The organism is Sphingopyxis sp., from assembly GCF_035944815.1.
Lineage (GTDB): Bacteria > Pseudomonadota > Alphaproteobacteria > Sphingomonadales > Sphingomonadaceae > Sphingopyxis.
The window spans coordinates 456285-571627 of record NZ_DASZAU010000004.1 but is presented as its reverse complement, the minus strand read 5'-3'; the positions used below and the strand labels follow the sequence as shown (position 1 = coordinate 571627).

98 protein-coding genes and 1 tRNA gene (2 of these 99 cut by a window edge) are annotated in these 115343 nt (G+C 64.7%); 45 read left to right on the top strand and 54 right to left on the bottom strand.

The annotated features are described in order from the left end of the window. The 3 genes from mrdA to VGU00_RS08000 all read left to right on the top strand — a co-directional run. Positions 1-1426, top strand: the 3' portion of a protein-coding gene (mrdA, locus tag VGU00_RS08010; RefSeq protein ID WP_327467241.1) for a penicillin-binding protein 2. 485 nt of this gene lie to the left of the window's left edge; 1426 of the gene's 1911 nt are visible here — the last part of the coding sequence; its start codon lies beyond the left edge, outside the window; it ends in the stop codon at positions 1424-1426. Next, entirely contained in the window at positions 1423-2529 is a 1107-nt protein-coding gene (gene rodA / locus VGU00_RS08005) for a rod shape-determining protein RodA (protein ID WP_327467239.1), read from the top strand. The genes mrdA and rodA overlap by 4 nt, the downstream gene beginning before the upstream one ends. 110 nt (positions 2530-2639) lie before the next feature. Then, positions 2640-2715, top strand: a tRNA-Lys gene (locus VGU00_RS08000). Positions 2716-2839: 124 nt separating this feature from the next. Here VGU00_RS08000 and VGU00_RS07995 read toward each other — a convergent pair. The 3 genes from VGU00_RS07995 to VGU00_RS07985 all read right to left on the bottom strand — a co-directional run bounded on the left by VGU00_RS07995 (position 2840) and on the right by VGU00_RS07985 (position 12416). Further along, entirely contained in the window at positions 2840-3643 is an 804-nt protein-coding gene (locus VGU00_RS07995) for a hypothetical protein (RefSeq protein ID WP_327467237.1), read from the bottom strand. After that, positions 3643-6264: a TonB-dependent receptor gene (locus tag VGU00_RS07990; RefSeq protein ID WP_327467235.1), complete on the bottom strand. Its 2622-nt coding sequence runs from the start codon at positions 6262-6264 to the stop codon at positions 3643-3645. The genes VGU00_RS07995 and VGU00_RS07990 overlap by 1 nt, the downstream gene beginning before the upstream one ends. A gap of 239 nt (positions 6265-6503) precedes the next feature. Then, on the bottom strand, positions 6504-12416 hold the full coding sequence (locus VGU00_RS07985; protein ID WP_327467233.1) for an autotransporter domain-containing protein: 5913 nt from the start codon (positions 12414-12416) through the stop codon (positions 6504-6506). A gap of 315 nt (positions 12417-12731) precedes the next feature. Between VGU00_RS07985 and VGU00_RS07980 the strand changes: the two genes are divergently transcribed. Next, on the top strand, positions 12732-15017 hold the full coding sequence (locus tag VGU00_RS07980) for a sensor histidine kinase (protein ID WP_327467231.1): 2286 nt from the start codon (positions 12732-12734) through the stop codon (positions 15015-15017). Here VGU00_RS07980 and VGU00_RS07975 read toward each other — a convergent pair. From VGU00_RS07975 to VGU00_RS07960, 4 genes are all read right to left on the bottom strand, one after another. Beyond that, entirely contained in the window at positions 15003-15620 is a 618-nt protein-coding gene (locus VGU00_RS07975; RefSeq protein ID WP_327467229.1) for a response regulator transcription factor, read from the bottom strand. The genes VGU00_RS07980 and VGU00_RS07975 overlap by 15 nt on opposite strands. 99 nt (positions 15621-15719) lie before the next feature. Next, a complete protein-coding gene (locus VGU00_RS07970; protein ID WP_327467227.1) occupies positions 15720-17537 on the bottom strand; it encodes a DUF885 domain-containing protein in 1818 nt (605 codons plus the stop codon). Between the two features lie 39 nt (positions 17538-17576). Further along, complete coding sequence (locus VGU00_RS07965) at positions 17577-18698, bottom strand: NAD(P) transhydrogenase subunit alpha (RefSeq protein WP_327467225.1); 1122 nt, start codon at positions 18696-18698, stop codon at positions 17577-17579. 13 nt (positions 18699-18711) lie between these two features. Continuing rightward, positions 18712-18834 (bottom strand): aa3-type cytochrome c oxidase subunit IV, encoded by a 123-nt coding sequence (locus VGU00_RS07960; RefSeq protein ID WP_058803880.1) that lies wholly within the window; start codon positions 18832-18834, stop codon positions 18712-18714. Positions 18835-19096: 262 nt separating this feature from the next. Here VGU00_RS07960 and VGU00_RS07955 point away from each other — a divergent pair, with 262 nt between their 5' ends. After that, on the top strand, positions 19097-20500 hold the full coding sequence (locus VGU00_RS07955; RefSeq protein ID WP_414713511.1) for a sigma-54-dependent transcriptional regulator: 1404 nt from the start codon (positions 19097-19099) through the stop codon (positions 20498-20500). Here VGU00_RS07955 and folP read toward each other — a convergent pair. The 7 genes from folP to glmM all read right to left on the bottom strand — a co-directional run bounded on the left by folP (position 20497) and on the right by glmM (position 27183). Continuing rightward, positions 20497-21627, bottom strand: a complete 1131-nt coding sequence (folP, locus tag VGU00_RS07950; RefSeq protein WP_327467220.1) for a dihydropteroate synthase — start codon at positions 21625-21627, stop codon at positions 20497-20499. The genes VGU00_RS07955 and folP overlap by 4 nt on opposite strands. Beyond that, complete coding sequence (locus VGU00_RS07945) at positions 21627-22766, bottom strand: site-specific DNA-methyltransferase (RefSeq protein ID WP_327467218.1); 1140 nt, start codon at positions 22764-22766, stop codon at positions 21627-21629. The genes folP and VGU00_RS07945 overlap by 1 nt, the downstream gene beginning before the upstream one ends. A gap of 216 nt (positions 22767-22982) precedes the next feature. Further along, complete coding sequence (locus VGU00_RS07940; protein ID WP_327467216.1) at positions 22983-23879, bottom strand: oxidoreductase; 897 nt, start codon at positions 23877-23879, stop codon at positions 22983-22985. A 16-nt stretch (positions 23880-23895) separates the two neighbouring features. Next, the gene (locus tag VGU00_RS07935; RefSeq protein ID WP_327467214.1) at positions 23896-24450 is read right to left on the bottom strand and encodes a ribonuclease HII; all 555 of its coding nucleotides are present in this window, start codon (positions 24448-24450) and stop codon (positions 23896-23898) included. Continuing rightward, positions 24447-25592 (bottom strand): bifunctional hydroxymethylpyrimidine kinase/phosphomethylpyrimidine kinase, encoded by a 1146-nt coding sequence (gene thiD, locus VGU00_RS07930; RefSeq protein ID WP_327467212.1) that lies wholly within the window; start codon positions 25590-25592, stop codon positions 24447-24449. Before thiD ends, VGU00_RS07935 begins: the two co-directional genes overlap by 4 nt. Continuing rightward, positions 25589-25813, bottom strand: coding sequence for a DUF1272 domain-containing protein (locus tag VGU00_RS07925; protein WP_327467210.1), 225 nt, complete (start codon positions 25811-25813; stop codon positions 25589-25591). The genes thiD and VGU00_RS07925 overlap by 4 nt, the downstream gene beginning before the upstream one ends. A gap of 35 nt (positions 25814-25848) precedes the next feature. After that, positions 25849-27183: a phosphoglucosamine mutase gene (gene glmM, locus VGU00_RS07920; RefSeq protein ID WP_327467208.1), complete on the bottom strand. Its 1335-nt coding sequence runs from the start codon at positions 27181-27183 to the stop codon at positions 25849-25851. A gap of 171 nt (positions 27184-27354) precedes the next feature. Between glmM and VGU00_RS07915 the strand changes: the two genes are divergently transcribed. Together VGU00_RS07915 and VGU00_RS07910 are read left to right on the top strand one after the other, a co-directional pair. Further along, positions 27355-28602: a dicarboxylate/amino acid:cation symporter gene (locus VGU00_RS07915; protein WP_327467206.1), complete on the top strand. Its 1248-nt coding sequence runs from the start codon at positions 27355-27357 to the stop codon at positions 28600-28602. Continuing rightward, the gene (locus VGU00_RS07910) at positions 28599-29594 is read left to right on the top strand and encodes an aldo/keto reductase (protein WP_327467204.1); all 996 of its coding nucleotides are present in this window, start codon (positions 28599-28601) and stop codon (positions 29592-29594) included. Before VGU00_RS07915 ends, VGU00_RS07910 begins: the two co-directional genes overlap by 4 nt. Before the next feature lie 171 nt (positions 29595-29765). Here the strand turns inward: VGU00_RS07910 and VGU00_RS07905 are convergent, their stop codons facing one another. The 5 genes from VGU00_RS07905 to VGU00_RS07885 form a co-directional block, all read right to left on the bottom strand. Beyond that, positions 29766-30302 (bottom strand): DUF1003 domain-containing protein, encoded by a 537-nt coding sequence (locus tag VGU00_RS07905; protein WP_327467202.1) that lies wholly within the window; start codon positions 30300-30302, stop codon positions 29766-29768. A gap of 7 nt (positions 30303-30309) precedes the next feature. Then, the gene (locus tag VGU00_RS07900) at positions 30310-31002 is read right to left on the bottom strand and encodes an NnrU family protein (RefSeq protein ID WP_327467464.1); all 693 of its coding nucleotides are present in this window, start codon (positions 31000-31002) and stop codon (positions 30310-30312) included. A 157-nt stretch (positions 31003-31159) separates the two neighbouring features. Next, positions 31160-32461 (bottom strand): amidohydrolase family protein, encoded by a 1302-nt coding sequence (locus VGU00_RS07895; protein ID WP_327467201.1) that lies wholly within the window; start codon positions 32459-32461, stop codon positions 31160-31162. Beyond that, complete coding sequence (locus VGU00_RS07890; protein WP_327467199.1) at positions 32458-33870, bottom strand: amidohydrolase; 1413 nt, start codon at positions 33868-33870, stop codon at positions 32458-32460. The genes VGU00_RS07895 and VGU00_RS07890 overlap by 4 nt, the downstream gene beginning before the upstream one ends. Positions 33871-33873: 3 nt before the next feature. After that, a complete protein-coding gene (locus tag VGU00_RS07885) occupies positions 33874-35457 on the bottom strand; it encodes a peptide MFS transporter (RefSeq protein WP_327467197.1) in 1584 nt (527 codons plus the stop codon). Between the two features lie 182 nt (positions 35458-35639). Here VGU00_RS07885 and VGU00_RS07880 point away from each other — a divergent pair, with 182 nt between their 5' ends. Together VGU00_RS07880 and VGU00_RS07875 are read left to right on the top strand one after the other, a co-directional pair. Beyond that, a complete protein-coding gene (locus VGU00_RS07880; RefSeq protein ID WP_327467195.1) occupies positions 35640-36221 on the top strand; it encodes a nitroreductase in 582 nt (193 codons plus the stop codon). A gap of 71 nt (positions 36222-36292) precedes the next feature. Further along, positions 36293-36640, top strand: a complete 348-nt coding sequence (locus VGU00_RS07875) for a GntR family transcriptional regulator (protein ID WP_327467193.1) — start codon at positions 36293-36295, stop codon at positions 36638-36640. A 3-nt stretch (positions 36641-36643) separates the two neighbouring features. Here the strand turns inward: VGU00_RS07875 and VGU00_RS07870 are convergent, their stop codons facing one another. From VGU00_RS07870 to VGU00_RS07855, 4 genes are read right to left on the bottom strand one after another with little or no spacing between them, the layout of a single operon-like run. Then, the gene (locus tag VGU00_RS07870) at positions 36644-38488 is read right to left on the bottom strand and encodes a tetratricopeptide repeat protein (protein ID WP_327467191.1); all 1845 of its coding nucleotides are present in this window, start codon (positions 38486-38488) and stop codon (positions 36644-36646) included. Continuing rightward, on the bottom strand, positions 38489-39883 hold the full coding sequence (prsR, locus tag VGU00_RS07865) for a PEP-CTERM-box response regulator transcription factor (protein ID WP_327467189.1): 1395 nt from the start codon (positions 39881-39883) through the stop codon (positions 38489-38491). It abuts the gene before it with no gap. Continuing rightward, positions 39880-41988: an XrtA/PEP-CTERM system histidine kinase PrsK gene (gene prsK / locus VGU00_RS07860; RefSeq protein WP_327467187.1), complete on the bottom strand. Its 2109-nt coding sequence runs from the start codon at positions 41986-41988 to the stop codon at positions 39880-39882. Before prsK ends, prsR begins: the two co-directional genes overlap by 4 nt. 4 nt (positions 41989-41992) lie before the next feature. Further along, on the bottom strand, positions 41993-43381 hold the full coding sequence (locus VGU00_RS07855; RefSeq protein WP_327467185.1) for a TIGR03013 family XrtA/PEP-CTERM system glycosyltransferase: 1389 nt from the start codon (positions 43379-43381) through the stop codon (positions 41993-41995). 107 nt (positions 43382-43488) lie between these two features. Here VGU00_RS07855 and VGU00_RS07850 point away from each other — a divergent pair, with 107 nt between their 5' ends. The 4 genes from VGU00_RS07850 (at position 43489) to VGU00_RS07835 (ending at position 49362) form a co-directional block, all read left to right on the top strand. Beyond that, complete coding sequence (locus VGU00_RS07850) at positions 43489-44523, top strand: mannose-1-phosphate guanylyltransferase (RefSeq protein WP_327467183.1); 1035 nt, start codon at positions 43489-43491, stop codon at positions 44521-44523. A gap of 3 nt (positions 44524-44526) precedes the next feature. Further along, positions 44527-45237: a helix-turn-helix domain-containing protein gene (locus tag VGU00_RS07845; RefSeq protein WP_327467181.1), complete on the top strand. Its 711-nt coding sequence runs from the start codon at positions 44527-44529 to the stop codon at positions 45235-45237. Positions 45238-45285: 48 nt separating this feature from the next. Continuing rightward, entirely contained in the window at positions 45286-47115 is a 1830-nt protein-coding gene (locus VGU00_RS07840; protein WP_327467179.1) for a DUF885 domain-containing protein, read from the top strand. A 159-nt stretch (positions 47116-47274) separates the two neighbouring features. After that, on the top strand, positions 47275-49362 hold the full coding sequence (locus VGU00_RS07835; protein WP_327467178.1) for a TonB-dependent siderophore receptor: 2088 nt from the start codon (positions 47275-47277) through the stop codon (positions 49360-49362). Between the two features lie 30 nt (positions 49363-49392). On the opposite strand, the gene VGU00_RS07830 is transcribed toward VGU00_RS07835, so the two are convergent. Further along, positions 49393-51198 carry a diguanylate cyclase gene (locus tag VGU00_RS07830; protein ID WP_327467176.1) on the bottom strand — a complete coding sequence of 602 codons (1806 nt, stop codon included), beginning with the start codon at positions 51196-51198 and terminating at the stop codon, positions 49393-49395. Positions 51199-51324: 126 nt separating this feature from the next. Then, the gene (locus tag VGU00_RS07825) at positions 51325-52653 is read right to left on the bottom strand and encodes an HD-GYP domain-containing protein (protein ID WP_327467174.1); all 1329 of its coding nucleotides are present in this window, start codon (positions 52651-52653) and stop codon (positions 51325-51327) included. A 254-nt stretch (positions 52654-52907) separates the two neighbouring features. On the opposite strand from VGU00_RS07825, the gene VGU00_RS07820 reads away from it, so the two are divergent. From VGU00_RS07820 to prfH, 4 genes are read left to right on the top strand one after another with little or no spacing between them, the layout of a single operon-like run. Beyond that, the gene (locus tag VGU00_RS07820; RefSeq protein WP_327467172.1) at positions 52908-53048 is read left to right on the top strand and encodes a hypothetical protein; all 141 of its coding nucleotides are present in this window, start codon (positions 52908-52910) and stop codon (positions 53046-53048) included. Beyond that, positions 53038-53526, top strand: a complete 489-nt coding sequence (locus VGU00_RS07815) for a hypothetical protein (protein WP_327467170.1) — start codon at positions 53038-53040, stop codon at positions 53524-53526. The genes VGU00_RS07820 and VGU00_RS07815 overlap by 11 nt, the downstream gene beginning before the upstream one ends. After that, the gene (locus VGU00_RS07810; protein ID WP_327467168.1) at positions 53523-54629 is read left to right on the top strand and encodes an RNA ligase RtcB family protein; all 1107 of its coding nucleotides are present in this window, start codon (positions 53523-53525) and stop codon (positions 54627-54629) included. The genes VGU00_RS07815 and VGU00_RS07810 overlap by 4 nt, the downstream gene beginning before the upstream one ends. Then, positions 54626-55249, top strand: a complete 624-nt coding sequence (prfH, locus tag VGU00_RS07805; protein WP_327467166.1) for a peptide chain release factor H — start codon at positions 54626-54628, stop codon at positions 55247-55249. Before VGU00_RS07810 ends, prfH begins: the two co-directional genes overlap by 4 nt. Before the next feature lie 15 nt (positions 55250-55264). Here the strand turns inward: prfH and VGU00_RS07800 are convergent, their stop codons facing one another. Beyond that, on the bottom strand, positions 55265-56653 hold the full coding sequence (locus tag VGU00_RS07800; RefSeq protein WP_327467164.1) for a helix-turn-helix domain-containing protein: 1389 nt from the start codon (positions 56651-56653) through the stop codon (positions 55265-55267). Between the two features lie 156 nt (positions 56654-56809). Here VGU00_RS07800 and VGU00_RS07795 point away from each other — a divergent pair, with 156 nt between their 5' ends. Beyond that, positions 56810-58402, top strand: a complete 1593-nt coding sequence (locus VGU00_RS07795) for an isocitrate lyase (RefSeq protein WP_327467162.1) — start codon at positions 56810-56812, stop codon at positions 58400-58402. 139 nt (positions 58403-58541) lie between these two features. On the opposite strand, the gene VGU00_RS07790 is transcribed toward VGU00_RS07795, so the two are convergent. Next, positions 58542-59528 (bottom strand): TerC family protein, encoded by a 987-nt coding sequence (locus VGU00_RS07790; RefSeq protein ID WP_327467160.1) that lies wholly within the window; start codon positions 59526-59528, stop codon positions 58542-58544. 68 nt (positions 59529-59596) lie between these two features. Beyond that, positions 59597-59791, bottom strand: a complete 195-nt coding sequence (locus tag VGU00_RS07785; RefSeq protein ID WP_327467159.1) for a DUF465 domain-containing protein — start codon at positions 59789-59791, stop codon at positions 59597-59599. A gap of 238 nt (positions 59792-60029) precedes the next feature. Between VGU00_RS07785 and VGU00_RS07780 the strand changes: the two genes are divergently transcribed. Further along, the gene (locus VGU00_RS07780) at positions 60030-60797 is read left to right on the top strand and encodes a crotonase/enoyl-CoA hydratase family protein (RefSeq protein ID WP_327467157.1); all 768 of its coding nucleotides are present in this window, start codon (positions 60030-60032) and stop codon (positions 60795-60797) included. A gap of 198 nt (positions 60798-60995) precedes the next feature. On the opposite strand, the gene VGU00_RS07775 is transcribed toward VGU00_RS07780, so the two are convergent. Next, positions 60996-61820 carry a helix-turn-helix transcriptional regulator gene (locus VGU00_RS07775; protein ID WP_327467155.1) on the bottom strand — a complete coding sequence of 275 codons (825 nt, stop codon included), beginning with the start codon at positions 61818-61820 and terminating at the stop codon, positions 60996-60998. Between the two features lie 125 nt (positions 61821-61945). Then, entirely contained in the window at positions 61946-62581 is a 636-nt protein-coding gene (locus tag VGU00_RS07770; protein ID WP_327467153.1) for a TetR/AcrR family transcriptional regulator, read from the bottom strand. Between the two features lie 62 nt (positions 62582-62643). Between VGU00_RS07770 and VGU00_RS07765 the strand changes: the two genes are divergently transcribed. After that, positions 62644-63999 (top strand): flavin monoamine oxidase family protein, encoded by a 1356-nt coding sequence (locus tag VGU00_RS07765; RefSeq protein WP_327467151.1) that lies wholly within the window; start codon positions 62644-62646, stop codon positions 63997-63999. A 9-nt stretch (positions 64000-64008) separates the two neighbouring features. Here the strand turns inward: VGU00_RS07765 and VGU00_RS07760 are convergent, their stop codons facing one another. The 4 genes from VGU00_RS07760 to VGU00_RS07745 all read right to left on the bottom strand — a co-directional run bounded on the left by VGU00_RS07760 (position 64009) and on the right by VGU00_RS07745 (position 68045). After that, positions 64009-65328: an amidohydrolase gene (locus tag VGU00_RS07760; protein WP_327467462.1), complete on the bottom strand. Its 1320-nt coding sequence runs from the start codon at positions 65326-65328 to the stop codon at positions 64009-64011. Positions 65329-65350: 22 nt separating this feature from the next. Then, positions 65351-65995 carry a DUF4893 domain-containing protein gene (locus VGU00_RS07755; RefSeq protein WP_327467149.1) on the bottom strand — a complete coding sequence of 215 codons (645 nt, stop codon included), beginning with the start codon at positions 65993-65995 and terminating at the stop codon, positions 65351-65353. Between the two features lie 75 nt (positions 65996-66070). Beyond that, positions 66071-66856 (bottom strand): 3-hydroxybutyrate dehydrogenase, encoded by a 786-nt coding sequence (locus VGU00_RS07750; protein WP_327467147.1) that lies wholly within the window; start codon positions 66854-66856, stop codon positions 66071-66073. A gap of 31 nt (positions 66857-66887) precedes the next feature. Then, positions 66888-68045, bottom strand: coding sequence for a patatin-like phospholipase family protein (locus VGU00_RS07745; protein WP_327467145.1), 1158 nt, complete (start codon positions 68043-68045; stop codon positions 66888-66890). A 150-nt stretch (positions 68046-68195) separates the two neighbouring features. Between VGU00_RS07745 and ypfJ the strand changes: the two genes are divergently transcribed. From ypfJ to VGU00_RS07730, 3 genes are read left to right on the top strand one after another with little or no spacing between them, the layout of a single operon-like run. Continuing rightward, a complete protein-coding gene (gene ypfJ, locus VGU00_RS07740) occupies positions 68196-69104 on the top strand; it encodes a KPN_02809 family neutral zinc metallopeptidase (protein WP_327467143.1) in 909 nt (302 codons plus the stop codon). Further along, complete coding sequence (locus tag VGU00_RS07735; protein WP_327467141.1) at positions 69077-70363, top strand: amidohydrolase family protein; 1287 nt, start codon at positions 69077-69079, stop codon at positions 70361-70363. The genes ypfJ and VGU00_RS07735 overlap by 28 nt, the downstream gene beginning before the upstream one ends. Next, complete coding sequence (locus VGU00_RS07730) at positions 70360-71052, top strand: hypothetical protein (RefSeq protein ID WP_327467139.1); 693 nt, start codon at positions 70360-70362, stop codon at positions 71050-71052. The genes VGU00_RS07735 and VGU00_RS07730 overlap by 4 nt, the downstream gene beginning before the upstream one ends. A gap of 13 nt (positions 71053-71065) precedes the next feature. Here VGU00_RS07730 and VGU00_RS07725 read toward each other — a convergent pair whose 3' ends face one another. After that, positions 71066-71752, bottom strand: coding sequence for an HPP family protein (locus tag VGU00_RS07725; protein WP_327467137.1), 687 nt, complete (start codon positions 71750-71752; stop codon positions 71066-71068). A gap of 170 nt (positions 71753-71922) precedes the next feature. Here VGU00_RS07725 and VGU00_RS07720 point away from each other — a divergent pair, with 170 nt between their 5' ends. The 6 genes from VGU00_RS07720 to VGU00_RS07695 all read left to right on the top strand — a co-directional run bounded on the left by VGU00_RS07720 (position 71923) and on the right by VGU00_RS07695 (position 80879). Further along, positions 71923-73989, top strand: a complete 2067-nt coding sequence (locus VGU00_RS07720; protein ID WP_327467135.1) for a S9 family peptidase — start codon at positions 71923-71925, stop codon at positions 73987-73989. A gap of 171 nt (positions 73990-74160) precedes the next feature. Then, on the top strand, positions 74161-76914 hold the full coding sequence (locus tag VGU00_RS07715; RefSeq protein WP_327467133.1) for a valine--tRNA ligase: 2754 nt from the start codon (positions 74161-74163) through the stop codon (positions 76912-76914). Beyond that, on the top strand, positions 76914-77399 hold the full coding sequence (locus VGU00_RS07710; RefSeq protein WP_327467131.1) for a hypothetical protein: 486 nt from the start codon (positions 76914-76916) through the stop codon (positions 77397-77399). Before VGU00_RS07715 ends, VGU00_RS07710 begins: the two co-directional genes overlap by 1 nt. A gap of 115 nt (positions 77400-77514) precedes the next feature. Further along, positions 77515-78873, top strand: a complete 1359-nt coding sequence (locus tag VGU00_RS07705; RefSeq protein ID WP_414713515.1) for an MATE family efflux transporter — start codon at positions 77515-77517, stop codon at positions 78871-78873. Between the two features lie 101 nt (positions 78874-78974). Then, positions 78975-80141, top strand: coding sequence for a sensor histidine kinase (locus VGU00_RS07700; protein ID WP_327467127.1), 1167 nt, complete (start codon positions 78975-78977; stop codon positions 80139-80141). A 3-nt stretch (positions 80142-80144) separates the two neighbouring features. After that, complete coding sequence (locus VGU00_RS07695) at positions 80145-80879, top strand: response regulator transcription factor (protein ID WP_327467125.1); 735 nt, start codon at positions 80145-80147, stop codon at positions 80877-80879. A gap of 656 nt (positions 80880-81535) precedes the next feature. On the opposite strand, the gene VGU00_RS07690 is transcribed toward VGU00_RS07695, so the two are convergent. Beyond that, positions 81536-81883, bottom strand: a complete 348-nt coding sequence (locus VGU00_RS07690; protein WP_327467123.1) for a UrcA family protein — start codon at positions 81881-81883, stop codon at positions 81536-81538. A 231-nt stretch (positions 81884-82114) separates the two neighbouring features. Between VGU00_RS07690 and VGU00_RS07685 the strand changes: the two genes are divergently transcribed. After that, positions 82115-82618 carry a hypothetical protein gene (locus tag VGU00_RS07685; RefSeq protein WP_327467121.1) on the top strand — a complete coding sequence of 168 codons (504 nt, stop codon included), beginning with the start codon at positions 82115-82117 and terminating at the stop codon, positions 82616-82618. Positions 82619-82643: 25 nt separating this feature from the next. Here VGU00_RS07685 and VGU00_RS07680 read toward each other — a convergent pair whose 3' ends face one another. Continuing rightward, positions 82644-83072 carry a hypothetical protein gene (locus VGU00_RS07680; RefSeq protein WP_327467119.1) on the bottom strand — a complete coding sequence of 143 codons (429 nt, stop codon included), beginning with the start codon at positions 83070-83072 and terminating at the stop codon, positions 82644-82646. A gap of 132 nt (positions 83073-83204) precedes the next feature. Between VGU00_RS07680 and VGU00_RS07675 the strand changes: the two genes are divergently transcribed. Then, entirely contained in the window at positions 83205-84737 is a 1533-nt protein-coding gene (locus VGU00_RS07675) for a BCCT family transporter (protein ID WP_327467117.1), read from the top strand. Positions 84738-84753: 16 nt separating this feature from the next. On the opposite strand, the gene VGU00_RS07670 is transcribed toward VGU00_RS07675, so the two are convergent. Then, positions 84754-86754 carry a M13 family metallopeptidase gene (locus tag VGU00_RS07670; RefSeq protein ID WP_327467115.1) on the bottom strand — a complete coding sequence of 667 codons (2001 nt, stop codon included), beginning with the start codon at positions 86752-86754 and terminating at the stop codon, positions 84754-84756. 408 nt (positions 86755-87162) lie between these two features. Between VGU00_RS07670 and uvrA the strand changes: the two genes are divergently transcribed. Further along, positions 87163-90057 carry an excinuclease ABC subunit UvrA gene (gene uvrA, locus VGU00_RS07665; protein ID WP_327467113.1) on the top strand — a complete coding sequence of 965 codons (2895 nt, stop codon included), beginning with the start codon at positions 87163-87165 and terminating at the stop codon, positions 90055-90057. 46 nt (positions 90058-90103) lie between these two features. Continuing rightward, the gene (locus tag VGU00_RS07660) at positions 90104-90532 is read left to right on the top strand and encodes a nuclear transport factor 2 family protein (protein ID WP_327467111.1); all 429 of its coding nucleotides are present in this window, start codon (positions 90104-90106) and stop codon (positions 90530-90532) included. Here the strand turns inward: VGU00_RS07660 and VGU00_RS07655 are convergent, their stop codons facing one another. After that, positions 90533-91081, bottom strand: coding sequence for a hypothetical protein (locus VGU00_RS07655; RefSeq protein ID WP_327467109.1), 549 nt, complete (start codon positions 91079-91081; stop codon positions 90533-90535). It lies immediately after the preceding gene. 333 nt (positions 91082-91414) lie between these two features. Between VGU00_RS07655 and VGU00_RS07650 the strand changes: the two genes are divergently transcribed. Then, the gene (locus VGU00_RS07650) at positions 91415-92140 is read left to right on the top strand and encodes a hypothetical protein (RefSeq protein ID WP_327467107.1); all 726 of its coding nucleotides are present in this window, start codon (positions 91415-91417) and stop codon (positions 92138-92140) included. Positions 92141-92465: 325 nt separating this feature from the next. Here VGU00_RS07650 and VGU00_RS07645 read toward each other — a convergent pair whose 3' ends face one another. Genes VGU00_RS07645 through VGU00_RS07635 form a run of 3 tightly spaced genes read right to left on the bottom strand, consistent with a single transcriptional unit; the run spans position 92466 to position 94964 of the window. Further along, positions 92466-92774 (bottom strand): putative quinol monooxygenase, encoded by a 309-nt coding sequence (locus VGU00_RS07645; RefSeq protein WP_327467105.1) that lies wholly within the window; start codon positions 92772-92774, stop codon positions 92466-92468. Then, positions 92771-93649, bottom strand: coding sequence for a DUF4435 domain-containing protein (locus tag VGU00_RS07640; protein ID WP_327467103.1), 879 nt, complete (start codon positions 93647-93649; stop codon positions 92771-92773). The genes VGU00_RS07645 and VGU00_RS07640 overlap by 4 nt, the downstream gene beginning before the upstream one ends. Continuing rightward, complete coding sequence (locus tag VGU00_RS07635; protein WP_327467101.1) at positions 93639-94964, bottom strand: AAA family ATPase; 1326 nt, start codon at positions 94962-94964, stop codon at positions 93639-93641. The genes VGU00_RS07640 and VGU00_RS07635 overlap by 11 nt, the downstream gene beginning before the upstream one ends. 209 nt (positions 94965-95173) lie before the next feature. On the opposite strand from VGU00_RS07635, the gene VGU00_RS07630 reads away from it, so the two are divergent. The 6 genes from VGU00_RS07630 (at position 95174) to phoB (ending at position 101173) form a co-directional block, all read left to right on the top strand. Beyond that, positions 95174-96223, top strand: coding sequence for a substrate-binding domain-containing protein (locus VGU00_RS07630; RefSeq protein WP_327467099.1), 1050 nt, complete (start codon positions 95174-95176; stop codon positions 96221-96223). A gap of 80 nt (positions 96224-96303) precedes the next feature. Further along, on the top strand, positions 96304-97680 hold the full coding sequence (pstC, locus tag VGU00_RS07625; protein WP_327467097.1) for a phosphate ABC transporter permease subunit PstC: 1377 nt from the start codon (positions 96304-96306) through the stop codon (positions 97678-97680). Next, positions 97673-98929: a phosphate ABC transporter permease PstA gene (gene pstA, locus VGU00_RS07620; RefSeq protein ID WP_327467095.1), complete on the top strand. Its 1257-nt coding sequence runs from the start codon at positions 97673-97675 to the stop codon at positions 98927-98929. The genes pstC and pstA overlap by 8 nt, the downstream gene beginning before the upstream one ends. A 7-nt stretch (positions 98930-98936) precedes the next feature. Continuing rightward, positions 98937-99731, top strand: coding sequence for a phosphate ABC transporter ATP-binding protein PstB (pstB, locus tag VGU00_RS07615; RefSeq protein WP_327467093.1), 795 nt, complete (start codon positions 98937-98939; stop codon positions 99729-99731). Between the two features lie 24 nt (positions 99732-99755). Further along, complete coding sequence (gene phoU / locus VGU00_RS07610; protein WP_327467091.1) at positions 99756-100475, top strand: phosphate signaling complex protein PhoU; 720 nt, start codon at positions 99756-99758, stop codon at positions 100473-100475. Beyond that, positions 100475-101173 carry a phosphate regulon transcriptional regulator PhoB gene (gene phoB, locus VGU00_RS07605; protein WP_327467089.1) on the top strand — a complete coding sequence of 233 codons (699 nt, stop codon included), beginning with the start codon at positions 100475-100477 and terminating at the stop codon, positions 101171-101173. Before phoU ends, phoB begins: the two co-directional genes overlap by 1 nt. 54 nt (positions 101174-101227) lie before the next feature. Here the strand turns inward: phoB and VGU00_RS07600 are convergent, their stop codons facing one another. Beyond that, positions 101228-102133 (bottom strand): OmpA family protein, encoded by a 906-nt coding sequence (locus VGU00_RS07600; protein WP_327467087.1) that lies wholly within the window; start codon positions 102131-102133, stop codon positions 101228-101230. Positions 102134-102275: 142 nt separating this feature from the next. Continuing rightward, positions 102276-102413, bottom strand: a complete 138-nt coding sequence (locus VGU00_RS07595; protein ID WP_327467085.1) for a hypothetical protein — start codon at positions 102411-102413, stop codon at positions 102276-102278. A 109-nt stretch (positions 102414-102522) separates the two neighbouring features. Between VGU00_RS07595 and VGU00_RS07590 the strand changes: the two genes are divergently transcribed. Beyond that, the gene (locus VGU00_RS07590; RefSeq protein ID WP_327467083.1) at positions 102523-103170 is read left to right on the top strand and encodes a DUF4198 domain-containing protein; all 648 of its coding nucleotides are present in this window, start codon (positions 102523-102525) and stop codon (positions 103168-103170) included. A gap of 40 nt (positions 103171-103210) precedes the next feature. On the opposite strand, the gene VGU00_RS07585 is transcribed toward VGU00_RS07590, so the two are convergent. Further along, positions 103211-104590 (bottom strand): OprO/OprP family phosphate-selective porin, encoded by a 1380-nt coding sequence (locus tag VGU00_RS07585; protein ID WP_327467081.1) that lies wholly within the window; start codon positions 104588-104590, stop codon positions 103211-103213. A 187-nt stretch (positions 104591-104777) separates the two neighbouring features. Between VGU00_RS07585 and VGU00_RS07580 the strand changes: the two genes are divergently transcribed. The 3 genes from VGU00_RS07580 to VGU00_RS07570 all read left to right on the top strand — a co-directional run bounded on the left by VGU00_RS07580 (position 104778) and on the right by VGU00_RS07570 (position 107544). Next, a complete protein-coding gene (locus tag VGU00_RS07580; protein ID WP_327467079.1) occupies positions 104778-105680 on the top strand; it encodes an SDR family oxidoreductase in 903 nt (300 codons plus the stop codon). 56 nt (positions 105681-105736) lie between these two features. After that, the gene (locus VGU00_RS07575) at positions 105737-106393 is read left to right on the top strand and encodes a DUF4328 domain-containing protein (RefSeq protein WP_327467077.1); all 657 of its coding nucleotides are present in this window, start codon (positions 105737-105739) and stop codon (positions 106391-106393) included. A gap of 77 nt (positions 106394-106470) precedes the next feature. Further along, complete coding sequence (locus tag VGU00_RS07570; RefSeq protein ID WP_327467075.1) at positions 106471-107544, top strand: hypothetical protein; 1074 nt, start codon at positions 106471-106473, stop codon at positions 107542-107544. Here VGU00_RS07570 and VGU00_RS07565 read toward each other — a convergent pair. The 7 genes from VGU00_RS07565 to VGU00_RS07535 all read right to left on the bottom strand — a co-directional run bounded on the left by VGU00_RS07565 (position 107522) and on the right by VGU00_RS07535 (position 113133). Further along, positions 107522-107872 carry a DUF2794 domain-containing protein gene (locus VGU00_RS07565; RefSeq protein WP_327467073.1) on the bottom strand — a complete coding sequence of 117 codons (351 nt, stop codon included), beginning with the start codon at positions 107870-107872 and terminating at the stop codon, positions 107522-107524. The genes VGU00_RS07570 and VGU00_RS07565 overlap by 23 nt on opposite strands. Beyond that, entirely contained in the window at positions 107872-108585 is a 714-nt protein-coding gene (gene cysE / locus VGU00_RS07560) for a serine O-acetyltransferase (protein ID WP_327467071.1), read from the bottom strand. Before cysE ends, VGU00_RS07565 begins: the two co-directional genes overlap by 1 nt. 83 nt (positions 108586-108668) lie before the next feature. Continuing rightward, positions 108669-109268, bottom strand: a complete 600-nt coding sequence (locus tag VGU00_RS07555; protein WP_327467069.1) for a hypothetical protein — start codon at positions 109266-109268, stop codon at positions 108669-108671. Between the two features lie 28 nt (positions 109269-109296). After that, positions 109297-110679, bottom strand: a complete 1383-nt coding sequence (locus VGU00_RS07550) for a pyruvate dehydrogenase complex E1 component subunit beta (RefSeq protein WP_327467067.1) — start codon at positions 110677-110679, stop codon at positions 109297-109299. Position 110680: 1 nt separating this feature from the next. Further along, entirely contained in the window at positions 110681-111751 is a 1071-nt protein-coding gene (gene pdhA / locus VGU00_RS07545; RefSeq protein WP_327467065.1) for a pyruvate dehydrogenase (acetyl-transferring) E1 component subunit alpha, read from the bottom strand. Positions 111752-111881: 130 nt separating this feature from the next. Next, a complete protein-coding gene (locus VGU00_RS07540) occupies positions 111882-112208 on the bottom strand; it encodes an FtsB family cell division protein (protein ID WP_327467063.1) in 327 nt (108 codons plus the stop codon). 85 nt (positions 112209-112293) lie between these two features. Then, the gene (locus VGU00_RS07535) at positions 112294-113133 is read right to left on the bottom strand and encodes an anthrax toxin lethal factor-related metalloendopeptidase (RefSeq protein WP_327467062.1); all 840 of its coding nucleotides are present in this window, start codon (positions 113131-113133) and stop codon (positions 112294-112296) included. A 178-nt stretch (positions 113134-113311) separates the two neighbouring features. On the opposite strand from VGU00_RS07535, the gene VGU00_RS07530 reads away from it, so the two are divergent. Further along, positions 113312-114163, top strand: coding sequence for a hypothetical protein (locus tag VGU00_RS07530; RefSeq protein ID WP_327467060.1), 852 nt, complete (start codon positions 113312-113314; stop codon positions 114161-114163). A 96-nt stretch (positions 114164-114259) separates the two neighbouring features. Here the strand turns inward: VGU00_RS07530 and VGU00_RS07525 are convergent, their stop codons facing one another. Further along, positions 114260-114457, bottom strand: coding sequence for a hypothetical protein (locus VGU00_RS07525; RefSeq protein WP_327467058.1), 198 nt, complete (start codon positions 114455-114457; stop codon positions 114260-114262). Between the two features lie 204 nt (positions 114458-114661). Further along, positions 114662-115343: the 3' portion of a phosphopyruvate hydratase gene (gene eno, locus VGU00_RS07520; RefSeq protein ID WP_327467056.1), read on the bottom strand. The gene runs 593 nt beyond the window's last position; the window shows 682 of its 1275 coding nt (coding positions 594-1275); its start codon lies beyond the right edge, outside the window — the gene reads right to left on this strand; its stop codon occupies positions 114662-114664.

Below are 115343 nucleotides of genomic sequence, written 5' to 3'. Positions count from 1 at the left end.
CTTTGCGCGCAACTACCCGACCGGCGCAGCGGTCGGCCATCTGATCGGCTATGTCGGTGCGCCGAACGCCGAGGAATATCAGAAGGTCAAGGATCCGCTCTACATCACGCCGGGCTACAAGATCGGCAAGGACGGGCTGGAGAAATATTTCCAGGACATGCTGAAGGGCCAGCCTGGCGCGCGGCGGGTCGAGGTGACCGCACGCGGCAAGGTCGTCCGCGACCTGTCGACGCAAGCCGACGTGCAGGGCAAGACCGTCCATCTGACGATCGACGCCGACCTGCAGGAGTTCGTCGCGCGGCGCATGGGCCGAGAATCGGGCGCAGCGGTCGTCATCGACTGCCAGAACGGCGATATCCTGTCGTTCGTTTCGATGCCGAGTTTCGATCCGAACAGCTTTTCGGACGGGATCAGCAATTCAGAATATAGCTGGCTGCGCGGCGACGATCACCAGCCGCTGATCAACAAGGCGACGCGCGGTCTCTATCCGCCGGGCTCGACGCTGAAGCCGATGGCCGCGATCGCCGCGGTGGAACATGGCGTCGACCCCAGCGAACGCCACACGTGCATCGGTGGATACCGCCTCGGCAGCCGCTTCTTCCGCTGCCTCGGCACGCATGGCAGCGTCGACATGGCGACCGCGATCATGAAAAGCTGCAACAGCTATTTCTACTGGCTCGCACACCGGCTTGGCTATGACGCGATCGCGCCGACCGCGCGGTTGCTGGGGCTCGGCGAGGAATTTCAGCTCGCGGGCAGCAACCAGCGTTACGGCACCATTCCCGACAGCGCGTGGAAGATGAAGAAATATGACCAGCAATGGTCGGCGTCGGATTCGCTGAACGCCGTGATCGGCCAAGGCTATGTCAGCGTGAACCCGCTGCAACTTGCGGTCATGACCGCGCGGATCGCATCGGGCCGCCGCCTCTATCCGCGCCTCGTCAACCGGCAGTTCAAGAACGAGCCCCTGCCCTTTTCGGCCGAAGCCCTCGCGGCCGCACGCCACGGCATGGACCTCGTCGTCAATGGCCCGGGGGGAACCGCCGGGCGCAGCAAATTGCCGCTCGACGGGATTGCGATGGCGGGCAAGACGGGCACCGCGCAGGTGCGCGGGCTCAACACCGGTAACGGCAAGGCCGGGACATGGAAGTTTCGCGATCACGGCCTGTTCGTCGGCTTCGCGCCGGTCGACAATCCGCGCTACGCAACCGCCGTCGTGATCGAACATGGCATGGGCGGATCGCGCGCGGCAGCACCGGTCGCCAAGGATTTCATGACCTTCCTCTTCGACCGTGAAAAGGCGATGGAGGCTCTCACCACCTTCGAGGCCGGCTGGGGCGGCACGATCAAGGAGCGCATGGACCGCGACTATGCCGCGTGGAAGGCGGGCGCGAGCAAACCCGATCCGGAGATGCCCCCGCAATGATCCCCGTCCCACCCGCCATCCAGCGCATTCCGTGGAAGCTGATCGCCATCCTCGGCGGCATCACCGGATTCGGCCTGCTCGTCCTCTATTCGGCCGCCGGCGGCAACTGGTCGCCCTGGGCGCTCCAGCAAGGCATACGCTTCCTCGTCTTCCTGAGCGTCGCGCTCGTCATCGGGCGCTTCCCGCTGCGCATCTTCGAGGATTTCGCCTATATCGGCTATATCGGCATCCTGATCCTGCTTCTCGCGGTCGAATTGCTCGGCTTTGTCGGCGGGGGCAGCCAGCGATGGCTCAATCTCGGCTTCATGAATCTCCAGCCCTCCGAACTGATGAAGGTCGCGATCGTCCTAGCGCTCGCGCGTTTTTATGCGCAGCTTCCGCCCGGCAATACGCGGACCTTCACCGCGCTCTGGCCGGCGCTCGTGATGATCGGCCTGCCCGCCGCGCTCGTCATGCTGCAACCCGACCTCGGTACCGCGCTCGCCATTTGCATAGGCGGCGTCGTCGTGATGTTCACCGCGGGGCTGCCCTTCTGGTGGTTCGGCAGCACCGCAGCGGCGGGGATCGCGGCGCTGCCGATCCTCTTCTCCTTCCTCCACGACTATCAGCAAAAGCGCGTGTTGATCTTCCTCGACCCTGAAAGCGATCCGCTGGGTGCGGGCTATCATATCAGCCAGTCGAAGATCGCGATCGGATCGGGCGGCATCGGCGGCAAGGGCTTCCTCAACGGGTCGCAGAGCCATCTCGACTATCTTCCCGAAGGCCACACCGACTTCATCTTCGCCACGATGGCAGAGGAATGGGGATTGATCGGCGGGCTCGCCCTGCTCCTCGGCTTTTTCCTGTTGCTGCGCTGGTCAACGCGCGTTGCGCTGAAGGCGCGGACGCGTTTCGGGCAGCTCACCGCCGCGGGTCTCACGATGACGATCTTCTTCTATATCGCGATCAACCTAATGATGGTGATGGGCCTCGCGCCCGTCGTCGGCATTCCGCTGCCGCTTTTCTCATACGGCGGCTCGTCGATGCTCACGATCATGACCTGCGTCGGTATCATTCTCGCCATCGAAAACGACAGCAAAACGGGCACCCGCCGCTTTCACTGACAAAAAAAGCGAAAAGGCCATTGCCAAGGCCATAACACCATGATAGCGGGCCGCTCTCTTCGCGACACGGAGGACTTTCCGCCGGGTCGCGAATGCCGGAAAACGGCAGTGGACGCATAGCTCAGTTGGTAGAGCAGCTGACTCTTAATCAGCGGGTCCTAGGTTCGAGCCCTAGTGCGTCCACCATTTTCCTCCTATCATCGCAAACCGGATGTTTCCCGACAACGGATGATTTCCGTCTCCTGTCCGATGCCGGATCCACAAGTGCAGCATCCCGTCCATCCCGAACCGGCAAGGGAAATGCGTCCGGCTATTTTACAGGCATCGCTACGCGCATCTCGATCATCGCGCGGTTCTTGCGACTGATCCCCCAGAGCATCCCCGGCTGGCCTTCGTCCCAGTCGATCGCCTGCCCCTCGGCCTCCATCGGCACCGTCGCGATATGGTCGAGCGTCGCGCCGCCCTTTGGCAACCGCGTGACATAGAGTTCGGGCAAATCGTGCCCCGACAGCCACAGATTCCCGTCGGGCCCGAAGCCGCCGCCCGAAATGCTCATCGGTGCGATGCGTGCGAGGATCGTCGCGGGCAGCGCCCAGCTTTCGGTACGGCGCCATTGGGGATCGAATTTGACGAGCGTGGTGTGACGATGGTCGCGCGGCGGTTCGCCGCCTTTCGCATCATAATTGGCGAACATGCCCCACCAGTGGCCGTCGTGCCAGTCGACCCAGGTCAGCGAGCCGGTCCCCTGCCCCAGCGACACCGTACGCTTGTGCGCGAGCGTGACAGGATCGAATATCTCGACCGAGCTGGCGTGCGGCACCGCGGGAAAATTCGACGCCGCGCACACCAGTTCGGCCTTGATCAGCGCGCAACTGTTGATGTGCGGATAGCGGGCGGGATCGCCCTCCCAAAGTTTCACGCGCTCGCCGGTCTTGCGATCGTAGCGCGCGATCGTCCAGTTCGCGACGGCGTAGATGCCCGCGGGGCCCGCCGCCACGCCCTGCCGCGCTTCGGCGGCGGGGATGCGGCGGACGGTCTCGGCCGCCTCGCCCTGCGGAACCGCAGTAGCGGGCGTGGCGGCGGTCGATGCGAGGAGCAGAAGCGCGCCGAACATCAGAAGTTCGCCGCCACGCCGAACCAGAAGGTGCGGCCATATTCGGCCGATTCCTGGAGATAGGCCTGCCCCGGTCCCACGAGTTCGCGGCGGCCTTTGTTGGTGAGGTTCTGACCCTCGGCATAGAGGGTGACATTCGGCGTCAGACGGAAGTTGAGGTTCGCGTCGAGCGTGCCGCGGCTCTTCCAATATTGGTCGGCGTTCGGGATCGTGTCGTTGATCGTTTCGAGGAAGCCGCCGATGTAATTATACGACAGCCGCGCCTCGAATTTGTCCTTCTGATAATAGACCGACGCATTCCACACCGTGTCGGGCTGGAGGAACAGGCCTGTCACGCGCGGGCCGACGCTGGTCAGGAAGGTGAATTTGGTGTCGAGGAAGGTCGCGTTCGCGCTGATGCCGAGGCCGTCGAACGGATCGGGCAGGAAGGTCAGCGCCTGCTGGAGATTGAGTTCCAGCCCCTTGATCGTCGCGCTTTCGGCATTGCGCGGTTCGGACACCAGCACATCCTCGGCCCCGCGGCCAACGTCGATCATCTCGACGCTCGACAGGGTGAAAATCTCGTTCTTGATCTTCTTGTGGAAGAGCGCGGCCGAGATGACGCCGTCCTTGGGATAAAATTCGAACGACAGGTCGAAACCACGGCTTTCGCGCGGCTTCAGCCCCGGGTTGCCACGCGACAGCGTCGGCTGGCTGCCGTCGAAGCTCAATGTTTCGGTCGCGGCGATCGAACCATAGTCGGGACGACCGATCGTGTTGGTATAGGCGCCGCGGATGACGAAGCGGTCGGCGACGTCCCAGCGGATATGGAAGCTCGGAAGCCAATTGTCATAGCTGCCGTCGGTGGTGATCTCGGTCAAAGTCGAGCCGACCGCGCGGAAGGCGTTCGACGAGATGTCGGTGCGTTCATAGCGCAGCCCGCCGAGCAGGGTGACATTGCCGATGCGTGTGCTGCCCTGAAGATAGGCGGCATAGACATCCTCGCTGACGTCATAATTGCCTGCGGCCGAGGCGACCGTCGTCGTGAAGCTGCCCTTGTTCGCTTCGTAAAAGGCCGGGAACGCATCGGAGTCGATGCGGATCGGGATCGTGAACTGCCCGCGGATCGGCTTGGTCGGGCCGTCGGTGACGACCTCGTCCAGCGTGTAGTCGAAGCCGCTCGCCGCCTTATAGTCCGTGCGCGGGTTGCTGTTCTCGCGGTCGGTCAGGCGGATGACGCCGCCGGTCTTGAGCTTGACTCCGCCATCGTCGCGGTCGTCGCCCCATGTCAGGTTGAGGCGGAACTGGCCGCTCTTTTCGAGCGACTTCTGAAGGTCGCTGCGCTGCTGCTGAAGGTAGAAATTCGTCGGATCGACGGCTGCCGCCGCATTGGTCGGGGTGAACACCGGATAGAAATCCGACGTGTCATAATGGAAGGCATAGCGCGCACCGTTGGCGTCGCGGGTGCGGAACTCGATGCTTTCGTTGGGGACGCGGAGGCGCCCGAGCGAGAAGACGGCGTCGCCATCAACCTTCAGCGTCTCGCCGGCGTCCCAATCGAACGCGGTGCGGCCGAGCGCGACAAGGCGCTTGGTGATCGGCTGGTTGAGCTGGATGATGATGCGGCCGCGTGCGAAATCGCCGCTGGTCGGGGTCTGGTTCGCGACATTGCCGAGCGGTTCGATGCGATATTCGATGCGCTCCTCGTCATCCTCGGTGCACGCGACGACGCCCGACAGCTCCCAGCGAAAGCGGTCCGAGGGGCGCCATTCGAGCTTCACATTGCCGCCGGTGCGCTGCTTGGTGTTATTGTACCAGAACAGGCGGTGCTGGGTCGGCACCTGAATGCCGTTGCCTGTCGGATCGCCCGAATTCACCGCAGTTCCGTCCGCCCTATATTCGCGCACCGAGGGGCTCGCGACCTCGATCTGCGGAATGTCGTAATCGAGCTGCTCCTGACTGGCGCCGACGACGATGCCCCATTCGTCGTTCGCACCGAAGGTCGTACCGGCGGCAAAGGCGATGCGGTACGACGGCTTGCTGTTCCGCACGTCGCCATTCTGTTCGTATATGCCATAGGACGCGACGCCGTTGAAGAAGGCACGCTTCGCGTCGAAGGCGCTGCGCGTCGCGATGTTGATGATGCCGCCGATGGCGTTGGCGTCGTTCTCCGGCGTCACCGTCTTGATGACCTCGATACGCGCCGCCATCACCGAGGGGATGATGTCGAGCGGCACGGTGCGCCCCGTCGAGTCGACGCCCGACACCAGCGCGCCGTCGACGGTCGTGCGGTTATAGGTCGACTGGAGCCCGCGAAGCACCGGGAAGCGCGGCTCGCCCTGATCCTCCTGCACCGAAAGCCCCGGGATGCGGCGCAGCGCGGCGGCGGTATTATGGTCGGGAAGCTTCCCGATATCGTCCGACGAAATCGCGTCCATCACGATGAAGGCATCGCGCTTTTCGGCGGTCGCTTCATATTGCGCGCGGCGCTGGCCGGTGACGACGATCGCGTCGCCGTCGGCGCCCGCTTCCGCCTCGGGCAGCGTGGCCGGCGCCGGCTCGGACTGCGCCAGCGAGGGCGCGGAGAAGAGGACGGCCGAGCACAGCAAAGCGACCCGGAAATTCGGGAGAGGCGTTTTCATTTTGGTGATTCCCCAGACGGTGTTGTTGTCGGGGCGGCAGATAGGAACGCGCGGCGTCAGCGAGGTGACGGGACCGTTGCGACATGATGAAGGTTACATATCAATTTGATGACGAAGGTGGCGCGTGGCGGCCCAACGTCATTCGGCGTCGCTTTGCCGACGCGAAAGGGAAGAGGCCGAGGCGACGGATGTCGCCTCGGCCTCTCACCGCGGGAACCGCTTCTGATCGGGTCGCGTGATCAGAAGGCGATACGCGCAGTTACTCTTGCGCCATGGACATTGCGGTCCGACGCCAGCGTGCCCGTGTAGGCTGCGCCGACGCGGAACAGGCCCGAGGTGAATTCAAACCCGGCTTCGACCTCGGCCGAGTTTTTCGGAATTGCGGTGCCGAGAATATCAAACGCCGGACCACCGGTTGCGAAGCGCGACACGATGGGCGCGGCGCGGTCACCCGACGCTCGGTTCCATGCCGCCGAGACATAGGGCTGGAAGCCCGGTTCTCCGGCGTTCAGTTGCGCACGTGCGCCAAGGCTGAAGAAGGTCGTCTTCTGATCGGCCTTGCCGACGGCAAGCGCCGCAGTTCCGCCGGTTTCGGCGAAGGCATCGCTGCCCGTATCGACATGCGCAAGCCGTGCAAAGGGCGTGATCGCGGCCTTGCCGGTCACGATCGCATAGCCGATTTCACCGAAGAGCTGCAGCGTATCGGCGTCACGCTTCGATTCCAGCGTCTGCCCCGGCAGCGTTCCGCCGATCGTGCGGTTCGTGTCGATCTTGTGCCAGGCATAGCTGACCCCGATCGTACCGCGCAGACCGGCGTCCGCCCCATATGTGGCGTGCGCTGCGAGATATTTGCTGTCGACATCGGAGCTGTCGCTGCGGCCGCTGAAGCGGAAGTCCGAACCGCCGATCCCCGCCGACAGTGCAGCGGCGAAACCGTTGCCGCCAAAGCCGAAGCCCGCAATCAGTCCCTTGTGATCGGTCTTCATCGCAAAATTGCCGCGATTGGCGTCGAAGTCACCCCAGCCGCCGAACGCCGAACCCCACACGAACGCGCCACCTTCTTCGGGTGCCCGCAGGCCGAGCAGCGCATTGCGAAGGTGACGGCTGTCATCGGTCAGGCCGCTGAGCGAACTGGCGAGAATTTCGCCCGACAGGTCGCCGAAGCTCGCCTGCGCCATCGCGGCATTCTGGACCAGCACCGCTTCGTAAAAAGCGTTGTCGGGACCCAGCGCCTGAACGGCGCTGGCGACGCTGGCCTGGTTGAAGCCGATCGCGACATCGGCAAAATCGATATCGTTGCGATAGAGCGACAGCGTGACCGAATTCGCACCGTAACGCAGAAGCGGATCGAGGAAGGCGAGATTGCTCGTCACCGTTCCGAACGTGCCCGTCACACCGCCCGCCCCGGTCAGGATCACATAGTCGGTGCGCGGATTGTAGGTGCCATTCTCGGCGAGCACCGCGACGCTGGCAGTGCTTGCGATCGTGACGGCGCCCGTCGCATCGATGCGGTCGGCGGCGCCCGCGGCGTTAACTTCGACTTCATAGGTCGAGCCGGCAGCGAAGGCGAGATCGCCGTTGACCGTCAGCTGTCCGATCGAATTGCCCGGACCGACCTTGCCTCCGTCGCGGATCGTCGTCGAGCCGACGCTGCCATTACCGCCGAGCGTACCGCCGTCCTCGACGGTGACCGACGACACGATCGAACCATTGACCGCAAGCGTCCCGCCATTGACCGTCGTCGGGCCCGTATAGCTGCTGTCGCCCGTCAGATTGAGCGTCCCCTCGCCGTCCTTGACGAGACTGCCATTGCCCGAGATGTCGCCGCCGAATGCGGTGTTTCCGTCCTGCGTCACCGTCAGCTGGCTGTCGCCGATGACGACGCTCGCGCCCTCTTCGCCTTCAAGTCCACCGATGGTCTGGTCGGTGCCCGTGATGTCGAGCGTACCGCCCTCGCCCAGGCTGAAGTTGGTCTCCGGGTCGATGATCCCGCCGATCCGTACCGATCCACCAAGGATGTTCGTCACGCCCTGGAAGGCATAATCGCCCATGAAGGTCAGGACGCCGTCGCCCTTCTTGTCGAGGATGCCGCTACCCGAGAAGGCGCCGAGGAAATCATAATCGTCCGAGCGGTTGAAGACGAAGCGACCGTCGTTGACGATGTTGCCTGCGAAGCTGCCTTCGGTTCCGCCGGCACCGAGCTCGAAGAACCCATTGCCTTCGGTCTTTACATCGCCCTGCAGCAGCCCGGTCAACACCAGCCCGCCGTTCGAAATGACGGTTCCGCCGGTGTGCGCGATATTCGCGGTATCGACGGTGAACACGGCATCGCCGATCAGTTGCAGGCGGCCGCTGCCATCGATCGTCAGGTCGTCGAGCGCGGACACCGTCTCGTCGGCCCCGAAGTTGAGCACGAGCAGGCCATCGGTCCGCACGCTCGATGTCAGGATCGGCGACGTGGTGTCGCTATTACCCAGATCGACCTCATTGACCTGGAGCGCCCCGCCCTCGGCGATCGAGACATTGCCGAATTCGCCGACATATCCCGACGTCGACCAATAGCCCGCCGCGACATCGAGCGCCTCGAAGCCGCTCGCCACGGTCAGTTGCTGCGCCTCGGTCAGTTCGAGGATGTCGCCGTCGAGCGTGAGCGTATCGACGCCGTCGCCCGCATCGATAAGGCCCGAAATCGCGCTGCCGGTCTTCAGCGTCACCATGTCGTCGAACGCGCCGAGCTGCGCTGCGACGCCGTTGCTGCCGGTGATCGTACCGCTGTTGACGAGATTGGTTTGCGTCGTCGATTCGATGCCGGCTCCGGCGCTCTGGATCGTGCCCGCATTGATCAGGTCGAGCGTGCCCTCGCCGCTGGCGTAGACGCCATAGGCACCGCCTTCGATCACGCCGTCCGCGCGGTTGTTGATCGTCACATCGCCGAGCGTGCCATGGAACACGCCCGCCGCCGCTACACTGCTGATCGTGCCGCTGTTATCGAGCGTTGCCGTCGAGAGGTCGCTGCCGAAACCGACGCCATAACCGTTGAGCCCGTCGTCGCGGTTGCCTGTAATCGTGCCGCTGTTGACGACGCTTGCGGTCAAACCGCTGCGGTCTTCGCCGGGGTCGCTGTTGACCGCAGTGCCCTGGATGAACATGCCGCCATCGAAGCCCGATACGTTGCCGGCATTTTCGACCGCGCCGCCACCCGACAGGATGATCCCGAAGCGCGTGCCGCTGATGTCGCCGCCTTCGGCGTTGACGACGGAGGCGCTGAAATTTTCCTTCGCCTGGTCGGTAAAGGCATACATCGAAATGCCGTCGGCGAAGGCGGCGCCCTCGCCCCGGATCGTGCCGCTGTTGGTGACCGCACCGCCACCGATCAGCCGCACGCCGTCATTCGTTTCGCCAAAGATCGTGCCGCTGTTTTCGATTTCGGTGCCAAGCGCCAGGCCGACAAGCCTGCCCGCATCCTCATCGAACAGGAAGGCCGTGGTGATGCCCGCGCTGGCGCCCGAAATGGTCCCGCTGTTGGTGACGCTCGATCCCGCCGTTCCGATGGTTATGCCGGCGTCAGGCGGCGCAGCGAAGCCGTCATAAGTGCCGTTGCCACGGATGATGCCAGCATTGTCGACCGTCAGCGTGCCGGTCGCACCGCTGTAGATGCCCGAGGTCGCGCCGGTGATCACCCCACCCTCTTCGTTGGTGACGGTCAGGTCGGCGCGCGAGCCGTGGCTGACGCCTTCGGCGAATTCGCTCGTGATGGTGCCGCTGTTGACCAGCGTTGCGGTCGACATGTCGCTGCCGAAACCCACGCCATAGCCGGTGGTGCCCGTGCCGCCGAAATCGCCAAGGCCGGTAATGGTGCCCCGGTTGACGATATTCGCGGTGAGCCCGCTGCGCTCCTCGTTCGTATCGGTGTTGAGCGCCGTACCCTGGACATAGACGCCGCCCGACGCGCCGATGATTTCGCCGTCGTTCACGACGTCGCCACCGCCCGACAGGATGACGCCGAAGCGAACCCCGATGATCCGGCCGTCATCTTCGTTGGTGACGAGCGCGCTGTAATCCTCGTTCGCCTGATCGGTATAGGCGAACATCGACACGCCGTCGGCAAAAGCCTCGATCTGGCCGCCGATCTCGCCGCTGTTCGTGACGCCGCCGCCGCCGATCAGCCGGACGCCATCGTCGCCATAGCCATAGATGGTACCGCTGTTGACGACGGTGGTACCGGTTGCGAGGCCCTGAAGCTGGCCTGTCGCCGGGTTGAAATAATTGGCCGTGGTGATGCCGAAGCGATTGCCCGTGATCGTCCCGCTGTTGGTCACCGAGCTGGGACCGCCCGATATGGTGACCCCCGCATCCGGCGGCGCATCGAAACCGGGGTTGAGGCCATCGCCGTGAATCGTGCCCGCATTGGTGAGGTCGAGCCCGCCAAGCTCCGCATGAATGCCCGACGCCGCGCCGGTGATCGTACCAGTCTCGCTATTTTCGATCGCCGTCACGCCGTCGGCCGTCGTCGCCGCGTAAATGCCGTCGCCCGCCGCACCGGTGACCGTACCGCTGTTGGAAACCGAAAAGCTCTCCAGATTGCCAAAGCCGACGATGCCGCCGCCGGCGACAGCTTCGATCGTGCCGCTGTTGGTGATCGCCGCGACCAGGGGCTCCTCGCCGTTCTGGATCAGCACGCCCATGCTGTTGCCGACGATCGCACCGGCATTATCCACCGTGCCTCCAGACGACAGCGCAACACCCGCGCGGACGCCGGTGATCTGGCCCTCTGCGGTGTTGGTGACGCTCGACACGTAACTCGCCGGATCCTGCCCTTCATAGGCGTACATGTTGACGCCATCGGACTGTGCGTTGTTGAGGCCGCTGATGACGCCGCTGTTGACGACCGTGCCGCCGCCAACCAGCCTTATCGCGTCATTATTGTTCCCAAGGATCGTGCCGCTGTTGGTTACCGAGCTGTTGGCGGCGATGAACTGTCCCGGGCCCGTGGGAGTCGCGGGCTGCGCGTTGGTGACGATCCCGAACTGCCCCCCGCGGATCGTCCCGCTGTTGGTGATCGACGCATCGGCGGTCATGATGTTGATGCCGTTCTGCGCATCACCGCGGATCAATCCCGCATTGTCGACCGTCAACTGGCTGAGGCCGGATTGGATACCGTTCCCGCCTGCCCCGATCTCCGCGCCCTCTTCATTGTTGACGACCAGTTCGCCGTTCGACTGGCCGAGGATCGCCGCCGCGGAGCCGATGATGATGCCGTCGTTGTTGATCGTCGTCGTTTCGAGCGCGCCGCCCGCGAGCACGCCGAAAAAGCCGAGGACGACGCCCTCGTTGTTCAGCGTCGCGCTCCGTCCCGACTGCTCGGGCGTTGCGCCCATCACGATCCCGATCGGTACCTGCGTTCCCGGAATTGTAGGGTTATACTGCCCGAAGGTGCGGATCGTGCCGCCTTCATTGTCGATCGTTCCGCCGCCCTGCAGGACGACGCCGAAAGTCTGTCCTTCAATGATGCCCGTGTCGATGTTCGTCACGGTCCCAATGCCGGTGACACCCTCTGCAATGGCATCGGGGAACTCGGTGATAGCAACGCCGATCCCGTTAACACCGCTGCCCGGTGCGCCGTTGAGACCCTGGATCAGGCCGTCATTGTTGGTGACGTTACCCCCGCCGGCCAAGGCGACGCCGGTGCCCGCTTGACCGATGATCGTTCCGGCGTTGGTAACGGTGGTGTTCGCCGCGAGCGGCTGCGGCGGCAATTCATCGTCATTTTCGTCTTCGCTGAAGAAATAGGAGGTCGCGATGCCATTCGAGCCGCCGATGATTTCGCCACTGGCCCTGTTGGTGACGCTCGATCCGGGCTGCGCGATAACGATCCCGCCGCTCGGACGACTATCGATGCTGCCGACGCCGGTGCCATTGCCCCGAATCTCGCCGGAATTGTCGACGGTGACAGGACCATTGTCGGCATAGATACCAATGTCGAGACCCTCGACATCGAGATCGTCCTCTTCGACAATAATTTCCAGCAGTTCGGGCTGGTCATTATGGATACCGAAGGATTCCTGTGCCCCGGCCGGCGCGATCATCTGGCCGATGGACAGGCCGACGACTGCGCTCGTGGTGAGCAGGCGAGATTTCGAAATGCGTGACATGATTTGTGTCCCCCTCGACATGACCGGCAAGGCGAGAGGTTCGCCGGAGAGCCAATTGGCTCTCCGACTGGTCCACCCCACCTCAATGCTATGCGCCCCCAAGCCAATCGGGTTCAGTCACCCCGGCTTTGTGCGCGATGACTAGGGGGAGGCGCGGCGCAACGTCTACCCAATGTTATTTAGGGTGAATTTGCGACGGGCCGTTGCGGTCGCCCTTGCGTTCAGGCGCCCGGGGCCGTTACGGGAAAGGATCACCGGGGGGTGGGTTGCGACAGATGCCGGGCAACGCGGAAACGCGTGCCCGCCGGGCGCCCGATGCCGCGCCTCCCCCCGGTCGGCGCGGGGGTGCTGATGAAATTAGTATACGCCATTCTTGGCTTCATGCTCCTTCTGGCAGCGCAGCCGGCGCATGCCGAAAGCGAGCGGGTGCCGTTGCTCGACCTGCGAGCGCATGAGGATGCCCCGGCGCTCGCATCATTCGTGCGGTTCGCCAAGCGGCCTGGCGCAACGAGAACGCCTCAACTGGACCAGATCCTCGCCGGTCCGCTACAACGGATCGAAGGTCCGACCATCCATTTCGGACCGCCGGGAACCCGGACAGTCGTGCTGCTGAAGGTCCGGAATGCGAGCGACGAACATGGCAGCTGGATTCTCACCACCGGCCGCGGCTCGCTCAAGCATTTCCGGCTCTACGAAGCGAAGGGCGGCGACCTCGCGTTGATCGTCGACGGCACCGATTCGGAGGCAGCACGCGAGAATCTGGGCACCTATCAGGCCTTCAGTTCGGAGCTTGTGCTCGCACCGCGGCAGGAGAAGCTGGTCGTCATCGAATTCATCTCCGAAAATTCGACTTATATGCCGCTGCGGATCAACAGCTATGGCACCTTCTTCAAGGAACGACGCGCCAATATCTCGATGGTGTCGGGTGTCGTCGTCGGCGCGCTGACGCTGCTGCTGCTCAACTTCCTCTTTTTCTCGATCACGGGATTCAGGGAGTTTCTTTGGCTTGCCGTCGCCGAAGCCTTTTTCGCCCTGAATACCGTCCATTCGGAGGGGTATATCACCATCTTCTTCCTCTACGACAAACCGCTGGTCGGCGTCGCGGTCGAGGATTTCATCAAGTGCGGCTTTGCGGGGGCGATGGCCCAATTTTGCCGAAGTTTCGTCAACACGGCGATGAATTTCCCCAAGCGCGACATGGTGCTGAAGCTGCTTGTATTCTTCGCCCTCGCGGTGATGCTGCTCCAGCCTGGGCTCGCTTTCTATCCGCCGGGCGTCCGCTTTTTCCTGCACCTTTCGGGATGGCTCGTCACCGTGGCCGTCGCGCTGTTCCTACCTTTCGTCGGCTATGCAGCGATGAAGCAGCTCGGTTACCAGTTCTGGCCGCTCTTCGTAGGCTGGGCCAGCCTCGCGCTGTTCATCGTCTATGCCGCGATCGCATCAATGGGCGTGTTTGCCTGGCTGCCCATCAACTGGCACCTCGCCGGTCCCGTCGGCCTTTTTGAATCGGTGATGGTGACGCTCGCGCTCGGATTGAACCTCAAGAAAATCCAGCAGGACAAGCTCGTCGCCGATGCAAATTACGCGCGCTCGCTCACCGAGCGCCTCGAGATCAGCGAACGCGCGCAGCAACTCGCAGAGGAAAAGGCCTTCGCGCTCGAAACGGTCAATAGCCAGAACGCGCTACTCCATGCGTCGGGGCACGACAGCCGGCAGGTGATCCTCGCGCTCAACAGCGCGGTCGACGTGTTGAAGCGGCAGGATCGGCCCGACACCGACGCCGGACTGGTCGAAATGCTTGAAAGTTCGGCCGGCTATTTGAACGAAATCGTTTCGACGACCATTTCGGGCGCCAATATCGCCGCCAGCGACAGCGATTTCGTCTCGCTCAGCAGCTTTCGTGCGCAAGCGCTCGTCGAACCCTTGTCGATGATGTTCAAGACGCTCTTTGCGCGAAAAAAGCTGACCCTCGGCGTGCAGGTCACCGGCGATGTGACGATGATCTCCGACAAACCGCTCCTGATGCGCGCGCTCGCCAACATTCTCAGCAACAGCTACAAATTTACCGAAACCGGCGGCGCCCGCATCGCGATCGCGCTCGAAAACGGGTGCGCGATCATCACGATCAGCGATACGGGCGCCGGCATGCCGCCCGACGTCGTTGCGGCGCTCAACGGCGGCGGCAGCGCCCGGATTCGCGCCAACGAAAATGTCCAGGGGACCGGATCGGGCTTCGGATCGGCCAAGCGCATCGTCGAAACGCTGCACGGAACGCTGGAAATCCTGTCGTCGACGCCCGAAGGAACCGAAATCCGGATCGGCCTGCCCGCCGCCTTTGCCGCCGTCACCCCTATTTCCACCGACGAATTGCAGGTCGAACTGACGCAATGGACGGTTCTCGATTTCGATCAGCGGAGCGATTTCGAGGCGGGGCTGACCGCGCCGGGGACCAGCCGGAACCGGGTTATCGCGCTGACCTACGACGATACGACCATCACGCGCGGACGGCTTAGCGACCTTGTCGCGATGGTCGCGATCAAGCCCGCTTGCCGCGAATTGTTACAGCACCCGCTTGTCGCAAAGGCGTCAGAGCAGGTTTAGCTCGTTCGCGCGTTCGACGATCTTGCGATTGTGCGGCGCCTCCAGCTTCCGCCTCAGTTCGGCGATGTGGAAGGACACCGTCGGCGGTGCGATCGCCAGCCGATAAGCGATCTCCTTGTTCGTCTCGCCCTGCGCAAGATAGTGGAGGATCGCCATCTGCCGCGAAGACAGTGCAACCGCGGGCTGCTGGAACTTCCCGAGCGCGTCGTTCATGTGCGGCGATATATAGATTTCGCCCGCCAGCGCCGCATCGCACGCGGCGACGATATGGTCGAGCGGATCGGATTTGCTGACGACCGCGCGCGCGCCGAGTTTCAGCGCCGAATGGATTTCGTTGAGATGCGTTTCGCCCGTCAGGATGATCACCGTCATGTCGCGCGACCCGACGATCTCCGCGAGGACGTTGATCCCCCTGACATCGGGCAGGTTGAGGTCGAGGATCACCAGATCGACCGGCTGCGACTGGACAAAGGCACCGACCGTCGCCCCCCTGTCGAGCGCGCCGACGACCGCATAGCGATCGAGCGAGCCGAACAGGAATTGCAATCCGCTCTGCGTGATGCGGTGATCGTCTACGATCAGAACATTGTGCTTCACCGTCATGCCTGCGCCCCCGCTCAGCCCGTGACAGCTATTCCGCTCATATCGAACCCGCCGCAACCCGAATAATATTGGGGATGCCAGCGGCCGCGCGACGCCCGGTCAGGCCGGTGCTGCAATCCAGCGGTCGACCTGTGCCTCCAGCACCGGCAACGGCACCGACCCGCGCCCCAGCACGACCTCGTGGAACATCTTCTGGTCGTAGCGGTCGCCGAGCGCTGCCTGCGCCTTTTCGCGCAGCGCGAGGATGCGCTGCATGCCCACCTTGTACGAGGTCGCCTGCCCGGGCATCACGAAATAGCGGCGGATTTCGGATCGGATCTTCCCTATCGGCTGCGGCGAATTGGCGGTGTAGAAAGCCAGCGCCTGTTCCTCGCTCCAGCCCTTGGCGTGGATGCCGGTGTCGACAACAAGGCGGATCGCGCGCCAGATTTCGCGGCCCAGCCGCCCGAAATCGCTATAGGGATCGGTGTAGAAGCCCATCTCCTTCGCGAGCCGTTCGACATAAAGCGCCCAGCCCTCGCCATAGGCGCCGTAGAAGTAATTCTTCCGGAATTCGGGCGTGCCGGTCATTTCCTGCGCCAGCGCGATCTGCATGTGATGGCCGGGGTGGCCCTCATGATAGGTCGTACCCTCGATCTCGTAGATCGGCGTCGCGCGCGTGTCGGCGAGATGGACATAATAGATGCCGGGGCGCGAACCATCGAGCGCGGCGGGCGAATAATGCGCCGCACCGCCCGGTTCCTCGCGGAACGCCTCGACGCGCTTGACGATCAGATCGGCCTTGGGCAGCCGCCCGAACTGCTCGGGCAGGCGTGCCCGCATGCCGGCCAGATAATCCTCGGCCTTTTTGAGATAGGTGGCGCGGCCCGCATCGTCGTTCGCGACATAAAAGCGGTCATCGCTGCGCAGGAAGACGAAGAAGTCCTCGAGCTTGCCCTCATAACCGATCTTCGCCTTGAGCGCCTCCATCTCGGCGCGGATCCGCGTCACTTCGGCGAGACCGAGATCATGGATTTCGTCGGCGGTCATGCCGGTCGTCGTCTGCAGCCGCAGCATCGCGTTGTAATAGGCAGCGCCATCGGGCAGCGCGCCCGCGCCGCGCGGGTCCTTGGCCGCCGAGGCGCGATCGGTTTCGAGCCAAGCCCTGATCCGGTCATAGGCGGGCTTCATCGATCCGGTCATCGCCTTGGCGATGCGCACGGTGAAGACATCCGCTGCCGCCGCGTCGATCTTTTTCGCGGTGACAAGCCCCGCCGCCTTTTCCTTCGCATCGGCGTAGAGCGCATTGTCGGCACCCGCACCGAACGGCGCGCCGCTCGTCAGCCGTCCGATCAGTTCGATCGACTGGTCGTAAGCGAAACCGGGCATGCGAATGCCCTTCGCCGCCGAAGCCTTGGCGCGGTCCAGATAGCCGTCGAGCGTCGGGCCGAGCGCCGTGACGCGTGCAACATAGGCTTCCATATCGGCGGGCGTGTCGACGCGGTGCTGGTTGATGAGGAAATTGGGCAGACCGGTGTGCGGGCCGTTGCGATCGAAGATATAGCCATGGCTGCGCCACTTCGTCGACGCTTCGGCGCGCTCGAGTTCGAGTACCCACATGTCGTAGGACACGCGGGCATCCTCGCCAAGTTTGGCACGGTCGAACTGCTTTTTCATCGCTGCGACGCTGCCACGACGCCATTCGAGCCGCGCCGCCGCCGCCGCATCGCCGGGGTCGGTAAAGCGGTCTTGCTGTTCCTTGCGCCCGAGGCTGGTAAGTTGTTCGGGATCGAGCGCAAGTTCGGCTTCGAATGCGGCGTCGAGGAAGGCCGTCAGCGCCGCGTCGGCCGTCCCGCCCTGCGCCGCTGCCCGCACCGCAGGCGCAGCAAAGACGCTGGTCGCCAGCGCCAGTGAAAATTCGCGTCGTGATAACCGCACCGGATTCCTCTTTTCCCTGATATCCAGGCTGCGGCGGGTTCAGCCCAGCAGCCGCTCGTTGACGACCTTGCCGCCCTGCGTCAGGCGCACCGCATTGCCGATTTCCTCGTCGAGCACGGGCTTGCCCGCTTCCTTGTCCCAGAACGCCGACAGGAAATTGAACAGGTTGCGGCTGAACAGGGCGCTGGTGTCCGCCGGCATCATTGCCGCGATATTCTTAGCGCCGATGACGGTAACCCCGTGGATCTTCTTCGCTTCGCCCGACACCGAACCTTCGACATTGCCGCCGCTTTCGGCCGCCATGTCGACGATCACGCTGCCGTTGCGCATCGTCGCGAGCTGCGCATCCGATATCAGCCGCGGCGCGGGGCGCCCCGGGATCAGCGCCGTGGTGATGACGATGTCCTGCTTCGCGATATGCGACGACACGAGTTCGGCCTGCGCCGCCTTATACTCGTCGGACATTTCGGTGGCATAGCCGCCGGCGCCCTCGCCCTCGATCCCCGCGACACTCTCGACGAAGATCGGCTTGGCGCCGAGGCTGAGAATCTGTTCCTTCGTTGCCGCACGCACGTCGGTCGCGCTGACCTGCGCGCCGAGGCGGCGTGCGGTCGCAATCGCCTGCAGCCCCGCGACGCCGACGCCCATCACAAAGGCTTTTGCGGCGCTGACGGTGCCCGCGGCGGTCATCATCATCGGAAAGGCGCGGCCATAGGCGTTCGCCGCGATCAGCACCGCCTTGTAACCGGCGAGGTTCGCCTGGCTCGACAGGATATCCATCGACTGCGCACGCGTGATGCGCGGCATGAATTCCATCGCCAGCGCCTCGATGCCGAGCTTAGCATAGTCGTCGACGCGCGCGCGCTCACCGAACGGGTTAAGCCCCGCTGCGAGCCAGGCTCCGTCGGCGAAGCCGGCAAGCCCCTTCGGATCGGGGCCCTGCACGCCCAGAATGATGTTCGCACCTTTCAGGACATCGGCGCGTTTGGCGACGCTCGCGCCGGCGGCGCTATAATCGGCATCGGCGATCGACGCATGGTCGCCCGCCCCCGATTCGACTGCAACTTCGGCGCCCAGCCCGATGAATTTCTTCACGGTTTCGGGGGTCGCGGCGACGCGGGTCTCGCCGTCGGCGAGCTCCTTCAGGACGGCGATGCGCATGCGCGAAGCCCGGTCAGGACGCGATGAGGAGGACGACGCCGACGGTGACGATCGCCGTGATGATCGACCCGATCTTGAACAGGTTGATGAAACCCGCGTAGGTTTCCTCGGCTGCCTTCATTTCCTGCTGTGCCATGGCTCTTTCCCCTTCAGCTGCCGTTTCGATGCCGCCGGCGCGCTGCGCCCGGGCCAGAATCGACCTTCGCGCCGGTCTTAGCCACGCGCTCGCCTATGCTCAATAGCCGAAGGCCGCGCCGCGTGCCAAAAGTCAAACGGCCTTAATCGCCCTTTTACCCCTCTAGGGTAGACCAGCGGGTCTCAGCGGAACAAACACATCCATATGTCGGTTCAGGGGCAGATTCGGAACGATGGCAAGCACGCGCGACACGCGAACAGTGATGATTGTCGACAGCGAGCCTGCTCAGCAGCGCTTTCTGGCGGCATTGGTGTCGCGCGGCGGCTGGCGGAGCGTGATCGCGGCAGACACCGACACCGCGCTGGCGAAGCTCGGTACGCAGGAAGGCATGGCGCTCGACGCGGTGCTGCTCGATCAGGGCGCCCCGGGCATGTCGATCCCCGAATTCGTAACCGAACTGCGTCGCTGGCGCCCCGCGCTGCCGCTTGTCGTCATCACGATGCGCAACGGGGTCGAGGTTGCGGTCGGCGCGATGCGTGCCGGCGCGAGCGATTTCGTCCAGAAGCCGATCGCGCCCGACCGTCTGCTCGAAGCGCTCGACCGCGTCGAATCGACGAACGGCCCGCAGGGCGAACTTCGCCCGCTCACCGAAAAGCTGCGCGCACCGCTGGCATTCGAGGAGATCATCGGGTCGAGCCCCAATTTCCGCAGCGCCCTCGCGATCGCCGCCAAGGCGGCGCGCGCGCGCGTTCCGGTGATGATCAACGGCAAGCCCGGCACCGGCAAGGAAGTCTTTGCCCGCGCGATCCACAGCGCCAGCCCGCGCGCGCGCGGCGCACTGGTAATGGTCGACTGTTCGGCGGTCTCGCCGGGCCTGATCGGGTCCGGGCTGTTCGGCCATGAGCGCGGTGCCTTCGCCGGCGCCTTCGACCGGCAGGTCGGACGGCTCGTCCAGGCCGACGGCGGCAGTATCATCATCGACCATGTCGAATGTATTCCGCTGGAAACGCAGGCCAAGCTGGTCGAATTCCTGAATAGCGGCGAAGTCCAGATGATCGGCGGTTCGATCCGCCAGAGCGTCGACGTCCGCATCATCGCGACCAGCGCCAGCCCGCTCGACAAGCTTATCGAAGCCGGCCATTTCCGCGAAGACCTGTTCTACGCGCTGTCGAGCGCGCAATTCACCCTGCCCTCGCTGTCCGAACGCCGCGGCGACGTCGGCCCGCTCGCGCGCCACCTGCTTGCCCGCATCGGCGGCCTGCCCGGCATGGGACCGATCGGCGTCACCGACGACGCGCTGCGCCTGCTCGCCGCCTATGCCTGGCCGGGCAACGTCCGCCAGCTTCAGGACGTGCTGTTCCGCGCTGCGGTCGAAAGCAAAACCGACGTGCTCACCAGCGCCGATTTCCGTGCGATCGAGGCTGCGCTCGGCGGCGGAAGCCCGGCGGGCGAAGGCGAAGTCGCGATCAACGGCGAAGCCATCGGCGTCACGCTCTACCTGCCCGACGGCAATTTGCGTCCGCTCGAGGACATCGAGGCCGACGTTATCCGCCTCGCCATCGGCCATTATCGCGGCCGTATGAGCGAAGTCGCCCGCCGGCTGGGTATCGGCCGTTCGACACTCTATCGCAAATTGAGCGATCTCGGGATCGATACGGCCGCCTAGGCCGTCAGCGCCGCATCCCGGAGACCGCGCCACACGCGCAGCGCCTGGCGGTTTTCCGCGATATCGTGCACGCGCAGCAACTGCGCGCCCTGCGCTGCAGCCTGATAGTGCAGCGCCACCGTGCCGCCGAGCCGCTGGTCGGCCGCCGCCTCATTATCGAGCGCGCCGATCATCCTTTTGCGGCTGGCCCCGAACAGGATCGGACAGCCCAATGTGTGGAACAGCGCCATTCCGTTGACCAGCGCCAGATTGTCGCCGACCCCCTTACCGAAGCCGAGTCCCGGATCGACGATGATCCTTGCCGGGTCGACCCCGGCGGCGATGCACGCCGAGACGCGCTCGGCGAGCATGTCGTATACGTCGAACAGGACATGCTCATAGTCGCCGCCTTCGTGGGGATCGCTCTTCGCCGACGGCGCGTGCATCAGCACGACGGGGCAGCCTGCGTGCACGACGACTTCCATCGCGCGGTCGTCATAGCGCAGCGCCGATATGTCGTTGACGATTCGCGCCCCTGCAGCGAGCGCGGCTTCCATGACGGCAGCTTTGCGCGTGTCGATCGAGACCGCGACCCCGCCATTCGCCAGCGCCGCCACAACGCCTTCGATCCGCTTGATTTCATCACCTTCCCAGACGAGCGGCGCACCCGGCCGCGTCGATTCGCCACCGACATCGATGATCGCCGCGCCTGCCGATCCCATAGCGAAGCCGGCTTCGGCCGCGGCGAAGACGTCGATATGCTTGCCGCCGTCTGAAAAACTGTCGGGCGTAACGTTCAATATGCCCATGAGCTGCGGCTCGTTCAGCCGGATCGTCCGCCCGCCGAGTTGAAGGGCGCCGCGCGGGCGGAGCACGCCGGCGCGCTGCGCCGCCGCCGCGGCCGCGAGCGGGTCGGGCATCGCCGCGATCCAGTCCGTCCATTCGGCCACGGTAACGATCGCCGACCTGACGACGCCATCGTCGCGCAGGCTGACATGCCAGGCGGCGAACCAGACCATCGTGTCGGCGATCCGCAGGCAATCGTCGTCGAGTTCGTGCGGCCGATCGACGAAGCAGGTCGGGCGGCAATAGATTTGCGCATCCGCCGACGCGGCGCCGAGGTCGGGCTTGGTCAGCGGCTGAAACATCAGGCTTCGTTCGCCAGCAACCAGTCCTGCCGCACCGCGTCGATCACGCGCAGTTCCTTGCCGGTATCGACGTGCCAGAAGGTCCAGCCGTTGCAGCTCGGCGCGCCCTGCAAACCCGCACCAACCTTGTGGATCGACCCCGCGGGCTGGCCGTCGCATTCAAGGCTGCCGTCGACGCGTACCTTCGCCTTCCAGCGGCGCTTCGTGTCGGTAAGTATCGTGCCCGGCGCGATCATGCCGCATTCGACGAGCGTGCCGAATGCGACGCGCGTCGCGGCCTTCGGCGCCATCATCGTCTTGACCGCGCTTTCGTCGAGCGGCAGCGCCAGCTCGATACGCTCCAGCGCGGCCGCGATATAATCGTCCTCGCGCTCGATGCCGATGAAATGACGGCCGAGGCGCTTCGCGACCGCCCCCGTCGTGCCCGTACCGAAAAAGGGATCGAGAACCACGTCGCCCGGGTTCGAGCAGGCAAGCAGGATGCGATAGAGCAAGGCTTCGGGTTTCTGGGTCGGATGGACCTTCGTACCGCCCTTTTTCAAACGCTCCTGACCGCCGCAGATCGGGATCAGCCAGTCCGACCGCATCTGAAGCTCGTCGTTCAGCGTCTTCATCGCGCGATAGTTGAAGGTATAGCGCGACTTTTCGCCCATCGACGCCCAGATCAAAGTCTCATGCGCATTGGTGAAGCGCGTGCCCTTGAAGTTCGGCATCGGGTTCGCCTTGCGCCACACGATGTCGTTCAGGATCCAGTATCCATTGTCCTGCAACGCGGTGCCGACGCGGAAGATGTTGTGATAGCTGCCGATCACCCAGATGCTGCCGTTCGGCTTCAGGATGCGTTTCGCTTCCTTGAGCCAGGCGTGGGTGAAGCGGTCGTAGGTCGCAAGGCTGTCGAACTTGTCCCAGTCGTCGTCGACGGCATCGACCTGGCTGCCATCGGGACGCAGCAGGTCGCCGCCGAGCTGGAGATTATAGGGCGGATCGGCGAAGATCATGTCGACCGACGCCGCCGGAAGCGAGCGCATCATTTCGACGCAATCGCCCTGCAAAATGCTGTCGAGCGGCAGGTCCGCGGGGTCGACCTTGGGCGTCCGCTGCTTTGTCGCCGGCGCCTTGACCCGTTCCATCACACCCATGTTTTGCCCCTGTCTTCGACTGAAAGAAGGCCCTGATGAGTCAGGCGGAGTCCGCCGTCAAGCGCAGGACTCTAGGGATTCCGCGTCACTAACTGGTTAACGGAATGAGAACGAAAGGAGTCTGCCACGACATATGGAGTCGTCGGCGAATCGGGGACTCAACCACTGGTGGTGTGGCGATGAAGACTCACCCGCGAAAAAAATTTTGCGGCGGGGTCAAAGACCGGGGTCGACCCCGGTGAGATCGATCGAACGCATCCACAGCTCGCGCGCCAGCTTCGGGTCGCGCGCGGTGCGCGTCGCACGCGCCGGCCCCGACCGCCCCGATATCTCACCAAGCCCCTGCGGCCCCAGATAGTCGCCGCCCTGAACGCGCGCGCCGGTCGCCGCCTGCAAGGTCGGCCAGCTGCCCTGCGCCGCGCTGTTGAAGAAGGGCCCAGCGAGCGGCGTCATCGTACGAAGCGGCAGCGGCAGGTGGCGCGTCAGCTCGGTCAGCGCGACGCCGGGGTGACAGCCGATCGCCTGCGTCGCGCGTCCCGCCGCGCTCAATCGTCGGTCGAGCTCGAACATGTGGAGCAGGTTCGCGAGCTTGCTCATCTGGTAGCGCGCCCAATTGTGATAGCTGCGCGACGCCGACAGGTCGCTGTAGTCCATCGCGCCGTTCTTGTGCGCGATGCTGCCCGTAATCACGATGCGGTCGTCGACATGCGGATGGATGAGGCCGGTCAGCGCGAAAGTGCCGAGGTGGTTGACCCCAAATTGCAGTTCATAGCCCTGTTTCGTCAGCGTCTTCGGCGGGATCATCACCCCGGCATTGTTCACCAGCACGTCGATCCGCGGTCCCGACGATATCGCTTTAGCGGCGTCGCGGACCTGGTCGATATCGGCGAGGTCGATCGGCTGGAACGACAATTCGGCGTTCGGTACATCGACACGGATGCGGTTCATCGCCGCCCCGGCCTTGTCGGCGTCGCGGCATGCGAGGACCACATGGCCGCCGCGCGCGGCGAGCACCTTGGAAACTTCGAAACCGATGCCAGCATTGGCACCGGTGACAAGGAAGCGCCTGCCCGTTTGCGCACCGACATCGTCGGCCGTAAATCCGCTGCGCATCGTCTTCCCCTCGGCTTCAGACCAGCTGCATTTGTGCGACCGGGGCAAAACTGGTCCGATGATGCGGCGTCGGCCCATGCTGACGCAACGCCGCGAGATGATGCGCGGTACCATAGCCCATGTTGGTTTCCCAACCAAAACCGGGATAATCGCGCGCCGCCGCGACCATGACGCGGTCGCGATGTTCCTTCGCAAGGATACTGGCCGCCGAAATGCAAGGGTGCAGCGCATCGCCGCCGATGATCGCGCGCGCGCTGTAGCGCCATTTGGGCAGGCGGTTGCCGTCGACGAGCACCTCGTGCGGGTCGAAGCCCAGCGCCTCGACCGCGCGCGTCATCGCGAGGAAAGTCGCCTGCAAGATGTTGATGCGGTCGATTTCCGCAACGCTCGCTTCGCCGACGCCCCAGCGGCAGCGCGCCTTGATCTCGACCTCGAGCTCGCCGCGCCGCTTTGCCGTCAACTTCTTGCTGTCGTCGAGCCCGGCAATGCCGCCCTCGCACAGCAGCACCGCCGCCGCGACGACCGGCCCCGCCAGCGGCCCGCGGCCGGCTTCGTCGACCCCGACGATCACGCGATCCGCCAGGGCGGATAACGCCGATATTCGGCCGCCTGATAGAGGCAGAGCCGATTGCCCGCGGGATCGGCCAGCCGCGCCTCGCGCCAGCCCCATTCCTCATCCTTCGGCACCTGCTCGAACCGCACGCCGCGCCGCGCCAGATAGGCGACCCATGCGTCGAGCGCGCCGCTTTCGAGATAGGCCGTCGCCCCGCCTGCGCTGCCGTCGCCGACATGGATCGACAGCGTCACGCCGTTCGCGGCCTCGAACCGCGCATAGCCATTGTCCGGACTATCGACGATCTGCTTCAGCCCCATCTGTTTGTAGAAGGCGACCGACACGGCGTAATCATTTGCCGGCAGCGTGATCTGGTTGAGCGCCGGGCCGGTGAACAACCCGTCGTTGCGCACGAACTGCTGCCCCATCGGGCCGTGCCCCTGCCCCAGCCCCGGCGCATCGTGCAGCGACAGCCGCACGAAATCGCGCGCACGCGCGATCGCGGGCTCGAGAGGCATGCGCTGTGCGAGCCCCGTGGCGATCGCACTCGCGAGCGTGCAGCCGGTACCATGGCTGTGCGGCGTGTCGATGCGCGGCGCTTCCCAGCGCGCGACTTCGCCCTCGCCCGTTTCGAGCAGGCGGTCGGTCACCGTTTCGCCCTCGGCGTGACCACCCTTGACGAGCAGCGAGCAGCCGTGCGCGAGCACCGCGTCTTCGCCGCCCAAGGCTTCCAGCTCCGGCAGGTTCGGCGTCGCGACCATCGCACGGTTCAGCAGCGCGCGGAACGCGTCGATCGTCGCGGCGTCGGCGAGCACCGACCCGCTCGTCGCAATCATCACCGGATCGAACACGAGCGCCGCCTGCGCGAGGTCGGGCTGCGAGAGCCGCTCCGCCACCGCCGCGGCGGTTTCGGCGCTGCCGATCATGCCGATCTTGACCGCGTCGACGCCGATATCCGACGCAACGCTGTCGATCTGCGCGAGCACCATCGCGGTCGGGACCGGATGGACGCCCTGCACCCCCAGCGTATTCTGCGCGGTGATCGCGGTGATCGCGGTCATCGCATGGCCGCCGAGCATCGTGACCGCCTTGATGTCGGCTTGGATGCCCGCGCCGCCGCCGCTATCCGACCCGGCAATAATCAGGACGCGCGCGGTCACCCCTTATGCTTTCGCTCCGTCGACGCGGGAAATTTCGCCAATGCCGCGCCTTCGCGGAGCGGCCGGTCGAGCAGGTCGCCGCCGCAATTGGGGCAAATCTCGTCGAGCTTGTCGGCGCAGTTCGCGCAGAAGGTGCATTCGAACGAGCAGATGAAGGCGCCGTGAAGATCGGCGGGCAAATCGCGGCCGCACTTTTCACAATCGGGTCGCATCTCAAGCATGGTAAATCTCTTTCAGTTTTCAAAAATCGAAATGGTTATGCCGCGGCGCGGACGGCGTCGCAGATCATGTCGACGACGCGCTCGACCTCGCCGGCATCGTCGCCTTCGGCCATCACGCGGATCAGCGGCTCGGTGCCCGACGGGCGGATCACCAGACGGCCGCGGCCGTTCAGCGCGGCTTCGCCTTCGGCGATTGCCGCCTGCACCTGCGCATCGTCGAGCGGCTTGCCGCCCGCGAAGCGAACATTCTTCAAAAGCTGCGGCACCGGATCGAACTGGTGCAGCAATTCGCTCGCGGGCTTTCCGGCGGTCACCAACTCGGCGAGCACCTGCAACGCGGCGAGTGTGCCGTCGCCGGTCGTGGCATAGTCGGACAGGATCATATGCCCCGACTGTTCGCCGCCGACGTTGAAGCCGCCTTCGCGCATCCGTTCGAGGACATAGCGGTCGCCGACTTTCGTGCGTTCGAGCCGCAGCCCTTCGCCTTCGAGGAAGCGTTCGAGGCCGAGGTTCGACATCACCGTCGCGACGACGCCGCCGCCCTTCAGCCGCCCCTGCCGCGCCCAGCTCGCGCCGATCAGCCCCATGATCTGGTCGCCGTCGACGATCGCGCCCTTTTCATCGACGACGATCAGCCGGTCGGCGTCGCCGTCGAGTGCGATGCCGATGTCGGCGCCGCTCGCGACGACCGTTTCCTGCAGCAATGCGGGCGCAGTCGATCCGCATTTGTCGTTAATGTTGATCCCGTTGGGCGTGACGCCGACCGCAACGACGTCGGCGCCCAGCTCCCAGAACACCGTCGGCGCGCTGTTGTACGCGGCGCCATTGGCGCAATCGAGCACCATCTTCAGCCCGTCGAGGCGGATCGATTCGGGCAGGCTCTGCTTCACCGCGTGGATATAGCGGCCGCGCGCGTCGTCGATGCGCTTCGCGCGCCCGATATGCGCGGGTTCCGCAAGCGGCGGGTTTTGGGCGAGCAGATATTCGATCTGCGCCTCGTCCTCGTCGGACAATTTATATCCGTCGGGCCCGAACAGCTTGATTCCATTGTCGTGAAAAGGATTGTGACTCGCCGACAGCATCACGCCGAGGTCGGCGCGCATCGAGCGCGTGAGCATCGCGATCGCCGGGGTCGGCATCGGGCCGACCTGCACCACGTCCATGCCGACGCTGGTGAAGCCCGCAACAAGCGCATTTTCGAGCATATAGCCCGACAGGCGCGTATCCTTGCCGATCACGACGCGATGCTTGTGGTCGCCGCGCAGGAAATGCGCGCCCGCCGCCATGCCGACGCGCATCGCAACCTCGACCGTCATCGGGATCTGGTTCGTCAGCCCGCGAATCCCGTCGGTTCCGAAAAACTTGCGCATGTCACCTCTGCTACCTAAGCCGGGTCGACAGGACCTTCCCCGGCTCCCCGGGATGGCCCCATCGAAGAGCTTCTCGGCCCAAAAACCGGTTCCCACTTCTTTCGGCAGGTGCTCTATGTCACCCTCTTTTGCTTGGCAAGCTGACCATAAAATTCGCCGGGAGAATCCGTCTTGAAATCCGCCTGGTTCATCCTTTCGGCGCTGATCGCCGGCATGTTGCTCGGGATCGCGATGGATCTGGTCGCGCCCGCGACCGGAACCGCCGCCCTGCCCTATGTCGAGACCGCCGGCCTGCTGTGGCTAAAGGCATTGACGATGACGATCATCCCGCTGATCGTTGCGCTGCTCGTTACCGGGATCACGGCGACCGCCGACGCCGCGCGCGCGGGCAAGCTCGCGGCACGATCGGTGCTGGTCTTCATGGTCGGGATCACGCTCACCGGGCTGATGTCGCTGATCGTCACGCCTTTGCTGCTTCGGGTTTTCCCGATGGCGGACGCGACCGCAGCGGCGCTTCGCAAGGGACTCGGCGGCGCAGGCGAAGCGCCACCCTCGCCCTCTTTTGCCGACTTCGTGCTGGGCCTGCTCCCGTCCAACCCGATCGCCGCAGCGGCCGAAACGACGGTGTTGCCACTCATCGTCTTCACCACGATCTTCGCCTTTGCGATCACCCGCGTCGGCCCCGAACAGCGTGCGTCATTATCAGGCCTGTTCAAGGCGCTGGGCGACACGATGCTGATTGTCATCGGCTGGGTGCTCGCGCTCGCGCCGATCGGCGTTTTCGCACTGGGTTATGCGCTCGCGGTCAAGGCCGGGGTCGCGGCCTTCGGCGGGCTGGTTCACTATGTCCTGATCCTTTCGGTCGTAGGTATCTGCTGCATCCTTCTTGGCCTGCTGCTCGCATGGCTCGTCGCCGGGGTACCGTTGCCACGCTTCATTCGCGCGATGGTGCCAACTCTGGCGGTCGCGATCAGCACGCAAAGCTCGCTTGCCAGCCTGCCCGCAATGCTGCGCGCATCGGAAGAGCTCGGCGTCGAGCCCAAAAAAGCCGACATCGTACTCCCGCTTGCCGTCGCGCTCTTCCGCTTCACCAGCCCGGCGATGAACATCGCCGTGGTCATTTACGTCGCATGGCTGTTCAAAATCGAACTCAGCCCGTGGGAAATGGCGGTCGGGCTCGCGGTTGCACTCGCAGCCGCGCTCTCATCGGTCAGCCTTCCTGGTTCGATCAGCTTTGTCACCTCGATCGCGCCCATTGCAGGCGCCATGGGCGTCCCTGTCGCACCGCTCGGCCTGCTCGTCGCCGTCGAGACATTTCCTGACATCTTCCGGACACTCGGCAATGTGATTGGCGATGTCACCGCAACGAAGGTCGCCGCCGCCGGCGTCGACGACGAACCAGCAGGAGAAACGCCATGAAATATCGCAAGCTCGGCCACGGCCTCGAAGTCTCGGCGATCGGCATCGGCTGTATGCCGATGATCAAGGGCGGCAACATCCTCTATGGCGAAGCCGCCGATCTCGATGAATCGACGCGCACGATCCACCGCGCGATCGACCTTGGCGTCACCTTTTTCGACACGGCGCAAATCTATGGCCCGTTCAGCAATGAGGAACTGCTGGGCGAGGCGATCCAGGGAAAGCGCGACGGCCTCGTCATCGCGACCAAATTCGGCTTTAAGTTCGACGGCCCGCAGATCGTCGGCGTCGACGGCTCTCCCGCCAACGCGCGCGCCGCGTGCGAAGGCTCGCTCCAGCGGCTCGGCATCGACACGATCGACCTTTTCTACCAGCACCGCGTCGACCCGTCGGTGCCGATCGAGGAAACCGTCGGCGGGATGATGGAACTGGTGAAGGAAGGCAAGGTCCGCCACATCGCGCTGTCCGAAGCCGGCGCCGACACGATCCGCCGCGCCGCAAAAGCCGCGCCGATCACCGCGCTGCAGAGCGAATATTCGATCTGGGAGCGCGATATCGAGGACGATATCCTCGGCGCGTGCCGCGACAATGGCATCGGCTTCGTCCCCTATTCGCCGCTCGGCCGCGGCTTCCTCGCGGGCGCGGTGCGCAGCCGCGACGAACTTCCCGAAAATGACTGGCGCCGTAACGACCCGCGCTATTCGGACGAGAATCTGCCCGCCAACCTCGCGATCGTCGACGCGATCGGCGCGGTCGCCGGCAAGCATGGCGCCTCGAAAGCGCAGGTCGCGCTCGCTTGGCTGCTCGCGCAGGGCGACGATATCGTCCCGATCCCCGGCACCAAGCGCCGCGCAACAATGGAAGACAGCGTCGCGGCGGCCGAAGTCACGCTCACCGCCGACGATCTCGCCGCGATCGACGCGGCCGCGCCGAAGGGCGGAACGAGCGGCCCGCGCTATGGCGAGATGGGCATGCGGATGGTGCGGCTTTAGCGGCGGCTACCGACCGATTGCTGCCGCCTCTATCCTCGTCATCCCGGCGAAGGCCGGGATCTCGCCGGCGCGTCATTTCGAGAGGGTGAGATCCCGGCCTTCGCCGGGATGACGGATATTAGGAGTGGCAGCTTCCCACCCCTTAGCCGACTTCAATCCTCGATCCTCAACCTAACCCTTCGCATCCATCCGCGCGCACAATTCATCAACCTTTGCTGCCAGCTCGCTGATCCGCATCTGGTCGAGCTTCTCGTGCAGCCGCATGATCTCCAGCTCGGCGCGCAGGTTGATTTCGTAATCGACACTCGCGGTCAGCCGGTCCTTCGCGGCCTGCCGGTTCTGGCTCATCATGATGATCGGCGCCTGCACGGCGGCGAGCGTCGAGAGCATCAGGTTCAGGAAGATGAACGGATAGGGATCGAACGCCAGCCCCCAGCGCTCGAGTATCTCGGAATTGAGCAGCATCCAGCCAAGCAGCACCAGCGAAAAAACGATGATGAAGCCCCACGAACCGCCCACCGCCGCGACCTTGTCGGCCAGCCGGTCGCCGTAGCTCGCCTGCGCATCCTCGATATCGGCGGCATCGCGGCTGCTCGGCGCGCGGGCGGCGATCGCTTCGACCACCCGTTTTTCTTCGACATCGAGCTGGTCGAACGCCCGGCCCAGCAATCGCAATGACAAATCGTTGAGATGCGTGACCGCGTTCATTCGGCTCCTAACCGACCCAGCGCCAGATACCGGCGACCATATAGCCGAGCGCACCATGCGCCCAGGTCGCAACAATCCAAAGCAATATTCCGCCCAGCAGGGCATGCGGGCGCGGGATCGCTTCGGCCCATGTCGCCGTGCCGCCGATCTGCCGCGCATAGGGCAGGAAACTCGTCCGCGCCGCCCAGCCGCGCCAGGCATCGCCCATCAGCCGCGCCTTCTTCGCATCCTGCCCCGCCGATCCGACGAGCGCGAGGAAAGCGATCGTCGCCGACAGCACGATCTGCCCCGGGGTCGGCATCACCAGCGCATGCGCGAGCGCCCACAGCGCGAAGCCCCACATCATCGGGTGCCGCGTTATCGCGAACACCCCGCGCGGCGTCGCCGCCGCATCCCGCTTGGCGTGCGGCGCCGGCAGCGCCGGATTGCCGATCAGCGATCCCATGAACAGGATGCTCGCGAACAGCACGATCAGCGACGCAAGAATCCAGAGCGGATCGTCGACGGTCCACAGCGGCGGTTCGGGCGGCATCCCGCGCCAGGCCTGGACGATCAGGATGAAGGTCGCGATCGCGACGATCGAATAGGTAATCTGGAATCCCCGTTCTCCGAGCCGTCCCGCCAGCCCGTCACGCAGCGGGTGCGACAGCGCGAGGTGCGATCCGACGAACAGGATGCAGGTGGTGATCAGAAGCGACATCGGTTGCACGGCCAATCCCCTCATCGAGTGAGTTTGCGCCGTCGATCCCGCCCTGCGGACGAATCGCGGCGTCGTGCGCGCACCATCCGCCACAAAGATAACAGTGTCAACATAGTGAGTATCGAAAGAGGCAGGCGTGAAAACGCCTGCCTTCTCCCTAGCGGTCGTAGGCTTTGGGGAGCGCCCCTTCCTGCGGCGTCAGATAACGGTCGCGCAGGCGGTCCTGCCGCGTTGTCAGCGACTGCGCCTTGCCGTCGATCCAGATCGCGGTCGGACGGCTGCCGAGTTCGAGCGGATCATTGTCCCAGATCACGACGTCGCCGGCGCGGCCCGGACGCAGCGAACCGATGCTGCCTTCCATACCGACCGCGCGCGCGGGGACGCTGCTGATCGAGGCGAACGCCTGATCCCAGGTCATGCCGCTCGCACCCGGAACCCGGGCGAGGCCGACGAGGTTGCCGGCATATTGCGTCGCATAACCCATCTTGTGTGCATCATCGTCGTCGAACACCCCGACGGACACATCGACGCCCGCGGCCTTCAGGCGACCCGCGTTCGACTGCGTCGCGCCAAGCTGCTCGAACGTGCCCGGCAGATCGGTAAGCGGCGATACGAGCACCGGCACCTTCGCCGCGGCGATTTCGCGCGCGACCAGCCAGCCCTCGGTCACGCCGACGAGCACCAGCTTCAGCGCGGGAAAATCCTGCCGCAGCTTGAGCACATTGACGATGTCGGCGGCGCGGTCGACGCGCACGAACAGCGGCGTCGTGCCGTCGATCACGCGGACGAGCGCATCGGCATCGGCGCGCTGGATCATCGCGTCATTGTCCCATTCGGCGAGCGTCGCGGGGTTGCGCGCATAGCTGCGCGCCGCCAGCAATTGTTCGCGGAACAGCAGGAAGGTCGCGGCGCGGCTGCCGCCCGCCTTGGCCGATCCATCCTCGCCGAACGCAACATATTGCAGCGCGCGCGGCTTGGTCACCATGTCCATGTCGTCGGCAAGGTCGACGACCGCGCCCTGCCCCGCGAACAGATTGCTGCTGCTCTGCGGCGCGACGATCGCGCGCGTCACGCCCGAGGCGCGGTTGACCGCGACGGGCGACCCCATCGGGTTCAGCGCCGGGGCGATATCGAGCCCCGCCGAAAAGCGCGAGCGGTTGGCCGAACGATCGTTGGTGCCGGTGACGGCATCGACCTCGGTCAGCCCGACGCGGCTGAATGCCGCGACGATGCCCGGGGTCACATATTTGCCCTGCGCGTCGACGCGCTCGATGCCTGCAGGCACGGCCACGCCGGCGCCCGCCGCGACGACCTTGCCCCCGCGTACGACGACGGTGCCGCCATCGACGGGCGCGCTGCCGTCGCCGATGACGAGCTTCGCATTGACGATCGCGACGTCCTGCGCCGCGGCCGGAACCGCGATGACGGCGGCAGCGGAAAGAAGAAGCGCGCGGATCATTTCACGTCTCCTTCACCCGGCTGGCCCAGTTCGAAATCGCTCACCGGGCGCCGCTTCGGATCATTGGCGTCGAACATCAGCGCGCCGTCGATCCAGACCTTCTCGGGGCGCGTATAGGCGCTGAACGGATTGCCGTTCCACAGCACGACGTCGGCCATCTTGCCGGGCTTCAGGCTGCCCGTCCGGTCGGCGATGCCCAGCGCTTTCGCCGGGTTATACGACAGCCATGTCCACGCCTGCTCGTCACTGACGTCGATCCCGATGCGGCGTCCGGCAGCGCGCGCTTTCGCGGCCTCCTGGTTCAGCCGCTGGATCTGGTTCGCATCGTCCGAATGGACGATCGTGCACGCACCCGCCTTGTAGACGAGCGGGATATTCTCGTTGACGCTGTCATAGGCTTCCATCTTGAAGCCCCACCAGTCGGCCCACATCGCCGAGCAAATGCCCTCTTTCGCAAGGATATCGGCGATCTTGTAGCTTTCGACCGCATGGTGGAAGGTCGACACCTTGTAGCCGAATTCCTTCGACATATCGATGACGAGCGCCATTTCATCGGCGCGATAGCAATGATTGTGGACGAGGATTTCGCCCGACAGCACGCCCGCGAGCGTTTCCATCGCAAGGTCGCGGTCGACGGCTTTCCCGTCGTCCATCTTCTTCTTGTACGCCGCGGCCTTCTGCCAGGTCGCGCGGTTGACCGCGAAATTGCCCATGCGGGTCGAAGGCATGCGCCCCTTGCCGCCATAGACACGCTTCGGATTCTCGCCGCACGCCATTTTCAGGCCATAGGGCGCGCCGGGGAACTTCATCCCCTGCACCGTCCGCGAGGGCACATTCTTGAGCGTGATCGAGCGTCCGCCCATCAGGTTCGCGCTGCCCGGCAGGACCTGAAGCGCGGTCACGCCGCCATTGGCGAGCGCGCGGCTGAACCCCGGGTCCTGCGGCCAGACGCTATGTTCGGACCAGACTTCGGGCGTCGTCGGCGACGTCGCTTCATTGCCGTCCGAATGCGCGTCGACGCCGGGCGAGGGATAGTCGCCAAGGTGGCTGTGGATGTCGATCACGCCGGGGGTGAGGAACTTGCCCGTGCCGTCGATCACGTCGGCGTCGGTCGGCAATTCCATGTCGGGTCCGCCGATGCGGTCGACCTTGCCGCTCGTCATCACGATCGAGCCATTGTCGATCCGCCCGCCCTCGCCGTCGAAGATGGTGACACCCTTCACCACCGTCAGGCGGGTCGGATATCCCTTGTACGTCGACGGATAGGGATCCTTGTTGAACTTGACCGGCTTGGCGGCCGGCGCGGCGGGCTCATCGCCCGCCGATTTCGCTTCGCTTCCGGTCGCTGCGCAACCGACGAGCGCCAGCGACACCGCAGCCAGCAGGCTGCCCTTCACACCCCTGATCATCGATTACGCCCCCTTGGGTTCGGGATGAACGCCGGCCGCCTGCGGCTCGGCAAGCTCATTCTGGCCCGCAAGGTCCTCGGCATCGCGCAGCGTGTCGAGGTGCATCAACTTCTTGATCAGCGGCGACACGACGATGACGAGAATGCCGAAGCCGACCGCCCAGATGCCGATCGTCTGGTAGACGTCAAGCACCAGCGCCTTGCCGGCCCCTTCGCCGCTCGCCTTTTCCGAACCCGTTGCCGCCGCGATCAGCCCCGCGGCGAAATTGCCCGTCGCCGATGCGAAGAACCAGGTGCCCATGATCAGCGACGCCATGTGCGCCGGCGCGAGGCGGTTCATCGCGCTGAGGCCGACGGGCGACAGGCAAAGCTCGCCCGTCGTGTGGAGAAGGTAGATAAGGAAGATGAAGAGCACCGGCGTCGCATTCTCCATGCCCGCGGCTTCGGCACCCCATTTGAGCACGAAGAAGCCGAGCCCGAGCTGGAGCATCGCGAGGCCGAACTTGGCAGGTGCCGAAGGTTCCCACCCACGGCGACCGAGCCATGTCCACAGCGCAGCGAAGAGCGGCGCGAAGAGGACGATATAGCCGGCGTTCAGCGACTGGAAGACCGAGGCCGGAACACCTGCGCGGTCGACATAACGGTCGGCGAAGAGATTGAGCGACGAGCCCGCCTGTTCGAACAGCGCCCAAAAAAGGATCGAACCGAGGATCAGGAACATCGCCGCAAAGATGCGGTCGCGATCGTGCGACGGCAGCTTCACCACCGCGGTGAATACGACATAGAGAACGAGCGCAGCGCCCGCGACACCGAGCAAAGTCCCGACGAGCGCCTGATTCTGCACCATCCACCAGCATACGCCGACCGCGACGAGACCGATGAGGTAAAGCAGCCATTCGAACTTGATGCCCATCACGGGCTGCGCCAGCTTCGCGGGATCTTCGGGTTCGCCGCGGCCGAGCAGCAGCGGCTTGCCCCAGATGAAGACGATCAGGCCGAGCAGCATGCCGAAGCCGGCGGCGCCGAAGCCATAGGCCCAGCCATAGACTTCGCCGAGATAGCCGCAGAGCAGCGAACCGAGGAACGCGCCGAGGTTAATCCCCATGTAGAAGATCGTGTAGGCGCCGTCGCGGCGCACGTCGGTGCGCGGATAAAGCTGCCCGACGATCACCGAGATGTTCGCCTTCAGGAAGCCCGAACCGACGATGATGAAGGCGAGCGCGAGCCAGAATATGTTGAGGCTGGCCGGGTCCTGCCCGCCATCGCCCTCGAATCCCATGATGAAATGGCCGAATGTCAGCAATATGGCGCCATAAGCGACCGCTTTTCGCTGCCCCAGCCAACGATCGGCGAGATAGCCGCCGAGCACCGGGGTGATGTAGACCAGCGCGGTATACGCGCCATAGATCACCCCCGATTCACTGTCCGAGAAGAGCCAGTGCTTGGTGAGATAGAAAATCAGGAGCGCACGCATCCCGTAATAGGAAAAACGCTCCCACATTTCGGCGAAAAACAGGACGAACAGGCCCTTCGGGTGGCCGAGAAACGTCCCGGCGGCATCCCCGTGCTGGGCATAGGCTTTGGTCATGGCGACCCTTCCCTGAATATGGTTATAGGCCCCGGAAACGAGGCAGATGGCCGTAACACTAGCGTCAAAATTGCGTATGGGAAGAATCTAATTGCGCGCGAAACCATCACGATCGGGCCGAAAATTGTTGCGAACCGTTCGCAACACTTGCGCAAAGCGACGTAAAACGCCACATGGCGCCCATGTTCAACGACAGATCCTCGCTCCTCGCCCATCTCGCCACCCGCCGTTCGGGCAAGGCGCGCGACATGACCGCCCCCGGACCCGACGCCGCGCAACTGCATGACATCATTGCGCTTGCGCTGCGCACGCCCGATCATGGCAAACTCGCGCCCTGGCGGATCGTCACCGTCGCGGACGACCAGCGCGAAGCCTTCGCGGCGCTGCTCAAGGCGAACTGGGTAAAGGAAAACCCCGGCGCGGCGGGAATGGACCTGTCGGCGCTCGACCAGTTCGCGCATCAGGCACCGACGCTGCTCGTTCTGCTCTCGACCCCCGTCGCGGGCAGCAAGATCCCGGTCTGGGAGCAACAGATGTCGGCCGGCGCCGTCGGCATGAACCTGCTCCACGCGGCACACGCGCATGGTTTCGTCGGCAGCTGGCTGACCGGCTGGGCGGCGTACAGCGCCGATGTCGCAGCGGCATTCGGCGCGCGCGACGGCGATACGGTCGTGGGCTATTTCTTCCTCGGCACCGCGAGCCGCGAACTGGATGAACGCCCGCGCCCGGAATATGACGATGTTGTCAGCAATTGGGAAATTTAATTTCGCCATTGCAGTATACTTTGTAACGGAACATATTTGACTGTGCTGCTGTCTTATGGCATTAAGGCGGCATGCTCGATCAGTCCAAACCCGTGTACCAGCGCCTGCGCGATGTCATCGCGAACGCCATCCTCGACGGCACCTATCGCGACGGCGACATGCTGCCGTCGGTCCGCTCGCTCGCGGCGGAAGAAGGCGCCAACCCGCTGACCGTGGCAAAGGCCTACCAGACCTTTCAGGACGAAGGGCTGGTCACGGTCAAGCGCGGGGTCGGCATGTTCGTCGCCGAAGGTGCGACCGAACGGCTGCGCGACCTGATGCGCGCCGATTTCCTCGCCAATGTCTGGCCCCCGGTCGCCGACCAGATGCGCCGCATCGGCCTCGACGCGCGGACGCTGCTCGACCTTACCGACGCCTGAGCGCTAGCGCCCGATCTGCGCCGCCTTGTCGCGTAGATCCGCCGCCGCCTGCTTCTCCTGCCGGCGCTCAAGCAGGCCCGCGTAAAATTCCATGATCCCCGCGTTCAGCGGCTGCAACCGGTACGCGCGATCGATCAGCGGCAGCGCGCGCCGGTCGTCGCCCTTTGCCGCCCAGGCGCGCGCCAGTTCGCGCAGGATCACGACGTCGCGATTACCGATCCGGCTGCGCACCCGTTCGAAATGCGCGATCGCCTGATCCCAATGCTCGAGATCCATCGCGAGATGCCCTGCCAGCCGGTCGGCGGCGATGCTCGACGGCTGGCTGTCGCGCAGCGTCAGGATGGCGGCGCCCGATCCGGCGGCGTCGCCCGCGCGGAACAGCGCATTGGCGAGCCGCAACGTCGTCCGCTCACCCGCATCGAGGTCGCGCGCCGCGCGATAGGCCTGTACCGCCAGATCGTAGCGCCCGCCGGCCAACGCGACGTCGCCGAGCAGGATATGTGCGTCGGCGACCCCGCGGTTCGCATCGCGCAGCCGCATCGCGCGCTCGATCGCGCGGCTGCTGTTCCCGCTCGAAATATCGGCCGCAATCGCCGGGATCGCTTTTGCCGGGTTCAGCGGCTCGCCATCGGCAGCCATCGTCAGCAGGCCATAATCGTTGTTCACGGCAAAGGGCACCGCTTCGCCGCGGGTCAGCGTCGCGGCGCGCGCCAGATAGTCGGCCGCCTCGCCGCGCCGTCCGAGCTCGGCGGCGGCGCGCGCCGCGAGCAGGAGCGACCAGCTGTCGGCATCGGGCCGGTCGACGATCGGCGCCAGAGCCTCGATCGCACCATCGGCATCGCCGTCGGCCCAGTTGGCGACCGCGAGGATGCGGTGCGCGGTGAAATTCTGAGGCTGTTCGACGATCAGCCGGTCGGCCCATGTCGCGGCAACCGCTTCGCCGCCCAGCTCGAGTTCGACGATCGCGCTGAGCAGCATGAAGGATGGCTGGTCGTCGAGTTCGCCGCGCGTCCGCTGGAGCAGGCTGCGCGCCAGCCGGTAATTGTCGGCGCGCGCGGCGAGCACCGCCTGCAGGTAAAAGATGCGCGGATCGCGCGGGACGATCGTCGCCGCATGACGCAGCGCGCCGAGCATATCGCGGTAGCGGCCAAGGTCACCGAGCGTCGCTGCCTGTTCGATCAGCGCGTCGGCATTGTCGGGGTCGGCCGCCAGCGCCTGGTCATACCATATGAGCGAGGCGTTGAGCCCGTCCTCGGTGCGGACGAGATTCGCCTTGAACGCCAGCGCTGCGCTGTTCGCCTTGTCGAGTTCGATCGCATAATCGACCGCATCGCGCGCGCCGAGCGTATCGGCATTGGCATCACGGAACCGCGCAACATCGACCCAAAGCGCCGAATTGCGCGGCAGCTCGTGGACTGCCCGATCATAAGCCTCGCGCGCCGCACCGAGATCGCCGTTGCTGAGATGGACATCGCCTGCGACCCACGCCGCCTCGCCGATCATTTCGGGGATGATCGGTCCGGCGTCGATCGTCTGGAGCGCCCGCGCGCCCTCCCCCTGCATGGCATAGGCACGCGCGAGCAACGGGCGCAGCGCCGCTTCTTTCGCCCCGGCCGCCAGCGCGCCCTTGACCGCGGCCTCGGCGCCGACGCCATCGCCCAGCCGGATCGCGACGCGCGCCAGTTCGACGCGCTCAGCGATCGCCTGCGGATTCTGCCGGATCACACCCTGCAGTTCGGCGCGGCGCTCCTCGAACGCACGACGCGGTGCGGAGGAGCCGCCGCCGTCGCACCCCGCGAGCATCGCCGCGATCAGCAGCGTGCTGGTCCAGAAGCGGCGACGCGCCACTCAGGCCTGCATCCGATATTGTTTGAGCAGGTCGTAAAGCGTCGGCCGGCTGATCCCGAGCAGCTTGGCGGCGAGCGAAATATTGCCCTCGCTCTGCGTCATCGCGCGGCGGATTGCGACGCGGTCGGCGGCCTCACGCGCGCTGCGCAGGTTCAGCCACGCCTCGTCACCGCCCTCCCCGCTTTCGCTGCCCGCCATATCGAGGTCCTCACGCATCACCAGCTTGCCGTCGGCCATGATAACGGCACGTTTGATACGATTTTCAAGCTCGCGCACATTGCCGGGCCAGCGCCCTTCGTCGATCGCCTGCAGCGCGTCGGGCGCAAAGCCACGCACCCCCGGGTTCATGTCGGGCGCATATTGATGCAGGAAGTGCCGCGCGAGCAGCACTGCGTCGCCCGGCCGTTCGGCCAGCGACGGGATTTTCACGACCATCTCGGCGAGCCGGTAATAGAGATCGTCGCGAAAGCTCTGCTCGGCGATCATCGCGTCGAGATCGCGGTGCGTCGCGCAGACGATCCTTGTATCGACCGCGATCGGCTTGCGTCCGCCGATCCGCTCGATCGTCCGTTCCTGCAGGAATCTGAGCAGCTTGACCTGTAACGGCAGCGGAATGTCGCCGACCTCGTCGAGGAACAGCGTGCCGCCATGCGCCAGCTCGATCTTGCCCTCGGTCGTCTTGACCGCGCCGGTGAAGGCCCCCTTCTCATGCCCGAACAGCTCGCTTTCGAGCAGGTTTTCGGGGATGGCCGCACAGTTGATCGCAACGAACGCGCCGTCGCGCCGCGCGCTCGCCTCATGCAGCCCGCGCGCAAGCAATTCCTTGCCCGTGCCGCTCGCGCCGAGCAGCATCACCGACACATCGAGGTTCGCGACGCGTTCGATCGTGCGCGCGACTTTCTGCATTTCGGGCGCGCCCGTTATCATTCCCCCGAGCACGCGGTTGTCGCTGCTGCCCTGCTCCGCGAGCCGGGCATTTTCGACCTCGAGTTCGCGCACATGAAAGGCGCGCGCGACGATCAGCCCCAGCTCGTCGATATCGATCGGCTTCTGGTAAAAATCCCACGCCCCGCTGGCGATCGCCGTCAACGCGCTCGCGCGCTCGCCATGCCCCGACACGACGATCACCTTCGTGTCGGGCTTGGCCTCGAGGATCGCCTTCAGCGTCCGGAATCCCTCGCGGGTCCCGTCGGGATCGGGCGGCAGTCCCAGGTCGAGCGTGACGACATCGGGCTCCTCGGCGCGCAGCAGCTCGATCGCCGCGTCATGATCGCCGGCAACGAGCACCCGATAATCCTCATAGGCCCATTTGAGCTGTGCCTGCAGCCCGGGGTCGTCCTCGACGACCAGCAGCTTGCGGATATTGGCCCCCGCCCCGTTCGTTTCCGCACTCATTTCGATGTCACTTTCATCATCCGCGGGTCGATGCCGGCCTCGCCATGCGCGCCTGCAAGCGGCAGCCACAGCGTGAAATCGCTGCCCTTGCCGGGCTCGCTTTCCACTTCGATCGCGCCGCCCATCGCCTGCGCGATCTGCAGCGCTTCAAAGGCGCCGAGTCCGAATCCGGCCTCCTTCGTCGACACAAAGGGTTTGAACAGTTCGTCGCGGATGAAGCTGCGCGTCATCCCGACGCCCTGATCGATCACGTCGATGCGCACGCGCCCCTGTTCGGCGACCGCGACGACCTGTACCGGGCTGCCGGGTTCGGAGGCGTCGATCGCGTTGTGGACCAGATGCTGCACGACCTGGCGGATCGATCCCGCATCGCCCCAGGCCGCAAGCCCCGCCTGACAGCCGACGAACAGCGCGCGGCGCGGACGCGCCTCGGCCGCGATTTCGGCCAGCAGCGGTTCGACCAGGATGCGCCCGGCCTCGGCTGCCGGGCCGCGTTCGCGCGGCGACAGGCGGACGAGCAGGTCCGAAAGCCGCCCCGCCGATATTTTCAGCGTTTCGACCATATCGGCGCGAAAATCGGGCTTGTCGGCGTGGCGCTCCGCATTGCGCGCGAGCAGCCCGATCTGGCTCGCCAGATTCTTGATATCGTGCATGATGAAGGCAAAGCGGCGGTTGAACTCGTCGAAGCGCCGCGCTTCCGACAACGCCTGCTGGCTTTGCGATTCTGCAAGATAGCTCGCGGCCTGCTGTCCCGCGATGCGCAGCACGTCGAGATCCTCCCAATCGAGCGCGCGCGACACCGGCGGCCGGTGCAACACGACGACCGCGATCATCCGCTGGAAATGCACGACAGGAACGACAACCCAGGCGCGATTGTCGGCGATCAGCCAGTCGGGGATCGCGAGATCTTGGGCCGCCTGTCCGCGCCGCTGGGCGTCGAGGTCGACGATATGCCGCGTTTCCTGCAGCATGAAGGCCGAGCGCAGCGACAGCATCGCATCCTCCTCGATCCCTGCCGGCCAATGCCATTGCTCGGCGACGCGAAAGCCACCCGCGGCGCCGGGCAGCATCAGCAAGGCGCCGGGGCTGCCGGTCAGTTCGGCGAGCGCCTTCGCCACCCGGCGATAAAGATTGCGGTCGTCTTCGCCGTCCCCCTGCCCCAGCGTCGCGGTGAAGCGCATCCATTCGGCGCGATAGTCGTAGCGGTGCTCGAAGAAATGCTTGGAGATCGTCACCGACAGCCACGCCCGCGCGCGATCGGATATCAACAGGATCCCGCCGGTCCCGAGCGCTACGACCAGCGACGTCGCCTGCGCCAGTTCGGCATAGTCGCCGCCGATCATCCGCGCGACGGCGCCGGTCAGGCCGATGAGGACCAGATAGGCGGCGGCGCCGAGCAGCAGCAGCGTGCGCATCGCGGCGGTCCGCGACAGCCGCATGCGTTCGCGCCCGAGATCCATCGCCGCGACGACATAGGTCGGCAACGCGAGCAGCGCGACGGCAGGAAGCAACTGGATCAAAGTCGACGCGGTCTCGCCGGTCAGCGCGCCGATCAGCTGGACGTTGAGTTCATACGCCCACAGCATGGCAAAGCCGCCCGCGACCGCCATCACCGGCATCCGCTGCCCCGCGCCCGCGCGGCGTACCCCGTTGTCGACGATCAACAGCCCGCCGACCGCGACGACCATCGCGGCAAAGGTCAGCGTCGGCGTCATCCACGGCTCGGCGGCGGCTCCGGCGCGCAGGTGCGCGGCCGCGCCGAGCGAGAGGGCGAGAAGGCAGATGGTGACGAGCATCCGCAGGATCAGGCGCAGCGGCCGCGACATCGGCGCGCGCGCCGACCAGAATGTCCCTGCGAGCCAGAACAGCATCGCAAGATCGCGCACCGACTGCGCGACGAGCGTCTGCGACGATCCGGGCGAAAAAGCGTAGAGCGCACCGCACCAGATCGCGGTCGCCGCCGCCGCGATCGCCAGCCGCCGCGGAACGGGCATCAACGCCGCCATGCGCGCCGGCGAACGCGCGAGCAGCCACAGCGCGACCCCGGCAAAGCCCGCGAGGGCCAGCGTCGACAGGAATTGGGAGAGGCCCGCGAGCGCGGTCATGGCTTTAGCGTGCGCCGTCCGGCCACAGCACGACGCGCACCGTCTGGAGCAGGATCAGCAGATCGAGAAAGGGCGAATAATTTTTCGCGTAATAGAGGTCATATTCGAGCTTCACCCGCGCGTCCTCGACCGACGCGCCATAGGGATAGTTGATCTGCGCCCAGCCGGTCAGCCCCGGCTTGACCATGTGGCGCTCGGCATAAAAGGGCAGCTTCTGTTCGAGTTCGTCGACGAAGCTCGGCCGTTCAGGCCGCGGGCCGACAAAGCTCATGTCGCCCTTCAGCACGCACCAGAGCTGCGGCAATTCGTCGATGCGCAGCTTGCGGATCACGCGCCCGACACGCGTCACCCGCGGGTCGTTCTCGCTCGCCCAGATCGCCTTGCCCTCGGCCTCGGCATCGGTCCGCATCGAGCGGACCTTGAAGATATCATAGGCTTCGCCGAACAGGCCGACGCGCGGCTGGCGGTAAAAGACCGGCCCACGGCTATCGAGCTTCACCGCGATGCCGGCAATGATCACCAGCGGCAGGCCGATCACCAGCACGATCAGGCTGGCGAGAATGTCGAACAACCGCTTGCCAACTTTTGAAATCCGCTGCCCCGCCGAAAATCCGTCGGAGAAAATCAGCCCGCTGGGGTTGGTCGTCGCAAGGTCGACGCGCCCCGTTTCGCGTTCGATGAAGCTCGCGATATCGTTGACGTGCACGCCCGTCGTCTTGACGCGCAGCAGGTCGGCGAGCGGCAGCGCGTTGCGCCTTTCCTCAAGCGCGAGCACCACTTCGCCGGCGCGGAGCGCGACGACATGGTCCGACAGATTGTCGATTTGGTCGCGCGGGATCGCGCCCGCGACCGTTTTCTCCGCGCCGCTCATCGCAACGAAACCGACCATTTCGAGCCCGCTTCCCGGTGCGGCCGCAAGCGCCGCGAGCCGTGCAGCGCGAGGGCCTGCGCCCAGTACGAGGATACGGCGGCGGAAGGCGTCGGTTCCCGCCGATTGCGTCAGCACCAGCCGGATCAGGAACAAGGCCGCGATCGCCAGCATCATCGCGTACAGGCTGTTCGCGCGCCAAAGCGTCGCGGTCGGCAACAGGAAGCCCAGCACCGACAGGAAAATCACGCCGAGCGAAATCGCGGCAAGCAGGCGCGCGGTCGCGAACCGCATCGAGCGCAGCCCCTCGTTCCCGTACATGCCGGTCGCCATCATCGCGAGCGAGTTGGACAGGCCAAAGGTCACCAGCGGCAGCCAGCGATCGCCGAGCGGGCCCGCGTCGAACCCCGCCTGATGCGCATAGAGATGCCACGCCCCCTCGGCCGAACCGAGCAGCGCGATAAATTCGATCAGCGCCAGCCAGACGACGGCGTGCGGGACATAATGTTTGAACAGCCGGAACATGTCGGCGCGATACTACAGCCGAGGCGTCAACTGTCGGTTAATTTTACACTTCCCATTTCACCAACAGGGGGGATGACCCGCGCCATGCAACAGGATAGACCCGTGCCATGACATTGATGATCCAGCCCGTCATCCTTTGCGGGGGTGCCGGCACCCGCCTCTGGCCCGAATCGCGCGGCGACCGCGCCAAGCAATTCCTCTCGCTGACCGGCGAACAAAGCCTGTTCCGGCAAACACTTGCGCGCACGCCCGCGGGTTCCGACTTCCTGCCTCCCATCATCCTGTGCGGCGATTCGCATGTCGCAACCGTCCGCGAACAGATGGACGACCGCGAGGCCGAACTGGTCGTCGAGCCGATGCCGCGCAACACCGCGGCGGCGATTGCGCTGGCCGTGGCGCGCGCCGATGCCGACACGCTGCTGCTCGTGATGCCCAGCGACCATGTCATTGCCGACGTCCCTGCCTTTCACGCCGCGATCGCCAAGGGCGCGCGCCTCGCGCAACAGGACTGGCTCGTCACCTTCGGTATCACCCCCGACGCACCCGAAACGGGTTTCGGCTATATCGCCGGAGGCGGTCCGCTCGGCGAAGACGGTTTCGCGGTCGACCGCTTCATCGAAAAGCCGCCGCTCGCCGACGCCGAGGCGATGCTCGCCGCCGGCGGCTACAGCTGGAACGCCGGCATCTTCCTGTTCCGCGCGGCGCGGATGCGCGACGCGATGCTGACGCATTGCCGCGCGATTTTCGAAGCCGCCGACCGCGCGGTCGCGGCCGGCATGCGCGACGGCGACGCGCTTTATGCCGACGCCGTCGAATTCGAAAAGGCGCCGTCGGATTCGATCGACTATGCCGTGATGGAAAAGGACGACCGGGTCGCCGTCGTGCCGGTCGCGATGGGCTGGTCCGACCTTGGCAGTTGGCAGGCGGTCCACACGCTCGCCGCGTGCGACGCGATCGGCAATGCCGCCACCGGCGACGTCTTCCTGCACGACAGCCACGGCAACCTGATCCGCGCGGGCGGGAAGCGCGTCTCGCTGATCGGCATGTCGGACATCGCGGTCGTCGTCGACGGCGACGATATCCTCATCATGCCGCTGAAACGCTGCCAGGACGTCCGCGCGGCGGCAAAAGCGCGCGAATAGGGCATGGCCTCGCAGCCCTGCTTCGCCGACGCACCGCTGGGCCTGCTCGACCATGGCCCCGGCGAATTGCGCGACCGCCATTGCCACGACGACGCATTCGTCGCGGTGGTGCTCGAAGGCGGCTATCAGGAAGCCGGCGACGAAGGGCGCTGGAATGTCCGCCCGGGCGATGCGCTGATCCATCACGCCTATGAATCGCACCTCGACCGTTTCGAGGCCAGGGGCGCCCGGGTGCTGGTGCTCGACCTGCCGGCAGGACTCGCCGCGACGACGATCGTGCGCGGGCATGTCGCCGATCCCGACAGCCTCGTCCGGGTCGCCGAGCGCGACGGGCGGGCCGCATCGGCACTTTTCGGCGAGATGTTCGCCGCCGCCGCGCCGACGGCGCTCGACTGGCCCGACATGCTCGCCGACGACCTGCGCCGGCTTGCCCCCTTCGCCCTCGCCGACTGGGCCGACGACAAGGGCGTCCGCCCGGAAACGCTGAGCCGCGGCTTCCGCTCGGCTTATGGCTGCACGCCCAAAGCCTATCGCGCCGATGTCCGCGCACGCGCCGCCTTTGCCGCCGCGCGCCTTGGCGGAGAGCCCTTCATCGACATCGCGCACCGGCTCCATTTTGCCGATCAGGCGCACATGACGCACGCCGTCGCCGGCCTGACCGGCGCCCCCCCGGGTTGGTGGCGCCGACGTCAAATGGATACAAGACAAGGTTGAGGCCGCGCCGTTATACTCGACCAATACACATTCAACGGAGACCTCCCCATGCTCGACCGCCGCACCCTGATCGCCACGCTGGCCGCGACATCCGCCCTCGCCGGCGTGCGCGCGCCCGCGCGCGCCATGCTTGCCAGCCCACCCTCGGGCGAAGGCGCCAGGCTCACCGCGATCTACGACCGCTTTTACGACCGCATGGTCGATGAGAGTCCGGAATTCGCGACCGCGCTCGGGCTCGACAAGGACGCCCGCCTGCCGCTCAAGGCGAAGCTCGACGACCGCTCGCCGGCGGGTATCAAGCGGAGCCACCAGCTCTATCGCGACGGCCTTGCCGAACTGAAAAAGATCGATGCGTCAAAGCTTTCGGGCATGGACCTCGTAAATTATGAGACCTTTCGCGGCCCGTGGGAATATTTCGTCAAGGCCTATGACACGTTCGACTACGGCCTCCACAGCTGGCCCGAACCGCATCCGGTGACGCAATTGAGCGGCACCTACCGCTCGATCCCCGATTTCCTGATCAACCAGCACAGCATCGCGAACCCCGCCGATGCCGAGGCCTATCTCGCGCGCTGCGCCGATTTTGCGGTACAGCTCGATAACGAAACGGGCCGCATCAAGGCCGATCATGCCGCGGGTGTCATCCCGCCCGATTTCGTCATCGACCGCACGCTCGGCCAGTTCGACCGCATCTGGGCCCCCGCCCCCGATGCCAACGGGCTGACGAAGAATCTTGCCGCGAAGACGAAGGATATCCCCGGCGACTGGGCGACGCGCTGCGCCGCAATCGTCGAAGGCAAAATCTATCCCGCGATGCGCCGTCAGGCCGAGGAACTCCGCGCCGCGCGCCCGCGCGCGACGCACGACGCCGGCGTATGGCGCCTGCCCAAGGGCGACGAATATTATGCCTATGCGCTGCGCTATGCGACAACGACCGGCATGTCGGCCGAGGAAGTGCACAAGCTCGGGCTCGACCGTGTCGCCGATTTGAGCGCGCAGGCCGACGCGATCTTCAAGGCGCAGGGCATGACCAAGGGCACGGTCGCCGAACGCATGCGCGCGCTCGGCAAGGATCCGCGCTTCCTCTATCCGAACACCGACGAGGGCAAGGCGAAGCTGATCGCCGAACTCAACGCCCAGATGCAGGCGATCCAGGCGCGCCTTCCCGAAGCGTTCGGGCGCCTGCCCAAGGCGAAGGTCGAGATCCGCCGCGTCCCTGCGGATATCGAGGATGGCGCGACGGGCGGCTATTACCAGATACCCGCGCTCGACGGCTCGCGCCCCGGCGCTTACTATATCAACCTGCGCGACACCGCCGAAAACCCGAGCTGGACGCTGCCGACGCTTACCTATCACGAAGCGTCGCCGGGCCATCATCACCAGATCGCGCTCGCACAGGAAGCCGAAGGAATTCCGCGCCTTCGCCGGCTTCCCGCTTACTCGGTCTACACCGAGGGCTGGGGTCTCTATGCCGAACAGCTCGCCGACGAGATGGGCGTCTATGAAAAGGATCCGTGGGGCCGCCTCGGCTATCTGCAGAGCTATATGTTCCGCGCCGCGCGCCTCGTCGCCGACACCGGGCTCCATCATTATAAATGGACCCGCGAGAAGGCGATCCAATATTATAACGAGACGCTCGGAACCCCCGAACCGTCGAATATCACCGAAATCGAGCGCTATTGCGTGTGGCCCGGACAGGCGACGAGCTACATGGTCGGGCAGACGCGCTGGGTCGCGATCCGCGAAAAGGCGAAGGCGGCACTCGGCGACAAGTTCGACCTGCGCGCTTTCCACGACACCGCGCTGTCGGCGGGCGCGATGCCGATTTCGGTCCTCGAGTCGGTGATCGAGCGCTGGACCGCCGCGCAAAAGGCCTGACATATAACGAAGGCCCTTCGCCTGCTTATTGGCGGGCGCAGGGCCTTTGCTGCGGCGCGTCGACAAAAGCGCATTTTCTCAACCAACGTTCTTGCGAATGAATATCAATATCCCTAACGACGCCGTCTAGTTGAGACTGAGTCGCAAAAGGGGAATGATATGAAGCTCGTCCGGACGCTCGCCATGGCCAGCGCCGCCACCCTCGCCTTCACGGCCGCCGCCGCGCGCGCCGGCGAAGCCGTCGAGGCTGCCGAAACCGCCGATGCGGAAGCGAGCGCGGGCGAGGATGTCATCGTCGTCACCGGCTATACCGGGACGAAGACCGATACCGCGCTGGCGGAACTGCCCCAGCCGATCAAGGTCATCACGTCCGAACAATATGAGGCACAGGGCGCGATCAGCATCAGCGACACGGTGAAATATGCCGCGGGTGTCCTCGCCAATCCCTATGGCCGCGACACGCGCGTCGACGGCTTCAACGTCCGCGGCCTCGACGCGCTGCAGTTCCGCGACGGCATGCGCGACATCTTCAGCTACTACGCCTCGATCACATCGGACCCGTATAATTTCTCGCGCGTCGAGATCGTGCGCGGCCCGGCCTCGGTGCTGTTCGGTCAGGGTTCGATCGGCGGCCTCGTCAATCTCGTCAGCAAGACCCCCGACTTCACCACGCGCGGCGAAATCAATCTCGTTTATGGCAGCTATGACCGCAAGGAAGTGCTCGGCGACGTTAACCTCGCGCTCGCCGACAATCTCGCGGTCCGCTTCGTCGGCCGCGCGCGCGACGCCGACACCTATGTCGACCATGTCCCCGACGACCGCGTGATGTTCGCGCCCTCAATCCGCTGGCAGCCGACCCCCGATACCGATGTCGTGCTTACCGGTCTCTACCAGGAGGACGACACCGGCTCGACATCGCAATTCCTGCCGATCGTGGGGACCTTCCGGCCCAACACGGTCGCCGGCGCGCAGCTCGATCGCTACACTTTCGTCGGCAAGGCCGGCTGGGACCGCTATAACGGCCGCTCGCTGCAGGGTGGCGGGTCGATCACGCACCGTTTCTCGGACAATGTGAAGCTCAGCCTCAAGGCGCGCTATATCGACAGCGACCTCGAATATAACACCCACTACGCGGACAGCTATACGAACCCGCAGGATCCCTTCTCGGTCTATGGCACCAACGGCCGCACGATCGCGCTGATCGCTGACGCCAGCGACGCGCGGATGAATGTCTTTTCGACCGACAATAATCTCCAGTTCGATTTCGCCACCGGCGCCAACATCGAGCACAAGCTGCTCGTCGGCATCGATTACAGCTGGAACAAGGTGCAGAAACGGTACGCTGGCGGCTTCGAACTCGTCGACCTGTACGACATCGATTATGACGCGCTGCTGACTTACGACCCGAGCGGCCCCTTCACCAAGGAAAGCCAGAAGCAGCTCGGCGTCTATGTCCAGGACCAGATCCGCTTCTTCGACCGCGTCTCGGTCGTGCTCGGCGCACGCCGCGACCGCGTCACCGGATCGTCGGGGCAGAAGGACAATGCCACGACCTTCCGTGCCGGCATCATCGGCGAGATCGGCGCGGGTTTCTCGCCCTTCTTCAGCTATACCGAGAGCTTCCTGCCGGTCGCCGGCCGCATCGACAATGGCGACGGCACCTTCGGCGACCCCTACCGGCCGCAGACCGGCACGCAGTACGAAGCCGGGGTAAAGTGGCAGCCGACGCCGAACACGCTCGTCACCGCCACCGCGTTCAAGATCAAGGAACGCAACCGCGTCCTCTATCTCTCCGCGGGCGGCACGACCCAATCGGGCGAGCTCAACACCAAGGGTTTCGAGATCGAGGCGAGCCACACGCTGCCCGGCAATTTCGAGCTGCTCGCCAATTACGGCTATTCGAAGCTCAAGTCCGAAACCAACACCAGCCTCGACTATATGCCGCGCCACACCGCGTCGCTCTGGTCGACCAAGACCTTCGGCCTTCCCGAGGATGCGCAGTTGCGCCTTGGCGGCGGCGTCGTCTACAGCGGCAAGAGCGTGTCGACGAGCCCGGTGTGGTCGATCGTCACCCCCTCGCGCACCACGGTCGATGCGCTGGCGGAAATCACCTGGAACAACCTGCGCTTCGCGCTCAACGCTACGAACCTGCTCAACAACAAATATTACGCATCGTGCCTCGCGCGCGGCGACTGCTTCGTCGGCGCCCCGCGCAACGTGATGGGCACGATCGGCTATCGCTTCTGATCGGACAGCCGTCGCGCACACGCGCGGCGGCTATTCGGCCTTCGCTTTCCTGAGCTGCGCCATTTCGACCCGGTCGCGGCCGTTCGCCTTGGCGCGGAGCAGCGCGGCGTCGGCGGTGCGCACGAGCCGGTCGAAACTGCAATGGACCGGCGCGACCGCGATCCCGACCGACACGCTGATTGCATCGAGATCCTTGCCGCCATGGCCGATCTCGAGCGCCGCGATGCGCGAACGAATATCCTGCGCGCGGTCTTCGGCCTGTTCGGGCGACAGCGTTGGCAGCAGCACGAGAAATTCTTCCCCGCCATAACGGAAGGCGAGCCCCGTCTCGCGCGTCACATTGGCCAGCACCTGACCGACCGCGCGCAGCACGGCGTCGCCGGCCTCATGCCCATGCACATCGTTGAAGCGCTTGAAATGGTCGACGTCGATCATCAGGCAACCGAGCGGTTCGCCCAAGCGTCCGGCCTGCGCGATCTGCGTCTCGAGCACATGCCCAAGCTGCCGCCGGTTGGCGAGCCCGGTCAGCGAATCCGCCATCGCCATTTCGCGCAGCGTGTCGCGAAGCTGCAGATTGGCGATCGCCAGCCCGATATTCTCTGCCAGCATGTCGAAATAGATCAGCTGCGCAGTGCTGCGCGGCGCCTCACCCGTGGGCATTTCGAAATAGAGCAGGCCCAGCGTCTCGCGCTGCGCGGTTAGCGGCAGGCAGAGCGTGTCGGCAGCGTGCCCGGCATCGCGATCGATATGGTCGCAAGGAACGTCGACATTGTCGCCGGCCGGGCGATGGCGCAGGCCGCGTCGCAACGCCCAGCAGGATATCGGCGAAAACTGGCTCGCGGACCGAACCGGCCCTAGCCAGCTCCCCGCCTCGACCACAAGGTTGCGCTGTTTGTCGAGCAGGTAGAGCCGCCCCGGCAGCCCGGGCGCGATTTCAGGGACGAAGCGCTGGACGACTTCCTGCAGGTCGTGGAGCGTATCGCATCCCTGCATCCGCTGCGTCATCCGCGACAGCAGGTCGCGCATCGTCCGGTCGGCATCGCGCTCGGCCTCCAGCCGCTGTCGTTCGAGCCCGTTTTCGCGGAAGATGCGGATCGCCTGCGCCATGTCGCCGATCTCGTCGATCTGGTTGAATTCGGGCGGCTCGGCGGCATAATCCTGCACCGCCAGCCGGTTGACGACATCGCTGAGTTTGACCACCGGATGGAGCACGCGCTGCTTGAAGACGAAATAGAGGACGCAGAGCACGAGCAGCGCGGTCAGCGCCAGCGCGACTTCGGATACCCGCTTCCACAGCTGCGAAATCTCGGTCGCATCGGCGACCTGCGCCGCGATCCGGCTGTCGAGCCGATCCTGGAAACGCTGGACATCGAGCTCGGCGCGGTCGAGCTGCCGCTCATATTCGGCACCGAACAGGATTTGCCGCGCGGCGGCAACATCGCCGCTCTCATAGGCCTTGAGCGCGGTCTCCTGCTCGTCGTGAAGCGTATCGGCAAGCGCGATGGCCTCCTTGAGCGCGCCGAGCTCGCTGGCGGTTGCGCCCGCATTACCGACATGCCGGATACGGTCCTCGACCGCCTTCAACGCCGCGACCTCGCTGCGATAGGCGGCTAGATAGGTCGGATCATCGGTGTTGACGAATTGTCGCGCGCGATCGCTGAGAGCATAGATTTCATTGCCCAGTTCGGACGTCGCGCGATCGAGCGTATAGCGCTGCTCCACCGCGGCGCGCTCGCGATCCTGCGCGTTCGATGCAAAGATCATCGTCGTGCTCGACACGATCGTCAGCACGACGGTCGCCCCATAGGCCCAGTTGGTGATTGTCGCGAGACGCATCTTCTTGTCCTGAATGGAAAAATATGGGCCGTTTAAACTTCGCCCGTGGGAAAGCCCTAGTGTGCCGCAATCGAGGAGGCCAGTTCGCTTTTGAAGCGAGCAGGATTTCGCGCCGTCATCTGCGCGCTACGCGACACCGCGCGGGCCGATCGGCCGACCATCGTTCGCATCGCCCTCCGCTTGCTCGCGCGGCGCGAGCACGCGGGCCCGCAGCACCTCCCAATCGTCGAAACGCCAGAAGCTCGGGCTATCGCGACCGACGATCCGCGGATGTTCGGCCGACGGGGCGATCGCACGGTCGACGGGTTCGATCTCGGCCAATGTTTCGCAATCGAAAAAGGCGCGAACGACGACCTCCTCGTCCGCCTTGCCCGCGCTTCCGACGACCACGCCCAGTTCGCCGGTGGAAAGGCGGACCAGCGTCCCAATGGCATAGATGCCAAGGCTGTCGGCGAAGCGGTCGAGCAGCACCGGATCGAAATGCCCCTCCCATTGCTTCATCGCGGTCAACGCTTCGCAGGGCGTCCATGCGCGCTTATAAGGGCGGTTCGACGTCACCGCGTCATAGACGTCGCAAATCGCCCCCATACGCGCCGCGAGCGAAAGCTCCTCGCCTTTCAGCCCGCCGGGGTAGCCTGTGCCATCGATCTTTTCATGGTGCCGCAGGCAGAGTTCGAGCGCGAGATCGGGCGCGCCCGGCGAACTCGCGAGCAGGCGATGCCCGGCCACCGGATGCGAACGGACCAGGCGAAGCTCCGCCTTCGACAGCGCCCCGGGCTTGTTCAATATCGCGTCGGAAACCGCGACCTTGCCGACATCGTGCAGCAGGCCCGCTACGCCTAGATCCTCGACCTGCTGCGCATCCAGCTCCAGATGGCGGGCAAAATTGATCATCAGCGCGCACACCGCGACCGAGTGGAGATAGGTATATTCGTCCTTCTCCTTCAGCCGGACGAGATTGATCAGCGCCCTGGCGTCGCGCTCGATCGAGGCGCCGATCGCGCTCGCCAGCCGGACCATCCGGCGAACGCCGACGGCGCGGCCGAGCCGGGCGCCGTCGAACATGTCGACCACGGCGCCGCGCGTCCGGTCGATTGTCCGCTGCGCCCGGCGGCATTCGCCGGAATAGCCTGCGCGCCGGCGCGGCGCGTCGCACGCTGGCGAGGGCGGCGGCGTAAAGGTCGTGGCGGCTCGGAACGGCATCGCATTGCCCCGTGGCCGTTCGGCCACGGGCGGCCGCCCGCTTCCGGGCTCCGCTGCCTTTTCCGCCGCTGGCCGCCCATCGGACAGCCCAACCCCACGCTCGTCGTCGATGATGATCCCGTCGATGCCCGAATTGCGGATCCGATCGAGCTGCTCCTGTGATTCGACGTTGAAATAACGACGCCAGAACGGGTGATCGAACCACGACCCGTCAAAGGCGTGGACGAACATCCCGATTTCGACGTCTTTCAACTCAATTCGAACAAGCATCTCCGGTCCCGTAGCGATCGCGCGACTCCCACGAGTCCAGCTACGGCCAGAGACGCTCCATATTAAGTTTACGCGCGCCGCGCGCGGACCGGGCGGCTTGTCAATGACATCGCAGGGAGCTATGCGCGCAGCCAGCCAAACCCTGCCCACACCCTGAATCGGAAAGGAAAGACCATGCGAACCGCTGTCCACACAACCCGCATCCCAACTTTCCACCGTCATCAGGAACCTGTGACATGGGCTATTTGCTTGCAGGCGGCGTCGCCAGCCTGATCCTTTCGTTCCGTCCCGACACCGTCGGCACGAGCATCTTTTTCCTTACCGAAACCCACGCGCGGGTCGCGCCCCTTTCCGGCGAGATTCGACATGCGTGCTGATATGTTCAAGGTCATCGTCGAACGCCCGCGCTGGGGTTCGCGCCACGCCCCGCCCGTCAAACTGAAGAGGAGCGATCCCGGCATCCATTCGATCGGCCACAAGCGTCATGCCAAGATCGACGCCCGCTATTACAAGAGCCTCAACGAAAATCTTGCTCCGCTGCTCCGCTTCCTGCGAAGCCGGTGCGGTCGCCGCTGGGACGATGTCTTCAGCGAGATATGTGCCGGCCTCGACACCGGCAGCACGGTGAAGATGCACGTCCGCCAGCATCTTGAGGATTTCGTCGCAGCGCGCATCTCGATCGGGCGCGAGGGCGAATGGATCGCCGATGGCGAGATCATGACCGTCCGCACTTCGCGGGGCTGGCGCCGATGGCGCTTCTTCGTCGATCCCGATGACGGCATCCTGCGTGACGCCGCCGAACTGGCGCGGCGCCTGCCCCTCGCCAACCGTGCCGCGAAAGGGGGCGGCCGATGAACGACACCCCTATCCACCTGATCGGCGCCGATCCGCGCCTGTTCGATCCGGTCGCGCTCGACCAGCTCGAACGCACCGCCGCGATGCCCGGCATCGCGCGCGTCGTCGGCCTTCCCGATCTCCACGCCGGTCGCGGTATCGCGGTCGGCGCAGCCTTCTGGTCGCCGGCGCACCTCTATCCGCACCTTGTCGGCAGCGACATCGGCTGCGGCATGGCGCTGTGGCAGACGGACGGCGCGCTGCGCAAATTTCGCCTCGATGCCGCCGAGCGCAAGCTTCACGGGCTCGATGGTCCGTGGAACGGCGATACGGCGGCGATGCTCGACGCGGCGGGCCTCCCCGCCGATCTCGCCGACGCGTCGCTCGGCACGATCGGCGGCGGCAACCATTTCGTCGAGCTGCAACGGATCGAGGAGGTCGTCGATGCCGACCGCTTCGCCGCGCTCGACCTGTGCAAGGACCGCGTCTGGATGATGGTACACAGCGGTTCGCGGGGGCTCGGGCAGGCGATCCTTGACGCATGGACCGCGCGCGGCGCCGTCGCCGGGCTCGAAGCCGACAGCGCGGACGGCCACGCCTATCTGGCGGAGCATGATCGCGCGATGCGCTGGGCCGTCGTCAACCGCCGGGTGATCGCCGCCCGTTTCCTTGCCGCGCTCGATCTCGATGGCCGCTGCCTGCTCGACATCTGTCACAACAGCGTCACGCCGCACGCGGGCGGCTGGCTCCACCGCAAGGGCGCCGCCCCCGCCGACCGGGGGCTTGTCGCGATCCCCGGATCGCGCGGCGACTTCAGCTATCTGGTCGAACCGCTTGCCGACCGCGCGGACGCGGCGCTCCACTCGCTCGCGCATGGCGCGGGCCGCAAATGGAGCCGCAGCGACGCCCGCGCCCGCCTGTCGGCCCGCTTCCGTGTCGCCGATCTTGAACGTACCGCGCTCGGCAGCCGCGTGATCTGCGAGGACAGGCAACTGATCTTCGAAGAAGCACCGCAGGCGTACAAGGATATCGCACGTGTCGTTGCCGATCTCAAACAGGCTGGCCTCGTCCGTGTCGTCGCGCGACTCCGTCCGCTGATCAGCTACAAGACAAGGCGGACATGACCGACATCATCCTCCACCTGTCGTCGGGCGGCGGCCCCGCCGAATGCCGCTGGGTTGTCGCGCGCCTTGCCCGCGCCTTCGTCCGCGAAGCGCGCGATTGCGACATCCTGTGCGAACCGCTCGAGCCGATCGGCGACGATCCGGCATCGCTGCTGCTCCGCGTCTCTGGCACAGGCGCGGACGCCTTTGTCGACGACCGGTCGGGAACGATCCTCTGGACCGGACAAAGCCCTTTCCGCCCGGCGCACAAGCGCAAGAACTGGTTCGTCGGTGTATCCCGCGTCGAGACGACCGACGACGCCGGCGACCTTCGCGAGACCGACATCGACTATCAGGCGATGCGCGCGAGCGGCCCGGGCGGGCAGCATATCAACAAGACCGACAGCGCCGTCCGCGCCACACATCGCCCGACGGGACTTGTCGCGGTGTCGCAGGAACAGCGTTCGCAGCATGCGAACCGCAAGGTCGCGCGGCTGAAGCTCGCGCTGCTCCTCGCCGAGCGCGCCGAAACGGCCGAGGGCGAAGCGCGACGCGCGGCTTGGGACCGCAATCAGGGTCTTGAACGCGGGAATGCGGTGCGGACTTATAGCGGCACCGATTTCCACCTGAAAAAGCGATGATCGCGTCGGTGGCGATCAGTCGCCCGCGAAATCGAACGCGCTCACCCCGCGCTCGCCGTCGCGGAAACGCAGCGGACGACCGAGCGGCGGCATCGAGCGCTGGACACAGCCGGTGCGCGTGCAGCGCCTGCAGCCGAGGCCGATCGGCGTCGCGGGCGAGCGCATCAGGTCGAGTCCGCGTGCGGCGATCAACGGCGCGGCGACCTTCGCATCGACCCCGACGCACACCGCAAAGCGCGCGGGCGTGCCGCTTCCCGTCGATCCCGGCGCCGCGACGCTGCGGCTCTGGGTGAACCAGCGCGACCCGTCTTCGAGTTCGACCAGGTCGGCGACGACCTCGCCGGGCCGCGCGAACGCCTCATGCACGCCCCAAAGCGGACAACGCGCATCGCCGTCGACCAGCGGCGACTGGCTCGCTCCGGCGTAACGCTTGCTCCCCTGCCCCGCGCGGTCGACCCGCAGCATGAAAAAGGGCAGCCCGCGCGCGCCGACGCGCTGCAGCGTCGTCAGCCGGTGCGCGACCTGCTCATAGCCCGCGCCGAAGCGCCGCTGGAGCAGCAGCAGATCATATCCCGTCGCGTCGCAGGCGCGGAGGAAACGGCTGTACGGCATCATCAGCGCCGCCGCGAAATAGTGGATTAGATGACGCTCGAACAGCCGCGCGGCGGCGGGCTCGGCGAATTCGGCGCCCAAGACCAGCGCATCGATCTCGCCCTTCGCCTCGACCTGCGCGAGCGTCGCCGCCGCCTGAAAGGTGCGCGAGGCAGGGCGCAGCAATTCGTTCAGCATCAGCTGCCGCGCGTGCCAGTCGAGCCAGCGCAGGCGGTCGGGCATCACGTCCGACGGCAATATCCGGATGCCGAGCTGGTGCCGTGTCCGCAGCCGCTCGGAAATCGTGCCATAGAGGTCGCCCCCCGCAAGCCGTAGTTCGTCGGCCAGTTCCTCGGCGCGTGCGTCGAGATCGGGGAAATGGTTGCGCCATTTCTCGATCGCGCGGCGCACCGCGGCAACTTCGGGCGCGTCGCCTTCACCTTCCGAACGCCCCTCGGGCGCCGCGTCGAACAGTCGCGCAAAGGCCGCGGCGGTCGCCGGGGCGGTCTGAAGCCACTCTTCGACCTCCTGCGTGCCGATCCCCAGATCGGCGAAACGCGGATCGGCCAGCCGCCGCCGCAGCCCCGCCAGCCCGCCCGGCAGTTCCTCGGCGCCCAGCTTCGCCGCATCGAAACCGAAGCGTTCGGCCAGTTTGACGATGACGGTCGCCGACAAGGGCCGCTGCCCGTGCTCGATCAGGTTGAGATAGCTCGGCGAGATATCGAGCGCCTCGGCCATCGCGGCCTGCGTCATCCCCGCCTCGCGGCGCACCTTGCGTACCGCCGGCCCTGCAAACACCCGCCGCTCTGCCATTTTGTAACTTTCTTTACTAATTTACACGCATTTTTACACCTATCGGCCATATTTCACAAATATTATTGACAAAGCTTTTCACTTTCGGCCCGTCCGGCGTCAGTTTGACCCCATCACCTCTCCACGCCCCGCCGGGGCAGAGCCAAGGACAAGACGATGGGCTACCAAGAAGACATGGCGCAGGCAGGCCGCCTCATCCGCGATTATGACGGCACATGGGATGGCATCAGCGGCGAAAGCATCGCCCGCATGCGCGCGCAGAACAAGTTCCGCACCGGTCTCGACGTCGCCCGCTACACCGCGCGCATCATGCGCGCCGACATGGCCGCCTATGACGCCGACCCCGCGAACTACACCCAGTCGCTTGGCTGCTGGCACGGCTTCATCGCGCAGCAGAAGATGATCTCGATCAAGAAGCATTTCGGCACCGTCAAGGGCCGCTACATCTACCTCTCGGGCTGGATGATCGCCGCGCTGCGCAGCGAATTCGGGCCGCTGCCCGACCAGTCGATGCACGAAAAGACCAGCGTTCCGGCGCTGATCGAGGAAATCTACACCTTCCTCCGCCAGGCCGACGCGCGCGAACTCGGCGGCCTGTTCCGCGAACTCGACGCTGCGCGCGCCGAAGGCGACGAACTCAAGGCCAAGCAGGTCCAGGCCGCGATCGACAATCATGAAACGCACGTCGTGCCGATCATCGCCGACATCGACGCGGGCTTCGGCAATGCCGAGGCGACCTATCTGCTCGCCAAAAAGATGATCGAGGCCGGCGCCTGCGCGCTCCAGATCGAAAATCAGGTCTCGGACGAAAAGCAGTGCGGCCACCAGGACGGCAAGGTCACCGTGCCGCACGAGGACTTCATCGCGAAGATCCGCGCCTGCCGCTACGCCTTCATGGAACTCGGCGTCGAGGACGGCATCATCGTGACGCGCACCGACAGCCTCGGCGCGGGCCTGACCAAGCAGATCGCCTTCTCGAAGGAAGCCGGCGACCTTGGCGACCAGTATAACAGCTTCCTCGATTGCGAAGAGGTCGAAGGCGCGGGCAACCCCGGCGACGTCCTGATCAACCGCGACGGCAAGCTGATGCGCCCGAAGCGCCTGCCCTCGAACCTCTATCAGTTCCGTTCGGGAACCGGCGAGGATCGCTGCGTGATGGACTGTATCGCGAGCCTGCAGAACGGCGCCGACCTCTTGTGGATCGAGACCGAAAAGCCGCACATCGAACAGATCGCCGGCATGGTCGACCGCATCCGCGAAGTCGTCCCCAACGCGAAGCTCGCGTACAATAATTCGCCGAGCTTCAACTGGACGCTCAACTTCCGCCAGCAGGTGTTCGACGCTTGGGCCGCAGAGGGCAAGGACGTCAACGCCTATGACCGCGCCAAGCTGATGAGCGCCGATTATGACGCGACACCGCTGGGCGAAGAAGCCGATAACCGCATCCGCACCTTCCAGCGCGATGCGGCGAAGCGGGCGGGCATTTTCCACCACCTGATCACGCTGCCGACCTATCACACCGCGGCGCTCAGCACCGACAATCTCGCCAAGGAATATTTCGGCGACGAAGCGATGCTGGGTTACGTCAAGGGCGTCCAGCGCGCCGAGATCCGCCAGGGCATCGCCTGCGTGAAGCACCAGAATATGTCGGGCAGCGACATCGGCGACGATCACAAGGAATATTTCGCCGGCGAAGCGGCGCTCAAGGCTGCGGGCAAGGACAACACGATGAACCAGTTCGCCGCGTAAAAAGTTAGACGCGGGGGCCCGTTGCAACCCCCGCGTCGCCCATCTTGGCGCGGGGCTCGCGACCCGCCCCGCGCCTCCCGAGCTTTCCTGGGGAGGAAAGCCTGTCCGTCGGAAGCCCTTGCGCTTCCGGCGGACATTTTTATTGCGGCAGCGCCGCTTCCTCGTCGCGCGTCTTGACCAGCGACCAGATGATCCCGCCTGCGATCAGCGCGACCGTCACGCCGAGGCTGACCAAGGGCGGGAATTTGTCGCCGCCGAGGATGAAATCGGCGACGAAGATCTTCGACCCGATGAACACCAGCACCAGCGCGAGCGCATATTTGAGGTAGTGGAAGCGGTGGACCATCGCCGACAGCGCGAAGTAGAGCGCGCGAAGGCCAAGGATCGCCATGATATTCGACGTATAGACGATGAAGGTGTCAGTCGTGATCGCGAAGATCGCCGGCACGCTGTCGACCGCGAACACCAGGTCCGCGAGATTGATCACGACGAGCGCAAGGAACAGCGGCGTCGCGGCAGGCACGATCTTGCCGGTCTTGCTGTCCGGCACGCGCACGAAGAATTTCTCGCCATGCAATTCGTCGGTGATCGGCATCCGGCGCGACAGCCATTTGACGACCGGATTGCCCTTCACATCCATCGGCTTTTCGCTCGCGAACAGCATCTTCACGCCGGTGAAGATGAGGAACGCGGCGAAGATATAGAGCACCCAGCCATATTCGGTGACGAGCGCCGCGCCGCCCGCGATCATGATACCGCGCAGCACGATCACCGCGACAATGCCCCACAAAAGCGCGCGATACTGGTAGCGCGGCGGGATCGCGAAGGTCGTGAAAATCAGCGAAATCACGAAGATATTGTCGATCGACAACGCCTTCTCGATGAAGAAGCCGGTATAATATTGCAGCCCCGCCTCGCCGCCCTTCGCGGCCCAGACCCATGCGCCGAACGCCATCGCGATACCGATATAGAGCGCCGAGAGCTTCAGGCTCTCGCCGATCCCCATCTCCTTGTTTTCCTTGTTGAGGATGCCAAGGTCGAAGGCGGTGAGCGCGATCACCAGCGTGATGAACGAAAGCCAGAACCAGGCCGGGGTACCCAGCCAGTCGGCGAACAGAAATTCCATGATCTTGTCCCTGGATATGCCGGGGGCGCCGCCTTTCGGCAGCGCCCTCGATCGTCATTATTTGGGGATTAGCGGGCGAGTGCCAGACGCAACGACGGCCGGAGCGTCAGCGCCGCGAGCCGTTCCTTGACCGCGAGCTTCAGCGTCTTCAGCCGCAGCAGGCGAAACGGATCGGCGCCGCGCCGGCGCGCCTCGCGCCGCTCGGCATCGTCGAGCTGGCGGTGGAGCTGGGTCAGGCGATAGAAATTGGGATTGAACGTCATCGAAAAGGGCCTCCTGATTGAAATCAAGCAGGTGACGCCGATGCTGTTACCCTCAAAACAGGGGGGAGAAAGGGCCGCAAGCATCGGTGTCACCCGATGCGGTCCGACATCACGTGGCGGGATATGTCCCGCCGACGCCAGAGGGGCCCGGCCCGCATGACTCTTATGTAGGAAGCGCGTCCGCCGCTTGCAAGTCCCCCCGCCCCGCGCCACGCTGTGTGTCATGGAGGAGCAACCCATGAGCGTCACCATCGCAAAGGACGGACCCGTCACGATCGTCACGATCGATCGCCCGGCCAAGCGCAACGCGGTCGATCCGCTCACCGCGCTCGCGCTCCGCGAAGCCTTCGCGGCGTTCGCGAAAGATGCCGAAGCGCGCGTCGCGATCCTGACCGGCAGTTCGGGCCATTTCTGTGCGGGCTTCGACCTCGGCGCGGTCGGAGCCTCGCGCTACGACCCGGGCGGCCCGGGCCCGATGGGGCCGACGCGGATGCTGCTCGAAAAGCCCGTGATCGCCGCGGTCGAGGGGCATGCGGTCGCGGGCGGGCTCGAACTCGCGCTCTGGTGCGACCTCCGCGTCGCCGCCGCCAGCGCGATCTTCGGCGTCTATTGCCGCCGCTGGGGCGTGCCGCTGATCGACGGCGGCACCGTGCGCCTGCCGCGCATCGTCGGGCAAGGCCGCGCGCTCGACATGATCCTGACCGGTCGCCCCGTCACCGCCGACGAAGCGCAGCGCATCGGCCTCGCCGACCGCGTCGTACCTGACGGCACCGCGCTCGCCGCCGCGATCGAACTCGCGAAGCAGATTGCAGCCTTCCCGCAAATCTGCATGAACAGCGACCGCCTCAGCGCCTACCGCCAGTGGGATTTCGATATCGAGAACGCGCTGTCGCACGAAGCGCACGCCGGCGTCGTCCCCTTGCGCGAGGGCGCTGCGGCGGGCGCAAAACGCTTCACCGACGGCACCGGCCGCGGCGGCAGCTTCGACGCCTTCAAGGGGGAATGACGAGAGCGATACGGATTGCCGGGCACGGCTCATGTCCGCATCGCAAAATGGACAAAGCGGCCCCCGGGGCAAGCCGGGAGCCGAAGTGGGAGCTCATCGTCGGCGCGCAGGTCCGCAACCTTGCAAGCCGCACGGGGGCGTTCCGGCCTGATCGCGATGTTAACGCGACGCTACGCCCGGCGGAGAAACCGACCGCGATCAATCGATGCGATTGAAGTGCGTCGTTTCCAGTTTTTGAAGCTTGTTGCTGGACCAGACAATCGTTTCGGTCATGGATTTCTGATCCTTGGCGACCGTATAGACGCGCGTCGCAACCCGCGCGCCCGCCTTTCCGAGCGTCATGACCAACGTGTCCGGCGCCGGCTGCCGCAGGGCGACGCTATCGATGAAATCCAGATTGCCGGTGACGGGTACCGGGACGCCATCGAGCGCGGCGGTCGATTCCGAATGTCTGGTGGAGCCGTCGGGCCCGACGATTTCGACGCGCGTCGTCCATTTGCCGTCTTGCGATGGCTGGAAAATCATCGTCACGCGCTGCGGCCGTTGGTTTTCCGGCATCTGCGATGCGTCGAGCGACCAGCTTCCGGCGAGCGGCAGCTGCCGGGATGCGGCGCCGTGAACGGCGTTCGGTGCGTCGGCCTGGTCGACGGAAGGGGCGGCTGTGACCATCAATCCGGCGGCGGCCAGGGATATTGCAGTGAGCATGGCGATCATTCCTTTCGAACCGCGAACCCCAATGGTCGCGGTGTGCGCCAAGTCCTTCACGGTCGAGCGCTGCATCGAAAGATCGATATTTTCGTCACAAGTTTCTTGGAGGTCCAGGAGGCGCGCCAGTTCGCGGCTGCTGCCGACGCCCGTCTTGCGGCGAGCAGAGCGCAAACGCTCGTTGATCGAGGTTTCCGAGCGGCCCAGACGCGCGGCGATGGTCTTGACGGTGTGCCCGGCGACCAGCAGGCGCAAAACCTCCGTTTCCCGGTCGGTAAGGCATGTGGACAAGCCAGAAGCGGATTCATTGGCAGACATGTCTTTGCTCACCACAGCCCCACGCACAGGTCCATCCCAATTTATTTGGGAAATGGCGGCGGGTCCTGATCGAGCATCGGGATAGCGGAGCGCTGGAAATTCGTCGACACCTCGATCCATACGCCTCAGCGCAGCCCGCGCACCAGCGCTTCCACCGTCGTCCGTTTGAGTCGTTCGGGGTCGCCCCATCGAAACTCGGGGATTGCGATCAGATTATAGGCCACGCCCTGAATGCCGCAGAGCAGCGCGTCGCGGATGGCTTCGGGATCGCCGGGGCCCACCTCGCCGCGCTGCTGCGCCTCCACAACCGCATCCTGAAGGATCGCGACCAATCGCAGCGCAAGCACATTTTCGACGAAATAGGGCGCGTCCGAATCCTGCACCCGGTCTTCGACAAGGAAGATCGCGCGATAATCCTCGGGCCGCTCAAGCCAGAAATCGATGTTGGTCAGGCATAGCGCGATCAGGCGCACGCCAGGCGCGCTCGCCGCATAGCTTTGCTCCATCGCGGCGACCAGATCGGCGAAAATCCCTTCCCATAGACAGTGGAGAAGCTGCCGCTTGTTCGGAAACAGCGTGTAAAGCGTCGAGGTCAGGCACTGCGCCCGCGCCGCCACCTTGCGCATCGAAACCCCGTCATAGCCCTCCGCCGCGAACAGGTCGCGCGCGGCAGCGACGATGCGCGCGCGGTTTGCGCCGATCTCCTCAGCGCTGCGTGGCGGACGTCCGCGCCGGACGGGATTTGACGACGACTCTTCCATGGACTTGCTTTTAACGAACGCGTTCGATTAAATGCAAGCGTCAAATGCATGAAGGAATCGAGATGAGCGCTTCGGATCAACGCCACGACGTCATCATAATCGGCGCCGGCCTGTCGGGGCTCAAAGCCGCGCTCGAACTCAAGGAAGCGGGAAAGAGCGTCCTCCTGCTCGAAGCGCGCGACCGCGTCGGCGGCCGATCGATGCCGGGAACGATCTGCGGCCAGACCGTCGATTTCGGCGGTCAGTGGGTCGGGCCGCAGCAAACGCGCCTTCTCGCACAGGCCCAGGAACTCGGCGTCGCGACCTGCCCGCAATATGTGAAGGGGCTCAGCGTGATGAGCCGCGGCGGACGGCTGAGCAGCTACGCAGCGACGCCGAAGCTCCCGGTGACGGCCCTCCTCGAACTGGGGATGATCGACCGCCGCTGGCGGCGCGACACCGCCGCCCTGCCCGCCGACGCCCCCTGGTGCGCGCCGCGCGCGCGCGAATGGGACGCGCAGTCGCTGGCCGGCTGGATTGCGGGCAACGTCCGCACGGCCGGCGCACGCGACTTCGTCCGCACAGTGTCGCTGGCGCTCGCCTGCATCGACCCGGCGGAGATTTCCTACCTATCCTTCCTGACTTACCTGCGTGGCGGCCAGGGGCTGAAGACGATGATCGGCGTCGAAGGCGGGGCGCAGCAGGACAAGTTCGTCGGCGGCGCATGGCAGATCCCGAAACGGATCGCGGATCGGCTGGCAGGCTGCATCGAGCTGGACGCGCCCGTCACCGCTATCGAGCAGGACGATAACGCGGTTCGCGTCACCAGCGCGCGCGGCACATTCGGTGCCGACCATCTCATCATCGCGATCCCGCCGATCCTCGCATCGCGCATTCATTTCACCCCCGCCCTGCCCGCCCGCCGTGCGGCCCTGTTGCAGCGCATGCCGATGGGTGCGGTGATCAAGATACATGTCGCCTATGATGCGCCCTTCTGGCGACGCCGCGGGCTGAACGGCTCCGCAGTCGGCACCGACCGCACGCTCGCGACAGCCTTCGATCAGTCGCTCAGCGACGACGGGATCGGCGTGCTCGTCGGCCTTATCGAGGGCGCACATGCCGTTGCCATGAGCAGCCTCGCCCCCGAGGCACGGCGCGAAGCGGTCATCGCCGATCTCGTCCATTATTTCGGCGATGAGGCCGCGCGGCCGACCGCCTATGTCGATCAGGACTGGCAGTCCGAGCTATGGTCGCTCGGCGGCTATGCCGCCTATATGCCGCCGGGGGTCATGACGGGTTACGGCGACACGCTCCGCGCGTCCTGCGGGCGCATCCACTGGGCCGGCACCGAAACCGCGGATGAATTTGCCGGCTATCTCGAAGGCGCGTTACAGGCGGGTGTGCGCGCCGCCGCGGCGGTCCGGCGAGAGACCGCCTGAAGCCCCGCCCTAGCCCTTGGGCATCAGCTTCATCGTCATCGCCGTCAGCGCCTCGGTCGCGGTCGAGATCACCACCGGGGCATCGGGCGCCCAGAAGGGCGAATGCAGGCTGGGCAAGGTGCGGCCGTCCTTCTTCGCGGCGTCATATTCGGCCTGCGGCACCCCGCCGACCCAGACGATCAGGCTTTTCACATCCTTGTTTTCGTCGCGCGAATAGCGGCTGAAATCCTCGCCGCCCATCACCGGCGGCATTTTTACGACGCGATCGCTGCCGAAACTGGTCGTCAGATAGGCCGCCATTTCCTCCGTAAAATCGACCGTATTGAAGGTCGCGGGCGTATATTCGTCCTTCTGCACCGACACGACGGGCATCCGGTCCTCGGGCACGCCCGCCGCAATCGCCTCACCCTTGGCAATCCGCGCGATGCCGTCGAGCAGATGGTCGCGCACTTCGTCGGTGTAGCTGCGCACCGTCAACTGCAGCCGCGCCTCGTCCGAAATGATGTTATGCTTGGCGCCCGCATGGAAGCTCCCGACCGTGACCACCGCGCTGTCGAGCGGGCTGATCTCGCGCGATACGAGCGTCTGGAGCGCGCCGACGATGCGGCTCGCCAGCACGATCGGGTCTTTCGTCGTCTGCGGATAGGCACCGTGCCCGCCAACGCCCTTCACATGGATGTCGACGCTGTCGACATTGGCGAGCGCATAGCCCGGCGTATAGCCGATCTTGCCCGCGGGGAACTGCGCCGCGTCGTGGAAAGCCAGCGCATATTGGGGCTTCGGAAAGCGCGTATAGAGCCCGTCCGCCAGCATCATCCGCGCGCCCGCGCCGCGTTCCTCAGCGGGCTGGCCGATCATCACCAGCGTGCCCGACCATTTCGCCTTGTTCGCCGCCATCAGCCGCGCGACGCCGATCCAGGCGGTCATATGCGTATCGTGGCCGCACGCGTGCATCACGCCGGTTTCGACGCCTTCCTTCGTGGTCACGCGAACCTTCGACGCCCCGGGAAGCCCCGTCTGCTCGGTCACGGGCAGCCCGTCCATGTCGGCGCGCACCATCACGACCGGGCCGGGGCCATTCTCCATCACCGCGACGACACCCGTGCCGCCGACCTTTTCGGTCACCTTGAAACCCAGCTTACGCGCCTCGGCAGCAAGGATGCCTGCCGAGCGCACCTCCATGAAGCTCAGTTCGGGGTTGGCGTGCAGATCCTTGTAGATCGCCATCAGCGACGGCATCTGCTTTTCGACCTCGCCGCGCAGCGTCTGCGCCGACGCCGGCATCGCCAAGGCAAGCGCAGCCGCGCCGGTCCACAAGATACGCATCATCATTCCCCTGTTTGTCTTTAGGTCAGCCCGCCGGGACCAGTTCGATCACGTCGAGCAGCGATTCATAGGCCGGCGCGGGCAGCACCAGCCGCCAGCGATTGTCGCCGATCCGTTCGACCAGCCCCGCCATGTCGCGCAGGCGGTCGCTGCCATAGTTGACCGCCATCTTCTCGTCGCCGAGTTCGAGCGTGCCGAGGAAGACCTGCCGCTTCAGATTGTCGGGGAAGATCAGCCCGACGGGCCGCTGCGACCCGGTCAGCTTGGTCAGGCTCGACAATCCCTGTTCGGGTGCGACGCGGCAGCGGAACCAGCTGTAACCGACATAGGCCAGCGTGCTGCGCCCCTTCGTCCCGACCTTGACCGTCCGGCACCGATAGTCGCCCGCGGGCAGGTGCGGATTGGGTAGCGCCGCCATCGGCTGCAACAGCACGCCTTCGCGGTCGATATCGGCGCCGAACCCCTTGGCGCGCGCGTTGGCCAGCGCGGTCTGCCAGCTGCTGTACCAGCCGCGAATGCGTTCCTTGTCGGCGTCGGTCGCCGTCGCGCGCCAGGTGCCCGTCGCGTCCGCCGGCGCATCGGCAGAAGACGGCGGAACCGCCGGCACGGTCTTGCAAGCGCTCAGAGTGACGCCGAGCGCCACCGCCAAAACCCAGATGGTGCGACCCATGATTCTCCGCTTCTCCCCGGTCCCTCGATGGTTAACCTTAGGGGGGCGAAGGAGATTGCTCAAGGGCGGAGCGGATCAGGCGGCCGTCCAGCCGCCATCGACGCTGAGGTTCGCGCCGGTGATGTTCGCCGCTTCGTCGCGCGTCAGGAACGACGCGACCGCCGCGACCTGTTCGACCGTGACGAACTGCTTGGTCGGCTGCCCCGCGAGCAGCACGTCGTTGATCACCTGCTCGCGCGTCATGCCGCGCGCCTTCATCGTGTCGGGAATCTGGTTCTCGACCAGCGGCGTCCAGACATAGCCGGGGCTGATGCAATTGACCGTGATCCCGGCGTCGGCAACCTCGAGCGCGACGGTCTTGGTAAGCCCTGCCAGCCCGTGCTTCGCGGTGACATAGGCCGATTTGAACGGCGAGGCGACGAGCGAATGCGCCGACGCGGTCGCGATGATGCGCCCCCATTTCTTTTTGCGCATGCCGGGCACCGCGTGACGGATCGTGTGGAAGGCCGCGGTCAGATTGAGCGCGATGATCATGTCCCATTTTTCGGGCGGGAAATCCTCGACCGGCGACACGAACTGCATGCCCGCATTGTTGACGAGGATGTCGACCCCGCCGAAATCCTTGTCGGCGCGCTGGAACATCGCCTCGATCTGGTCGGGCTTGGTCAGGTCGGCACCGTCATAGGCGGCCTTGCCGCCGCTCGCCGCCTCCAGCGCCTTGCGCTCGGTCTCGATCGCATCGGCATCGCCGAAGCCGTTGATGATGATATTCGCGCCGTCGGCCGCGAGGCTTTTCGCGATGCCAAGCCCGATGCCCGACGTCGATCCGGTGACGAGGGCGGTCTTTCCTTTAAGGCGCATGTCTGGGGTCCTTTCGGTGGGGGAGAGTGTATCAGGAAACGTCGGGTTCGGCCTTTGGTCGCAATGCATTCGATTGCACGGCGAAACTGTCCGACCGGCCTTCGGCGATACTGTCGGCGAGCAGATGGCCGTCCTTCATCGCCGCTTCGACGGCGGCGCGGCCGAGCGCCCAATTGACCTCCATCGTCGATCGCGAAAATTCGAAATCGCGCGCGCCCGTCTGCCATGCCGGCGGCTCGTGGATCAGCTGGACGACGTTGAGCGCCTTGCAATCGACCATTTTGCGCACCGCCTTCACCTCGGGCAGCTCGGCAAATTCGTCGGGCAATTTCTGCAGCATCCGGTCGATCAGCCGATGCTCCTTGCGCCGCCGCACCAGCCCGTCCGAGATGCGCCGCGTGCGGCTCGAAAAGCGTATATCCTTTTCGCGCGACCAGGCCTCTTCCAGATCGTGCGGTCGCGGCCCGCGTGCGGGGAACAGGTCGACCTGGAACACCAGCATATCCTCGTTCGCGGCCTCGACGACATGTTCGAGCGGGGTGTTCGAGACGAGGCCGCCGTCCCAATACCAGGTTCCGTCGATCTCGACCGGCGGCAAGCCCGGCGGCAGCGCGCCCGAGGCAAGGATATGCCGCGCGTCGATCGTCTCGCAGGTCGTGTCGAAATAACGGAAATTCCCCGTCTCGACCGCCACCGCGCCAACCGACAGGCGCACCTTGCCCTTGTTCACCCGGTCCCAGTCGACGAGCCGGTCGAGCGTCGCGACCAGCGGGCTCGTATCGTAGAAGCTCACCGCCTCGGGCGTTTGCCGCTCGGCGAAGGCGGGCGGCGGGAAGCGCGGGACGAAGAAGCCGGGGACGCCGAACGCCATCACCTGCGCCGCCGCGCCCATATGCGTCCATTCGCGCGCCCAGTCATTGTCGGGCGTCGGCAGCGAGGGCAGCGCGGAGGAGACGCCGTCCCAGAAGGTGCGCAGCTTGCCCACCGCCTCGTCGCGCGGATTGCCCGCGATGATCGCGGCGTTGACCGCGCCGATCGAAATTCCTGCGACCCAGTCGAGTTCGATGCCGCGTTCGATCAGCGCCTCGTAAACCCCGGCCTGAAAGGCGCCGAGCGCGCCGCCGCCCTGTAGTACGAGGACGACGAGGTCAGGCAGCGGAAGGGCGGCACGGGCGGCGCGGCGGGGCATGGACTCGCGATCCTCGGGTTGGCGAACGCGCGTTTTGTGCACCGCAGCACGCGCCTTTGCAATGGCTTGTCCGCCGCGAACCCCCTTCCAATTGCCCGGCGCTGCTGTAACACTCCCGGCTACAGGACCCTTTGCCGCCGGAGAAAGCCCATGCGCCTCGACGATTATGATCCCGGAGACGATATTCGCGATCTCGGCCGCGGCGGCGGCGGGTTCGGCGGCGGAGGCGGAGGCGGCGGTCTCGGCGGATTGCTGATCGGCTTCCTGCCGATGCTCCTCGGCCGCAAGATGGGCTGCGGGACGATCCTGCTGATCGGCGCGGTCGCATTCTTCCTCCTCGGCCCCGGCGCGAACATGCTGAGCACGGGCGGCGGGACGAGCGATCCGATGGCCGACAGCCGCAGCGGCGCGAACGTCGCGTGCGATACCGATGCCGAACGCTTTGCCTGCAACGTCTTCGGCTCGACGCATCAGGTGTGGAGCGGCCTGATCAACGGCTATCAGAAGCCGACGCTCAATTTCTTCACCGACCGCAACCAGTCGGGCTGCGGCGCAGCGCAGGCGGCGATGGGCCCCTTCTATTGCCCCGCCGATCAGGGCGTCTACCTCGACACCGCCTTTTTCCGCGAGCTCGACCAGCGCTTCGGTGCCGCCGGCGACGCCGCGCAGGCCTATGTCGTCGCGCACGAAGTCGGCCACCATATCCAGACGATCAGCGGCATCTCGAATCAGGTTCGCCAGGCGCAGGGGCGCAGTTCGCAGGCCGAGGGCAATGCGCTGCAGGTCCGCATGGAATTGCAGGCCGATTGCTACGCCGGCGTCTGGGCAGCGCGCGCGAAGAACAGCGCGGGCCAGCCGGTGATGGAGCCGGGCGACATGGAAGAAGCGATGCGCGCCGCCAACGCGATCGGCGACGACACGCTGATGAGCTCGGCGGGGCAGCGCCCCGTCCCCGAAAGCTTCACGCACGGGACGAGCGAACAGCGCATGACCTGGCTTCGCCGCGGCCTGCAAACGGGGGATCCACGCCAGTGCAACGCTTTCGATACCGCCATCTGAGCGCTGCGATCGCGGCAAGTCTTTTGGCGGCATCGCCGGCGTCGGCCGAAACGCTCTATATCCAGGCGGGGCGGCTGATCGACGGCGTCTCGAACGCGGTGCGCACCGGCCAGTGCATCACCGTCGAGGCCGAACATATCAAAGCGGTCGCCCCGTGCGGCAAGGCACCCGACGGCGCGACGCTGGTCGACTGGTCGGGCTTCACCGTGCTGCCCGGGTTGATCGACCTCCACACCCACCTCGCCGACCTTGGCCAGAGCGCCGACCTCGCCGCGCCGATGAAGGCGTCGCCCGCCGAAACCGCACTCGTCGGCGCGCGCAACGCGCGCGTGACGCTCGATGCGGGCTTCACGAGCGTGCGCGACGTCGGCACCTATCGCGGGCTCACCGACGTGACGCTGCGCAATGCGATCGACCGCGGCGACGTGCCGGGACCGCGCATGTGGGTCGCGGGCGCCTATCTCACCATTCCGAAGGGCGGCGGTGAACTCAACGGCGTCGTCCCGAACGAACAATTGCCCGCCGACATGCGCCTCGGCGTCGCTGCGACGCCCGAGGAAGCCGCGGCGAAGACGACGTACCTGCTCGATCATGGCGCCGACTTCATCAAGACGATCGCGACCGGCGCGGTGCTGGCGATCGGCACCGAACCCGGCGCCCCCGAAATGACGGTCGACCAGCTCCGCGCGGTGGTGAAGGTGGCCCATGCCCGCGGCAAGAAAGTCACCGCGCACGCGCATGGCGCCATCGGCATCCAGAATGCGATCAACGCCGGGGTCGACAGCATCGAACATGCCAGCCTCGCCGACGAGGCGACGCTGCAACTCGCGAAAAAGCACGGCACCTGGCTTGCGATGGATATCTATAACGGCACCTATATCGACGATATCGGCACTAAAGAGGGCTGGCCCGAGGAATATCTGCGCAAGAATCGCGAAACGACCGATGCGCAGCGCGCCGCCTTTCGCCGCGCCGTCGAACTTGGCGTGAACATCGGTTACGCCACCGACGCGGGCGTCTATCCGCACGGTCTCAACGCGCGCCAGTTCCGCAACATGGTCAAATACGGGATGACGCCGATGCAGGCGATCCAGTCGGCAACCGGGCGTGCTTCGGAAGAGATGGGCCGCGGCGACGTCGGTGCGATCCTGCCCGGCCGCTATGCCGATTTCGTCGCGGTAAAGGCCGACCCGCTCGCCGACATCACCGTCCTCGAAAAGATCGACCATGTGATGAAGGGCGGCACGCTCGTCCGATGATCGCCGCGCTTCTGGCCCTGCTGCTTCAGGCGGGACAGCCCGCATCGGGCAGCGCGGTGGACGACATCGGCGAGCGGATATGTACCGCGAGTGCAAAGGGCACGCGCCAGGCGCGCGTCGACGTCAGCGTCGAGCCGGACGCCGACGGCGAGGCATCGCTGCTGAACGTCGGCTGGTCGCCGCCAAGATTATCGCGCCCGGCAACATCGCGGCCCGATATCGAAGCGCCCCGGCTGACGCTCTATTATGCCTATGCCGAGGCTGACAATATCGACGAGATCAGCGACGCGCTGGGCGATGCGTCGAGTATCGCCGCACCCGACGGCACTTGGGACGATATGGCGCTCGCGGTCCGCATCGATCGGGGCGAGACCTGGTATGTCGCGCTCGACACGCTCGAACTCGACGCCGACCAGCGCTTCGGCGCGCCCCGCACCGTCACCCCGCCCCGCGACGCCCGCGCGGCCTGGCTCAGCGACGGCAATACCGATGTCGACGTTTACGAAACGCTGGAAACGGCACGAACGCTGACGCTTTCGGTCGTCAATCGCGCGGGGCATCCGGTGTCGCAGGCGGGCTATGATCTCTCGGCGACCGCCGAACGCGACCGCCTGTTCCGGAGCGCATGGAAAAAGGCGCATGCGATGGCGCGAAAGACCCTGCAATGCCCGAAGGTCGACGACGAATAGCTGCCGTCCGCGTTTAGCCCGCCCTGCTTCGCGTCGCGGCGTGCGCTTCGGCGCGGTCGAGCAGCAGCGCCAGATCCTCGCGGCTGATGTCGAACGTCTCGCCCAGATCGTCGAGCGCCGCGTCGATATCGCCGATCGACAGCCCGGAAACCGGGGCCGGAGGCAAGACCTTGCCCTCGACCGGCTTGGCACGGTGCGGATAGCTGTGACCCGAAAAACGGTGGAACAGCCAGCCGATCGCCACCATCAACAGCGAATTGACCGCAACGACGATCAGGAAATCGACCACATGCGCCGAAAACAGCGCATAGCCGCCGAGCACGGCGCTCAGCGCCGCCGCGCCGCCCGGCGGGTGGAGACAGCGCAGCAGCGACATCGTCAGGATGGCGAGCGAAACCGCCACCGCTGCCGCGATCGCCGGATCGGGAAAAGCCCATGCGACGATCGCGCCGACGATCGCCGAAACCACATTGCCGCCCGCGATCGACCATGGCTGCGCAAGCGGGCTCGCCGGCACGGCGAACAGCAGTACAGCCGATGCACCCATCGGCGCGACGATCCACGGCATTGACGAAGGAAACAGCGCGGTGCAGGTCAGCCCGACAAAACCGATACCGATCAACGCCCCGATGCTCGCAATCACGCGGTCGCGCAGACTCGCGCCCGCGAGCAGCGGCACGAACAGACGGCCTGTATTCATTATCGCGCGGACCATATTCATCCTTCCGGCTTCGCGACCGGCGCGATGCAATCTTTCGAACCGCGCGGCCAGAGAGGTTTATTTGCGCGTCCGCAAGCCAGAATATTGCTCAGGGCTCACGCCGGGCGGTTCGTCCTTGAACGCACACGCCACGGCGCTACACCGCATCCATGCGTAACATGCTCCTCACCAGCGCGATCGCGCTCGCCGCCGCCCTTTCCTCCCCGGCCATGGCCCGCCCGATGACCGAGGTCGACCTTGCGACGCTGAAACGCGTCGCGGCGCCGACGGCGTCGCCCGACGGCCGCTGGGTCGTGTTCCAGATGACCGAGACCGAGGGTGGAAGCTACAAGCGCTCGACCGGCCTCTGGCTCGTCGACCGCAATGCAAAGGGCGCCAAGCCCACCCCCATCGCCGATACCGCGGGCAAGAACGAGACCTCACCCGCCTTCGACAAGGATGGCATTCTCTATTTCGTCTCGGACGCGTCGGGCAAGGATCAGGTATGGCGCATCGATCCAAAGGTCGGCGGCGCCGCGACGCAGGTCACCGACACCGCGGCCGATGTTTCGGGCTTCAAGATTTCCCCCGACGCGGCGAAGCTGCTTGCATGGGGCGACATCGCAAAGGAATGCACCGACTTCGGCTGCGAGGCGAAGGACAAGGGCGCGCTCACCGGCCCCGGCACCGGCCGCCTCTACAAGGACGGCGCCGGCTTCGTCCGTCACTGGGACCATTGGGAGACCCCCGGCACCTACAGCCGCCCCTTCGTCTTCAACCTCGCGGACGGTAAGGCGACCGCCGCGCGCGCCGTCGATGCAGGCCTCGTCGGCGACAGCCCGTCGAAGCCGTTCGGCGGTGGTGAGGAGCTCGCGTGGGGCGCCGACAGCCGCACGGTCTTCTTCACGCTGCGCAAGGCCGACCGGGGCGAACCGATGTCGACCAACCTCGATATCTATAGCTGGCTCGTCGACAGCCGGATGATGCCGGTCAACCTGACCGAGGGCAATCAGGCGACTGACACCCTGCCCACCCCCTCGCCCGACGGCAAGTTGCTTGCCTATGTCGCGATGGCGCGCCCGGGCTACGAGGCCGACCGGCAGGTGCTAATGCTGCGGAGCCTCGAAAACGGCGAAACCCGGCGCCTGACCGGCGCGTGGGACCGCTCGGTCGGATCGATCGCCTGGGCACCCGACGGCAAGTCGCTCTATGTCACCGCGCAGGACACGCTCGAACATCCGGTGTTCCGCGTCGACGCCGCGACGGGCAAGGTCGAGAAGCTGAAGGCCTCGCCCGACGCGTTCGAGGGCAATATCGGCGACGTCACGCCGCTGCCCGGCGGCGCACTGCTCTATTCGCGCAACAGCGCGCTTGCCCCGACCGACCTGTTCGTTCGCGATGCGAAGGGCAAGGTCAGCCAGTTCACCGCGGTGAACGCGGCAACGCTTGCCGAATTCGATCCGGTCGAACTCGAACGTATCCAGTTCGCGGGCGCGAACGGCGACAAGGTGTGGGGCATGATCCTCAAACCCGTCAGCCCGGTCCAGAAGCTGCCGGTCGCCTTCATCGTCCATGGCGGGCCGCAGGGCAGCTTCGGCAACAGCTGGTCGACGCGCTGGAACCCGCGCGTCTTCGCGCAGCAGGGTTATGGCGTCGTCACCGTCGATTTCCACGGGTCGACGGGTTATGGTCAGGCCTTCACCGACAGCATCAACAAGGATTGGGGCGGCAAGCCGCTCGAGGATTTGAAGCTCGGCCTCGCCGCGGCAGGCAAGCAGGATGCGCAGCTCGACCTCAATAACGCGTGCGCGCTCGGCGCATCCTATGGCGGCTATATGATGAACTGGATCGCGGGCCAGTGGACCGACGGCTTCAAATGCCTCGTCCAGCACGACGGCGTGTTCGACCTGCGCGCGATGGCGTTCGAGACCGAGGAGCTCTGGTTCGACGAATGGGATCATGGCGGCCCCTGGTGGGAACGCACCGACCCCGAAAAATGGAACCCGGTGAACCATGTGACCAAGTGGAAAACCCCGATGCTGGTGATCACCGGCGAAAAGGATTTCCGCATCCCCTACAGCCAGGGTCTCGCCGCCTTCACCGCGCTCCAGCGCCGCAACGTCCCGTCGCAGCTGCTCGTCTTCCCCGACGAGAACCACTGGGTGCTGAAGGGTGCGAACAGCGTTCAGTGGCACCAGACGGTGTTCAACTGGCTGGATCAGCATCTGAAGAAATAAGCCGGCCTTCTTTCTCCTTTCGTCACCCCGGACTTGATCCGGGGTCCCGCTTATTCCTTCGCGACAGCAAAGCGGGATGCCGGATCAAGCCCGGCATGACGAATGAGAGAGGGCCGTTAAAACGATCACCCCCTTGCCGCCTCGCGCCCCGGCTGGCAAAGGCGCCCGGCTATGCCGATGGAAAAAACGTTCGATCCCGCCGCTATCGAGGCGAAATGGGCCCATGAATGGGAAAGCCGTGGACTCTTCCGTCCCGCGCGTCCCGACGCGACACCCTTCACGATCGTCAATCCGCCGCCCAACGTCACCGGCGCGCTGCATATCGGCCATGCACTCGACAACACGCTGCAGGACGTTCTCGTCCGCTACGAACGCCTGCGCGGCAAGGATGCGCTGTGGGTCGTCGGCATGGACCATGCCGGCATCGCGACGCAGATGGTCGTCGAGCGCCAGCTCAACGAGCGCCAGCAGAAACGTACAGATTTCACGCGCGAAGAATTCGTCGACAAGGTCTGGGAATGGAAGGCCGAAAGCGGCGGCCAGATCACCGGTCAGCTTCGCCGCCTCGGCTGCTCGATGGACTGGTCGCGCGAGCAGTTCACGATGGACCCGCATTTCACCGAGGCTGTGGTCAAGGTCTTCGTCGACCTCCATAAAAAGGGTCTGATCTACCGCGACAAGCGCCTCGTGAACTGGGATCCCGCACTCAAGACCGCGATTTCGGACCTCGAGGTCGAATCGCACGAGGTGCCGGGCCATATGTGGCACTTCAAATATCCGCTCGCGGGCGGCGAGACCTACACCTATGTCGAGCGCGACGCCGACGGCCATGTCGTGCTCGAGGAAGAGCGCGACTATATTTCGATCGCGACGACGCGCCCCGAAACGATGCTCGGCGATGGCGCGGTCGCTGTGCATCCCGACGACGAACGCTATCGCCCGATCGTCGGGAAATATTGTGAGATCCCTGTCGGGCCGAAGGAACATCGCCGCCTGATCCCGATCATCACCGACGACTATCCCGATCCCGACTTCGGGTCGGGCGCGGTCAAGATCACCGGTGCCCACGACGAAAACGACTATGGCGTCGCGCAGCGGAACAACATTCCGATGTACCGGCTGATGGACGAGGTCGCCGCGATGCGCGCCGACGGGGCGCCCTATGCCGAAGCCGCCGCGCGCGCGGTCGAAATTGCGAAGGGTGCGACCGCGACCCCCGCCGAAATCGATACGCTCAACCTCGTTCCCGAGGAATATCGCGGGCTCGATCGCTACGAAGCACGCAAACGCGTCGTCGCCGACATCGATGCCGAGGGCCTGATGGTGAAGGTCGAGGACAAGCTGATCATGCAGCCGTTCGGGGACCGCGGCGGTGTGGTGATCGAGCCGATGCTCACCGACCAATGGTATGTCGACGCCAAGACGCTCGCGCAGCCGCCGATGCAGGCGGTGCGCGACGGCCGCATCGATATCGTCCCCAAGACGTGGGAAAAGACCTTCTTCAACTGGATGGAGAATATCCAGCCCTGGTGCGTCTCGCGCCAGCTCTGGTGGGGGCACCGCATCCCCGCATGGTACGCCGAAGACGGCCGCATCTTCGTCGCCGAAACCGAAGAGGAAGCGCAGGCCGAAGCCGGTGCCGGCGTCGCGCTCACCCGCGACGAAGACGTCCTCGACACCTGGTTCTCCTCGGCGCTCTGGCCCTTCGCGACGCTCGGCTGGCCCGAGAATACCGACCTCCTGAAACGCCACTATCCCAACGACGTCCTCATCTCGGGCTTCGACATCCTCTTCTTCTGGGATGCGCGCATGGCGATGCAGGGGATGGAGTTCATGGGCGATGTGCCGTGGAAGACGCTCTACCTCCACGGCCTCGTCCGCGCGCCCGACGGCGCGAAGATGTCGAAGTCAAAGGGCAATGTCGTCGATCCGCTCGGCCTGATCGACCAATATGGCGCCGACGCGCTCCGCTTCTTCATGTCGGCGATGGAAAGCCAGGGCCGCGACATCAAGATGGATGACGCGCGCCTCGCGGGCTATCGCAACTTCGCGACCAAGCTCTGGAACGCCGCGCGCTTCTGCGAAGCCAATGGCATTTCGGCCTCGACCAGCTTCGAAGCCCCCGCCGCAACGCTGCCGGTCAACCGCTGGATCATCGGCGAAGTTGCCGCGACCGTTGCCGCGATGGACAAGGCCTTCGCCGCCTACCGCTTCGACGATGCCGCCAACGCGATCTACAGCTTCGCGTGGGACCGTTTCTGCGACTGGTATCTCGAACTGATCAAGGGCGCGATCGACGACGAGACGAAGGCGGTCGCCGGCTGGGTGCTCGACCAGATCCTCGTCATGCTCCACCCCTTCATGCCCTTCATCACCGAAGAGCTGTGGACGGGGCTCGGCGACCGCGCCGACTATCCGCTGATCACCGCGAAATGGCCGGCACCCGCCGCGACGCACGACGCCGATGCGAGCGCCGACATCGACTGGCTGATCAAGCTCGTCAGCGAACTGCGCACCGCCAAGGCCGAACTCGGACTGCCGCCGGGCGCGCGTCTGACCGCGCATTTCCCGACATCGCTGAAGGGCCGCACCGACAAGCTCGCGGCGCAGCTCGACCGCCTCGCGCGCCTCGAAGCAATCAGCTTCGATCCCGCCCCCGCAGGCGCGTCGGCGCAACTCGTCGTCGAGGGCGAGACGATCACCGTCCCGCTCGAAGGCGTGATCGACATCGCCGCCGAACGCGACCGCCTGACCAAGGCGCTCGCCGCCGCGGCGAAGGAACGCGACGGTCTCGCCGGACGCCTGAACAATCCATCGTTCGTCGAGCGCGCCAAGCCCGAAGCGGTCGAAAAGGCGCGCGCCGACCATGCCGCCAAGGAAGCCGAAGCCGATCGCCTGACCGCCGCACTGGCGCGGCTGGGGTGATGCGTGGCGCGCGGGCTCCGCTTCTGGCAACGGCGCTGCTGGTCTCGGCGCCGCTGCCCGCAAGCGAAGCCGCGCCGCACACCCCCGCCGTCGGCAGCGCCGAACGCAACGCGATCCTCGAGGTGCTGCGCACCCACCCGGATTTCCGCTTCACCTTTCGGCACCTCCGGGTCTGGCACGACGGGACCCGCGCGATCGCCTATGCCGAGGGCGACAATGGAGCGATCGGCGGCTTCAAGATCCTTCTGACCCGCGACGGCAACGCAGGATGGCGCACCGTCTGGGGCGAAGGCGATGGTGGCAGCGACAGCTGCGCTGCCGGCGCGCGCCATTATGCGTGGGCGCTCACGTTGATCGCCTCCTATCATGTCGCGCCCGACCGGCTGTTCCCCGGCGTGACGAAACAGACCCGCGACTTCGAACGCCTGGCAAAATCGGACCCCGAACTGCAATGCACCGGCGACCTCGAAGGCGGCCCCGAATGAAGGTGCTTCCCCGGTGACCGACGAGTCCCCCATCACCCCCACCCCCGTCGCGGCGGCGGCGGACCCGGCCGCCAGCCCGGTCCCGCCGCGCCAGACCGCGCGCGGCGGCGGGCGGATGGACCTGACCAGCGGCCCGATCACCAAGACGCTGATCCTCTTCGCACTGCCGACGCTCGCGTCGAACATCCTCCAGACGCTGTCGGGCTCGGTGAACTCGATCTGGGTCGGCCAGTTCCTCGGCGAAGGTGCGCTCGCCGCGACCGCCAATGCGAATATCATCATGTTCCTGATGTTCGGGGCCTTCTTCGGTTTCGGCATGGCGGCGACCGTCCTCATCGGCCAGTCGATGGGGCGCGGCGACATCGACGCCGCGCGGCGCGCCACCGGCGGGGTGATCGGCCTCGCGCTCGCCTTTTCGGTCGTGATCGCCATCCTCGGCTGGTTCGCGTCGGACCGCATCCTCCATTGGCTGAAAACGCCGCCCGAGGCGTTCGCGCTCGCGCATGATTATCTCCGCGTCACCTTCCTCGCCGTCCCCGCCTCGATGCTGTCGGTCACCTTAATGATGGCCTCGCGCGGTGCGGGCGACGCGGTGACCCCGCTCCGCTTCATGATCCTCGCGGTCGTGCTCGACATCGCCTTCAACCCGGTGCTGATCCTCGGCCTCGGCCCCTTCCCGCGCATGGGGATCGCGGGCAGCGCGCTCGCAACCGCCCTCGCCGGGACGATCAGCCTCGCGGGCATGATCGGCTGGTTCTATGCGAAGAACCATGTCCTGCGCCTGCGCGGCCACGAACTCGCCTATCTTTATCCCAAATGGTCCGAATTGCGCTTCATCGTCGGACGCGGCCTGCCGATGGGCGCGCAGATGCTCGTCATCTCGGGCGCCGGGCTCGTGATGGTCGGCCTCGTCAACCGCGAGGGGCTCGTCACCGCCGCCGCCTATGGCGCGACGCTCCAGCTCTGGAACTATATCCAGATGCCCGCGCTCGCGGTCGGCGCCGCGGTCAGCTCGATGGCGGCCCAGAATATCGGCGCCGGCCGCTGGGACCGCGTCGCGTCGGTGACGAACAGCGGCATCGCGATCAACCTCGCGATGACCGGGGTGCTGATCGTCCTGCTCCTCATCTTCGACCGCGCCGCACTCGCGCTCTTCCTCGGCAGCGAAAGCCCCGCGATCGAGGTTGCACGCAATATCCAGCTGATCGCGACCTGGACCTTCCTGCCCTTCGGCACGACGATCGTGCTCATCAGCACGCTGCGCGCCAACGGTTCGGTCGTCCCGCCGCTCGTCATCCTGTTCCTGTCGATGTTCCCGATCCGCCTCGGCATCTACTATTTCGGCTATCCGTCGGTCGGCAGCGATATCCTCTGGTGGAGCTTTCCGCTCTCCTCGCTCGCGTCGCTGGCGATGGCGTGGATCATCTACCGGCGCGGGGGCTGGCGCCGGACGCTGCCCCAGCCTGCCGCCTGAACGGCCAGCCGCTTTCGACCAAGGCGCGCGCCGTTTCGACTGGCGGCCCGGCGCCCGCTAGCCATCGCACCGATTTTGGCGTTAAAGCTGCCGCAATGAACATGACAAACCGCAAAGACGCGCTGCGCGACCAGCGTGCGAAAATGCTGGCAGCGGCGCCCGACTGGCGCGCATCCGACGCACGCGTCAATCCGCGCGTCGCGATCGGGTCGATCGTCGCCATGTGGCTGCTCTATTTCCTGATCACCACCGGCCTCGCGATGCTCACCGGCGCACCCGAACAATGGTCGTCGGCGGGGCGACGCGGCGTCGTGGTGATTGCGGGCATCCTTTGCACCTTCGTCCTCTACCAGCTGCTCCAGCGGGCCCAGCCGCAAAGCTTCGGCGCCCGGCTCGCCGCGGCGATGGGAACCGCGGTGCCGCTGGTCATCGTCTATGCGACGGTCAACCTGCTCGTCTTCTATTACTGGTTCCCCGTTTCCGACGGCGCAAAGCTGATCGAGGAGATGCAGGCGAAATATCCGGGGGCCTGGGAAACCGTGCTGATCCTCGACAGCTCGATCCGCTGGTATTTCTTCTTTGCCGTCTGGGCCGCGCTCTACGTCGCCTTCGGCTATGCCAATGAAATGCGCGCGGTCGAACGGCGCGCCAATCATTTCCGGCTGGAAGCACAGACGGCGCAGCTTCGCGCCCTCCATTATCAGGTCAATCCGCACTTCCTGTTCAACACGCTCAACTCGCTCTCAACGCTTGTCCTCAAGGGATCGAAGAACGAGGCCGAAACGATGATCATGAACCTGTCGTCGTTCCTGCGCTCCAGCCTTGCGGTCGATCCCGAACAGCTCGTCAGCCTCGACGAGGAAATCGCGCTCCAGCGGCTCTATCTCGAGATCGAACAGACCCGCTTTCCCGACCGCCTGCAAGTCGAAGTCACGATGCCCGGGGAACTGGAGCATGCCCGCGTCCCGGTGCTGATCCTGCAACCGATCATCGAAAATGCGATCAAATATGGCGTGTCGCCCAGCAAGGGAAAGATTGCGATCCGCCTGCGCGCCAGCGCCGAACATGGCCTGCTGATCCTGCGTATCGAAAACGACATCGACCCGAAGGCGCCCGCCCCCGCCGCGGGGACCGGCCTCGGGCTCGGCAATGTCCGCGAACGCCTGCTCACCCGATATGGTCCGACCGCCGGCTGCGAATGGGGCAAATCGGACAGTGGCGGTTTCGTCGTTTCGCTGTGGTTGCCGCTCGCAAAGGAGGCTCGCTGACCGATGATGCAAACATTGCGTACCCTGATCGTCGATGACGAACCGCTGGCGATCGAACGGCTCCAGATCCTGACCGGACAGCAAGAGGGCATCGCGCTCGTCGGCACCGCCAGCGACGGCGCTTCGGCGCTGCGCATGGTCGATGCGCTCGCGCCCGACCTCGTTCTGTGCGATATCGCCATGCCCGATCTCAACGGGCTGGAAGTCGCCGCAGCGATCGAATCGCTCGACAACCCGCCCGCGGTCATCTTCGTCACCGCATTCGATCGGTACGCCGTGGCCGCGTTCGACGTCGCCGCGGTCGATTATCTGCTGAAACCCGTTTCGCCCGATCGGCTGGCCCGCGCGCTGTCGCGCGTCCGCGAATGGCGCGCGACCGATCGCGGGCAAACGAAACAGAAGAGCAAATGGATCAACGAATTCTGGGTCCAGAACCGCGGCGAGATGCTCCGCATCGACGCCGCGCAAGTCGACCTGATCGAGGCCGAACGCGACTATATGCGCCTGCACGTCGGCGCGCGCAGCTGGCTGATCCACCAGACGATCAAATCATTGGAAGCGCGGATGAACCCCGACCAGTTCATGCGCATCCATCGGTCGAAAATGATCCGCCGCGAAGGCATCGTCGGGCTGAAGCACCATGGCGACGGCGCGTGGAGCGTCGATCTGGGCGAAGGCGGGGTGCATCGCATCGGCCGCACCTATTTGCACGACGTAAAGGCGATCATGCACGCCTGAACGGCAGGAAGAGCGACCATTCTCGCAAACCCGCCGATGGCTTGACGGAAATGGACTTTCGGCCAGAAGCTGCCGTTCTTTATCATCGTCATCCCCGACTTGATCCGGAATCCACTGACGCCACGGTACTATGAACCCCGGGTCAAGTCCGGGGTGACGAAAGTTTGCTAACGACCGATCTCGGCCATTAGTTGAAAGATATACAGCGAGGGGATGTCTTTGATATCTGCGACTACCGCTTGGGAGCCCGATTAGGATGTTCGAAGAAATAGCTGTTTGGAAACGGGTCGGCCCGAAAGTCGCCGTAAGATACGTTGGCTTCCGCAATTTGGAGACAAGTCGAATCTGGATCGCGTACGGAAACTATATCGGACTTGATGCCGATACAGACCTCGACGCCGACAGCATGATCGCGGCTCGGGCAACCACGGAATATTTTTTGAACGCTTTTCCCTTCGGATGTCGAACTTTGGAAGCCCACCATTTCGGAGGCGCTGGATATCTTTATCGCTAACAATCCTGACACGTAAATCCGGGCATAATGATGTCCACTTCCACCACCGAGCGGCCGTTCGCCGTGGAACTCCAATCAACCCAATAGAAAAAGGCGGCCATGCCGGGGCACGACCGCCTTTTGTGCCAGCGTCCTGCACGCGTCAGGGAACGGCGAGGACCAGCGCGCCGCGATCGGCCAGCTTGGCATTGGTGCCGTTGAACAGGCTCGCAAGCTGCGTATCGGCTTTGCGGCCGGCTTCCGCTTCGCAGCGCCGCGTTTCGGCCTTTTCGGCAAGCGTGCGGCGGCTGTTCGAACCGCAAACCTGGCGGATCGCCATCTTGACGCGGCTCGTCAAACGGTCGCGGCCGCTTTCGTTCGTCAGATTGAGGTCGTCGTAGCGCACGGAAACGCTCTGCTGCTCTTCGCCCGGCGCCGATGCGGCGACGGGCGCGATGGTGCCGGCTGCGGCCAGCGGAACCGCGAGCAGGATGAAGGAAAGTTTCGCCATGGGGGAGTCCTCTCTGAAAAAGGATGCGGGATACCGGGCCGTGGACCGGGGAGACCATCGCCCCGATATCCCGCATCGTTGGAATACCCTCTGGACGTCACCGGAATCCAATTTGGATCGATCGGGGCGAACGACCGCTCGATTGAGAGACGAAAGGCGTTGACGGATCGACGAATGGCCGGGTGGCGTCCGCGGCTTGCAACGTTGCCCCGGCCGTGACCATCATGCCGGATGGCAAGGCGCAGACATTCTGCCGCGAGTCGCGACGGCGCTGCTGCCCGGATTTTCCGGTGGTTGCTGCTGCTCATCGCCGGCGCGGGCGTCGGCATGTTGCTCGGCGAACTGGCGGTCGGCAGTCGGACCGGCGCCTATTCTGGCGAAGTCCCGTCCTTTTCGCGCCTCAGCTCCAATCCCGACGCAATGGTGGCGCAAGGCGAAGGCGCCCCTCCCTGCCTCGACTGTGCCGACAGCTATGGTGTCGGCATTCGCATGCGGGCCGCCCGCGGCGACCGCATGAGCGACGAATTTCGCGAACTCGGCGCCGTCGAGCTCGACCCGCCAGCCCCCGCCGATATCGACGACGGCTATCGCTATGGCGGCCGCTTTCCCGATCCCGAGCCCCCGGCCAAAGACGACGCGACAGACATCGTCGAAACCTTGCCGGTCACGACCGACGACGGCGTTCCGCCACCCGACGAAACGCCGCCCATGCCTTTCCGAAAGTCTGAGCCTTAGGGTCCTGATCCTGGGGTCGGGCCCCCTAGCGCGGCGGCGTTACCGGCGTGGCGCAGCGCGTCGTATCGCCGGCCTTGCACGCGGCGGTATCGGCTTCCCATTTCATCCGTTCCTCCGCCGACATGGCGGCGACACGGGCTTTCTCGGCCTCATAGGCGGCGGTTTCCTCGGCGAACACCTGCTGATCGTGCGCCACCTGCTGCTTCGCTGCCGAAACCTCCTGTTCATAGGTCGTCGTCTCGGCCTTCGCCTGCGACGCCTGCGCGGCGTTCAACCGCGCCGTGTTCGACCGTTCCTCGGCCGTCGTCCCGTCGGGCAGCTTCTTGTCGGCGGGCGCCGCGTCGGCCGGCGCGGCGTCGGCTGCAACGGTATCGGCGGGCTGCTGGAACGCGGCGACCTGCCCGCTACCCAGCAGCGCCCATGCGGCCGCGACCGCCCATATCGTCCTCGTCATCGAAGCTCTCCTTCAATCGTTCATTCTGCCGGTGCAACGCGCCGCCCGATATCCCGTTCCCGGCCGTGAATTGACCTTGTCCGGGGCAACCGCCATGCTGCCTTCACCCACCATGTCCGATCGGCCGATCCTTTGCCAGCATCCTCGAAACATCCGCTCAATCGCCCGGTCTTCTTCACCCCCCTTGCGGTCCTGCTGGCAGCGGTCCTCCTCAGCCTGTGGCAGGGAAGCGCCTTCGTCGCCGTCGAAACGGCGATCAACGACTGGATCCTGCGTAATTTCTCGCCGCTTTTCGCATGGGCGGGCATCGCCTTCCTCGCACTGCTCGCGATCGTCGCCATATCGCCGCTCGGCGGGCGGATCATCGGCGGACCGGATGCGAAACCCATTCTGACCCGCTGGCGCTGGTTCGCGGTGACGCTCTGCACGACGATCGCCACCGGCATCCTGTTCTGGGGCGCCGCCGAACCTTTGTTCCATCTCAACGACCCGCCCGCCATGCTCGGGCTCGAACCCGGCAGCGACGCCGCAGCGACCTTCGCCATGTCGACGATGTTCCTGCACTGGACGCTCACGCCCTACGCCATCTACACCGTCGCGGGGCTCGCCTTCGCCCTCGTCTATTACAACCGCCGCGAACCGTTCAGCCTGTCGTCGTTGTTCGTGCCGCTGCTCGGCCAGCGCGCGCACGGGCCGGTCGGAACCGGCATCGATATCGTCTGCCTCTACGCGCTCGTCGCCGGCATGGCCGCCTCGCTCGGCGCGGGTCTCCTCGCGCTCGCCGGCGGCATCGAGGGAATCGGGGGCTTTGCGGGCGGCGCACCGCTGCGCTGGGCGATCGCGATCGCCATCGTGGCAAGTTTCCTCCTCTCCGCCGCGACCGGCCTGCAAAAGGGCATCGCCGGCCTTTCGGTTCTAAATACCTGGATTTTCTTCGCAATTATCGCGTTCGTGCTGCTCGCAGGGCCCACCGCCGCGATGTTCGACCTCACGCTGCGCGGCACCTTCGACTACTTCCGGACCTTCCTCCCCCGCAATCTCGGTCTCGACGTCGATACCGGCTGGCACCGCCAATGGACGATTTTCAACTGGGCGAACTGGTTTGCCTGGGCACCCGTAACCGCATTGTTCCTCGGCCGGCTCGCGGTCGGTTACAGCGTCCGCGCCTTCATCCTTTATAATCTGATCCTGCCCTCGCTGTTCGGCGCGGTCTGGATGACCGCAATTGCCGGGGCGACGATCATCCTCGACCAGCAAAGCGGCGCCGGCCTTTACGCCGTGTTGACAGCGCAGGGTCCGGACCCCGTCCTCTTCCGCCTGTTCAGCACGCTCGGCGGCGGATCAGGCGTCGCCGCGGTCGTCCTGTTTGCGATTTTCCTGTCCTATGTGGCGGGTGCCGACGCCAATGTCTCGGCGATGAGCGCCCTGTCCACGCACGGCATCTCGCCCGACGCCCCTGAAGCGCCGCTGGGCGTTCAGGCCGTGTGGGGCATCACCGTCGGGCTGGTCGCGCTGCTGCTCGTCGCGGGCGGCGGGATCGACGGCATCCGCATGATGTCGGTGCTCGGCGGTTTCCCCGCGCTGTTCGTCATCATCGGCGCGGCCTTGTCACTCGCGGCAATGGCGGTACGGGGACGGCGCGAAGCCGCCCCCGCCCAATCCTGAGAAAGGGGTCTCAGGACTACCAGATTTTCGTACGCGCTTCGGGCTTCAGATAGTATCTGGCGCCCGCATCGACGCCAAACGCCTTGTACCACGCATCGACGTTTCGCACAGGCCCGATAATGCGCCAGCGCGCAGGGCTGTGCGGATCGCTCGCCACCTGCTGCTTGATCGAATCCTCGCGCGCCTTGTCGCGCCAGGCCTGCGCAAAGGCGAGGAAGAAGCGTTGGTCTCCGGTCAGTCCGTCGATCACCGGCGCTTCCTTGCCGTTCAGCGAGCGATGATAGGCGTCATAGGCGACCTCGAGCCCGGCGATGTCGGCGATATTCTCGCCCATCGTCAGGTCGGGATTGATGAACGCTCCCGGTGCAGCCTCATAGGTCGCATATTGCGCGCCGAACGCCTTTGCCTGCGCATCGAAACGCGCCGCATCCTCGGGCGTCCACCAGTCGCGCACGGCGCCTTCGGCGTCGATCTTGCGGCCCTGGTCGTCGAAGCCGTGCGTGATCTCGTGACCGATCACGGCACCGATCGCGCCATAGTTGACGGCGTCGTCCACGCTCTCGCTGAAATAAGGAGCCTGCAGTATCCCCGCCGGAAACACGATCTTGTTCTCGAGCCCGCCGTTATAGGCGTTCACCGTCTGCGGGTTCATCGACCATTTCTTGCGATCGACGGGCTTGTTCAGGTCCGACAGCGAATAGGCATATTCGAATGCCGCGCTGCGCTTCACATTGCCGTAAAGGTCGGCGGGGTCGATCTTCAGCGCCGAATAATCGCGCCATTTGTCGGGATATCCGACCATGACGTCCATCTTCGCGAGCTTTGCCAGCGCCGCTTCCTTGGTCGCCGGCGCCATCCAGCTGTTGGCGCGGATGCGGTCGCCCATCGCAAGTTTCAGGTTGGCGACAAGCGTCTCCATCTTCGTCTTCGCGCTCGCCGGGAAATATTCCTTCGAATAGGTTTCGCCGACCAGCTCGCCGAGGCTGCCGTCGACGAGGGTAAGCCCCCGTTTCCAGCGCGGGCGGAGCTCGCCGACGCCGCTCAGCGCCTTTGTATATTCAAAGCGGCTGTTGACGAACGCCTTGGACAGATAGGGCGCCGCATTGTCCGCGACATGGAATTGCTGCCACAGCTTGATCGTGTCGAGCGGCGTCTTGGCATAAAGCGCCGCTATATCGCGGATCGCGGTATTTTCATTGACGATGATGCGCTTCTGCGGGGCGATTTCGGCGCCGGCGAACCATGCCTTCCAGTCGAGCCCCGGCGCATAGGCGGCCAGCTCATCCGACGACATCGGATTGTTGATCTTGCCGATATCGCGGCGATCGGCGATCGCCCAGCTAACCTTCGCGATCTCCGTCTCGAATGCCATGATGGTATCGGCGGCCTTTTCGGGCGCCGCGTTCCCGATCATCTTCATCGTCCGCGCGATATAGGCGCGATACGCATCGCGCTGCGGCTTGAAGCTGTCGTTCAGATAATAGTCGCGCTCGGGCAGGCCAAGCCCACCCTGTCCGAGCCAGAGGACGTTGATCGTCGGATCGGCGGTATCGGCATAGGGACCGCCACCGACGATCGTCGACCCGAACGTTCCCTGCGTCCCGCCCATGAAACGCGCCATCGCGCTCTTGTCCTTGATCGCCGCGACGGCGTCGACGTCGGCCATCAGCGGTTTGACCGCCAGCGCCTCGACCCGCGCTTCGTCCATGAAGCTTTTATAGAGCCCTCCGACCTGGCTCGTCGCAGGCGCTCCTGACACGACAGCGCGGAGCTGGCGCTGGGTCAGGTTATACACATCATAGTCGACGCCGGCGGATGCCTGATCCGACGGAATCTCGGTACGCGCGAACCAGCCGCCATTGGCATATTTGTCGAAGTCGTCGCCCGGCTTCACCGATGTGTCGCGCGCGTCGAGGTCGACGCCCCACTTGCCGAAGGTCAGTGCCTTGAGCGTATCCGCATCGGTGCTGCCGGCCGCTTCATCGGCCGCAGCGGCCAGCGATGCCGAACCCCGCATCTATTTCGCCAGCACCGGCGATCCGGCAAGCGCCACGACGATCGCAAGGTTTGCGACCCCCACAAAAAATTTCGTCATTCCCCAGTCTCCTCATACACCCGTTCTGCTCTGAAAAAACGGCGGTCTGGCCGAAGTTTCTGCCTGCGGCGCAAAACCGTCAAGCGATGGACCGCGCATTGGTCGACGGAAATCAGGCCTTGGTAGATTTGTGGGCACGGAAGGCGCGAAGATATTGACGCAGAACATTTAATGGCGCCGCCGGGAAAGCAGCTCCGCAAAGGACGTTCACGACAGCCGATGCGGCACTCCTCCCGGACTCCCTTGTCGCAGGCGCCAACAATAACTAGCTTTGTCCCGACATCGATACCGCCTTGCACGGCGGGAACAAATCTGGAACAAATCCCTCCCATGAGTCTCACCCACATCAAGGTTCGCGGCGCACGCGAGCATAACCTCAAAGGCGTCGACGTCGACCTGCCGCGCGATGCGCTGATCGTCATCACCGGCCTGTCGGGCAGCGGCAAGTCGAGCCTTGCCTTCGATACCATCTATGCCGAGGGGCAGCGGCGCTATGTGGAGTCGCTCTCCGCCTATGCGCGCCAGTTCCTCGAGATGATGCAGAAACCGGATGTCGAGCATATCGACGGGCTGTCGCCGGCGATCAGCATCGAGCAGAAGACGACGTCGCGCAACCCACGCTCGACCGTCGCGACGGTGACCGAAATCTACGACTATATGCGCCTGCTCTGGGCGCGCGTCGGCATTCCCTACTCGCCCGAAACCGGCGAACCGATCAGCGCCCAGACGGTCAGCCAGATGGTCGACCGCGTGATGGAATTGCCCGAAGGGACGCGCGCCTATCTCCTCGCCCCGGTCGTGCGCGGGCGCAAGGGCGAGTATAAGAAAGAACTCGCGCAGTGGCAGAAGGACGGCTTCACGCGCGTCCGCATCGACGGCGAATTCTACGAGATCGGCGACGCGCCGGCGCTCGACAAGAAATACAAGCATGACATCGAAGTCGTCGTCGATCGCGTTGCCGTCCGTGAAGGCCTCGAAACGCGGCTCGCCGACAGCTTCGAGACCGCACTGAAGCTCGCCGAAGGGCTCGCCTATGTCGACCTCGCCGATGGCCCGGTGCCCGGACGCGAGGAAGAAGATACGGGCGGGGCGATGAAGGGCGCGGGCATCCCCGCGAACCGCCTGATCTTTTCCGAAAAATTCGCCTGCCCCGTCTCGGGCTTCACAATCGCCGAGATCGAGCCGCGACTGTTCAGCTTCAACGCGCCGCAGGGCGCGTGCCCCGCCTGCGACGGCCTTGGCGAACGGCAGGAGTTCGACCCCGACCTCGTCGTCCCCAACCATGCGCTCAGCCTCAAGAAAGGCGCGGTTGTGCCCTGGGCGAAATCGAACCCGCCCTCGCCCTATTATATGCAGGTGCTCGAAAGCCTCGGCAAAGCCTATGGTTTCGACCTTGCGACGCCCTGGCAGGACCTGCCGGGCGAGGTGCAGCTCATCATCCTCTACGGCACCGGTGGCAAGCCCGTCGAGCTGACCTTCAAGGACGGCAAGCGCACCTACACGACGAACAAGGCGTTCGAGGGGGTCATCGGCAACCTCAACCGCCGCCTGCTCCAGACCGAAAGCGCGTGGATGCGCGAGGAGCTGAGCAAATATCAGGCGCCGCATCCGTGCGAGACGTGCCATGGCGCCCGCCTCCGCCCCGAACCGCTTGCAGTGAAGATCGCCGGCGAGAATATCAGCATGTCGGCGCAGCGCTCGGTCGCCGATGCCTTGAGCTGGTTCAGCACGCTCGAAGAGAAGCTGAACGACACGCAGCGCCAGATCGCGAAGGCGATTCTCAAGGAGATCAACGAGCGGCTCGGCTTCCTCAACAATGTCGGGCTCGACTATCTCAACCTCAACCGCACCTCAGGCACGCTCTCGGGCGGCGAGAGCCAGCGCATCCGCCTCGCCTCGCAGATCGGCAGCGGCCTGTCGGGCGTCCTGTACGTTCTCGACGAACCGTCGATCGGCCTGCATCAGCGCGACAACGACCGGTTGCTCGCGACGCTCAAGCGCCTCCGCGACCTCGGCAACACCGTCATCGTCGTCGAGCATGACGAGGATGCGATCCGCCACGCCGACTATGTCGTCGACATGGGGCCCGGCGCGGGCCTCCACGGCGGCGAGATCGTCGCCGAAGGTACGCTGGACGAAGTGCTCGCGAACACGAAGAGCCTGACCGCGGCGTATCTGACCGGCGCGAAGAAGATCGAGGTGCCCAAGCACCGTCGTCCCGGCAACGGTTTCGACCTCGTGCTCAAGGGCGCGCGCGCGAACAATCTCAACAATGTCACCGCGAAGATCCCGCTCGGCACCTTTACCTGCGTCACCGGCCTGTCGGGCAGCGGCAAGTCGAGCCTGATCATCGACACGCTCTATGCCAGCGCGGCGCGCGTGCTCAACGGCGCGCGCATGGTCGCGGGGCCGCACGACAGCTTGAAGGGGCTCGAGCATTGCGACAAGGTGATCGACATCGACCAGTCGCCGATCGGCCGCACCCCGCGGTCGAACCCCGCGACTTATACGGGCGCCTTCACGATCATCCGCGACTGGTTCGCGGGGCTGCCCGAAAGCCAGGCGCGCGGCTATAAGCCCGGGCGCTTCAGCTTCAACGTCAAGGGCGGGCGCTGCGAGACCTGCACCGGCGACGGGCTGATCAAGATCGAGATGCACTTCCTGCCCGACGTCTATGTGACGTGCGAGACGTGCCACGGCAAACGCTACAACCGCGAAACGCTCGAGGTGAAGTTCAAGGGCCACAGCATCGCCGACGTGCTCGACATGACGGTCGAGGATGCGGCGGAGTTCTTCAAGGCGGTGCCCTCAATCCGCGAGAAGATGGCGATGCTCGTCCGCGTCGGGCTCGGCTATATCAAGGTCGGGCAACAGGCGACGACGCTGTCGGGGGGCGAGGCGCAGCGCGTCAAGCTGGCCAAGGAACTCTCGCGCCGTTCGACCGGGCAGACGCTCTACATCCTCGACGAGCCGACCACCGGCCTGCACTTCGAGGACGTTCGCAAGCTCTTGGAAGTGCTGCAGGCGCTCGTCGACCAGGGCAACAGCGTCGTGGTGATCGAACATAATCTCGATGTCATCAAGACCGCCGATTATATCCTCGACCTCGGCCCCGAAGGCGGGGTGAAGGGCGGCGAGATCGTCGCGGCGGGCACGCCCGAGCAAGTGGTGAAGGAAAAGCGCAGCTTCACCGGCCAGTATCTCAAGCCCCTGCTGGAGAAATAGCGCGCAAAAGGATAAGCGGGGGGCACGACAGCGGGAGTTTCATGCGATGCCCCTCGATCCTGTGCGCCTTGCCCTTCCCTGCCTCGCGGCGCTGCTGGCGGCGGCGCCCGCAACCGCCGCGCCGGCTCCCGCCTCGCCCGAAGCGGCGCTCGAAGCCTATGTCGACGGGCTGCGCACCGGGCGGGTCGAGCGATTGCAGGCGCTGTTCCTGCCCGACGGGCAATTTTGCACGCTCGCCGCGGACCGGACCCCCGCGGTCGATTGCAAGCGCTTCGCCGAGGTGCTCGGCGGCTGGGCGGCGCGGCCCGATCCTTCCGCCTCCGGCCGCGTCCTCGACCGCCACGACGCGGCGCCGTCGATGAGCGCGATCACCTATGAACTGCATTTCGGCGGCGACCGCTATATCGACCAGTTCCTGCTTTATCGCACCGATGCGGGTTGGCGCGTGGTGGCCAAGACGACCGCGGTGCAATAGCTAGCGCCACACCGCCGAGAGCGGGTAGAGCGCGATCAGCCAGACGAGACACGCGCAGACGATACGCCGGTCCTTTGCCCAGACCGCGAGCAGCGCGACGGGAAAGAAGCTCCACGTCAGGACGATCCGGCGCAGGTCGAGCGTCGGCAGGCCGTCGAGCGCTGCAACGCTGGCGAGCAGCGCGATATTGCACAGCAGCACGCCGCCGATCACCTTGCGCCGATGCTTGTCGAAATGCGCACCCAGATCGTCCCACGCCTCGGGATCGTCGGGGAAGACGAGGCTCGCCGCGACGAAGTAGGTCGCGGTGACGAGGAAGCCGCCGAACAGCGCCGGCCAGCTCAGCGGCAAGAGGTCGCGCATCGACCAGCCATACATCCAGAAGGTGACGACGTCGCACGACACGAACAGCCCGAGCAGCGCGGTCGGCCAGCCGATGCGCACGCGGTGGCTGGCCTTCAGCGCCTTCGCCAGCCCGCCCAGCCCCTCGGCGAGCGCAAGGCCGAGGATCAGCCCGAACAGCGTCATGATGAATTCGAACTCGCTCATATACCCCCCGGCCGTTCCCCGTCGTGCCGCCCTGCCCCCGCCTAAGCCCACAAAAGCCCCGCACGGACGAGGCGACTTTGTGTCCCTTGTGGCATTAAACCGATCCGCGGACGGCGCACCCGACATGATTTGCCGTGGCGCGCGCACCGCGCGAAGGAAAGGCCAAAGCGATGGTGGCACGGCAAAATATTGTAGGACAGCGGTTTTTTGCATGCCCGCCCGCCGCGCATAGACCGCGCCCCGACACCCGCCGAAGCTTGACGCCCCCGCGCCGGAACCCCTAGATTTGCGGCGGGCAGCGCGGGGCCCTGGAACCGCGAACGGGGGATGTCTATGCGGCGGACGATATGGGCAGGCGCGGCGTTGCTGTCGCTGGCCCCGTGCGCCGTTGGCGCGGCGAGCGCCGACCCCGCGCCCGCCGCCATCGCCGCCCCCGCGGCGCGCGCATCCGACCTCGATATCGCGACCGATTTCTTCATGCCGCGCGCCCCGATCGAGGCCTTCATTCGCGAGGCCTGTTCGTCGTCGGTCCGCACCCGGCTGACGACGGTGGACGAAGACATAAGGATCGGCCGCGAAATCCCCGGCATCCACGACGCGATGATCGCGCGGGCGACCGACTATTGCGGGGTCCATATCGGCCCCGCGATCGACAATATCCAGAACCGGGCGCGCAGCCGCGTCGTCGCCGCGTTCACGCCGGCCGAAATCGCGCTGATCGCGGAGCATTTCGGCTTTGCGGTGGACGAGGTGCGCGCGATGAAGGTCGCCATCCGCGACGGCGAAACCGCCGGCACCGCGGCCCAAAGGACGCTCGCCGAAACCCCGATCGATACCGCGCGGTTCGAGCGCGCCGGGCAGGCGCTGGCCCGCAGCCCCGGCGGCGCGGCGCTGACGGGCAAGATCGCCGCGATGCAACGGATGGTGGGGGTCGAAATGCAGACGCAGGTGCGGATTATCGTCAAGCCGCTGATCGCCGATGCGCTGACCAGCGCGCGCCGCGCGGGCAACGACCATGCGCGCAGCCGCGGGCACGCCGCGGTTTATGCGGTCGATTGAGCGCGATCACCCCATCGGCTTCGCAATAAATCCGGAAGGTCACAAAGGTCACGCTACACACCCCTCGATCCGGAGCCCCCCGCGCGCCGAACACGCCCGGCACACCCCGCCGTTGCCGCAAACACCCATCGGGGCTGCGACCCATTTTCGTCCACGGATTGAAAGAGCCGGATGAAGGCTGGCACGGCCGGATAATGTAGGAAAGCGGTTTTCTTCCTTCGTCATGCCGGACTTGATCCGGCATCCATATAGTCGCCGTCGATGGACCCCGGATCAAGTCCGGGGTGACGAAGAAGGAATGACGCCGCTCATTTTCTTGCAGGCTCTACCCCATCAGTTTTGCGGTGATATCCTCCGCCGCATGGATGCGGATCACCGGCGGCGCGGGCGACAGCGCGCGCATGTCGGCGACAAAGGCGCGCGAGGCGGGCAGCGCGAAATGGGCGCGGACCGCGTCGACGCTCTCCCACTCCTCGACGAACATCAGCCGGTCGGGGTTTTCGACATCGATATGGCAATTATGCGCCAGACACCCCGGCTCGGAACGCGACCGCGCGCTATGCCCGGCGCCGAGCGCGATCATGCGCTCGCGATGCTCGGGGGTGAGGACGATGTGGCCGGTGATGAGGATCACTGGAATGCCGCAACGCCACGAATACGTTCAAGTTGCCAACGATGGAATGCTGCCGGCCCAGTAGTAGAGTTGATCGATACAAACCTACTAAGTGTGGAGATCGCAATGTGACGCATTTCAGCGATTCTCAAGTCGCGTCCTTCTTGGAACTCATCTAACACCCGAGCAAAAAGATATCGAGCAGCAAGCTCCATTAGCTTCCCAACAACATAGCGCTCCGTACTATCGGGCGTACCGAGAATCGCTCGTCTAGGCGCAGCTTTGCGATCGTCTGCGACCCGCCGTAAATCCATTTTGAATGTGTCAGGCGCAAATTTCGGTCCAATGACTGGGCATCGACGAACATATCGGCCGGGCTTTTCGCGATCAAAGGCCGACCCCCCTGCTACTAGAGCAAAAAAATCGCCTAAGACTGGCCACCGAATAGACTTCAGAAAATCTTGCCATAACACCTGCAGCCTATGTAGCCTGTCATCAATAACGTCTGCGCGCATAGCAATTCGACCATACAAGTCCGGATGATGATCGCTAGCATACAGATCATTCTCCAAACTATAGCCAAATGTATAAAATACTCTAGAATCGTCTATATAATTACCTGACAAAAGGCGACAATAATCACTGTCCATAGCCACTATAGTGTTAGCAATATCATTGCGAACGATGCCCTCAGCCAATGCCTGAAGGACTGGCTTACCTCCCTTACAAATAAAATGAATTTTAACTTTTGGGTATACGGATTCAAATATTGAGCTCCAAAACAGAACATCTATTCCTGAATCACCTCCACTGCCACCCTCGACATAACAAACCACATCCTTATCGTGAAATAGGGCGCGATTCTCCTGACCGGACGCAGATCGCTCAAAAGTCATCGATCAGATTCTCCATCTTAACGACGCTCTTTTGGAATGACCCGACGATATCAGGAGAGTGAGTCGCGAAAACCACTTGCGCGTTGGGATTGATCTCCAGCAAGGACGGAACCAGTTGCTCTTGCCATTCGACATGAAGTGACAATTCCGGCTCATCTGCTAGAAAAATATGACGCTCACCCTCCTGAAGGATTGTCTCGCTGAGGAAAATAAGCAACTGCTTCTCGCCTGATGACAATTCAGATATCGGGATATTTGATTCCGATCTGTGACTTATATATGGCGCATTAGAGCTGTTTACTTTTACATCTTTATTATATAGCATTGAAGAAGATTTTTCTTTAAAAAGCTCCCTTGGCTTGTATATTTCTTTAATTTTTTTCTGAAGATTCTGCCACTTATCAACCAAATTATGTAGTCTAATTGCATTAACTAACGTTGATATTTCTTCAAATCCCCGATATGGTTGATCATTAGATCTATTTTTAAATTCGTCTACCTTTTGGAAGTGAGACGATAGTTTTTCAATTACCTCGGATTGAGGCACGCCAAAGCTTCGAAATATTTGTTCAATATTTCGTTTCTCCAAGTCGGAATCAATCTCATGGATATGCAGGTGATGGTTAGCCAACATCGGCGTCAGGAGAGCAATGAACCACTGCTTTTGGAACTGAATATTTTCATCGGCAGCGACCCGATCTAGCCTACTAAAATACCCAGACATTTGATTGAAGACAAATTCAAGCCTTTGATCGACGTCTGATACTGCGTTGGGATATGGATCATCATCATATTCATCATCTACATCAATTATATCTTCCCGTCGACGCCGCAAGGACAACCAAGTAACTTTAATAAGATTTGAAACCTCTTCAATTATGGCCTTCTTATCTGCAGGATCTTCTAATGACACATAGTGAGTTAACGAGCCACCCCCTGCCTGAGACAATCTCATCTTCCTTGGCGCAACGCGAAACGCAACATAATCCCGAGTAGAATCTCTATTAGATGACTTAAATGAATAAACTATGGACCGTTCGTTTTTTGTATTTATTTTCTTAATAACCATAGACGGAGTTATATTACTTCCATCTAATTTAAACTTTACTTCGATTTGATCAAAATCAACCTTCCTGAGGATATTAGTATCAAGCGCTATCGCTGCATTGAGAAGATTTATAAGCGTGGTTTTTCCTGTTCCATTCCGACCGATAATGAAGTTTGCATGCCGATCAAAATTTAGCCTTATCTTCCGTCGCTGGCCACGAAACCCCAAAACCTCCAAAGACTTGAGCGTGTGGGAGCGACTAGTCATAGAGAACTTTCTAGATAAAGCGGTAACTTGAAACTTCCTAACAGGGTTCACTTACCTTTCAACGCCAAAAAAGTCAGCTCGCTTGAAGATGACACTTCCATGACACTCCCTGTCACAAACACGTCACACAAAACCCCCATTGGCGGCTCAGCGAGTCGCCGCGGGGGTGGCGGCTTGGTTCGGTAACGACCCCCGACAGGATTACCCCGATGTTCCAGAAATTCGGTCTTGTCGCTGGTGCGGCGACGTGCGCGCTGGCGCTTTCCGCTTGCCAGGATCAGGCGTCTTCGGGCGGCGGCGCGCGCGATTATATCAGCGCGGTCGGCTCGTCGACCGTCTATCCCTTTGCCACCGCAGTCGGCGAGAAGTTCGCCGAAGCGACCGGCAACAAGACGCCGAAGATCGACAGCACGGGCACCGGCGGCGGTTTCGAACGTTTCTGCTCGGGCGTCGGCGGCGACACCCCCGACATCGCGAACGCATCGCGCCGGATCAAGAAGAAGGAATTCGACACCTGCGCCGCGAACGGCGTGAAGGACATCGTCGAAATCCAGGTCGGCATCGACGGCATCGCGCTGGGCGAAGCGGCGCGCGGCCCCGGCTTCAAGCTGTCGGAAGAAGATGTTTACAAGGCGCTGGCCGCCAACCCCTATGGCAAACCGAACACCGCGAAGACGTGGAAGGACGTGAACCCCGCCCTCCCCGCGGTCGCGATCTCGGTCTTTGGCCCGCCGTCGACCAGCGGCACCTATGATGCGTTCAAGGAGCTGATCCTCGGCAAGGGCTGCGACGCCAATCCCGAGATGAAGGCGCTGAAGGACAGCGACAAGGAAAAGCATGAGGCGACCTGCACCACGCTGCGCGGCGCGCCCTATTATGTCGAGCAGGGCGAGAATGATAACCTCATCATCTCGAAGCTCGACAAGAACCCGACCAGCCTCGGCATCTTCGGCTTCTCCTATCTCGATGCCAACAAGGACAAGATCAAGGCGGTCCCGGTGCAGGGCGTCGCGCCGACTTACGCGGCGATCGCCGACGGCAGCTATCCCGGTTCGCGTCCGCTGTTCATCTACGTCAAGAAGGCGCATGTCGGCGTCGTCCCCGGGCTCGCCGAATATGTCGCCGAGTTCCTGAAGGGCGCGGCGGACGGCGGCTACCTGAACGCCAAGGGGCTGATCGTGTCGCCGAAGGCGATCGCGGACACTGCCGCGGCGAACGGCAAGGCGATGACCGCGCTGAATGGTGCGGAGCTCAAGTAAGTTTCCTCCCGCTAGCGGCCGGGGCGGGTTCTCCCTTCCCGGCCGCCGCTTTTTGACTTTCTGAGGACGGATATAGCGACGTGACCTTCAACGCCGCCGCCCTTTTGCTTTTGATCGCAGGCCTGGCTCTGATCGGCTGGCTTGCCGGCCGCGCGCGGTCGAACCTGCTCGCCGGCCGCGCCGGCGAAAAGCTGCATTCGCGCCCGCAATATCATGGCTGGTACGTCGCGCTGTGGCTGTTCGCTCCCGCCGCGCTGTTCCTTGCCGTCTGGTCGTCGGTCTCCCCCGCGCTGATCACCAATCAGGTGCTCGCGACCGAGGCGGCGCAATCGTTGCCGTCGTTCGGCTTCGAGCGCGGGGCGATCCTGTCCGATGCGCGCGCGGTTGCGCAGGGCAAGCAGGCCGCGGTGCGGCTGCCCGCCGCGGCGCCGCTGGTGAAGCCCTATGCCGACGCGAGCCACAAATATGCGTGGATCGGCATCGCCGCGATGCTCGCGCTGGCGCTCGCGGGCGGGCTCTATGCCTTCACGCGGATCAAACCCGAATTCCGGGCGCGCACGCGGGTCGAAAAGATCGTGATGCTGTTCCTGTTGCTCGCGTCGCTCGTCGCGATCCTCACGACGTTCGGCATCGTGCTGTCGCTGCTCTTTGAATCGATCCGTTTCTTCCGCCTCGTCTCGCCGGCCGAGCTGTTGTTCGGGACCGAATGGGCGCCGACGAGCGGCGCGCCGCAGCCCGATACCTTCGGCGGCATCCCGCTGTTTTGGGGCACGATTTTGATTGGTGCGATCATCGCGATGATCGTCGCGATCCCGATCGGGATGATGACCGCGGTCTACCTCACCCAATATGCCGCGCCCGCGGTGCGCAAATGGGTGAAGCCCTTGCTCGAGATCCTCGCGGGCGTGCCGACCGTCGTTTACGGCTATTTCGCCGCGCTGACCGTTGCGCCGGCGCTGCGCGAATTTGCGGTGATGCTCGGCATTCCCAACGCCTCGACCGAAAGCGCGCTCGCCGCGGGGATCGTGATGGGGGTGATGATCATCCCCTTCGTCTCCTCGATGGCCGACGACAGCATCAACGCGGTGCCGCAGGCGATGCGCGACGGATCGCTGGCACTCGGCGCGACGCCGAACGAGACGATCCGCCAGGTGCTGATCCCCGCCGCGCTGCCGGGCGTGATGGGCGGCATATTGCTCGCGGTCAGCCGCGCGATCGGCGAGACGATGATCGTGGTGATGGCGGCGGGCCTGTCGGCGAACATGACAGCCAACCCCTTTGCCAGCGTCACCACGGTGACGGCGCAGATCGTCAAGCTGCTCACGGGCGACCAGGAGTTCGACAGCGCGAAAACGCTGGCGGCCTTCGCGCTCGGCCTCGTCCTCTTCATCGTTACGCTGCTGCTCAACATCGTCGCGCTGCGCATCGTCAAAAAGTATCGTGAAGCTTATGAATAGGCAGACCGCCCCCACCGACTGGAAAGGCCAAGCGATGCAGACGCGCATCGCGAAGCGCTACGCCGCCGAACGCCGCTTCAAGCTGATGGGGCTGGGCGCGGTGCTGCTCTCGGGCGCTTTCCTCGCCTTCCTGCTCTTCGTGATGGTCGGCAACGGAGCGCGCGGCTTCATGTATACGCATGTCGACGTGCCGGTCGATTTCAAGGCGATACCGCTGACGATCGACACGGCGCGGCTGGGCGATGCCGACGCCGACCAGGTGATCGCGAATGCGGGGCTCGCCGACATCGTCGCCTTCGCCGCCGACGAGGCACTGGGCGATGGCGGGTCGAAGCTGATCAGCGAAAATGCGTGGAAGGAAGTGCGCAGCGCGATCAAGGACGATCCCGAACTCTTGAACGGCAAGACGGTGTTCGAACTGCCCGCCGCGTCCGAAGTCGACATCATGGCCAAGGAAGGCGCGAAGGGCGAACTCGGCGCGCGGGTCGATGCGCTCGAGCGCGACGGCAAGCTGTCGACGGGCATTCACTGGCCCTTCTTCAAAAATGCCGACGCCACCGACCCCGCGGTCGCGGGCATCTGGGGGGCATTGAAGGGCTCTGTGCTGACGATCTTCATCGCCTTTCTGATCGCTTTCCCGACCGGGGTGCTCGCGGCGCTGTATCTCGAAGAATATGCGCCGAAGAACCGCTGGACCGACCTCATCGAAGTGTCGATCAACAATCTGGCCGCGGTGCCCTCGATCATCTTTGGCCTGCTCGCGCTCGCGGTGTTCATCAACTGGTTCGGCCTCTGCCAGGCGAGCCCGCTCGTCGGCGGGCTGACGCTCGCGCTGATGACGATGCCGGTGATCGTGATCGCCAGCCGCAACGCGATCAAATCGGTGCCGCCGTCGATCCGCGATGCCGCCTTGGGTGTCGGCGCGAGCCCGGTGCAGGTGGTGTTCCACCATGTGCTTCCCCTCGCCCTGCCCGGCATCCTGACCGGTACGATCATCGGCATGGCGCGTGCGCTGGGCGAGACGGCGCCGCTGCTCCTCGTCGGGATGCGCGCCTTTATCGGCGACGTTCCGGGCGGCATCTGCTCGCCCTCGACCGTGCTGCCGATGCAGATCTTCCTCTGGTCGGACGAAGTCGACCGGGGCTTTGTCGAGAAAACCTCCGCCGCGATCATCGTGCTGCTTATCGTGCTGCTGTCGATGAACGCCTTTGCGATCTATCTTCGCAACAAATTCGAAAAACGCTGGTGACCCCCCCATGACCACCCCCAATACCCAAGATGATCTTACCATCGCCGATCCCAAGATGAAGGCGCACGGCGTCGACGTCTTCTATGGCGAGAAACAGGCGATCAAGGATGTGTCGATCGACGTCGGCACCGACCTTGTGACCGCTTTCATCGGCCCGTCGGGCTGCGGCAAGTCGACCTTCCTGCGCTCGCTGAATCGCATGAATGATACCGTCGCGAGCGCGAAGGTGACGGGCCGGATCGAACTCGACGGCGAGGATATCTATGCGCCGTCGATGGACGTCGTGCAGCTTCGCGCGCGCGTCGGCATGGTGTTCCAGAAACCGAACCCCTTCCCCAAGTCGATCTACGACAATGTCGGTTACGGCCCGCGCATCCACGGGCTCGCGCCGTCGAAGGCCGACCTCGACGTCATCGTCGAGCGCGCGCTGGTGCGCGCCGGCCTGTGGGACGAGGTCAAGGACCGGCTCGGCGAAAGCGGCACCGCGCTGTCGGGCGGCCAGCAGCAGCGCCTGTGCATCGCGCGCGCGATCGCGGTCGACCCCGAAGTGATCCTGATGGACGAACCCTGCTCGGCGCTCGACCCGATCGCGACCGCGAAGATCGAGGAACTGATCCACGAACTGCGCGGCAAATATGCGATCGTGATCGTCACGCACAATATGCAGCAGGCGGCCCGCGTGTCGCAGCGCACCGCCTTTTTCCACCTCGGGACGTTGGTCGAATATGGGAAGACGACCGACATCTTCACGAACCCGAAGCAGGAACGGACCAAGGACTATATCACTGGCCGCTACGGTTAAGCCGCAGCCAAAAGGACAAGAGTGATGGCATTAACCAACGATCATACGGTCAAGGCTTTCGACGAGGATCTGAACCGCCTGCGCGGGCTGATCAGCGAAATGGGCGGCCGTGCCGAACAGGCGCTGCTCCAGGCGATGACCGCGCTCAACAAGGGCGACCTCGACCTCGCGGCGCAGGTCGTGCGCGACGACAAGAAGATCGACGCGCTGGAAGCCGAAGTCGAACAGCTGGCGGTGCAGACGATCGCCCTCCGGGCGCCGATGGCCGACGACCTGCGCGAAATGATCGCGGCGCTGAAGATCGTCTCGGTCGTCGAGCGCATCGGCGACTATGCGAAGAATATCGCCAAGCGCGTCGCGCTGATGGACCAGACGCGCTCGATCGAGGCGATCCCGCTGCTGATGTCGATGTCGAACATCGTCGTCGAGCTGATCCACGACGCGCTCGACAGCTTTGCCGCGCGCGACGCCGAACTCGCGGTGCGGGTGACGGTGCGCGACAAGAATGTCGACGATTTCTACAACAGCATCTTTCGCACGCTCGTCACCTTCATGATGGAAAATCCGAAATATATCTCGGAAAGCGCGCACCTGCTGTTCGTCGCCAAGAATCTCGAGCGCATGGGCGACCATGCGACCAACATCGCCGAGATGGTCTATTATGTCGTGACCGGCGAACGGATGGAGGAACGCGAGCGCGGCGAACAGCCCGAAGATGGCGCCGCGGAGCAGGAGCAAGGCTGATGCCGCAGCCCGACCTGCTGCTGATCGAGGATGACGAGGCGATCGCCGAGCTCATCGTCTGGCATTTCGCGCGCGAGGGTTTTTCGGTCCGCCAGACCCCCGACGGCGAACAGGCGCTCGTCCTTGTCGAGGAGCGCGTGCCCGACATCGTCCTGCTCGACTGGATGATCGAAAGCCTGCCCGGCATCGAGGTTTGCCGGCGCCTGCGCCGCAACCCCAAGTCGGCGAACGTGCCGATCATCATGCTCACCGCGCGCGGCGAGGAAGAGGATCGCATCCGCGGGCTCGAAACCGGCGCCGACGATTATGTCACCAAGCCGTTCAGCCCGCGCGAGTTGGTCGCGCGCGTGTCGGCGGTGCTCCGCCGCCTGCGCCCCGCGCTCGCCGGCGAGATGCTGACCTATGCCGATATCGAACTGGATTCGGTCGCGCACAAGGTGGTGCGGGCGGGCCAGATCGTCGCGATGGGGCCGACCGAATTCCGCTTGCTCCGCCACTTCATGGAGCATCCGGGGCGCGTCTTTTCGCGGGGGCAATTGCTCGACAGTGTGTGGGGTCAGGACAGCGACATCGAACTGCGCACCGTCGACGTCCATATCCGCCGCCTGCGCAAGGCGATCAACCTGCCCGGTACTGCGGATATCATCCGCACCGTGCGATCGGCAGGCTATGCGCTCGACGCGGGCAAGACCGTCTGACCCGCGCGCAGATGCTGAAAAACGGGGTGGGCAAAGCCCACCCCGATCCTCTCGTCAGATGCCGTCGACGGCCTTGCTGACCAGAATATTGACCGCAACGCGGCGATTCTGGGCCTTGCCCTCGGGGGTCATATTGTCCGCCGCCGGGTCGGCTTCGGCCATACCGGTCGGCGTCAGCATGCGATAGGGCTTCCAGCCGCAGGCCTGCTGCAGATAGTTCACCACGCCGCTGGCGCGCTTTTCGCTGAGCGTCTGGTTCAGCTCCTGGCTGCCCGTCGAGTCGGTATAGCCGACAACGAGGATCAGCGCATTCTCGGTGCTGTTGGCCTGGTTCGCCGCGGCGCACAGATCGGCCTTCGCCTGTTCGGACAGCACGGCCTTGCCGGTGTCGAAATTGACGTTGGTCGTCGCCTTGACATTATACTGGTCGATGTCGCCGACGCGGCCGCGCAGCGCTTCGGTGGCGGCGGTCTGTTCGGCAAAGCGCTGGTCGGTGCCGGTGTAGATCATCGACGCCGTACGCAGGTCCTTGTTCTTAAGCGCGACCTGGTTGGCGACGAGGCCGCCGTCCCACTGATAGGTGTCGATCGTTACCGGCAGGCCGTTGAGCAGCGAGCCCGCGGCAAGCTTGTTGCTGCTGAGGCCGAGAAAGCCGCCGCTCGACTTGATCTTGGTATATTCGGCAATGGCGACGCTCTGGGTGGCGCCATCGGCGGTGACGACGTGGATACGGCCGTCACTGCGCTTCGCGATGATACCCTCGACCTTGGGACCCTTGGTCATCTGGTCGGGGGTCGGCAGCTGGCCATAGACCGTTGCCATCGGTTCGGCTTCGGTGGTGGCCTGCTGCTGTGTGGTATCCGGCTGTGCATCCTGTTGCGCGGCCAGGCTGCCCGTCGCCGGTGCGGCCATCATGGCCATCAGCAACAAGGCTCCCGAAGTCTTGGAAACGGCACCCATATACATCTCCTTCAATTGGATCCGGCGGGTCCGCGTCTTCGCGTGACCCGTTCTGGCACATGGATACTCACGGGACGGGCCAAAGTTGCGCGGCTCGTCGGGCGCAATGCACGGTCAGCCGACGCCGACAGTGCGTCGAAAGTCACGGATTTGGGTGCTTCTCGACGAAATTTAACAGATATTGCATCGACTTGAGCCCCATCTGCCGGGAAAAATGCACGGCCGCCCGCGCAAGGGCTGCAAGCCCCGTTCGCGCCCACGCCAGCACCATGATCGCCACGCTAGTAAGAATCGTTTGCAATAATCGGCAGCGAGCTTCAAGGCTCCGACCGTGTCGCGGCGACAGCGGCCTCTCTCTTTCCAGCCTGTCTCGCGAAGGAACGAATGGCATGAAAAAATGGATCGCAGCGCTTCTGGCCGTGAGTTCGCTGTCGGCGCCCGCAGCGGCGCACGAAGTGTGGATCGAACGCGACGGGGCTGGGCCCGCGCGCATCTATCTCGGCGAGCCCGCAGATGCGGTCCCCGATAATGGTGATCCCGAATTTCCGAAGCTGAAGACGCCTACGCTGTTCGCCGAAAGCCGCGAGCGCCCTGCTCCGCTGACCCGCCGCACGAACCACATCGAAGCTGCGGTTGCGGGGACCGGCGACGTCCGGCTCGTCGACGACAATGTCTTCGAGCCCTGGGCGGGTGAAGACGGCAAGCTGCAGGGCGTCGTCTATCATGCGCGCGCCGGACGCAGCGAAACGCGCCACGCGCTCGACCTCGAGATCGTGCCGCTCGCGGCCGGCGGAGACGGTTTTGCAGTCCTGTGGCAAGGCACCCCGGTGCCCGGCGCAAAGCTGACGATCATCGACCCCGATCGCTGGTCGAAATCCTATGTCGCCGACGAAAAGGGCGCGATCGCCGTCCCGTCACGCGGCAAGGGCCGCTATCTGTTATCGGCGTCGCACGAGGTCAAAGGCGAGCGCATCCTGTCGGGCAAAACCGTCGCGAGCACCGTCCATGTATCGACGCTGACCTACGTCGCGCCCTAGGCCGGAAACAGCCGCCAAGGACGATTGCCCGACACCTTGGTCAGAAGTCGAGCTGTGTCCGCAGTCCGAAGGTGTCGGCGCTATAATCGCGATCGCCCGTCGCGGTTGCGATCCGCGCATCGTCGATCCACAATTTGCCATAGTTCGCGATGATCCGGACATAGTCGACGGGCGCCCAGACAACGCCGATCAGTGCGGTCTTTTGCGTTCCGCCGACGATCGCACCATCGTTGAGGTCGAGGTGATCGTACCGCGCATTGATCTCGATCGCACCGATCCCGCCTTCGGTGATCGATTTCGACGGCCTTAACCGGTCGAACGCCCCGTCCCTGTAGCTGCGGCCGTCCCCGGGGGTCAGCAACATGCCGACTTCCGCATAGCCGCCGAAGAAGGTCGGGTCGGCCAGGCCGGGGCGCTTCATCCTCTGCCAGAAGGCTTCGCCCGACGCATGGAACGGCCCCGACATCAACGCACCCTCCAGCCCAAAACCGTGCTCGCCGGTAGCGCTGATGTCACCGGTATCGACCAGACGCACGTCGGTCGTGTGGACAAAGGGTCGAGCGCGATAGCGCGCGGTCGTAGACAGGTCATTGAAATCGCGAAAATGGACGGATCCGCCCAGATGCAGCTGGGTTTTGCCGAATTTGGGCATCCAGATCACCCGCCCGTCGACGCTCATGCTGTTGTTCTTGTCGTCCAAAAGACTGTTGGCATCATCGCCAAAGACGCCCGCCTGCGCGAGAAGCTGCTTTCCCTTATATTGGACCCCGATGCCGACGCGGCGTTCGAAACCAAAGGCCGGCACAAAGGCGGCACGCTCGGTAAAGCTCGTGAACAAGTCGCTCGTCACATCCTCGAGCGAGGTAAAGTGTCGGACGTGCCCGACCGTGACGGATAGCGGCCCCGTGCCATAGGTAAGATAGACGTCGGTCAGTTCGGCCGAGCCGCCGGCGAAATCGGCTTCGGCGCGGTATGAAAAGCCTCCCGGAATCTTGCCATCGAAGCCCAGGAACACCCGGCGTATTTCGGTCGTCAAACCGCCACGCGCTCCCAGAACGCCTGCGGGTGCATCGATACCCGCGACGTCGAACTGCATGCGCCCGCGCGGCTTGAAGCTCCAGCCGTCGGCGGTCTTGATCTCGGGCGCGCCCTTCCAGCTGATTTCGGTGGCGGGCTTTGCCGTCACCGACGGCGGCGTGGGCGTGGCAACCGGGGCCGGAGCCGGCGCGGGCTGAGCCGCCGCGGCATCCAGACGCGATTCGAGCGTCTGCACCTGCGCCTTCAACGCCGCGAGTTCGGCGCGCAGCTGCGCCGCCTCTTCCGCCGTCATCGCCTGCGCATGCGCGGCGGTCGGCAGGCTGAGCATCGACGTCGCGAGAAAAGCGGCGGTCAGGACGTGGCGCATGTGCGGTTGCTCCATTGCGAAAGGGTCACAATCTGCGGGCGCTGTTATGACTGACAGGTGACAGTTGCACGTCATTTAGATGACATTTTTGTTTCATCGAGCGCTTTTTCGCATCCCCCTTGCCAGCAAGGCGCGAACGGCTAAGGACGTTCCAGTTTTTTCGGGCAACCTTTTACCGGGCAGCCCCTTCCGGGAGACCATCATGACGATCAAATTTGACGGCCGCGTTGCTATTGTCACCGGCGCCGGCGGCGGCCTTGGCCGCGCTTACGCCCTCGAACTCGCGCGCCGCGGTGCGAAGGTCGTCGTGAACGACCTCGGCGGTTCGCGCGACGGCACCGGTCATTCGGACGCTGCACTGCAGGTCGTCGAGGAAATCCGCGCCGCTGGCGGCACCGCGATGTCGAACGGCGGCAGCGTTACCGAATATGAGCAGATGGTCGAAATGGTCGCCAAGGCGAAGGAAGAATGGGGCGGCGTCCATATCGTCATCAACAATGCCGGCATCCTGCGCGACAAGAGCTTCGCCAAGATGGAGCCCGCCGATTTCGACCTGGTGCTGAAGGTGCATGTCAGCGGCAGCGCCAATGTCACCAAGGCGTGCTGGGACCTGATGCGCGAACAGGCCTATGGCCGCATCCTGATGACCGCTTCGTCGACCGGCCTGTACGGCAATTTCGGCCAGGCCAATTATGGCGCGGCAAAGCTGGGCCTCGCCGGACTGACCAAGACGCTGCACCTCGAAGGCGCGAAGTACAACATCCGCTGCAACACGATCGCGCCGGTCGCGGGCACGCGCATGACCGAGGACATCTTCCCCGCCGAACTGTTCGAAAAGTTCACGCCCGAAAATGTCGTTCCGGCCGCACTCTACCTCGTCAGCGAAGATGCGCCGACGAACATGATCGTCGGTGCCGGCGCGGGCGCGTTCCACGCCGCTTTCGTCACCATGACCCCCGGCGTCGCGCTGCCCGAAGGCGAGCGCACCCCCGAGGGCGTCGCCGCCGCGTGGGACAAGATCATCGATCGCAATGGCGAAACCGTGCCCCAGTCGGGCAGCGAACAGTCGACGAACGTCATGAAAGCGTTGATGGCGCTGGGCTGATACTGATACATTCCCCCAACGGGGCGCCGCGTGCGGCGGCCCGTTGGGGGAATAGCATGGCTGTCATGGGGCTTGCCGAGGGAATCGACCTGCTGGCGCAGCGGGCGAAACTCGTAAAATTCCTGCTGATCGCGGGATTTGTCGTGATCGCGGCCGCGCTGGTCGGACAGATCGCCGAACTTCAGGGCAAGATTTCGCTCGACGATAATGCCGAATTCACGGGCGCGGCGGCCGCCTATGCCGCGCTGGGCCTGACCGACATCCTGCTGACGCTCGTCACCGTCGTCTTCTTCGCGATGTGGATATACCGCGCCGCCGCCAATATCGTTGCCGCCGGGACGGTCGGCTTCGATTACACCCCGGGCTGGGCGGTCGGCTGGTTCTTCATCCCGATCGCCAACCTGTTCAAACCCTATGCCGCGATGCGGCAGATCTGGAACGCCAGCCATGGCGGGCAAGGCGACCAGCTCGAACGCGCCGAAGGGCTGCTCGCCATCTGGTGGGGCACCTGGGTGCTCGCGAACATCGCGTCGAACATTTCGCTGCGCCTGACGATCAACCCCGCCTCGGCCGCCGAACTGGAAACCGGCCAGCAGATCGGCATCTTTGCTTCGCTGGTCAGCCTCGCCCTCTACCCCGCGGCATATCGCCTGATCGACCGGGTCACCGCGGCGCAGCGCGACCGCCTCACTGCCGCGCATATCTTTGCCTGACTTATCGTATTGCATCACTAATACAGTGATGCTACAAGCGCTCCGGGGCAAGGGGATCGGACAGAAGGACGACCCCGATGTATAGTGAAAGCGACCTGCAAGCCGCGGTCGATGCAAAGGTACTGACGCCGGAGGCCGCATTGGCTTTCCGCTCGCATATCGCATCGGTGCGCGCTGCCCCCGGAGCGGATGAGGAATCATTCCGCCTGATCACCGGATTCAACGATATTTTCGTCAGCATCGCGGCGGTGATCCTGCTCGTCGCGGTCGGTTGGATCGGCGCCTCGATCCATCCCGCGCTCGGCGGCGCGTTCGTCGCGGCGTCGGCATGGTTCCTCGCCGAATATTTCACGAGGCTGCGCCGCATGGCGCTGCCCAGCATCGTCCTCGTCCTCGCCTTTTCGGGCGGCGTCTTCGCGACGATGGTCGGCTTCCTCGTCAAGCATGGCGAGTCCATTTTCGGCCGTGATGTCGGCGAGACGACCGGCGCAATCCTGATCGGATCGATGGCCCTGGTGACCGCAGCGGCAACGTGGCTGCACTGGAAACGTTTCATGGTGCCGATCACCGTCGCCGCCGGAACGGCCGCGCTAGCGGCGACCGCCGTTGCGCTGGTGCTGGCGGTCGCAGGCGTCGCCAGCCCCGACGGCACGCTGCCGATGACGCTGGTCCTGATCGCCGGACTGGGGGTCTTCACCCTTGCCATGTGGTGGGATCGCAGCGACCGGGTGCGCCAAACGCGGCGCAGCGACGTCGCCTTCTGGCTCCACCTGCTCGCCGCACCGATGATCGCGCATCCGGTCTTCCACCTGCTCGGCGTGACCGACGGCAGCGATATCGGAAGCGGTGCCGCGGTGATGGTCGTCGGCATCTATGTCGTCTTCGGGGTGATTGCGCTGGCGATCGACCGGCGGGCGCTGCTCGTCTCCGCCCTCGCCTATGTGCTGTTCGCGCTGACCCAGCTGTTCCGCGAATTCGGGGCGGTCGAACTCAATGTCGCGATGACGGCGTTCGTCATCGGATCGGCACTGCTGCTGCTCTCGGCCTTCTGGCAGAATGCGCGCGCGGTGGTGGTCGGCTTCCTGCCTGACAATCTTGCGAACCAACTGCCCGCAACCACGCGTACGGTCAGTCTCCAACCAGCTTCATAAGCTTGCGTTCGACGGGGGCGAGCACGTTCGAAAGCTCGTCCCCGCGTTTCAATATCGCCCCGGCTTCGGAGACAAGGGCCCACATTCCCTGCCGGCTCCGCAAGGCGGGGCGTTTTTCTATACGATATTCGGGGCGCTCGGCGGCGCGGCGAAAGGCCGAGAAGATGGCGGCGTCGCGGTGGAAATCCATCGCATAGTCGCGCCAGTGCCCCGCGGCGACCATGCGACCGTAGAGGTCGAGGATGCGCATGAGTTCGGGGCGCTCGAAACCGGTCTGCTGCGGGACCGCCCGGCTATTTCCGAACGGCAGAGGCGTCACGGTCCCCATCAGGCGCCGGTCCGGCTCCCTTTGCGCCGCGGCGCCTGCTCTTCAGCGACTTCGCGTTCGTCGAGCAAGGCCTTCAGCTGCTTCTGCATCTGCTCGAGCTGGCATTGCAGCAGTTCGACCTTTTGCGTCGCGGGGTCGAAGGTTTCGCTGCACGGCGTGCCATAGGGCACGAATTCGCGCGCATATTCGGTGGCGTCGAGCAGGGTCGAACGCGCGGGGATGCCGACCATCACCGCGCCCTCGGGAACGTCCTTGGTCACCACGGCATTGGCGCCGACGCGCGCCCGCGCGTTGACGGTGACGGGCCCCAGTATCTGCGCGCCCGACCCGACGATGACGTCGTTTTCCAGCGTCGGATGGCGCTTGCCGCCGATGCCGTTGGCGGGATCGGTCCCGCCGAGCGTCACGCCCTGATAGATCGAGACATTGTCGCCGATCTCGGCCGTCTCGCCGATCACGACGCCGAAACCATGGTCGATGAACAGGTGTTTCCCGATTTTTGCGCCGGGATGGATATCGATGGCGGTCAGGAAGCGCGACAGATGATTGACGAAGCGGGCGAGGAAGAACAGGCGCGCTTCGAACAGCCAATGCGCGATGCGGTGCATACCGACCGCGACGAGTCCCGGGTAGAGAAGGATTTCCCAACGCGACCGCGGCGCCGGGTCGCGCGCCTTGATCGAATCGAGATAGGCGATCAGCCCGTTGAACATGCAATGTCCCCTGCGACCCTATTTGTTCCCGGCAAGATAGATGTTCGTTGGCGCCATTTCCACCCCCGCGCGCTTTTTAATCGTCAGCGCCCGAACAGCCCGATGCGCAGCAGGAGCAAACCTTCGCCGCGCAGGCGCCGTTCGCCGTCGCCTGCCGCCAGCGCAGCCGCCCAGCGATCGAGCATCAAAAGAGGTCGGTTTCCGGCGAAGTCGCGGTGCGGCGGCGCGGCGCACATCCTGGCCTCCGCGATCAGTTGGCGCGCGTCGACGGTGCCTTCGACGACCGCCGCGCCCCACAGAATCCCCCATCGCCTGCCGAGGGATTCGCGGCCGCCGGACAAGGAAAAGAGGTGGGCGCCAAAGCTTTCCGCCGCGGCGCGCCTGTCGTCGGGGGTCTCTGCCAGCAGCATCGCCTCGGCGGCGTCGACCAGCGCGTCGAGGCTGCCCTTCCCCGCCCAGCTCGCCTGGAGCTCGGCGAGCAGCGGCTCGCCCTTGGGCAAGGCGGCGGGTTCGCCCGCGATCATCGCGGCCATATCGCGCCACCAGGCGAGCTTGATCTGGCCGATCAGCGGCTCGCGCGCATCGACCAGCAATTTCGTCAGGCGCGCGGCTAGTCCCCACAGCGCCGCCATGGCCGCGCGCCGCGATTGCGGCACGGCGACCATGACGCGCGGATCGCGCATGTCGGGATAGAAAACCGCCTCCGGATCGTCAGGCGCGATTGAGGACCGCCTTCACCGCGTTCACGACGCGCGGCGTATCGACGAGCGCCGCCTTTTCGAGATTGTTCGCATAGGGCAGCGGCACATCTTCGTTGCACACGCGCATGACGGGTGCGTCGAGATCGTCGAAGCCATGCTCCATCGCGACCATCGCGAGTTCGCTGGCGATCGAGCAGGTCGGCCAGCCCTCCTCGACGACGACAAGATGGTTCGTCTTCTTGAGGCTGGCGAGCACGGTCGCGGTATCGAGCGGACGCAAGGTGCGCAGATCGATCACCTCGGCGTCGATGCCCTCGCCCGCCAGCTGGTCGGCGGCTTCGAGCGCAAGCCCGACGCCGATCGAATAGCTGACGATGGTCACGTCGCTGCCCTGACGCATGACGCGCGCCTTGCCGATCGGCAGGACGAAATCCTCGACGTCGGGAACGTCGAAGCTGCGGCCATAAAGCAGCTCGTTTTCGAGGAAGACGACGGGGTCTTCGGTGCGGATCGCCGCCTTCATCAGCCCCTTGGCATCGGCCGCGTCATAGGGCGCGATCACGATCAGGCCGGGGACGGCAGCGTACCAGGGCGCATAATTCTGACTGTGCTGCGCGCCGACGCGCGCCGCGGCGCCGTTCGGGCCGCGGAACACGATCGGACAGCGCATCTGGCCGCCCGACATATAGTTGGTCTTCGCCGCCGAGTTGATGATGTGGTCGATCGCCTGCATCGCGAAGTTGAACGTCATGAACTCGATGATCGGCTTCAAACCGCCCATCGCCGCGCCCGAACCCAGACCGGCAAAGCCATATTCAGTGATCGGGGTATCGACGACGCGCTGCGCGCCGAATTCCTGCAGCAGGCCCTGCGTGACCTTGTACGCGCCCTGATATTCGGCGACTTCCTCGCCCATCACGAAGACGCGGTCGTCCTTGCGCATTTCCTCGGCCATCGCGTCGCGCAGCGCTTCGCGGACGGTCAGGCGGACCATTGCGGTGCCTTCGGGGATCGCGGGGTCCGATGCGCGCTCGGCGGCAGCGGGAGCCGCAGCCGGTGCGGGTACAGGCGCCGGAGCGGGTGCAGGCGCTGCTTCGGCCTTCGTCTCGGAGGCGGCGGCCGGAGCCGGCGCCGGAGCAGCGGCCTCCTCGCCCTCGCCCGTGATCGTCGCGATCACGGTGCCGACCTTCACATTGTCGGTGCCCTCGGCGACCAAAATCTGGCCGATCGTGCCTTCGTCGATCGCTTCGAACTCCATCGTCGCCTTGTCGGTTTCGATCTCGGCGAGAATGTCGCCCGACTTCACCGTGTCGCCTTCCTTGACGAGCCACTTGGCGAGCGTGCCCTCTTCCATCGTCGGCGACAGCGCCGGCATCTTCAATTCGATGGCCATCTCAATATTGCTCCACCAGCACGTCGGTATAAAGTTCATGAAGTTCGGGTTCGGGCGCGCTTTCCGCAAAGTCGGCGGACTCGGCCACGATCTGGCGGATTTCCTTGTCGATATCCTTGAACTTGTCCTCGCCGATGCCCGCATCGGCCATCAGCTTTTTGAGGTGTTCGATCGCATCGCTCTTGTCGCGCACCGCCTGCACTTCCTCGCGGCTGCGATATTTGGCGGGGTCGGACATCGAGTGACCGCGATAGCGATAGGTCTTGAGCTCCATCAGCACCGGGCCCTTGCCCGCGCGTACCCATTCGAGCGCCGCTTCGGCCGCGCCGCGCACCGCGAGCACATCCATGCCGTCGACCTGCATGCCCGGGATGCGGAAGCTTTCGCCGCGGCGATAGAGCTGGTCCTCGGCCGACGCGCGGTTGACCGACGTGCCCATCGCATATTGGTTGTTCTCGATCACGAAGATGATCGGCAGCTTCCACAGCTCGGCCATGTTGAAGCTCTCGTAGACCTGGCCCTGGTTCGCGGCGCCGTCGCCGAAATAGGCCATCGCCACGCCGCCGTCGCCGCGATATTTGTGCGCGAAGGCGAGCCCGGTGCCGAGCGACACCTGCGCCCCGACGATGCCGTGGCCGCCGTAGAATTTATGCTCGACGCTGAACATGTGCATCGAGCCGCCCTTGCCCTTCGAGATGCCCGCGGCGCGGCCCGTCAGTTCGGCCATGATCACCTTGGGATCGATGCCATAGGCGAGCATATGGCCATGGTCGCGGTAGCCGGTGATCACGCTGTCCTTGTCGCCGTCGAGCGCCGACTGGAGCCCGACCGCCACGGCTTCCTGGCCGATATAGAGATGGCAGAAGCCGCCGATCAGGCCGAGGCCGTAAAGCTGGCCCGCCTTTTCCTCGAAGCGGCGGATGAGCAGCATTTCGCGATAGAATTTTTCCAGCTCTTCGGGCGTCGCGTCATAGGGAACGGGATCGCGCGGTTGCTCGCGATTGCTCGCGGCGGCCGGGGTGGATGCAGTCTTTTTTGGCGCGGCAGGTTTGCGCGCGGGAGCTTTGGCCAAGGGAGGTTTCCTTTGCATTTAGCCGTTACGGCACGGCCTCCTATAGGAGAGCCGCGCCGCACTTGGCAACGCCCACCATGGACGGGGGCCGGCCTGACTTACGTATGCAGCAAAGGCGCAGCAAAAGCCGTCAGGGCTTTTGCGCGGGCTCCATCGGGATGATCACCTCGTCGGGGTGATAGGCGCCGAGCTTTTCGCGGACATATTCTTCCGCAAGATCGGGGTCGACGCGCTTGCGGTCGAGCAGGTTGACGCGGTTTTGCAGTTCGTTCTGCTTCTTCGTCAGCTCGCTCAGGATGACGCGCTTCTTCTCGACCGACTGGCCATAGTCGCCCCAGGCATAAAGGCCGGTCGGGCCAAAGATGATATAGCCGATCATCGCCAGCACCACGATCACCGCGATCGCGGGACCGACGGCCCGGTTCATCGATTTGCGGAGTTTGTGGCGCTGCGTCATTCCGGCCCTTGAATCAGAGTTGATTCGCGGCGTCAAGGCCGCAAAACCGGCTTTTCCACCATTCCGCATCGGCGTTCCCAAAATCCTATGGGACGCGGTCGTCGTCAAAGGGCGGGACGTTGAACCGCACCCTCGCCGCTCCCGTTCCCGACCAGCCAAGCTTGGCGGACAATTCGGCGTTGGCCGCATCGCCTGCCGGCAAGGTCACGCTGCCGTGCCCGACCATCCCGTCGGCGCCGTGCGCCGTCAGGTAAAGGACCAGGCTTCCGTCGTCGCGTGCCTCGCCCCAGCCGATCGAGGCCGATCGCCCGCCGTCGCTCGCGACCTCCTCCGGCGCATCGACGTTCATGCTCTCGGCGAACACGCGCCCGGCATGCTGCCCCCAAAAGGCGCGCAGGTGCGGCCAGTCGTTGGCCGCCGACTGATCCAGTCCATAGTGCCGTGCGCCGCTTTCGGCGAAGCTCTCCTCCGGGCCATGCTCGGCGTTCTGATAATAGAAATCGCCGAGCAGGGCGTGATCTTCATTCCATGCGTCGCGGAATGCCTCATCGGCCGACAATCGATGCTTCTTCGAAAAGTCATAGCCGTGCAGTGCTTCATGCACCGCCAGGCTTCGCGAACCGTGCCCGAAGCGGTAGGGCGGGACGCGGCGTGCACCGTCCACGTCGATCGTCGCGACGACGATCCTCCGCCTCGCGGGAATATAAGCACCCGGCACATCGTCCCAGGTCGATCCCTCGGGCCAGTTGGTCGGACGAACGCCCGAAAGCGATTCATCGAAGTCGACGACCGAATTCCGGCACGCAACTACACGAATATGTGCAGCACCGATCGCGGCGACGACCATGTCGGGAAGATCGCGCAACTCTTCTTCCACCGCATCGACATCTGCCGTATAGCCGGGTTTCGCAGGTTCGACTTCCATTTCCTCTTCCCCTCCACAGAAACCAGAAAGATATTCGTCACCCTACCGTCTTGTCGCGATTCTCGAATAACCGCTTCTGCCCAATAATGATCGGATTCGGGTCCAACTTCCATTTGATATTTGTCCGGCGTGCATTCAGTTTGCAGCATAGCAATATTCGATTCGGGGGGATTGAAGCATGGCGTGGGAAAAGTTGGCGCTCGTCTGTTGCACGAGCCTTGTTCTTGGCGGCTGCGCCACGGTAGCTTTCAAACCGCCACCCTATTCCTACAAGGCGCCCGGCGCCGCGGCCGTGGCACTCGACGCGACGAACTCGGTGCATGTGCTGAGTTATTTGCGCGGCGCGACCGACACGTTCGACATGATGCTCGAAAATTCGGAAAAGCTGAAATATGCGACGGAACTGCCGATCATCGCCGCGGGTATCTTCGCGCCGACTACCCTCGCACTGGGGAACAATTCCGACGGGGCGATTTACGCGGCGGGCGTTGGCGCGGCCGGCGGGGCGCTTTCGAACTATTTCGGCGTCCGCACGCGGCAGGTCCATGTAGCGCAAGCCCGCGAAGCCGTGACCTGCGTCAGCCGGGAATATGCCAATCAATTTGCCGAGGCGCGGACGCTCGGCGCCTCGATCGTGGAGGGGAGATCGCGAGCCGCCGGGGACAATGTGGTAGCGACCGCAGCGAAAACGGCGCCCGTTCTGGCCGCGACGTCAAGCACTCTCTTGTCGATCACGCTGGACGGCGCCGCAACCTCGGTGGCGGGCACCGTCGCGTCGAGCGGCGACATCGCGATCGAGGCCGCGAATTCGATCATTTCCAAGCTGAAGGTGAAATTGGCCGGCGTCGGCACCGCACCCAATTATTCGGACATATTGAACGACTTGAAGGCGAAACAGGCGCTTTCCGTGGAGCGGCAGCAGGAAGCGCAAACCAAAGCTGGCGCGAACGCCTTTTCGAAAGCGGCGATCGCATCGCTCGCCGACTATCCGCTAAAGATAGCGGAGTGTGTCGCCAAATTCCCGGGCTGACCGCCGTCGAAAGAGCCCCATCAGGCCATGCCGCGCCGCAAGGGGGTGACGAACGCACGCCTCTTGCACCTTCTCGTCGCTACACGCGATAGAAGGTCAGGTCAGCCGCCAAAGCTGCGGCACCGTCTTGTTGAGCGAGCCGACCAGCACCGCCCCTTCCCACAATTCCATGCTGCGTCCGCCGGCATGGCCTTCCGCGATCACCAGCGCGAAATCGCGCCCTTCGGCCTCGAAATCGACCCGCGTCGCGCCCCCCGATCCATCGTCTTCGAGCAAGATATGAAAGGCACGCATGGCAAAGCTCCCTCTTCGGCGGGAGCAGGTGCGACCCAAGGCTCTCGGCAAAGTATCGATCGGCCGGTCATGCAACGACGGAGACTGCGGGCAGGAGCCGAAACCACAAAAGGCCGATCAGGTGGTAAAACCGCAGTCGTCCCGTCCTGTATAGCAGGCCCGGCCCGATCGACCTAATGATTAGTCCACCGGCTTAAGAGCGGCTTAGGCGAAAATCGCCATGCCCGGATAACGCGCCATGTCGCCCAGCTCTTCCTCGATACGGATCAGCTGGTTGTACTTGGCGAGCCGGTCCGAACGCGCGAGGCTGCCGGTCTTGATCTGGCCGCAGTTGGTCGCAACCGCGAGGTCGGCGATCGTCGAATCCTCGGTCTCGCCCGAGCGGTGCGACATGACCGCGGTGTAACGCGCGCGGTGCGCCATATCGACCGCATCGAGCGTTTCCGACAGCGTGCCGATCTGGTTGACCTTGACGAGCAGCGAGTTCGCGAGGCCGTCCTTGATCCCCTGCTCCAGTCGCAGCGGATTGGTCACGAACAGGTCGTCGCCGACGAGCTGACACTTGTCGCCGACGAGGTCGGTGAGCGCCTTCCAGCCGGTGAAATCATCCTCGCTCATCCCGTCTTCGATCGATTTGATCGGATAGTCGCCCACGAGCGCGGCGAGATATTCGGCCATCTGTTCGGGGCTCAGCGACAGTCCTTCGCCGCTGATCTCATATTTGCCGTTCCTGAAGAACTCGGTCGCGGCGCAATCGAGCGCGAGCACGACGTCGGTGCCGAGCTTGAAACCCGCCTGATCGACCGATGCGGCGATGAAGTCGAGCGCGGCGCGCGTCGAGGCGAGGTTCGGCGCGAAGCCGCCTTCGTCGCCGACCGCGGTCGCG

What these genes read in the sequence shown, in the direction of transcription:
- VGU00_RS07855 (WP_327467185.1), bottom strand. Translation starts at nt 43,381, where the DNA reads ATGTTCCGGCTGTTCAAACATTATGTCCCGCACGCCGTCGTCTGGCTG.
- VGU00_RS07635 (WP_327467101.1), bottom strand. Translation starts at nt 94,964, where the DNA reads ATGACTAGTCGCTCCCACACGCTCAAGTCTTTGGAGGTTTTGGGGTTT.
- VGU00_RS07690 (WP_327467123.1), bottom strand. Translation starts at nt 81,883, where the DNA reads ATGGCGAAACTTTCCTTCATCCTGCTCGCGGTTCCGCTGGCCGCAGCC.
- VGU00_RS07670 (WP_327467115.1), bottom strand. Translation starts at nt 86,754, where the DNA reads ATGCGGGGTTCGGCATCGCTGGCCGCTGCGGCCGATGAAGCGGCCGGC.
- VGU00_RS07765 (WP_327467151.1), top strand. Translation starts at nt 62,644, where the DNA reads ATGAGCGCTTCGGATCAACGCCACGACGTCATCATAATCGGCGCCGGC.
- VGU00_RS07820 (WP_327467172.1), top strand. Translation starts at nt 52,908, where the DNA reads ATGGGCTATTTGCTTGCAGGCGGCGTCGCCAGCCTGATCCTTTCGTTC.
- VGU00_RS07875 (WP_327467193.1), top strand. Translation starts at nt 36,293, where the DNA reads ATGCTCGATCAGTCCAAACCCGTGTACCAGCGCCTGCGCGATGTCATC.
- VGU00_RS07575 (WP_327467077.1), top strand. Translation starts at nt 105,737, where the DNA reads ATGGCTGTCATGGGGCTTGCCGAGGGAATCGACCTGCTGGCGCAGCGG.
- VGU00_RS07650 (WP_327467107.1), top strand. Translation starts at nt 91,415, where the DNA reads ATGCGGCGGACGATATGGGCAGGCGCGGCGTTGCTGTCGCTGGCCCCG.
- VGU00_RS07835 (WP_327467178.1), top strand. Translation starts at nt 47,275, where the DNA reads ATGAAGCTCGTCCGGACGCTCGCCATGGCCAGCGCCGCCACCCTCGCC.
- VGU00_RS07655 (WP_327467109.1), bottom strand. Translation starts at nt 91,081, where the DNA reads ATGAGCGAGTTCGAATTCATCATGACGCTGTTCGGGCTGATCCTCGGC.
- VGU00_RS07910 (WP_327467204.1), top strand. Translation starts at nt 28,599, where the DNA reads ATGAAATATCGCAAGCTCGGCCACGGCCTCGAAGTCTCGGCGATCGGC.
- VGU00_RS07680 (WP_327467119.1), bottom strand. Translation starts at nt 83,072, where the DNA reads ATGACGAGGACGATATGGGCGGTCGCGGCCGCATGGGCGCTGCTGGGT.
- VGU00_RS07945 (WP_327467218.1), bottom strand. Translation starts at nt 22,766, where the DNA reads ATGGGTGTGATGGAACGGGTCAAGGCGCCGGCGACAAAGCAGCGGACG.
- VGU00_RS07730 (WP_327467139.1), top strand. Translation starts at nt 70,360, where the DNA reads ATGATCGCCGCGCTTCTGGCCCTGCTGCTTCAGGCGGGACAGCCCGCA.
- VGU00_RS07925 (WP_327467210.1), bottom strand. Translation starts at nt 25,813, where the DNA reads ATGCTTGAGATGCGACCCGATTGTGAAAAGTGCGGCCGCGATTTGCCC.
- VGU00_RS07710 (WP_327467131.1), top strand. Translation starts at nt 76,914, where the DNA reads ATGCGTGGCGCGCGGGCTCCGCTTCTGGCAACGGCGCTGCTGGTCTCG.
- VGU00_RS07880 (WP_327467195.1), top strand. Translation starts at nt 35,640, where the DNA reads ATGTTCAACGACAGATCCTCGCTCCTCGCCCATCTCGCCACCCGCCGT.
- VGU00_RS07995 (WP_327467237.1), bottom strand. Translation starts at nt 3,643, where the DNA reads ATGTTCGGCGCGCTTCTGCTCCTCGCATCGACCGCCGCCACGCCCGCT.
- VGU00_RS07640 (WP_327467103.1), bottom strand. Translation starts at nt 93,649, where the DNA reads ATGACTTTTGAGCGATCTGCGTCCGGTCAGGAGAATCGCGCCCTATTT.
- prfH (WP_327467166.1), top strand. Translation starts at nt 54,626, where the DNA reads ATGACCGACATCATCCTCCACCTGTCGTCGGGCGGCGGCCCCGCCGAA.
- VGU00_RS07900 (WP_327467464.1), bottom strand. Translation starts at nt 31,002, where the DNA reads ATGTCGCTTCTGATCACCACCTGCATCCTGTTCGTCGGATCGCACCTC.
- phoU (WP_327467091.1), top strand. Translation starts at nt 99,756, where the DNA reads ATGGCATTAACCAACGATCATACGGTCAAGGCTTTCGACGAGGATCTG.
- VGU00_RS07830 (WP_327467176.1), bottom strand. Translation starts at nt 51,198, where the DNA reads ATGCGTCTCGCGACAATCACCAACTGGGCCTATGGGGCGACCGTCGTG.
- prsR (WP_327467189.1), bottom strand. Translation starts at nt 39,883, where the DNA reads ATGAGTGCGGAAACGAACGGGGCGGGGGCCAATATCCGCAAGCTGCTG.
- VGU00_RS07745 (WP_327467145.1), bottom strand. Translation starts at nt 68,045, where the DNA reads ATGCCCCGCCGCGCCGCCCGTGCCGCCCTTCCGCTGCCTGACCTCGTC.
- VGU00_RS07940 (WP_327467216.1), bottom strand. Translation starts at nt 23,879, where the DNA reads ATGCGCAGCGGATTTACGGCCGACGATGTCGGTGCGCAAACGGGCAGG.
- VGU00_RS07695 (WP_327467125.1), top strand. Translation starts at nt 80,145, where the DNA reads ATGATGCAAACATTGCGTACCCTGATCGTCGATGACGAACCGCTGGCG.
- VGU00_RS07570 (WP_327467075.1), top strand. Translation starts at nt 106,471, where the DNA reads ATGTATAGTGAAAGCGACCTGCAAGCCGCGGTCGATGCAAAGGTACTG.
- VGU00_RS07770 (WP_327467153.1), bottom strand. Translation starts at nt 62,581, where the DNA reads ATGGAAGAGTCGTCGTCAAATCCCGTCCGGCGCGGACGTCCGCCACGC.
- VGU00_RS07580 (WP_327467079.1), top strand. Translation starts at nt 104,778, where the DNA reads ATGACGATCAAATTTGACGGCCGCGTTGCTATTGTCACCGGCGCCGGC.
- prsK (WP_327467187.1), bottom strand. Translation starts at nt 41,988, where the DNA reads ATGACCGCGCTCGCGGGCCTCTCCCAATTCCTGTCGACGCTGGCCCTC.
- VGU00_RS07705 (WP_414713515.1), top strand. Translation starts at nt 77,515, where the DNA reads ATGGACCTGACCAGCGGCCCGATCACCAAGACGCTGATCCTCTTCGCA.
- VGU00_RS07810 (WP_327467168.1), top strand. Translation starts at nt 53,523, where the DNA reads ATGAACGACACCCCTATCCACCTGATCGGCGCCGATCCGCGCCTGTTC.
- VGU00_RS07895 (WP_327467201.1), bottom strand. Translation starts at nt 32,461, where the DNA reads ATGATCCGCGCGCTTCTTCTTTCCGCTGCCGCCGTCATCGCGGTTCCG.
- VGU00_RS07540 (WP_327467063.1), bottom strand. Translation starts at nt 112,208, where the DNA reads ATGACGCAGCGCCACAAACTCCGCAAATCGATGAACCGGGCCGTCGGT.
- ypfJ (WP_327467143.1), top strand. Translation starts at nt 68,196, where the DNA reads ATGCGCCTCGACGATTATGATCCCGGAGACGATATTCGCGATCTCGGC.
- VGU00_RS07850 (WP_327467183.1), top strand. Translation starts at nt 43,489, where the DNA reads ATGACATTGATGATCCAGCCCGTCATCCTTTGCGGGGGTGCCGGCACC.
- VGU00_RS07775 (WP_327467155.1), bottom strand. Translation starts at nt 61,820, where the DNA reads ATGTCTGCCAATGAATCCGCTTCTGGCTTGTCCACATGCCTTACCGAC.
- VGU00_RS07985 (WP_327467233.1), bottom strand. Translation starts at nt 12,416, where the DNA reads ATGTCACGCATTTCGAAATCTCGCCTGCTCACCACGAGCGCAGTCGTC.
- VGU00_RS07585 (WP_327467081.1), bottom strand. Translation starts at nt 104,590, where the DNA reads ATGGAGCAACCGCACATGCGCCACGTCCTGACCGCCGCTTTTCTCGCG.
- VGU00_RS07715 (WP_327467133.1), top strand. Translation starts at nt 74,161, where the DNA reads ATGCCGATGGAAAAAACGTTCGATCCCGCCGCTATCGAGGCGAAATGG.
- VGU00_RS07530 (WP_327467060.1), top strand. Translation starts at nt 113,312, where the DNA reads ATGGCGTGGGAAAAGTTGGCGCTCGTCTGTTGCACGAGCCTTGTTCTT.
- VGU00_RS07980 (WP_327467231.1), top strand. Translation starts at nt 12,732, where the DNA reads ATGCCGCGCCTCCCCCCGGTCGGCGCGGGGGTGCTGATGAAATTAGTA.
- VGU00_RS07555 (WP_327467069.1), bottom strand. Translation starts at nt 109,268, where the DNA reads ATGCGCGATCCGCGCGTCATGGTCGCCGTGCCGCAATCGCGGCGCGCG.
- VGU00_RS07760 (WP_327467462.1), bottom strand. Translation starts at nt 65,328, where the DNA reads ATGATGCGTATCTTGTGGACCGGCGCGGCTGCGCTTGCCTTGGCGATG.
- pstA (WP_327467095.1), top strand. Translation starts at nt 97,673, where the DNA reads ATGAATAGGCAGACCGCCCCCACCGACTGGAAAGGCCAAGCGATGCAG.
- VGU00_RS07975 (WP_327467229.1), bottom strand. Translation starts at nt 15,620, where the DNA reads ATGACGGTGAAGCACAATGTTCTGATCGTAGACGATCACCGCATCACG.
- VGU00_RS07780 (WP_327467157.1), top strand. Translation starts at nt 60,030, where the DNA reads ATGAGCGTCACCATCGCAAAGGACGGACCCGTCACGATCGTCACGATC.
- VGU00_RS07525 (WP_327467058.1), bottom strand. Translation starts at nt 114,457, where the DNA reads ATGCGTGCCTTTCATATCTTGCTCGAAGACGATGGATCGGGGGGCGCG.
- VGU00_RS07535 (WP_327467062.1), bottom strand. Translation starts at nt 113,133, where the DNA reads ATGGAAGTCGAACCTGCGAAACCCGGCTATACGGCAGATGTCGATGCG.
- VGU00_RS07845 (WP_327467181.1), top strand. Translation starts at nt 44,527, where the DNA reads ATGGCCTCGCAGCCCTGCTTCGCCGACGCACCGCTGGGCCTGCTCGAC.
- VGU00_RS07685 (WP_327467121.1), top strand. Translation starts at nt 82,115, where the DNA reads ATGGCAAGGCGCAGACATTCTGCCGCGAGTCGCGACGGCGCTGCTGCC.
- folP (WP_327467220.1), bottom strand. Translation starts at nt 21,627, where the DNA reads ATGTTTCAGCCGCTGACCAAGCCCGACCTCGGCGCCGCGTCGGCGGAT.
- VGU00_RS07785 (WP_327467159.1), bottom strand. Translation starts at nt 59,791, where the DNA reads ATGACGTTCAATCCCAATTTCTATCGCCTGACCCAGCTCCACCGCCAG.
- glmM (WP_327467208.1), bottom strand. Translation starts at nt 27,183, where the DNA reads ATGCGCAAGTTTTTCGGAACCGACGGGATTCGCGGGCTGACGAACCAG.
- VGU00_RS07600 (WP_327467087.1), bottom strand. Translation starts at nt 102,133, where the DNA reads ATGGGTGCCGTTTCCAAGACTTCGGGAGCCTTGTTGCTGATGGCCATG.
- phoB (WP_327467089.1), top strand. Translation starts at nt 100,475, where the DNA reads ATGCCGCAGCCCGACCTGCTGCTGATCGAGGATGACGAGGCGATCGCC.
- VGU00_RS07960 (WP_058803880.1), bottom strand. Translation starts at nt 18,834, where the DNA reads ATGGCACAGCAGGAAATGAAGGCAGCCGAGGAAACCTACGCGGGTTTC.
- VGU00_RS07750 (WP_327467147.1), bottom strand. Translation starts at nt 66,856, where the DNA reads ATGCGCCTTAAAGGAAAGACCGCCCTCGTCACCGGATCGACGTCGGGC.
- pstB (WP_327467093.1), top strand. Translation starts at nt 98,937, where the DNA reads ATGACCACCCCCAATACCCAAGATGATCTTACCATCGCCGATCCCAAG.
- VGU00_RS07795 (WP_327467162.1), top strand. Translation starts at nt 56,810, where the DNA reads ATGGGCTACCAAGAAGACATGGCGCAGGCAGGCCGCCTCATCCGCGAT.
- VGU00_RS07790 (WP_327467160.1), bottom strand. Translation starts at nt 59,528, where the DNA reads ATGGAATTTCTGTTCGCCGACTGGCTGGGTACCCCGGCCTGGTTCTGG.
- VGU00_RS07565 (WP_327467073.1), bottom strand. Translation starts at nt 107,872, where the DNA reads ATGGGGACCGTGACGCCTCTGCCGTTCGGAAATAGCCGGGCGGTCCCG.
- VGU00_RS07755 (WP_327467149.1), bottom strand. Translation starts at nt 65,995, where the DNA reads ATGGGTCGCACCATCTGGGTTTTGGCGGTGGCGCTCGGCGTCACTCTG.
- VGU00_RS07725 (WP_327467137.1), bottom strand. Translation starts at nt 71,752, where the DNA reads ATGAATACAGGCCGTCTGTTCGTGCCGCTGCTCGCGGGCGCGAGTCTG.
- VGU00_RS07905 (WP_327467202.1), bottom strand. Translation starts at nt 30,302, where the DNA reads ATGAACGCGGTCACGCATCTCAACGATTTGTCATTGCGATTGCTGGGC.
- VGU00_RS07660 (WP_327467111.1), top strand. Translation starts at nt 90,104, where the DNA reads ATGCCCCTCGATCCTGTGCGCCTTGCCCTTCCCTGCCTCGCGGCGCTG.
- VGU00_RS07990 (WP_327467235.1), bottom strand. Translation starts at nt 6,264, where the DNA reads ATGAAAACGCCTCTCCCGAATTTCCGGGTCGCTTTGCTGTGCTCGGCC.
- VGU00_RS07890 (WP_327467199.1), bottom strand. Translation starts at nt 33,870, where the DNA reads ATGATCAGGGGTGTGAAGGGCAGCCTGCTGGCTGCGGTGTCGCTGGCG.
- VGU00_RS07815 (WP_327467170.1), top strand. Translation starts at nt 53,038, where the DNA reads ATGCGTGCTGATATGTTCAAGGTCATCGTCGAACGCCCGCGCTGGGGT.
- VGU00_RS07955 (WP_414713511.1), top strand. Translation starts at nt 19,097, where the DNA reads ATGATTGTCGACAGCGAGCCTGCTCAGCAGCGCTTTCTGGCGGCATTG.
- VGU00_RS07965 (WP_327467225.1), bottom strand. Translation starts at nt 18,698, where the DNA reads ATGCGCATCGCCGTCCTGAAGGAGCTCGCCGACGGCGAGACCCGCGTC.
- VGU00_RS07840 (WP_327467179.1), top strand. Translation starts at nt 45,286, where the DNA reads ATGCTCGACCGCCGCACCCTGATCGCCACGCTGGCCGCGACATCCGCC.
- VGU00_RS07550 (WP_327467067.1), bottom strand. Translation starts at nt 110,679, where the DNA reads ATGGCCATCGAATTGAAGATGCCGGCGCTGTCGCCGACGATGGAAGAG.
- VGU00_RS07800 (WP_327467164.1), bottom strand. Translation starts at nt 56,653, where the DNA reads ATGGCAGAGCGGCGGGTGTTTGCAGGGCCGGCGGTACGCAAGGTGCGC.
- cysE (WP_327467071.1), bottom strand. Translation starts at nt 108,585, where the DNA reads ATGTTCAACGGGCTGATCGCCTATCTCGATTCGATCAAGGCGCGCGAC.
- VGU00_RS07885 (WP_327467197.1), bottom strand. Translation starts at nt 35,457, where the DNA reads ATGACCAAAGCCTATGCCCAGCACGGGGATGCCGCCGGGACGTTTCTC.
- rodA (WP_327467239.1), top strand. Translation starts at nt 1,423, where the DNA reads ATGATCCCCGTCCCACCCGCCATCCAGCGCATTCCGTGGAAGCTGATC.
- VGU00_RS07720 (WP_327467135.1), top strand. Translation starts at nt 71,923, where the DNA reads ATGCGTAACATGCTCCTCACCAGCGCGATCGCGCTCGCCGCCGCCCTT.
- uvrA (WP_327467113.1), top strand. Translation starts at nt 87,163, where the DNA reads ATGAGTCTCACCCACATCAAGGTTCGCGGCGCACGCGAGCATAACCTC.
- VGU00_RS07700 (WP_327467127.1), top strand. Translation starts at nt 78,975, where the DNA reads ATGACAAACCGCAAAGACGCGCTGCGCGACCAGCGTGCGAAAATGCTG.
- VGU00_RS07590 (WP_327467083.1), top strand. Translation starts at nt 102,523, where the DNA reads ATGAAAAAATGGATCGCAGCGCTTCTGGCCGTGAGTTCGCTGTCGGCG.
- VGU00_RS07630 (WP_327467099.1), top strand. Translation starts at nt 95,174, where the DNA reads ATGTTCCAGAAATTCGGTCTTGTCGCTGGTGCGGCGACGTGCGCGCTG.